100 protein-coding genes, 2 tRNA genes, 1 pseudogene and 1 other annotated feature (1 of these 104 running past the window's edge) are annotated in these 115,343 nt (G+C 49.8%); of the genes and pseudogenes, 21 read left to right on the top strand and 82 right to left on the bottom strand.

Going from position 1 to position 115,343, the window contains the following annotated elements; translation table 11 throughout:
• The 22 genes from ACAN56_RS23800 to ACAN56_RS23695 form a co-directional block, all read right to left on the bottom strand.
• Positions 1-35 carry the 5' end (the start) of a glycosyltransferase family 4 protein gene (locus ACAN56_RS23800; protein WP_379145988.1) on the bottom strand. It extends 1,189 nt beyond the left edge of the window, so the window shows 35 of its 1,224 coding nt (coding positions 1-35); it begins with the start codon at positions 33-35; its stop codon lies off the left edge, out of view.
• Between the two features lie 9 nt (positions 36-44).
• Entirely contained in the window at positions 45-1,223 is a 1,179-nt protein-coding gene (locus ACAN56_RS23795; RefSeq protein ID WP_379145987.1) for a DegT/DnrJ/EryC1/StrS family aminotransferase, read from the bottom strand.
• Between the two features lie 13 nt (positions 1,224-1,236).
• Entirely contained in the window at positions 1,237-2,007 is a 771-nt protein-coding gene (locus tag ACAN56_RS23790) for a GNAT family N-acetyltransferase (protein WP_379145986.1), read from the bottom strand.
• Positions 1,988-2,614 (bottom strand): sugar transferase, encoded by a 627-nt coding sequence (locus tag ACAN56_RS23785; RefSeq protein WP_379145985.1) that lies wholly within the window; start codon positions 2,612-2,614, stop codon positions 1,988-1,990. The genes ACAN56_RS23790 and ACAN56_RS23785 overlap by 20 nt, the downstream gene beginning before the upstream one ends.
• Positions 2,615-2,653: 39 nt before the next feature.
• Positions 2,654-3,676 carry a stalk domain-containing protein gene (locus tag ACAN56_RS23780; protein WP_379145984.1) on the bottom strand — a complete coding sequence of 341 codons (1,023 nt, stop codon included), beginning with the start codon at positions 3,674-3,676 and terminating at the stop codon, positions 2,654-2,656.
• Positions 3,673-4,449 (bottom strand): hypothetical protein, encoded by a 777-nt coding sequence (locus ACAN56_RS23775; protein WP_379145983.1) that lies wholly within the window; start codon positions 4,447-4,449, stop codon positions 3,673-3,675. The genes ACAN56_RS23780 and ACAN56_RS23775 overlap by 4 nt, the downstream gene beginning before the upstream one ends.
• Positions 4,450-4,472: 23 nt before the next feature.
• Entirely contained in the window at positions 4,473-6,305 is a 1,833-nt protein-coding gene (locus tag ACAN56_RS23770; protein ID WP_379145982.1) for a polysaccharide biosynthesis protein, read from the bottom strand.
• 40 nt (positions 6,306-6,345) lie between these two features.
• Positions 6,346-7,035, bottom strand: a complete 690-nt coding sequence (locus ACAN56_RS23765; protein WP_342480569.1) for a CpsD/CapB family tyrosine-protein kinase — start codon at positions 7,033-7,035, stop codon at positions 6,346-6,348.
• Positions 7,016-7,792 carry a YveK family protein gene (locus ACAN56_RS23760; protein ID WP_379145980.1) on the bottom strand — a complete coding sequence of 259 codons (777 nt, stop codon included), beginning with the start codon at positions 7,790-7,792 and terminating at the stop codon, positions 7,016-7,018. Before ACAN56_RS23760 ends, ACAN56_RS23765 begins: the two co-directional genes overlap by 20 nt.
• A gap of 99 nt (positions 7,793-7,891) precedes the next feature.
• Positions 7,892-9,904, bottom strand: coding sequence for an S-layer homology domain-containing protein (locus tag ACAN56_RS23755; RefSeq protein ID WP_379145979.1), 2,013 nt, complete (start codon positions 9,902-9,904; stop codon positions 7,892-7,894).
• 140 nt (positions 9,905-10,044) lie between these two features.
• Positions 10,045-10,827: a tyrosine-protein phosphatase gene (locus tag ACAN56_RS23750; protein WP_379145977.1), complete on the bottom strand. Its 783-nt coding sequence runs from the start codon at positions 10,825-10,827 to the stop codon at positions 10,045-10,047.
• A 103-nt stretch (positions 10,828-10,930) separates the two neighbouring features.
• Positions 10,931-11,518: a non-ribosomal peptide synthetase module gene (locus tag ACAN56_RS23745; RefSeq protein ID WP_379145975.1), complete on the bottom strand. Its 588-nt coding sequence runs from the start codon at positions 11,516-11,518 to the stop codon at positions 10,931-10,933.
• Positions 11,519-11,702: 184 nt separating this feature from the next.
• Entirely contained in the window at positions 11,703-12,374 is a 672-nt protein-coding gene (yihA, locus tag ACAN56_RS23740) for a ribosome biogenesis GTP-binding protein YihA/YsxC (protein ID WP_379145973.1), read from the bottom strand.
• Positions 12,375-12,386: 12 nt separating this feature from the next.
• Positions 12,387-14,750 (bottom strand): endopeptidase La, encoded by a 2,364-nt coding sequence (lon, locus tag ACAN56_RS23735; protein ID WP_038595817.1) that lies wholly within the window; start codon positions 14,748-14,750, stop codon positions 12,387-12,389.
• A gap of 269 nt (positions 14,751-15,019) precedes the next feature.
• Entirely contained in the window at positions 15,020-15,442 is a 423-nt protein-coding gene (locus ACAN56_RS23730; protein ID WP_379145972.1) for a VanZ family protein, read from the bottom strand.
• A 58-nt stretch (positions 15,443-15,500) separates the two neighbouring features.
• Entirely contained in the window at positions 15,501-17,213 is a 1,713-nt protein-coding gene (gene lonB, locus ACAN56_RS23725; protein ID WP_379145971.1) for an ATP-dependent protease LonB, read from the bottom strand.
• A gap of 1,014 nt (positions 17,214-18,227) precedes the next feature.
• Positions 18,228-18,899: a DUF559 domain-containing protein gene (locus ACAN56_RS23720; RefSeq protein ID WP_379145970.1), complete on the bottom strand. Its 672-nt coding sequence runs from the start codon at positions 18,897-18,899 to the stop codon at positions 18,228-18,230.
• A 441-nt stretch (positions 18,900-19,340) separates the two neighbouring features.
• Complete coding sequence (gene ispG / locus ACAN56_RS23715) at positions 19,341-20,480, bottom strand: flavodoxin-dependent (E)-4-hydroxy-3-methylbut-2-enyl-diphosphate synthase (RefSeq protein WP_076110811.1); 1,140 nt, start codon at positions 20,478-20,480, stop codon at positions 19,341-19,343.
• Between the two features lie 101 nt (positions 20,481-20,581).
• On the bottom strand, positions 20,582-21,838 hold the full coding sequence (gene clpX / locus ACAN56_RS23710) for an ATP-dependent protease ATP-binding subunit ClpX (protein WP_038595826.1): 1,257 nt from the start codon (positions 21,836-21,838) through the stop codon (positions 20,582-20,584).
• A 12-nt stretch (positions 21,839-21,850) separates the two neighbouring features.
• Positions 21,851-22,441 carry an ATP-dependent Clp endopeptidase proteolytic subunit ClpP gene (gene clpP / locus ACAN56_RS23705; protein ID WP_038595829.1) on the bottom strand — a complete coding sequence of 197 codons (591 nt, stop codon included), beginning with the start codon at positions 22,439-22,441 and terminating at the stop codon, positions 21,851-21,853.
• 279 nt (positions 22,442-22,720) lie between these two features.
• A complete protein-coding gene (gene tig, locus ACAN56_RS23700; protein ID WP_038595831.1) occupies positions 22,721-24,049 on the bottom strand; it encodes a trigger factor in 1,329 nt (442 codons plus the stop codon).
• A 96-nt stretch (positions 24,050-24,145) separates the two neighbouring features.
• Positions 24,146-25,039: a hypothetical protein gene (locus tag ACAN56_RS23695; protein WP_179091744.1), complete on the bottom strand. Its 894-nt coding sequence runs from the start codon at positions 25,037-25,039 to the stop codon at positions 24,146-24,148.
• Between the two features lie 173 nt (positions 25,040-25,212).
• Here ACAN56_RS23695 and ACAN56_RS23690 point away from each other — a divergent pair.
• Positions 25,213-25,286, top strand: a tRNA-Arg gene (locus ACAN56_RS23690).
• 1,028 nt (positions 25,287-26,314) lie between these two features.
• Here the strand turns inward: ACAN56_RS23690 and ACAN56_RS23685 are convergent.
• The 9 genes from ACAN56_RS23685 to ACAN56_RS23645 all read right to left on the bottom strand — a co-directional run bounded on the left by ACAN56_RS23685 (position 26,315) and on the right by ACAN56_RS23645 (position 36,770).
• Positions 26,315-27,502 carry an anhydro-N-acetylmuramic acid kinase gene (locus tag ACAN56_RS23685; protein WP_379145968.1) on the bottom strand — a complete coding sequence of 396 codons (1,188 nt, stop codon included), beginning with the start codon at positions 27,500-27,502 and terminating at the stop codon, positions 26,315-26,317.
• Entirely contained in the window at positions 27,499-29,469 is a 1,971-nt protein-coding gene (gene nagZ / locus ACAN56_RS23680) for a beta-N-acetylhexosaminidase (protein ID WP_379145967.1), read from the bottom strand. Before nagZ ends, ACAN56_RS23685 begins: the two co-directional genes overlap by 4 nt.
• A 34-nt stretch (positions 29,470-29,503) precedes the next feature.
• Entirely contained in the window at positions 29,504-30,676 is a 1,173-nt protein-coding gene (locus ACAN56_RS23675) for an exo-beta-N-acetylmuramidase NamZ family protein (protein ID WP_379145965.1), read from the bottom strand.
• Positions 30,677-30,802: 126 nt separating this feature from the next.
• On the bottom strand, positions 30,803-31,504 hold the full coding sequence (locus tag ACAN56_RS23670; RefSeq protein ID WP_379145964.1) for a hypothetical protein: 702 nt from the start codon (positions 31,502-31,504) through the stop codon (positions 30,803-30,805).
• Between the two features lie 46 nt (positions 31,505-31,550).
• On the bottom strand, positions 31,551-32,657 hold the full coding sequence (locus tag ACAN56_RS23665; protein WP_038595838.1) for an ABC transporter ATP-binding protein: 1,107 nt from the start codon (positions 32,655-32,657) through the stop codon (positions 31,551-31,553).
• A 54-nt stretch (positions 32,658-32,711) separates the two neighbouring features.
• Entirely contained in the window at positions 32,712-33,545 is an 834-nt protein-coding gene (locus ACAN56_RS23660) for a carbohydrate ABC transporter permease (protein ID WP_038595842.1), read from the bottom strand.
• Positions 33,546-33,566: 21 nt separating this feature from the next.
• A complete protein-coding gene (locus ACAN56_RS23655) occupies positions 33,567-34,478 on the bottom strand; it encodes a carbohydrate ABC transporter permease (protein ID WP_038595844.1) in 912 nt (303 codons plus the stop codon).
• A 70-nt stretch (positions 34,479-34,548) separates the two neighbouring features.
• Positions 34,549-35,901, bottom strand: a complete 1,353-nt coding sequence (locus tag ACAN56_RS23650; RefSeq protein ID WP_379145962.1) for an ABC transporter substrate-binding protein — start codon at positions 35,899-35,901, stop codon at positions 34,549-34,551.
• A 26-nt stretch (positions 35,902-35,927) separates the two neighbouring features.
• Positions 35,928-36,770 carry a MurR/RpiR family transcriptional regulator gene (locus ACAN56_RS23645; protein WP_038595850.1) on the bottom strand — a complete coding sequence of 281 codons (843 nt, stop codon included), beginning with the start codon at positions 36,768-36,770 and terminating at the stop codon, positions 35,928-35,930.
• Positions 36,771-37,001: 231 nt separating this feature from the next.
• On the opposite strand from ACAN56_RS23645, the gene ACAN56_RS23640 reads away from it, so the two are divergent.
• Both ACAN56_RS23640 and murQ read left to right on the top strand, forming a co-directional pair.
• Positions 37,002-37,952 (top strand): BadF/BadG/BcrA/BcrD ATPase family protein, encoded by a 951-nt coding sequence (locus ACAN56_RS23640; protein ID WP_379145960.1) that lies wholly within the window; start codon positions 37,002-37,004, stop codon positions 37,950-37,952.
• Positions 37,953-37,974: 22 nt separating this feature from the next.
• Positions 37,975-38,871, top strand: a complete 897-nt coding sequence (gene murQ, locus ACAN56_RS23635) for an N-acetylmuramic acid 6-phosphate etherase (RefSeq protein ID WP_340896804.1) — start codon at positions 37,975-37,977, stop codon at positions 38,869-38,871.
• Positions 38,872-38,945: 74 nt separating this feature from the next.
• Here the strand turns inward: murQ and ACAN56_RS23630 are convergent, their stop codons facing one another.
• The 6 genes from ACAN56_RS23630 to ACAN56_RS23605 form a co-directional block, all read right to left on the bottom strand.
• The gene (locus tag ACAN56_RS23630) at positions 38,946-40,820 is read right to left on the bottom strand and encodes a flagellar assembly protein A (protein WP_379145959.1); all 1,875 of its coding nucleotides are present in this window, start codon (positions 40,818-40,820) and stop codon (positions 38,946-38,948) included.
• Positions 40,821-41,008: 188 nt separating this feature from the next.
• Positions 41,009-41,890 (bottom strand): phosphate ABC transporter permease PstA, encoded by an 882-nt coding sequence (gene pstA / locus ACAN56_RS23625; RefSeq protein WP_038595858.1) that lies wholly within the window; start codon positions 41,888-41,890, stop codon positions 41,009-41,011.
• Positions 41,890-42,834, bottom strand: coding sequence for a phosphate ABC transporter permease subunit PstC (pstC, locus tag ACAN56_RS23620; protein ID WP_379145958.1), 945 nt, complete (start codon positions 42,832-42,834; stop codon positions 41,890-41,892). The genes pstA and pstC overlap by 1 nt, the downstream gene beginning before the upstream one ends.
• An 82-nt stretch (positions 42,835-42,916) precedes the next feature.
• Positions 42,917-43,780 carry a phosphate ABC transporter substrate-binding protein gene (locus ACAN56_RS23615; RefSeq protein ID WP_076110736.1) on the bottom strand — a complete coding sequence of 288 codons (864 nt, stop codon included), beginning with the start codon at positions 43,778-43,780 and terminating at the stop codon, positions 42,917-42,919.
• Positions 43,781-43,846: 66 nt separating this feature from the next.
• A complete protein-coding gene (locus ACAN56_RS23610; RefSeq protein ID WP_379145955.1) occupies positions 43,847-45,193 on the bottom strand; it encodes a stalk domain-containing protein in 1,347 nt (448 codons plus the stop codon).
• A gap of 271 nt (positions 45,194-45,464) precedes the next feature.
• Positions 45,465-45,908, bottom strand: coding sequence for a hypothetical protein (locus tag ACAN56_RS23605; RefSeq protein WP_379145953.1), 444 nt, complete (start codon positions 45,906-45,908; stop codon positions 45,465-45,467).
• Positions 45,909-46,112: 204 nt separating this feature from the next.
• Between ACAN56_RS23605 and ACAN56_RS23600 the strand changes: the two genes are divergently transcribed.
• The 4 genes from ACAN56_RS23600 (at position 46,113) to ACAN56_RS23585 (ending at position 52,218) form a co-directional block, all read left to right on the top strand.
• The gene (locus ACAN56_RS23600; protein WP_038595866.1) at positions 46,113-46,844 is read left to right on the top strand and encodes an ABC transporter ATP-binding protein; all 732 of its coding nucleotides are present in this window, start codon (positions 46,113-46,115) and stop codon (positions 46,842-46,844) included.
• On the top strand, positions 46,841-47,884 hold the full coding sequence (locus tag ACAN56_RS23595) for an ABC transporter permease (protein ID WP_038595868.1): 1,044 nt from the start codon (positions 46,841-46,843) through the stop codon (positions 47,882-47,884). The genes ACAN56_RS23600 and ACAN56_RS23595 overlap by 4 nt, the downstream gene beginning before the upstream one ends.
• A 57-nt stretch (positions 47,885-47,941) precedes the next feature.
• Entirely contained in the window at positions 47,942-48,649 is a 708-nt protein-coding gene (locus ACAN56_RS23590; RefSeq protein WP_052092273.1) for a TetR/AcrR family transcriptional regulator, read from the top strand.
• A gap of 227 nt (positions 48,650-48,876) precedes the next feature.
• Positions 48,877-52,218 carry a DEAD/DEAH box helicase gene (locus tag ACAN56_RS23585; RefSeq protein ID WP_379145952.1) on the top strand — a complete coding sequence of 1,114 codons (3,342 nt, stop codon included), beginning with the start codon at positions 48,877-48,879 and terminating at the stop codon, positions 52,216-52,218.
• Between the two features lie 137 nt (positions 52,219-52,355).
• Here the strand turns inward: ACAN56_RS23585 and ACAN56_RS23580 are convergent, their stop codons facing one another.
• Positions 52,356-52,712 (bottom strand): hypothetical protein, encoded by a 357-nt coding sequence (locus ACAN56_RS23580; RefSeq protein ID WP_379145951.1) that lies wholly within the window; start codon positions 52,710-52,712, stop codon positions 52,356-52,358.
• 320 nt (positions 52,713-53,032) lie between these two features.
• On the opposite strand from ACAN56_RS23580, the gene ACAN56_RS23575 reads away from it, so the two are divergent.
• The 3 genes from ACAN56_RS23575 to ACAN56_RS23565 all read left to right on the top strand — a co-directional run bounded on the left by ACAN56_RS23575 (position 53,033) and on the right by ACAN56_RS23565 (position 56,767).
• Positions 53,033-53,248, top strand: a complete 216-nt coding sequence (locus tag ACAN56_RS23575; protein WP_231578324.1) for a hypothetical protein — start codon at positions 53,033-53,035, stop codon at positions 53,246-53,248.
• 318 nt (positions 53,249-53,566) lie between these two features.
• Positions 53,567-54,403 (top strand): YitT family protein, encoded by an 837-nt coding sequence (locus ACAN56_RS23570; protein WP_379145949.1) that lies wholly within the window; start codon positions 53,567-53,569, stop codon positions 54,401-54,403.
• A 53-nt stretch (positions 54,404-54,456) separates the two neighbouring features.
• Positions 54,457-54,678: a binding site (T-box leader), on the top strand.
• Between the two features lie 88 nt (positions 54,679-54,766).
• A complete protein-coding gene (locus ACAN56_RS23565) occupies positions 54,767-56,767 on the top strand; it encodes an arginine--tRNA ligase (RefSeq protein ID WP_379145948.1) in 2,001 nt (666 codons plus the stop codon).
• A 293-nt stretch (positions 56,768-57,060) separates the two neighbouring features.
• Here the strand turns inward: ACAN56_RS23565 and ACAN56_RS23560 are convergent, their stop codons facing one another.
• Positions 57,061-57,522, bottom strand: a complete 462-nt coding sequence (locus ACAN56_RS23560; RefSeq protein WP_379145947.1) for a MerR family transcriptional regulator — start codon at positions 57,520-57,522, stop codon at positions 57,061-57,063.
• A gap of 173 nt (positions 57,523-57,695) precedes the next feature.
• Between ACAN56_RS23560 and ACAN56_RS23555 the strand changes: the two genes are divergently transcribed.
• Positions 57,696-58,547: an aldo/keto reductase gene (locus ACAN56_RS23555; RefSeq protein ID WP_379145946.1), complete on the top strand. Its 852-nt coding sequence runs from the start codon at positions 57,696-57,698 to the stop codon at positions 58,545-58,547.
• 500 nt (positions 58,548-59,047) lie between these two features.
• On the opposite strand, the gene ACAN56_RS23550 is transcribed toward ACAN56_RS23555, so the two are convergent.
• Both ACAN56_RS23550 and ACAN56_RS23545 read right to left on the bottom strand, forming a co-directional pair.
• Positions 59,048-59,121: transfer RNA gene (locus tag ACAN56_RS23550), tRNA-Arg, on the bottom strand.
• Positions 59,122-59,401: 280 nt separating this feature from the next.
• Positions 59,402-59,752 (bottom strand): hypothetical protein, encoded by a 351-nt coding sequence (locus ACAN56_RS23545; protein ID WP_038595886.1) that lies wholly within the window; start codon positions 59,750-59,752, stop codon positions 59,402-59,404.
• Between the two features lie 242 nt (positions 59,753-59,994).
• Here ACAN56_RS23545 and asnB point away from each other — a divergent pair, with 242 nt between their 5' ends.
• Positions 59,995-61,839, top strand: coding sequence for an asparagine synthase (glutamine-hydrolyzing) (gene asnB, locus ACAN56_RS23540; protein ID WP_038595887.1), 1,845 nt, complete (start codon positions 59,995-59,997; stop codon positions 61,837-61,839).
• A gap of 115 nt (positions 61,840-61,954) precedes the next feature.
• Here the strand turns inward: asnB and ACAN56_RS23535 are convergent, their stop codons facing one another.
• The 16 genes from ACAN56_RS23535 to ACAN56_RS23460 form a co-directional block, all read right to left on the bottom strand.
• Entirely contained in the window at positions 61,955-62,791 is an 837-nt protein-coding gene (locus ACAN56_RS23535) for an aldo/keto reductase (RefSeq protein ID WP_341095898.1), read from the bottom strand.
• 191 nt (positions 62,792-62,982) lie between these two features.
• Positions 62,983-63,438 (bottom strand): cupin domain-containing protein, encoded by a 456-nt coding sequence (locus ACAN56_RS23530; protein ID WP_076110749.1) that lies wholly within the window; start codon positions 63,436-63,438, stop codon positions 62,983-62,985.
• A 109-nt stretch (positions 63,439-63,547) separates the two neighbouring features.
• The gene (locus ACAN56_RS23525) at positions 63,548-64,483 is read right to left on the bottom strand and encodes an SPFH domain-containing protein (RefSeq protein ID WP_038595892.1); all 936 of its coding nucleotides are present in this window, start codon (positions 64,481-64,483) and stop codon (positions 63,548-63,550) included.
• The gene (locus ACAN56_RS23520) at positions 64,483-64,917 is read right to left on the bottom strand and encodes an NfeD family protein (RefSeq protein ID WP_038595893.1); all 435 of its coding nucleotides are present in this window, start codon (positions 64,915-64,917) and stop codon (positions 64,483-64,485) included. The genes ACAN56_RS23525 and ACAN56_RS23520 overlap by 1 nt, the downstream gene beginning before the upstream one ends.
• A gap of 326 nt (positions 64,918-65,243) precedes the next feature.
• Positions 65,244-67,160, bottom strand: coding sequence for a glycosyl hydrolase family 18 protein (locus tag ACAN56_RS23515; protein WP_379145945.1), 1,917 nt, complete (start codon positions 67,158-67,160; stop codon positions 65,244-65,246).
• 525 nt (positions 67,161-67,685) lie between these two features.
• A complete protein-coding gene (locus tag ACAN56_RS23510) occupies positions 67,686-69,275 on the bottom strand; it encodes an FAD-dependent oxidoreductase (RefSeq protein WP_379145944.1) in 1,590 nt (529 codons plus the stop codon).
• Positions 69,272-70,201 carry an ROK family protein gene (locus ACAN56_RS23505; RefSeq protein ID WP_052092276.1) on the bottom strand — a complete coding sequence of 310 codons (930 nt, stop codon included), beginning with the start codon at positions 70,199-70,201 and terminating at the stop codon, positions 69,272-69,274. Before ACAN56_RS23505 ends, ACAN56_RS23510 begins: the two co-directional genes overlap by 4 nt.
• Positions 70,202-70,273: 72 nt before the next feature.
• On the bottom strand, positions 70,274-71,101 hold the full coding sequence (locus ACAN56_RS23500) for a MurR/RpiR family transcriptional regulator (RefSeq protein ID WP_038595897.1): 828 nt from the start codon (positions 71,099-71,101) through the stop codon (positions 70,274-70,276).
• The gene (locus tag ACAN56_RS23495; RefSeq protein ID WP_379146024.1) at positions 71,079-71,789 is read right to left on the bottom strand and encodes an N-acetylmannosamine-6-phosphate 2-epimerase; all 711 of its coding nucleotides are present in this window, start codon (positions 71,787-71,789) and stop codon (positions 71,079-71,081) included. The genes ACAN56_RS23500 and ACAN56_RS23495 overlap by 23 nt, the downstream gene beginning before the upstream one ends.
• Before the next feature lie 24 nt (positions 71,790-71,813).
• Positions 71,814-73,361 carry a DUF4127 family protein gene (locus ACAN56_RS23490; protein WP_379145942.1) on the bottom strand — a complete coding sequence of 516 codons (1,548 nt, stop codon included), beginning with the start codon at positions 73,359-73,361 and terminating at the stop codon, positions 71,814-71,816.
• 63 nt (positions 73,362-73,424) lie between these two features.
• On the bottom strand, positions 73,425-74,273 hold the full coding sequence (locus ACAN56_RS23485) for a carbohydrate ABC transporter permease (protein WP_231578325.1): 849 nt from the start codon (positions 74,271-74,273) through the stop codon (positions 73,425-73,427).
• The gene (locus ACAN56_RS23480) at positions 74,270-75,151 is read right to left on the bottom strand and encodes a carbohydrate ABC transporter permease (RefSeq protein WP_379145941.1); all 882 of its coding nucleotides are present in this window, start codon (positions 75,149-75,151) and stop codon (positions 74,270-74,272) included. The genes ACAN56_RS23485 and ACAN56_RS23480 overlap by 4 nt, the downstream gene beginning before the upstream one ends.
• A gap of 73 nt (positions 75,152-75,224) precedes the next feature.
• A complete protein-coding gene (locus ACAN56_RS23475; RefSeq protein WP_379145940.1) occupies positions 75,225-76,553 on the bottom strand; it encodes an ABC transporter substrate-binding protein in 1,329 nt (442 codons plus the stop codon).
• Positions 76,554-76,890: 337 nt separating this feature from the next.
• Positions 76,891-77,523, bottom strand: coding sequence for an XTP/dITP diphosphatase (locus ACAN56_RS23470; protein ID WP_340896791.1), 633 nt, complete (start codon positions 77,521-77,523; stop codon positions 76,891-76,893).
• Position 77,524: 1 nt separating this feature from the next.
• Positions 77,525-78,283, bottom strand: a complete 759-nt coding sequence (gene rph, locus ACAN56_RS23465; RefSeq protein ID WP_038595913.1) for a ribonuclease PH — start codon at positions 78,281-78,283, stop codon at positions 77,525-77,527.
• A gap of 186 nt (positions 78,284-78,469) precedes the next feature.
• Positions 78,470-79,594 carry a GerMN domain-containing protein gene (locus ACAN56_RS23460; RefSeq protein WP_379145938.1) on the bottom strand — a complete coding sequence of 375 codons (1,125 nt, stop codon included), beginning with the start codon at positions 79,592-79,594 and terminating at the stop codon, positions 78,470-78,472.
• Between the two features lie 271 nt (positions 79,595-79,865).
• Between ACAN56_RS23460 and ACAN56_RS23455 the strand changes: the two genes are divergently transcribed.
• The gene (locus tag ACAN56_RS23455) at positions 79,866-80,465 is read left to right on the top strand and encodes a phosphatidylglycerophosphatase A family protein (RefSeq protein WP_038600605.1); all 600 of its coding nucleotides are present in this window, start codon (positions 79,866-79,868) and stop codon (positions 80,463-80,465) included.
• A 213-nt stretch (positions 80,466-80,678) separates the two neighbouring features.
• On the opposite strand, the gene ACAN56_RS23450 is transcribed toward ACAN56_RS23455, so the two are convergent.
• From ACAN56_RS23450 to nifB, 14 genes are all read right to left on the bottom strand, one after another.
• A complete protein-coding gene (locus ACAN56_RS23450) occupies positions 80,679-81,683 on the bottom strand; it encodes an MBL fold metallo-hydrolase (protein WP_052092278.1) in 1,005 nt (334 codons plus the stop codon).
• Between the two features lie 42 nt (positions 81,684-81,725).
• Positions 81,726-82,460, bottom strand: coding sequence for a class I SAM-dependent methyltransferase (locus tag ACAN56_RS23445; protein WP_038595916.1), 735 nt, complete (start codon positions 82,458-82,460; stop codon positions 81,726-81,728).
• Positions 82,461-82,600: 140 nt separating this feature from the next.
• Positions 82,601-84,292 carry a glycoside hydrolase family 13 protein gene (locus tag ACAN56_RS23440; RefSeq protein ID WP_038600611.1) on the bottom strand — a complete coding sequence of 564 codons (1,692 nt, stop codon included), beginning with the start codon at positions 84,290-84,292 and terminating at the stop codon, positions 82,601-82,603.
• Between the two features lie 157 nt (positions 84,293-84,449).
• Complete coding sequence (locus ACAN56_RS23435) at positions 84,450-85,223, bottom strand: Cof-type HAD-IIB family hydrolase (protein ID WP_038595919.1); 774 nt, start codon at positions 85,221-85,223, stop codon at positions 84,450-84,452.
• A gap of 209 nt (positions 85,224-85,432) precedes the next feature.
• Positions 85,433-86,575 carry a homocitrate synthase/isopropylmalate synthase family protein gene (locus tag ACAN56_RS23430; protein ID WP_038595922.1) on the bottom strand — a complete coding sequence of 381 codons (1,143 nt, stop codon included), beginning with the start codon at positions 86,573-86,575 and terminating at the stop codon, positions 85,433-85,435.
• On the bottom strand, positions 86,572-87,324 hold the full coding sequence (locus tag ACAN56_RS23425) for a HesA/MoeB/ThiF family protein (protein WP_038595924.1): 753 nt from the start codon (positions 87,322-87,324) through the stop codon (positions 86,572-86,574). Before ACAN56_RS23425 ends, ACAN56_RS23430 begins: the two co-directional genes overlap by 4 nt.
• A 36-nt stretch (positions 87,325-87,360) precedes the next feature.
• Positions 87,361-87,927, bottom strand: coding sequence for a DUF269 domain-containing protein (locus tag ACAN56_RS23420; protein WP_038595928.1), 567 nt, complete (start codon positions 87,925-87,927; stop codon positions 87,361-87,363).
• Entirely contained in the window at positions 87,911-88,315 is a 405-nt protein-coding gene (nifX, locus tag ACAN56_RS23415) for a nitrogen fixation protein NifX (protein WP_038595931.1), read from the bottom strand. The genes ACAN56_RS23420 and nifX overlap by 17 nt, the downstream gene beginning before the upstream one ends.
• A complete protein-coding gene (gene nifN / locus ACAN56_RS23410) occupies positions 88,290-89,618 on the bottom strand; it encodes a nitrogenase iron-molybdenum cofactor biosynthesis protein NifN (protein WP_379145936.1) in 1,329 nt (442 codons plus the stop codon). Before nifN ends, nifX begins: the two co-directional genes overlap by 26 nt.
• Positions 89,608-90,972 (bottom strand): nitrogenase iron-molybdenum cofactor biosynthesis protein NifE, encoded by a 1,365-nt coding sequence (gene nifE, locus ACAN56_RS23405; protein ID WP_052092279.1) that lies wholly within the window; start codon positions 90,970-90,972, stop codon positions 89,608-89,610. Before nifE ends, nifN begins: the two co-directional genes overlap by 11 nt.
• Before the next feature lie 143 nt (positions 90,973-91,115).
• Positions 91,116-92,675, bottom strand: a complete 1,560-nt coding sequence (nifK, locus tag ACAN56_RS23400; RefSeq protein ID WP_038595936.1) for a nitrogenase molybdenum-iron protein subunit beta — start codon at positions 92,673-92,675, stop codon at positions 91,116-91,118.
• The gene (nifD, locus tag ACAN56_RS23395) at positions 92,672-94,129 is read right to left on the bottom strand and encodes a nitrogenase molybdenum-iron protein alpha chain (RefSeq protein ID WP_038595939.1); all 1,458 of its coding nucleotides are present in this window, start codon (positions 94,127-94,129) and stop codon (positions 92,672-92,674) included. The genes nifK and nifD overlap by 4 nt, the downstream gene beginning before the upstream one ends.
• Before the next feature lie 136 nt (positions 94,130-94,265).
• Entirely contained in the window at positions 94,266-95,132 is an 867-nt protein-coding gene (gene nifH / locus ACAN56_RS23390) for a nitrogenase iron protein (protein WP_038595941.1), read from the bottom strand.
• A 6-nt stretch (positions 95,133-95,138) separates the two neighbouring features.
• Positions 95,139-96,506, bottom strand: a complete 1,368-nt coding sequence (gene nifB / locus ACAN56_RS23385; RefSeq protein ID WP_379145935.1) for a nitrogenase cofactor biosynthesis protein NifB — start codon at positions 96,504-96,506, stop codon at positions 95,139-95,141.
• Positions 96,507-97,172: 666 nt separating this feature from the next.
• Here nifB and ACAN56_RS23380 point away from each other — a divergent pair.
• The gene (locus tag ACAN56_RS23380) at positions 97,173-98,000 is read left to right on the top strand and encodes a TerC family protein (RefSeq protein WP_038595945.1); all 828 of its coding nucleotides are present in this window, start codon (positions 97,173-97,175) and stop codon (positions 97,998-98,000) included.
• Between the two features lie 218 nt (positions 98,001-98,218).
• Here the strand turns inward: ACAN56_RS23380 and ACAN56_RS23375 are convergent, their stop codons facing one another.
• The 7 genes from ACAN56_RS23375 to ACAN56_RS23345 form a co-directional block, all read right to left on the bottom strand.
• On the bottom strand, positions 98,219-100,591 hold the full coding sequence (locus tag ACAN56_RS23375) for a YcdB/YcdC domain-containing protein (protein WP_379145934.1): 2,373 nt from the start codon (positions 100,589-100,591) through the stop codon (positions 98,219-98,221).
• A 172-nt stretch (positions 100,592-100,763) separates the two neighbouring features.
• Positions 100,764-101,516 (bottom strand): ABC transporter permease, encoded by a 753-nt coding sequence (locus tag ACAN56_RS23370; protein WP_038595950.1) that lies wholly within the window; start codon positions 101,514-101,516, stop codon positions 100,764-100,766.
• Positions 101,510-102,286, bottom strand: a complete 777-nt coding sequence (locus ACAN56_RS23365) for an ABC transporter ATP-binding protein (protein ID WP_038595953.1) — start codon at positions 102,284-102,286, stop codon at positions 101,510-101,512. Before ACAN56_RS23365 ends, ACAN56_RS23370 begins: the two co-directional genes overlap by 7 nt.
• A complete protein-coding gene (locus ACAN56_RS23360; RefSeq protein WP_379145933.1) occupies positions 102,267-103,280 on the bottom strand; it encodes an ABC transporter substrate-binding protein in 1,014 nt (337 codons plus the stop codon). The genes ACAN56_RS23365 and ACAN56_RS23360 overlap by 20 nt, the downstream gene beginning before the upstream one ends.
• A gap of 244 nt (positions 103,281-103,524) precedes the next feature.
• On the bottom strand, positions 103,525-104,553 hold the full coding sequence (locus tag ACAN56_RS23355) for a Ger(x)C family spore germination protein (RefSeq protein ID WP_379145932.1): 1,029 nt from the start codon (positions 104,551-104,553) through the stop codon (positions 103,525-103,527).
• A complete protein-coding gene (locus ACAN56_RS23350) occupies positions 104,546-105,628 on the bottom strand; it encodes a GerAB/ArcD/ProY family transporter (protein ID WP_340896768.1) in 1,083 nt (360 codons plus the stop codon). The genes ACAN56_RS23355 and ACAN56_RS23350 overlap by 8 nt, the downstream gene beginning before the upstream one ends.
• 12 nt (positions 105,629-105,640) lie before the next feature.
• Positions 105,641-107,062: a spore germination protein gene (locus ACAN56_RS23345; protein WP_379145931.1), complete on the bottom strand. Its 1,422-nt coding sequence runs from the start codon at positions 107,060-107,062 to the stop codon at positions 105,641-105,643.
• A gap of 286 nt (positions 107,063-107,348) precedes the next feature.
• Between ACAN56_RS23345 and ACAN56_RS23340 the strand changes: the two genes are divergently transcribed.
• Complete coding sequence (locus ACAN56_RS23340; protein ID WP_038595962.1) at positions 107,349-107,534, top strand: hypothetical protein; 186 nt, start codon at positions 107,349-107,351, stop codon at positions 107,532-107,534.
• 106 nt (positions 107,535-107,640) lie between these two features.
• Here the strand turns inward: ACAN56_RS23340 and ACAN56_RS23335 are convergent, their stop codons facing one another.
• The 3 genes and pseudogenes from ACAN56_RS23335 to ACAN56_RS23325 all read right to left on the bottom strand — a co-directional run.
• Entirely contained in the window at positions 107,641-107,988 is a 348-nt protein-coding gene (locus ACAN56_RS23335; RefSeq protein WP_379145930.1) for a hypothetical protein, read from the bottom strand.
• Positions 107,989-108,154: 166 nt separating this feature from the next.
• Positions 108,155-108,916 (bottom strand): SagB/ThcOx family dehydrogenase, encoded by a 762-nt coding sequence (locus tag ACAN56_RS23330; protein ID WP_379145929.1) that lies wholly within the window; start codon positions 108,914-108,916, stop codon positions 108,155-108,157.
• Positions 108,917-109,084: 168 nt separating this feature from the next.
• Positions 109,085-109,177 (bottom strand): annotated as a pseudogene (locus ACAN56_RS23325) (LuxR C-terminal-related transcriptional regulator); the annotation flags it as partial.
• Between the two features lie 534 nt (positions 109,178-109,711).
• Between ACAN56_RS23325 and ACAN56_RS23320 the strand changes: the two are divergent.
• Positions 109,712-109,972: a hypothetical protein gene (locus ACAN56_RS23320; RefSeq protein WP_038595972.1), complete on the top strand. Its 261-nt coding sequence runs from the start codon at positions 109,712-109,714 to the stop codon at positions 109,970-109,972.
• Positions 109,969-110,358, top strand: coding sequence for a pepsin/retropepsin-like aspartic protease family protein (locus tag ACAN56_RS23315; RefSeq protein ID WP_038595975.1), 390 nt, complete (start codon positions 109,969-109,971; stop codon positions 110,356-110,358). The genes ACAN56_RS23320 and ACAN56_RS23315 overlap by 4 nt, the downstream gene beginning before the upstream one ends.
• Before the next feature lie 150 nt (positions 110,359-110,508).
• Here the strand turns inward: ACAN56_RS23315 and ACAN56_RS23310 are convergent, their stop codons facing one another.
• The gene (locus tag ACAN56_RS23310) at positions 110,509-110,733 is read right to left on the bottom strand and encodes a helix-turn-helix domain-containing protein (RefSeq protein ID WP_019908812.1); all 225 of its coding nucleotides are present in this window, start codon (positions 110,731-110,733) and stop codon (positions 110,509-110,511) included.
• Positions 110,734-111,091: 358 nt separating this feature from the next.
• On the opposite strand from ACAN56_RS23310, the gene ACAN56_RS23305 reads away from it, so the two are divergent.
• The 4 genes from ACAN56_RS23305 to ACAN56_RS23290 form a co-directional block, all read left to right on the top strand.
• Positions 111,092-112,069: a LacI family DNA-binding transcriptional regulator gene (locus ACAN56_RS23305; RefSeq protein ID WP_379145927.1), complete on the top strand. Its 978-nt coding sequence runs from the start codon at positions 111,092-111,094 to the stop codon at positions 112,067-112,069.
• Positions 112,070-112,334: 265 nt separating this feature from the next.
• The gene (efeO, locus tag ACAN56_RS23300; protein WP_076110782.1) at positions 112,335-113,237 is read left to right on the top strand and encodes an iron uptake system protein EfeO; all 903 of its coding nucleotides are present in this window, start codon (positions 112,335-112,337) and stop codon (positions 113,235-113,237) included.
• 4 nt (positions 113,238-113,241) lie between these two features.
• On the top strand, positions 113,242-114,540 hold the full coding sequence (gene efeB / locus ACAN56_RS23295) for an iron uptake transporter deferrochelatase/peroxidase subunit (RefSeq protein WP_379145926.1): 1,299 nt from the start codon (positions 113,242-113,244) through the stop codon (positions 114,538-114,540).
• Positions 114,541-114,640: 100 nt separating this feature from the next.
• The coding region (locus ACAN56_RS23290) for a hypothetical protein (protein WP_379145924.1) at positions 114,641-115,343 on the top strand (703 nt) is incomplete at its 3' end.

Raw genomic sequence — 115,343 nt, 5'->3', positions numbered from 1 at the left:
TGAGTAAATTGAGCTATAACTAGAATTTTTTTCACTATATCCACCTATCTTGAAAAAGTATCCACTATATCTTTAATGGCCTCAATCACACTATTCGCATCTTCCATACTCATTGAAGAATATAATGGAATGGAAATTATATTTTCAAACCAATCTTCCGTCAATGGCAAATCACCATCTTTATATCCATATCTATTTCTATACGCACTCATTAAGTGTACTGGAATAAAATGCACACTAGTGCCAATATTCCGTTCAGTTAACTCCTGTATAAACTGATTTCTATCTATATTCACGACTTCTGAATTGATTTTTATTAAGTATAGATGCCAACTATGCGTTGTTGTATTTTCTTCGATTGATGGAAGCTCTATCCCACGAACCTTTGACAATGCATTATTGTAAAGATCGGCAATATCGCTACGTTTGTTTTGCATTTCTTCCATGCGCTTTAATTGTACCAAGCCTAATGCTGCCTGTAGATCAAACATATTGTACTTATAACCGGGTTCTTCGATATCATACATCCAAGAACCTCCTTTGGCGTATCTGTTCCATGCATTTTTACTCATTCCATGAGTAACAAGCATCCTAGCTCTATCTGCAATTTCTAAATTATCAGTAACAAGCATCCCGCCTTCCCCGGTTGCTAGGTTCTTGGTAGCATAGAAACTATATGAAACAGTTCCTTTGGGCTTGTAACCAATTGGATTTCCTTTATATTGTGTATATAATGCATGTGCCGCGTCTTCAGAAACAAATAGATTATATTCATCTGCGATTTGATATATCCTATCCAAATCACAAGACTGACCAGAATAATGAACGGGAACGATTGCTTTCGTTTTTGGTGTTATTTTTTTCACAATTTCTTCAGGGTCAATACATCCTGTGTTTGGATTGATATCTGCAAATATAGGAGTAGCCCCTGTGTGAATAATGGTGTTGGCAGACGCAGAAAATGTCATTGAAGTTGTAATTACTTCGTCCCCTGGTCCTATGCCTGCAGCCAACAATGAAATATGTAATGCAGCAGTAGCTGAATTCATTCCAACTGCGTATTTTGCCCCAACGTAACTAGCAAATTTCTTCTCAAATTCAATAGTCCGTGGACCCTTAGCTAACCATCCTGATTTCAAAGTATCAATTACCTCATTAATTTCTTCATCAGTAATATCAGGTAAACAGTAAGGTAAAAATTTCTCTCTTTTGATATGGGTCATCCTTCAATACTCCCTACATTAGTTTAGATTTAGGCCAATAATGAAAAATAGAGTTTTTACTTTCGAATTGAAATCCATTAGTAAAATAAAAATTCATTGCTGGTATATTATCAATCTGAGTTCCTACAATAATATATTTAATACTTTTTGTTTCGAGGAATATCTCAAGTTTATATATTAGCTTTTTCCCAATTTTTTTGTTTTTGTACTTGTTATTCACAGCCAACAATTCAATGCTAGCTGATAAGTCACTTTCATTTATTGAGAACAATAGAAATCCAACTATCTCATCTTCGTTTGTATATGTAACAAAGTATTTCCCTTTTTGTTCAAATGCATTTTTTACCCATTCTGAATAAATAGCTTTCTTTTTATCATCATTTATATTACTGTCATTAAAAAACCTTGAATAGCTAAAAGCATTGTCAGCTATTTGAATTATATCTTCATTCCATAAAAAATTATCGTCCACACTCACAGAATTTATATTTTTTTCTAAAGAAATAGAAATTTTCTTTTTAAATTTGCAATTTAAATCTGTAAGGAATGCTGTAGTATTTCTACCTATCCAATTATTATTATTATTATTATTATTTAAATTGTTAATAGTAACAAACTCATATTCCACAAGTTTATTAAGCAAAAATATCCATTCTATTTCTGAAAGCTCGTTTTTTAAAATCACTCTCGCTGATTTACATCCAAAATAACTAGTATCCCATCCTAATTCTTCTAAAACATAAGAAGAAGGAGCAGCTTCAATTTTATTTAGATTGTCCGGCACTGCTGCCTCCTCCATTCAGTTCTTGTGAATAAACACCCTTTTGAAAAAAAATACTTTTAACGGTTTTTAACAATATTCTCAAATCAAACAAGAATGAAATTTCTTCTACATAATATATATCGTTAGCAATTCTTTCTTTCCAAGAAATATTATTTCGAAAGTAAGCTTGATTATATCCACTTATACCTGGTAGAACTTCTAATCTCTTTATATCCCCATCCGAATAGTACTTTAGTTGTTCTGAAAGGTCAGGCCTTGGTCCAATAAAGCTCATATCCCCAAGAAGCACATTAATTAATTGAGGCAATTCATCTACACTGGTTTTCCTTAATATCTTACCAATTCTAGTTAGTCTCGGGTCATCATTTGAATTAAATGTTGATCCATCAGAGTTCCTAATATCTGGAGCATTCATTTTCATAGATCGAAATTTATACATTTTAAAATCATTACCATTCTTACCTAAACGGTTTGCATAATAAAAAACCTTTCCTCCATCCTCCACTTTTATCACTACAGCCACAATAAGCGTTATAACTAAAAAAAACGGGAATAGGATCAATGAAAATACAATATCTAAGATCCTTTTAATGAATTTTTCGTACATCTATATCCTCCCGATTTAAGACGATGATTGAGTATAAAGTCAGTTTCCTAGTCCTTCAGCTAATCTTCTCCCAGCCTCAAGCTCTGCATCAAACGCACTTCTATATGATGCGATAATATCCGTGTTATATCCATTATCCTTCAACTGTTTCTCTGCATCCGCCACGATACTGTTAAAGCTTGCGGTAAAATTATTAAGTTGAGAGAGACCCTTTGCTTTTATGCTCGCTTTACTAGCTTCATCAGTGGCCGCCAAGTATTCAAATGCTGTACTCACTAATGTAGATTGGCTTTGCGATCTTAGCGCACTGAGCTTAGACTCTGTAGCGCTAGTAATTGATTCATATGAAACTTTACTGGAAGAAGCAGAGCCAGCAGAACCCGCCCCTGTTGACGATCCGGATGGCAAGTTGTTAGTTGAATTAGTTGAATTACCATTTGACGAATCTGTAGAACCTGAGTTGGATTTGCCTTGATAGCCGTCAGATACAGCTGTAATTGTCTTCGTTTTTTGATCCCATTTAATTTCATTTCCTACCGACTCGGACAGGAACCGCAAAGGCACATACAAAGTTCCATTGAACATGTAGCTGGATTGCCCGCTTGGTAGTGCCTTAGAAGATCCATTAAACACATATTTGGCATTGACTTGATTCAGCACGAAACTCTTTCCTGTGACTGTAGAGATATTGTTATTCGTATTATTCATTAAATATTCTTTGATCACTACCAGTTCAGAACCCGTTGGTTCAGAAACGGTGACTTTTAGATTTTTAGCATCCCAAACGACATTTTTTTGTAGTGCATATGAAACAAATCTTAAAGGTACATAAGTACTGTTATTATGGATAAATACAAGTTGACCCGAAGGAGTGGTTAAACTTACTCCGTCAAAAATCATCTTTACATCCATCGTTTGAACTTTGACTGTATTCTCTACTTTTGCTGTCGTAACCGAAGCAGCCGACACGAATACCGGGGCAGAAGCTGTTAATGGTGCTACCCCAATTAAAGAACAGAGCAGCAGGGTAGCTGCTGGAATTTTTATTTTCTTCATCATCATTCACGTCCTTCTTCTTGCATTTCTTGTGCTTGTATTTGCTGTTCTTCAGCAACTACCTGATCATGGCTCAAACCTCGGCTTGCTCCATATTTCTTTGCTATATCCGACAGTTCGTTATATTGTTCTGCTGATACTTTGTCCAAAATAATTTGCCGAGCTTCCCGCTTTTCTTCTGGCGTTAAACCCCCACTAGCCAATTCTTGCAATCTTTTAATGTCAGAAAGACTTAGCTCTCCAAGAACAATTGATGTAACATCCGCCTTATCTTTCACCGTAACATTCTCTTGAATTTTCTTTGCTTTATCTGTCGACACTTGAGCGGAGTATTCACTAAGGTTACTTTCCACATCTGTCGCTGGGCTGCTTGTCGGATTACTTCCCACATCTGTCGTCGCTGGGCTGCTTGTCCGTTGACTTGTTGCTGCGGTGTCCTTACCGCTACCGCTTGAAGACAAAGGATTGGGAGTACTCTCTGGCGATGCCGTCGATTGATCTGTAGACTCACCAGCAGCTGATGTTTTCTCCGGAGCAGCAGATTCTAACGTTGCATTTTCATTAGGCTCATTAGCTTCAACTGGAATCTCATCTGTAGGCGCTATGGTTGGCTCTACTGAAGCGTTTGGAGTATCCTCTGTCTCCAAATCAAGTCCATCCGCCATCGAAGTCATTAATCTGTCGATAGCATAATTGGCAGCAAATAATCCTCCTATGGCCAGTACTAGAATTATTGAAAGTGACCAAGCCAAGACTTTCTTCCATCTCTTGTTGAACATAGTAATCCCCCCGCAAATAATAGTTAGCTAATAGCCGCTTGAGCAACCGGCTGCATAGGGACAATCTGATTAATAACCTCGCGAATCGCACTCGGTTCCTCAGCCAATACACGCTCCAGCCGTTTAAATTCTAATTCCAGCTGATTTTGACTAATCACATTGGGTCTGCCAATAAATATCCGATCATGCTGTGTAGAGCCTAGATTTTCTTCATCTGTTAGCAATTCTTCGTATAGTTTCTCTCCTTCTCGAATCCCCGAGAAAGTAATGTCAATATCCTTGTAAGGTTCATATCCGGATAATGTAATCAGATCTTCAGCCAAAGTTAAAATCCTCACTGGTTCCCCCATATCCAATACAAACACTTCCCCGCCTTTGGCAAAAGAACCGGACTGGATGACCAATTGTACAGCTTCCGGTATGGTCATAAAGTATCTAACCATCTCGGGATGAGTTACAGTTACTGGACCACCTACAGCGATCTGCTGCTTAAAGGCGGGAATCACACTGCCACGACTGCCTAATACATTGCCAAAACGCACGGCCGAAAATTTAGTCTGACTTGTTGTATTCAAGCTCTGTACGTACATCTCAGCAATACGTTTAGTCGCCCCCATCACACTAGTAGGATTAACGGCCTTGTCTGAAGAGATCATTACAAAACGTTCTGCACCAAACCGGTCAGCACCATCTGCTACATTCCGGGTACCAAACACATTATTCTTGATGGCCTCCGAAGGATTCCGCTCCATTAGAGGAACGTGCTTATGCGCTGCCGCATGAAAGACAACATGCGGTCTAAACGTACGAAATACATCCATCATTCGATTACGGTCCTGCACATCAGCGATCACTGTAACGATCTCCAGTTCAGGGAAATTCTTACGCAGTTCCATTTCAATAGTGTAGATACTGTTTTCGCCATGTCCAAGCAACAACAGCTTGTCTGGAGCAAATGGAGCAACCTGGCGGCATAGCTCAGATCCAATTGATCCTCCTGCTCCAGTAACCATAACTGTCTTATTGTGAACATAGCCCAGGATACCATTCAGATCGGCAACTATAGGCTCCCGCCCCAACAAATCTTCAACGCTGACATCCCGCAATTTTTTAATAGATATTTTGCCAGCAATCAGATCATTCAAAGCTGGAATTATCTTTAATTTCGCACCTGTCGTTTTGGCAAGATTAATAATTTCAGAGATTTCTGTTCTGGATACAGAAGGCATCGCAATAATAATCTCATGAATGTCCTTCTCCTTAACGAGTCGAGGCAGATCATATCTATTACCTAAAACCGGAAATCCCAAAATCGACATATGATATTTATTCCTGTTATCATCTATGAAACCAATTAATTTTGTTTGAGCAAAAGAGGGGCCCATCATCTCTTTAGCTATCAGCATTCCGCAATCTCCAGCACCTACAATCAATGAATGAATCTCAGTTTCTTTATAGTTGATCCGTTCATTGCGGAAAACCCTCCATAAAAAACGAACTCCCCCAACAAGCACTAGAGTAGTTTCTAAAACTCTAACTTCAACTCCAAAAGGTACACGCGCCGGAAGAAGTAACAGTGCAACTCCATAAGAAATCAAAGCTCCAACAACTATCGCCTTAAAAATAGATACGATTTCTCCAATACTGGCATACTGCCACATGCGCCGATACAAGCCAAAGTAAATCAAGCTACCACCAATGGCAATAGTTGAAATCACTCCAAATTGCACCATTTGCAAAAGGTATTCATGTGGGATTCCGTCATAAAACCGGAACATATAAGACGTCACAATACTAAGCCAAATAATAACCAGATCAATTAGGAATAACAAGAACACTCTGGATTTCGCTGTCATTTTTAGTGCCTCCAAAAATAACAATTTTCTCTACAGTACATTAATTTCCATAGTAGTAATAATAGTAGCCCTCGCTGGCTTTGCGTTTGACATTATTGAGTACTACACCCAGCATTTTAGCGCCTACACGATCCAGATTTCCTTTAGCTTTGGCAGCAATATCCCGTTTGACCTTGCCATAACTCACTACCATAATGACTCCGTCACTCTTAGAAGCGACAATCTGCGCATCTGTAACAGCCAGTAATGGAGGTGTATCAATCAGGATCACATCAAAGTTCTGTCTTAGTTCTTGAATTACCGTGCTCATCCGATTTGAAGCCAGCATCTCTGCAGGATTTGGAGGAATGGGACCAGAAGTCATCAAGTAGAGATTATTGACTCCAGACTCCTGAACCACTTCTTTGAGTACAGCCTGTTGAGATAACAGCGAGGATAACCCGTAACGATTACTTAGGGAAAATGTCTTATGGGCTGTTGGTTTGCGTAAATCTCCGTCAATCAACAGAACTTTCTTGTCGGCCTGAGCATATGCAGCCGCTAAGTTGGCTGAAACAGTAGATTTCCCTTCTTCCGGACCTGAGGAGGTAACCATAATTACTTGAATCTGTTCATCTACGGAAGAAAAATCAATATTGGTACGAAGCGCGCGAAAAGCTTCAGAAATAGGCGAACGAGGGTTCGTCACGGTAATCAGATGGCGTTGTTGATTATTTGGTTGCTGGGACATGTTCGAGTTCCCCCGCCTTTCTGGACAATAACTGTGCTTGTGTTTCGGTTCCTTTGCCCTCTTCTTGACCCACTCTTGTGATCATAGCAATTGTTGGCAGACCGAGATATTTCTCAATGTCCTCTTCCGTCTTCAGCGTATCATCCAAATAATCCAGCAGGAAGGCTATCCCGAGTCCTATCATCAACGCAACAATAAAAGCTATGGCAATGTTCAGCACAACATTGGGTTCAACCGGCCCCGGCGCAACAGGCGGGTTGGTCTTGGCTTCATTTAGAATGGATACGTTCTGTACATTAAACAGTGAAGGGATTTCTTGCTTGAACACAAGTGAAATGGCATTCACAATTTCTGCAGCTCTCTGGTATGAATTATCTCGAACGACAAGTGTCATCACCTGCGTATTATTTACGGAACTCACGTTTACTTTCTTCAACAACTCCTCCGCAGTGATATTAAATTGCGGATAGTTCTTGGCTACGACTTCTAGAATCGCCGGCGTCCTAATAATTTCCTTGTACGTATTAATCAGCTGTATATTCGTGTTGATTTGGTTAAGATCAAGCTGACCTACCGTAGATTGTGTAGGTGTCTGATTCACAATAATCTTCGTGGAAGCCTCATATACGGGATTCTTGATATACAAACTGTAAATTCCGGCAAGAATACATGCCACTACTACAACACTAACAATTAACCAAACTCTTTTCCTGACGATCTGAAAATAATCGCGAAGATCCAATTCTTGTGCTGACAAGTGAATTTCCCTCCAAGCTGTTTCTGTAATATTTCAATCCACGCTAAAAAAGTGCCCCCTCTCACGTAGACGAGAGGAGGCTCTCCACTTGCTTATTGCTTACTTGAAGTTAATTGTACGATAGATAATTACTGCAGCTTCTGCACGGCTAGCTGTGTTCGTAGGGTTGAACTTACCAGCATTACCGATTACCAAGTTATTGCTAGCTGCGAAAGCTACTCCGTCTTTCAGTGTAGCGTTGATCTTGGCAGCATCAGTGAATTTATTCAGAGCCGAAGCATCTGTCTTTGCATCTGGATGAGTCAATTTCAATGCACGGGAGATCAGTGTTGCCATCTCAGCGCGCGTAATTGTTGCGGTTGGATCGAATGTAGTTGAAGTGCGGCCTTGGATAATGCCCTTTTCTGCAGCAACAGCTACATATGGTGCATACCAAGCAGTAGAGCTCACATCACTGAAGTTTTCAGTTGCTGTGCTATTCTCCAAGTTCAACGCACGAACCAGCATCTTGGCGAATTCCGCACGGGTAACATTGTTCTTAGGAGCAAACTTACCATTTCCGATACCTTCAATCGCACCCTTAGCAGCTACAACTTGAATTTGTCTTCCAGCCCAAGCTTGAACTTTAGCAATATCACTGAAGCTTACTTTGTTCTCAAGTACAGCATAGGAAGAGAATGTATCACGTGGTTCAACGATATGTTCGCCATCCAACACGCCGCCTTGGAATTGCAGATCACTGTATACAACTTTCGCTACAGACAACAGTTCTTTATCAAGACCTGTAGTATCCTTAAGTGGTAGTTTAATAGTCAGTGGTTGTTTAAATGTTGTTGTAGCCACGCCACCAACTGTCAAACCGAAGTCGTATACTTTAGAAGCCAGTTTCAACTTGGAAATCGAAGTTACCGTAGCATCTTCACCTGTTGTAGTAGTCAAAGTAACAGCATCGCTGAATTGTGCTACAGGAATAGTTACAGTCAATCCGTTAAAAGTAATAGCAATGTTTGCGATACCTTTAGCTTTAGCTGCTTCAATAATGACTTTGGACAATGGAACTTTTACAGTCTTAGCATTCACTGTTCCGAGGTTCAAAGTGAGGGTAAGACCGGTTTTTCCAGGGTTTGCAGCCAGAAGGGCATCAAATGCTTTGAGTACATCGGCGTCAACCAGATTCAATGTAGCCACATCGCCCACAATGCTTACAAGCTTGGATACATCATAGATACCGGGAGTAGCAGTAGGATTAGTGACTACTGTACCACCAGTACCGCCACCGTTATTACCGCCATTGTTACCGCCATTGTTACCGCCAGCTTGGAGGTATGTGTTGTAATATGCTCTTGCAAGTACCAATAGCGCAGCTTTTTCTTTAGTAACAGATGGTTCATTTTGCAGCTTGTTTTTCACTGCTGCAAGATCCGCTCTGGTCACTCCGAACTTATTGAGTCCGTTAAGCACACCATTAACAGTAGAGGAACCCACTGCAACTTTAAGAGTAGCTTCTTTGGCTTGTTTGAAAAGAGCACTGTTCTCGTCTTGCAATGCTGCAAGAATCACAGCTTCACTTTGTCCCTTGAAGAGAGGAATCAGTGTTTGTTCAACACCGTTTGCACCGAAGATGGAAGTGTATACTTCATCAACAGTTAGGTTAGGCAGGCCAATTTCTCCAGCAATCTTCTTCACCAAGTCTTTGTAAGCTTGGTAGTTCTCAGACTTCTGAATGTCAGTTACTGCTGAATACTCAGGAGTATATACAGATGTAACGATCTCCACATAAAGTTTGTGTAACAGAGATTTGTCAGCCTGTGTCAGGAAAGTCAACTTATCCGTCACGGGAGCAAAATCCGCTTCCAATTGTGCTTGAGTCAAGCCTTGAAGCTCTCCACGGAAATCACGCAGGATTTGTTTGTCCGGTTCTGCCAAAGTTGCATACAACACATTAGCACGATCTTTCAAAGCTGTAAAAATTACGTCATTGCTAGATGCCGCAGATGCAACGCCACTCAAATGTTTAGCCAAACCTTGGCTGCTGAAAGGGAAGCCTGCTACAGATGCTGCTGCCATACTTACTGCTAGTGTTGATACTGCTAATTTTTTCTTCAAAGTCACTTTTCATCCACCTCTTTGTATGTAGTATTGAATCTGTTACTGCTGTTGCTGTTAGAATAGGTCATACTAAGTCAACTCTATTCAAATAAAATGTAACAATAACCCAGTATTACCCATTCTACCACTATTCGAGAGATTGGTCACGCTTTACGAGAAAATATTCCGAAGATTTTTTGACTTTTTTTGCGGGAACCCGTATAAAGCACTCGAACTAGCTCCTCGTTGGCGATAATTCTCTGTGAATTGTGGCGAAAACAGTCGGAAACGGCAGCCCCCAGTTCTTTCTCCACAACGTTGTAAGCTTCACTGAGACCAAAGGGTCGATGACGGCTGTCATGCGCATCGGAAGCGATCACATGAACCGCGTTTCTTCGACATAGATCGAGTGAGAGCTTCTGCAGTTTGTTTCCAAAGACTCCGGCAATACTCTGCGCTGTGACTTGCCCTAGTGCTCCCAGCTCTATTAATCTTTCTAATTTGGCGGGATCATCAGCAATTTCAGCGTTGCGCTCCGGATGGGCAATGACTGGGACAATACCTTGAATCATAAGCTCATGGCAAGTTTCCTCCATGCTGCGTGGTACCCTAGAAGAAGGCATTTCTAGCAATATATACTTTGATCCCGCAAGCGTCAGCAACTGCCCTTGTTCCAAATCAATTAGGAGATCCCCGTATATGCGGATCTCCTGACCAGGTAGTACTAGCAGGTTAATACCAGCTTGCTGAAGTCTCTCATTCAGAAGCTGCACAGCTTGTCCAATATTTGGAGCGGGATTCATATATACTCCATTGGCATGGTGAGGTGTAGCTATTGCCGTAGAAATACCATCCTTCTGGGCGTCCTGCGCCATGGCGAGAGCCGCTTCCCAGTCCGCAGCTCCATCATCCATAAAAGGTAAAATGTGGTTATGAATATCTATCATATACTTTTTATCGATCCTTTTCTAGCTTTATTTTATAGATTTTTCGCAAAAACACAACCATTTTACTGGGGAATAATCGCTAGAATTAATGTGTAATTTATTCCTACAATTCCAATTCTATCAAACGCTGGTTTATCGCTGCAAGTTTACCGTCAATTTCACCTATCATTTCATCGCTCTGGACGGTAAGTCTGCAATCTAATAAACTATCAATTTCGAGGCGCAGCGCCGCAATCTCCCGTTCTATAACGTCAGACTTAAAGAGAGTCATCATCTCCGATAAGGACTGTTTATGCTGATAGATTAGCTTGCTGCCATTAGCAGTAAGCTCTGAAATCCGGCGGACCGATCCACTCTCATAATAATACTCCATTGTGAATCCTTGATAAACCCTATTCACTGAACCAGACCCTTTATAAGTGACAAAAAGCTTGCGGACTGCATTATTCAGGTGAGGGTTCACCACCCGGCAGGAAAACGTGCAGATATAGAGATGCCCCCTGCGTTCCACATTGAGACGAATTGCTTCTCCCCCGTTTTCCTCCAGTACAATCTCCTGTTCTCCACCTCCGAGGACCTTAACACGGTGGCTGATATAGCAGGTATCGGCTGTGAGCAGAAACTGGTTCATCTGAAATTCTGTCATTTGCAGAGTTGTATTCACATATTCCGTCGCCAATCGCTGAGCCATAACCATCCCTCTATTCTTTATAGCAATCATTAGATTGATTATACAACGTAGAGCGGCGGGTTTCTCTCATGCTAGAACAGGCTAAAGACCGTTAATTCCCCTTATGGGTTGGAAATGGGAGGATAGGTGAGGAATTCGCATTGATGCTCTGATTTACGCATATTCCCCATATATCAGGACTAACTTATTCTTCAGAAGTATCCTCAGACTGAGACTGAGATGCTTCTCCGGGTTCCTGGCTTTCCTGCTCATCCGCTAGCTCTTCTTCTGAAGGTAGGCAGTATCTCTCAATCAGTTCCCACAGTTCATCTTTGCCGAGACCCAGCTCCGAGGAAAAGGATATGAAATTATCCCCCGGCAATACGCCGAGCTCCTGCTTCATAATTTTGATGTGTTTAGGCCAGCGGGTCTTGGGAATCTTGTCCGCTTTGGTTGCCACCACGCAGAGCGGCAGATCATAATGCTTCAGCCAATCAAACATCATTTTATCGTTACTGGTTGGCGGGTGGCGCAAATCCACTATAAGCAGAATAAGCCTTAGCGTATCCCGCTCTGCCATATACTTTTCGACCATTTTCCCCCATGAGGCACGTTGGGTTTTGGAAACTTTGGCATACCCGTAGCCCGGAAAGTCAACAAAATACATATCTTCATTGACACGGTAATAGTTCATATGCTGTGTCTTGCCCGGTGTGGAGCTTGTACGGGCCAGATTTTTACGGTTAATCATCCGGTTGATCAGGGAGGACTTCCCTACGTTGGAGCGCCCTGCCAGAGCAATCTCCGGCAAGGCGTCAACTGGGTATTGATCAGGGCCTACGGCGCTGATAATAAATTCGGCATTGTTAACTTTCATAGGACTTCCTTTCTAATGCACACTACTCGGCGCTTCACTGCTAATTTCTGTATGATGTTCAACAAGCGCATGCTGCAGCACCTGATCCATATGGGATACAGGCACAAACTCCACATCGTTGCGTACGCTCTCCGGGATATCCTTGAGGTCGCGCTCGTTGTCCTTCGGAAGAAGGATTTTTTTGTAACCGGCACGGTGAGCAGCCAGCGATTTCTCCTTGAGCCCGCCAATCGGCAGGACCCGCCCACGCAGCGTAATCTCACCCGTCATTGCCACGTCTTTCGATACATAACGTTTAGTCAGTGCTGAGATCAACGCAGTAGCAATGGTGATCCCTGCAGAGGGGCCATCCTTCGGTATTGCACCTTCAGGGATGTGAATGTGAATATCGTTCTTCTCATGAAAATCCGGCTCTAGTCCCAGCTCCTCCGCCTTTGAACGGGTGTAGCTGAAAGCAGCCTGTGCTGACTCCTTCATCACATCACCCAACTGTCCCGTAAGCGTGAGCTTGCCAGTGCCCTGAACAACCGTCACTTCGATCAGCAGCGTGTCGCCGCCAACCTCGGTCCATGCCAGCCCGGTTACGGTGCCGATCTGATCCTCCAACTCGGCCATACCGTAACGGTACTTCGATACACCGAGATAATCCTTGACCTCACCCGGCAGGATACTGACTTGTTTCTTCTCATCGGATACAATCTGCTTTGCTGCTTTGCGGCATAGTGCCGCGATCTGCTGCTCCAAATTACGTACCCCGGATTCCCGGGTGTATTCGCGGACGATCTTCAGCAGGGTGTCGTCTTCAATGGACAGCTGTTCATCCTCCAAGCCATGATTCTTACGCTGCTTCGGCAGCAAATACCGGCTGGCAATTTGCAGTTTCTCCAGTTCTGTGTAACCGGGAATGAAGAGCATCTCCATCCGGTCAAGCAGTGGACGTGGAATATTATGCACTGCATTCGCAGTTGTCACGAACATAACATTCGACAGGTCGAACGGCAACTCGACGAAGTGATCGCTGAACGTATTATTTTGCTCCGGATCAAGCACCTCCAGCAGTGCCGCCGACGGGTCGCCGCGGAAGTCCGCCGCCATCTTGTCAATTTCGTCGAGGAGAAAGACCGGGTTAACACTGCCCGCTGTCTTCATCCCCTGAATGATCCGGCCCGGCATTGCCCCTACATAGGTGCGGCGGTGGCCGCGAATCTCAGCTTCATCCCGCACACCGCCCAGAGAAATGCGCACGAACTTGCGGTTCAGTGAACGGGCAATCGAACGAGCTAACGAAGTTTTGCCGACACCCGGAGGCCCTACCAGACAGAGAATCGGGCCCTTCAGCTTCTTGACCAGCTTTTGGACGGCCAGATATTCCAGCACCCGTTCCTTCGGCTTCTCCAGACCGTAATGATCCGCATCCAGCACCTGCTCCGCCTTCAGAATATCCAAATCATCCTCTGTCGATTCGCTCCAAGGCAGACTCAGCAGCCAATCCACATAGTTGCGGATGACGCTGCCTTCCGCTGAGCTAGCTGGCATTTTTTCCAATCGGTCAATTTCCTTCTCGATTTTCTCCTGCACACGTTCCGGCAGATTCTTTTCTTCCATCAGGCTGCGCAGCTCATCCGCTTCACCGGCCCGGCCTTCTTTTTCACCGAGCTCCTTCTGGATCGCTTTCATCTGTTCACGCAGATAATATTCCTTCTGGGTTTTCTCCATCTGTTTCTTCACACGCTGGTTGATTTTGCGCTCAAGTTCAAGCACTTCACGCTCATTGTTAAGGATATCGAGCAGCTTCTCAAGGCGTTTGCTGACATCAATGGTCTCCAGAATCTCCTGCTTATCCTTAATCTTCAGTGCCAAATGGCTCGTGATGACATCGGCGAGTCTTCCTGGCTCTTCAATATCAGAGACAGCAGCAAGCGTTTCTGGGGTGACTTTTTTGGACAAAGTGATGTAGTGCTCGAATTGGCTCAGTACGGTTCGCATTAGAGCGTCACTCTCCTGATCCACATCCTCCTGCTCTGGCAGCTCGCGCGCCATCACCTCGTAAAACTCCTCATTATCCATATAATGAATAATTTCGGCCCGTTCCACACCTTCCACCAGCACACGAATCGTGCCGTTGGGAAGCTTCAGCATTTGCCGCACATTCGCGACGGTACCGACCCGAAAAATATCTTCTTGTCCCGGCTCCTCAATATTCACTTCCGACTGTGAACAGAGGAGAATCAGGTTATCTTCAACCATAGCTTTTTCCAGCGCCCGAACGGACTTCTCGCGGCCCACATCCAAATGAAGAACCATACTGGGGTACACAAGAAGACCTCTAAGGGGCAATAAAGGAAAACGACGACCTTTTGTTTTGTTTGGTATCATCGCTTTCGCACCTCCCATGGTTCTCAAGTAGTGTCATATGCATTCATTCTAACAAAAGCGGCATCAAAACACCAACAGGCTGCCTTTGAGTGTAACCGTTCTACGTCTTTCCAGCATATCAACGCAGCAATTAGTATTTGCGGCTCCCATGTGGAATATGTCTGTTTGTGGATAAAGCGGACAAAAGGAGCAAGAAATTGTGCTGAAATGTGGAATTCCATAAAAAAGAGCGGCGGGTTTCCCGCCACTCTTTCGCTGTACAGTAACATCTAATTCACATTGCTTAAATTGCGATCAAACTTAATTTTGTAGATTATCTGCACAACCATCGCCCCTAACAAAACACCGGCAGAGTCAATGGCTACGTCATACAGTCTGCCGTCACGTCCAAAGTATAATTGGAGCAGCTCTGTCAGCAGGGCAAAAGCAATGGATACAAGAATACTCATGACGGTGCTCTTACTCCGTCTATAGAACAGGACTGCCAGCACAGCAAATCCTGAGAAATGTCCTATCTTTCTGATGATATACCCGGAGGTATACTTCAAATCCAGCGTCGTCAGTTCGTGGAAATCGGCTGAACCCAGCCAACGGAAAGATGGAACGGTGCCGTTCGCCCAAAAGCTTGAGTCAGAAGCACAGGTGAATACAAGCAACAGAATGGCCCATGCGATAAGCACAACAGTTTTCATTACAAAACCCACTTTCAAATTACAGTGTTTATAGTATCGCAGATTTGTAATCAAAAATCTAATTTTGCATATCCCCTGCAGCGTCAGCCTTAAAGAGCGAAGGTGACGCAGAGAACGTCTCGCCGGAGACTGCCGGCAGCCTCACATCTGCGGTGTCCGCGCCGAACAGGTGACGGAATACCTCTTCCACCGTCTCCACCGGAATGACCCGCAGGGGGGCGAGGTCGGCGAATAAGGATTGCCAGTTTTCTTTCGGAATCAGCACAGTAGTTGCTCCAGCCTGAAAAGCTGCCTCTACCTTGGCGATTACGCCGCCGACTGGCTTCACACGTCCGTGAATCCCGATCTCACCGGTGATGGCAACAGTGTTGTCAACCGGCAGACGGCGGATTGCGGAGACGATGGCAACAGCCATAGCCACTCCAGCGGATGGACCGTCAATCGGCGTACCTCCGGGAAAGTTTACATGCAGATCGTAACGGTCCGGCTCCAAATTCATCGTGCGCAGGACCGTCAGCACGTTCTCTACAGATCCTTTGGCCATACTCTTGCGACGGATCGTACGCGATCCCCCGCCAATCTCTTCTTCATCGACCACACCGGTAACGTTTAGCCGTCCCTGACCGCTAGCAGGTGCAGCCGAAACTTCAATCTCCAGCAAAGTACCCATACCAGGTCCATACACCGCCAGGCCGTTGACCAGCCCTATCTGAGGCGATGAAGGAATCTTGCGTTCCGTCCGCAGCGGCAGCTGACTGCTGCCAGCCACCCATTCCACGTCGGCCGCTGTCAGAGTGTCACGTTGTTCGGTCAAGGCCAACCCTGCGGCGAGTTGAATCATATTGACGGCTTCCCGGCCGTTAGTGGCATATTGCTGCACCACAGTCACAGCTTCCGGGCTGGGCTTCAAGCCAATTTTCTGAATCGCATCACGACCGATCACGGCGATCTCATCAGGCAGCAAAGGACGGAAATAAATTTCCATACAGCGTGAACGCAGCGCCGGTGAAATTTCATCAGGAGAACGGGTGGTTGCTCCGACAAGACGGAAATCGGCTGGCAGACCATTTTGAAAAATATCATGGATATACGCAGGTGTATTGCTGTCCTCGGAATTGTAATAGGCACTTTCCAGCAGCACTTTGCGGTCTTCAAGAACTTTTAGCAGCTTGTTCATCTGAATGGGGTGAAGCTCACCGATTTCATCCAGAAAAAGAATCCCGCCATGCGCCTTGGTCACAGCTCCCGGCTTCGGCTGGGGCACGCCTGCAACCCCCATTGCACCGGCCCCTTGGTAGATCGGATCATGCACTGAGCCAATTAGCGGATCGGCGATTCCCCGTTCATCAAAACGGGCTGTAGTCGCATCAATTTCTGTGAATTTGGCATCACTTTTGAAGGGGGATAGCACATTCTTTTTCGCTTCCTCCATGACGACACGGGCAGCAGCAGTCTTGCCGACTCCCGGAGGTCCGTAAATGATAACATGCTGCGGGTTGGCGCTGCACAGCGCCGCCTTCAGGGCACGCAGCCCATCCTTTTGCCCGACGATATCTCCAATGGAGGCCGGACGCGTCTTTTCCGAGAGCGGTTTGGTTAAAGAAATCATCCGCATCTTCCGCAGCTTATCCAACTCCTTGCGCGACTCACGATCCACCGCCGTCTTATTGGTCTTCTGTCCCCGCAGCAAATTCCAAAAATAAACGCCGATAACCAGCGCGAAAAAGAGCTGCACGATCATCAGCAATATGCTCAATGAGCTTAATTCCATAGGTCATCCTCCCATTTCATTCAGTCTACCTGGTCTATACCGTTGGCTACTACTAGGTAGTATAGCCGTTTCGGTCATTCGTAAACGCAGTGGGGCAGTATTTATGAATAATTAACTAAATTTTGGATAAAAAAATCAGGGGTATGACCGAAGGTCAGATTGACGGGATGGTTATCTGAATTTTATAGCTGAATGTTACAGGAATGAATAAGTGGGTGATGTAGGAAAGGGTATGGGCGGATAAGATCGGTAAGGAGTTGGGCAATCGTAATGAGGGTCAGACGCGGTTCGCCTTCGTGCTAATGCTGCACCTAGGTGCAGGAGAGACCGGATGACTGGCGTTGTTGAGGGTGATCGAGCGTTGCTGCTGACATCTAACTAAGTGTAGCTGCGAGCGCTAGACCGTTGATAAGGATGATGTCTTACGTTGCTGCTGCGGGGTGATATGATAGTTCGTTGATGTGACGTCTTGGCGTAACTGCAGCCACTAGTCGTTGATGCACCACTAAACGTAGCTGTAGCTGTAGCTGTGGGCGATAGTGCTGATGAGGACGTCTTGGCGTTGCTGCGGCCACTAGTCGTTGATGTGCACCACTAAACGTAGCTGTAACTGGGCGATAGTACGTTGATGCAACTTCCTCGAGTAGCCGCGGTCACCAGGCGTTGATATGTACTTCTAAATGTTGCTGCTGCGGGCCATACATGGAGCAGCCTCACAAACTTTTGAACAGACTTTTTACCAAAGGTAAATACTCCCTCTATTTCAAGTGATTTGTTCTATATAGCTGAAATAGAGGGATATTCTCCCTATGTTTTTAAAGATTATTGTGAAATCAGCTTCTCCATTAAAAGTTAGCGGGCAAATTCCCCGCAACTTGTAAGTACGGGCACATCACAGCAAATTTATAGGGTACATTTCCCGCTATCCCGTGAATTTATCTGTTCTTCGCTTACTAAAACCCTCCATCCTATTTCTCCATGTTCGACCACCACTTAGTTGCTGCACTCACTCTACTATTCCCAGTAACTGAGAACATTGCGCGCCAGCTCATACCTTACCCTCCGGACACCATCGCCACGTTTTGCAGGCGTCAGCCAACCTTTTTCACTTATCTTATACAGCATGTGCCGGGCCGTTTTAGGATCGAGTGAGAAATATTCAGCTACATCCTGCGGTCGTACGGTTCCGGCCTGACGGATTACAAAACGCATAATTTCTCTCTCAACCAGCAGCAACTTCTCCACTGGAACAACTGGTGCTATATATCTGCTCAACACCATGCGCAGCAATGTAACACATAATTCAGGACGCCGCTCCACATCGTCGTAGGCAAAGGAGATGACTTGGTAACCCATTGCACACAGAAACGTTTCGCGGTTCAGCTCATTGCTATATTTCTGTCTGTCCATATCCTTTACATGTGCCGCATAACCTTTAATCTCCAACAGGAGTCTGATCGTTCCCGGCAAAAATGCAAAATCAGCAAAATAGGAACGGCCGCGCCAGTCCATGACTTCATATTCCGGATGAAGATCGCAGAAGTCACCACGCAGCGGCCACCATACATTTTGCAGAAATAATGCTTCGGCATGCCGATGCCCCCTCTCCAGCCTCCCCCTTCGCTCTCCGCTCCTAGAATCTAGATGATGCTGAATAAACTCTTCAATATTCGGCTTGTGATTCATATCCGCTAATCCCCCTTTGGTTATACAAAATAAAAAACGCCCCATTTCACCGCCGGATCACCCGTGGTGCAATGGGACGTTTTTCGCCACCTTGCTTGATGCTATAAAAAAATTAGGAACAACTATCTATACTTAGAGGGAAATACGCCCGCTATTATATCCAGAATGCTTGTTTCTCGAGCAATAAAGGGAATACTGCCCTTTAATTATTTCTAAATCTCCGAATCGTCCTAAGATGATTGAATTAAAGGGACGAATTCCCCCTATATTCTTCATTCCCTTGAATAATAACAAATTAACGGGAGTATTTCCCCTTTGTAAATTTAATTAGTGCAATTATAGTATAACCAAACTGCAGAGCAACGAGTTCCAATCAGCAACTGAATGAAGGATGATTAGATAAAAGGAGTCAGCTTGTTCGACTAGTTAGAATAAGTTCTACTATTCTTCCGGAGTACCCACGCCTATAGCAGGAGCCAGTCCGGCATGCTTGCGGCCGGGGATTTCGCCCGTTGCTTCAAAGTGAGCGACAATGATGTCGATCTCCTTCTTCAGTTCGGAGACAAGCTCTGCCTCAGGAACCTTGCGGATCATTTTGCCGTAACGGAACAGCAGTCCCTCACCACGGGCACCGGCGATGCCGATATCGGCTTCACGGGCTTCTCCGGGGCCGTTAACGGCGCAGCCCAGCACCGATACTTTGATCGGTACCTTCAGCTTAGAAATATACTCTTCTACTTCGTTGGCGATGGAGAAGAGATCAATGTCCAGACGTCCACAGGTCGGACATGAGATCAAGGTGGCAGCGTTGGAGATCAGACCAAAAGTCTTGAGCAGTTCACGCGCTACCTTCACTTCCTCGACTGGATCGGCACTGAGCGAGATCCGCACGGTGCTGCCGATGCCCATAGAGAGCAGTGCCCCGATACCTGCCGAGCTCTTCACGGTTCCGGCGAACAACGTGCCGGATTCTGTAATGCCCAGATGCAGCGGATAAGGAATGACTTCTGCCGCCTTGCGGTAAGCCTCAATAGCCATAGGCACATCCGAAGCCTTCAGGGAAACGATAATGTCATGGAAATCGAGTTCCTCGAGAATTCCAATATGATAAAGTGCGCTCTCGACCATGGCTTCCGGAGTCGGATAGCCGTATTTCTCGAGCAAGTGGTTTTCCAGTGAACCGGCATTTACGCCAATGCGGATCGGAATTCCTTTTTCTTTGCAGGCTTTGACTACAGCTTCCACCTTGTCGCGGCGGCCGATGTTGCCGGGATTGATCCGGACCTTGTCGATGCCGTTCTCAATAGCCAGCAAAGCTAGCTTATAGTTAAAATGAATATCCGCTACAAGCGGAATATGAATCTGCTTCTTGATTTCCTTGATCGCAGCAGCCGCTTCTTCATTGTTGACAGTTACGCGCACGAGTTGGCAGCCCGCTTCCTCCAGCCGCAGAATTTCAGCGACCGTAGCTTCCACATCAGCGGTTTTGGTCGTACACATGCTTTGAATAGCAACCTCATTGTTTCCCCCGATAATAACTCCGCCAACATTGACAGGACGGGTCTGGTGTCTCAAGAACATGGTTTTCTCCCCCATAACGATCAAAGCTCCACCCCCACCGCTCCCGCTTTGTGAAGCGGGATAGCGGCAAAAAGGTGGAGTCTGTGAATTGTATTGTTTAATTAGGCGCTTTCTTCCTTCTTCTTGTCTTTCTTGATGCCCAGCTCAGGCAACGCCTTCTCTTGAACGACCTGCTCCGTAATCACGCAGTCCTTGATGTCATCGCGTGAAGGAACCTCATACATCACATCAAGCATAATACTCTCTATGATTGCACGCAGACCACGGGCACCCGTGTTACGTTTGATGGCTTCCTTAGCGATGGCTTCAAGCGCCAGCGGTTCAAATTTCAGCGCGACATTGTCCATTTCCAGCAGCTTGATATACTGCTTGGTGAGCGCGTTTTTCGGCTCGGACAGAATGCGTACCAACGTATTCTCATCAAGCGGCTCTAGCGTGGAGATTACCGGCAGACGGCCGACAAACTCAGGAATGAGACCGAATTTGAGCAGATCTTCAGGCAATACCATGGACAGGTATTCGCCTGTCTTCAGGTCCTTCTGACCTTCAACAGCAGCGTTGAAGCCGATGACTTTTTTGCCGATACGGCGTTTGATCATTTGCTCCAGACCGTCAAAAGCACCGCCAACGATGAACAGGATGTTCGTCGTGTCGATTTGGATAAACTCCTGGTGAGGATGCTTGCGTCCGCCTTGCGGTGGTACGGAAGCTACAGTGCCTTCCAGAATCTTCAGCAGGGCCTGCTGTACACCTTCACCGGAAACGTCGCGTGTAATGGACGGATTCTCGGATTTGCGTGCTACTTTATCGATTTCATCAATATAGATAATACCGCGTTCGGCTTTTTCCACATCATAATCCGCAGCCTGGATCAGCTTCAGTAGAATATTCTCAACATCCTCACCCACATAGCCCGCTTCCGTAAGGGAAGTGGCATCTGCAATAGCAAAAGGAACGTTGATAATCTTCGCCATGGTCTGCGCCAGCAGCGTTTTACCCGAACCTGTTGGACCGAGCAGGAGAATATTGCTCTTCGTCAGTTCAACGTCTTCGATCTTGCTTTGGCTGTTCACACGCTTGTAGTGATTATATACAGCAACGGAGAGCGATTTCTTCGCCTGCTCCTGGCCGATTACGTATTGATCAAGAATATCACGAATTTCCTTTGGTTTCGGGATATCCTTCAGGTCCAGCTCTTCCTCATGGCCGAGCTCTTCCTCCACGATTTCCGTGCACAGCTCGATGCATTCGTCACATATATAAACACCAGGTCCTGCTACAAGCTTACGAACCTGCTCTTGTGATTTGCCGCAAAAAGAACATTTCAATTGCCCTTTTTCATCATTAAATTTAAACATCTTACCACCCCTTTAAGATATGATCGGTGAAGAGAGTACCTGGTCAATAAGCCCATATTCCTTCGCTTCTTCCGCGCTCATGAAGTTATCGCGGTCCGTATCCCGTTCGATTTTTTCAAGGGGCTGACCTGTGCGATCCACATATATTTGATTCAGCTTATGTCTAGTCTTGAGGATCCAGTCTGTGTGAATCCAGATATCGGATGCCTGCCCTTGAACGCCGCCGAGCGGCTGATGAATCATGACCTCACTGTTGGTCAGCGCGTATCTTTTGCCCGGAGCTCCAGCAGTAAGCAACAGCGATCCCATACTGGCTGCCATTCCTACACAAATCGTAGAAACATCGGGTTTGATGTATTGCATCGTATCATATATACCCATGCCGGCTGTCACAGAACCACCAGGCGAGTTGATGTACAGGTGAATGTCTTTTTCGGGGTCATCTGCTGCCAGGAACAACAACTGGGCAATAATCAGATTGGCGACATCATCGTCAATTGCATTGCTCAGGAAGATGATGCGATCCTTCAGCAATCTGGAATAGATATCGTATGACCGTTCTCCCCGACTTGTGGATTCCACAACCATTGGTACCAGACTCATGCCACCAACCTCTTTTCTCTATACAGATTAGTCTTTCCGTTCAGAAATATTTTAACACGTTCAAGGCGGTATGTCATTTTTTCACTGCTGAGGAAATCCGCATTGGTCATGTGCCTGCCATTATAGCGCAATTTCAGACACATTGCCAATCCTCTGTTCGGTTATGTACCTCCAAACACCAGCACCCGATAAAAATAAGGCACGTAACAAACTTACGTGCCTTATCAACTGTCTATGGAGGCCGTACTACTGCTTGGCCGCTCTAGGTAAAATTAAATACTACTCAGCGCTTGTTTCTTCAGCAGCTTCTTCAGTTGCTTCAACTTCCACGCTGCTGGATACGAGCAGTTCAATGGTCTTGCGCAGCGAAATTTCTTCGTTCAAGCTGCTCAGGGAACCGTTAGCTGCAAGGATACTGCGGATTTCTTCAGGAGAACGTTTGAAGGATTCAGCCATGGAAGCGAGCTCTTGGTTCACTTCTTCTTCGGAAACTTCGATCTTCTCTTCCTTCGCGATCACTTCAAGCACCAGGTTGTTGCGGACGCGTTTTTCGGCATCGTCTTTCATTTGGCTCTCAAGATCTTCACGGGTTTGACCGGAGAAGCTGAGGAACATATCCATGTTCATGCCTTGTTGGCGAAGACGGTTGTCGAAATCGCGAACCATGTTTTGAACTTCACTGGCGATCATTGCTTCAGGAATTTCCACTTCAGCATTAGCTGCTGCTTTGTCAACTACTGCAGTTTCACGAACGCCTTTCAATTCTTCCTGTTTGCGGGATTCAAGCTGTGCTTTCAGATCTGCTTTGTATTCTTCCAGTGTGTCGAATTCACTTACATCTTTAGCGAACTCGTCGTCCAGGGCAGGAAGCTGTTTGCGTTTGATTTCATGCAGCTTCACTTTGAATACAGCAGCTTTGCCTGCAAGGTTCTCTGCATGGTAAGCCTCAGGGAAAGTAACTTCTACATCCTTGAAATCACCAGTGGACATGCCTACAACCTGCTCTTCAAAACCAGGGATGAAGGAGTTGCTGCCAAGTTCCAGAGAATGACGTTCTGCTTGGCCGCCTTCGAACTGCACGCCATCTACGGAACCGTCAAAGTCGATTACAGTGATATCGCCATTAGCTGCCGCTTCATCTTCAACAACAACCAGTTCAGCATGACGTTCTTGCAGACGTTTCAGTTCGGCATCCAGCTCTTCTTCAGTAACTTCAGCTTTTTGAACCGGAACTTCCAGGCCTTTGTACTCGCCCAGTTTCACTTCAGGCTTAACAGTGATCTTCGCTTTGAAAATAAATGCTTGACCTTTAGCGAATTGCTCGATGTCTACTTCAGGACGGTCTACCGGGAAAATGTCGGTTTGCTCAACAGCTTCGCCGTAAACTTCAGGAAGAAGAATGTCGATGGCATCCTGGTACAGGCTTTCTACACCAAAACGGGATTCAAAGATCGGCCGAGGCACTTTACCTTTACGGAAACCAGGTACGTTTGCTTTCTTAACCACTTTATTAAAAGCTTTGTCGAGTGCTGCAGCTACGCGTTCTGCTTCTACTTCGACTTCAAGAACTCCAAGGTTCTTCTCTATTTTTTCCCAAGTTGCCTTCATAATATACTTTTCCCTCCAAAAATAGGTTACATGTTTACTTTAAATAATCACGCAATTCACGCACAGAATAACCATTATATTATATACAACATCGCTTTATTTATCAAGTAGAGAACTCTTTACAAATCCTTTGAGAGAACGATAGGCTCCTTCAAATTGAAAGCGCATGCCGCCTGTTATCCCGTACATCCCGCGTGTTTCTTCCTCCTGCCGCGTTCCGTTCAGGCTTTCTGACACCATTTGATGCAGCGCACCCGCCCAAATATCGAGCAGCGCATCCTCTCCGTCCAACAATTTCCGATATTCGGCCGAACCGTAAATCGACATGATAAATTGTCCCCAAAGCTCTTGGGCAAAATAATAAAGTGTAGGCTCATGAACCTCCGCCTGCTCAGCCACCCGTTCCATCACTTGGCTCACCTGCAGCGGGAAATCCTCATTTTGCAGCGGTACCGTCTCAATCTCCACAATCGACGCTTCCTGTCCGCGCATCAGTTTAATGGTTCCCTGTACGCCGCGCCGCCGGAGGGTCTGGAGTGTACGGAATTGCAGCAGCGGATGAACCGTCGCCTTCTCCAGCCAGTCTGTCAGCGTCTCGTCGACATGTCCGCCCTCCAGATAAGAAAGCTGCTCCAGTGCCAGGATCGTCGCTTCGGACAGCGGCTCGTTCATGATACGCTTCAATAACTTATCAGGATAATCCGCATCCTCTTCCTGCTTCGATTTAGCCAGTATGCGGGCCATGTCCTCTTCCTTAAGATCCTGCTCTTCACCGGGAGCGGCATCTTTCGCATCTCCGCCCTGGGCAGCGTATGGAAAGGCCGCCTCCAGCCAACTAAGCAGCGACTGCCATTCCTCGTAGTGCCGCTCTTCCTGACCTTGGCATTGCAGCAAAAAGCGCAGCAGTTCCATCGCTTCCCCGTAACGTTCACTCTCCAGCATCACCGTGAGCTGAATCTGATAGTAATCCAGCGTCTTCGGAAACAGCACGACATTCTCTTTGGCAGGGGAATTCGAATGATTAATGAGGGCACCTCCTTTTCTCCGAACCTTAATCAATTGTAGATTATAGCATATCCCGGCTAGGTTTCAAAAAAACAAGTTGAAAAAGTTATCTATGTATGATAACATAATTTTTGCTTGCTTTTCGCTCAAGCTATTATGTCCCGGTAGCTCAGTTGGATAGAGCATGCGCCTTCTAAGCGCACGGTCGGGGGTTCGAATCCCTTCCGGGACGTCCTTTCAGAAACAGCCTTCCTTCGGGGAGGCTGTTTCTGCGTTCAGGCGAGCGGAGCCCGCTGCGGGCTGGCGCGTCCAAGAACGCGATGCAGTTCGGAATTAGAATGTCGGGAACACGAAGTCAGCTGGACGTTGGCGTGTCCGGCAACGCAATGCCTCCTGACTGGACGTTAGGCATCTAGAATCGTGAAGCCCCCGGGGGTTCGTTTGACGTCTGGAACGACGAGTGAAGCCCGTTGGGGATTCGTTAGACGTTTGGAATGACGAGTGAAGTCTGTTGGGAATTCGTTAGACGATTGGAACGACGAGGGAAGTCCATTGGGTGAACTACCATATCTCTGAATGAAGTCCGTCGGGTGGCTGAGCGACCACAAACGAAAATACTAGTGGTTCAGTTTAGCGGCAACTCGGCTACTGCGGACTCAGGAGACGCTATTTAGTCAATTACCAGACATCCGGGGGAGTCGCGGACTCCAGAGTCGTTATTTAAAAGAAATTAACCTAAATCGGGGATTTCAGCACAAATAACGCCTCCTCAGTCCGGATGCGCCTAAAAACAGCCTGATCTTTAATAATAAGGCCCCCTGGGTCCGAAGCGGGTGAGCAATAGCACCTTTCGTCAGTAGATACAGATTCTGCTTGAATTCTTTCCGTTGTCCTTCCTCTAACACGTCAACTCCATGCATAAAAAGAAACAACCCCGCCTGATAACAAGCGGGGCATTTGCCTATTTACTAACTGCGTTTATCCTACTGGTTGAATTCACCTACCGGCTGAGTTTATCTGCTGGTTAAATTCACCTACCAGCTGCGGTTATCTAATGGTTAGATTCACCTACCAACTGCGTTTATCCACTGGTTAAATTCACCTACCGACTGCGGTTATCTACTGGTTAAATTCACCTATCAGTAACGGTTATCCTACTGGTGCGTTTCACCCGCTGTCTGCGTTTACCTGCCGCCTAAGTTTCTCGACTACCTTCGTTTACGCAGGAATGTTAGCTGCGCATGTGAAAATCAAATCCCTCTATGGAAACGCCAGCTTGCCCATCACTGTCGGGCGGGACGCTCCTGTGGCCGAAGGAAGATTATTGGCGACTCCGTGCATGAAATCATTGCCCAGCAAGGCGAAAATAATCGCCTCCTTCGCGTCGTCGCTGAAATCCAGCACGCTTGAGGTTATTACAGCCTGTTCCGTCAGCAGTTGCTGAAGCATAGCCAGCAGTGCAGCATTGTGCGCACCGCCGCCGCTGACGATGACCTCGTCAATTTCGCATACAGGGAATACGTACCTCAGATAACCTTCCGCTATCGTCCGCGCGGTAAATGCGGTGGCAGTGGCTACAATATCTGCATCGTTCAAGCCGCGCGCCCGGGCCAGGGTCACAAACTGTTCGGCATAAGCTTTGCCGAAGACTTCCCGGCCTGTAGACTTGGGAGGCTTCAGTGCAAAATAAGGGTGCTCCATCATTTGATCCACCAGCACTTCGTCTGGTGTTCCCTGCGCAGCCCACGATCCTCCGTCATCATAAGACATTTTTCCGCCGCTCAGCAGATATACAGTCTGATCAATGACCATGTTCCCGGGGCCTGTATCGAAGGCAAACACATCCTCCGGACCCGCTGCAGCAGGAAGTGCTGTACAATTCCCGATTCCTCCAATATTCTGTAGCAGCCGCCCTTTCTCCGGATGCCGGAACAGAATCAGATCTCCATAAGGTGCCAGCGGCGCCCCCTGCCCGCCAACTGCCATGTCACCCGGGCGGAAATCCCCGACCACAAGCCGGCCTGTTTCCTTGGCCAGCACAGACAAGTCGCCAAGCTGGAGCGTGGAACGGACCAGAAGCGGATCATCGGTTGCCGCTTCCGGGATATGCCACACGGTCTGGCCGTGGGAGCTGATGAGATCAATCTCATCAAGCTCCATTCCGGCACTGCGTACCGCTTCTATGGCCGCCTCGGCAAACCGTTCCGCCAGATATACGTTCATACCACATACCAGGTCCACCGATGAATGTTCTATCGTGCATAGCTCCTTCAGCCGCTCCCGAAGCCCGTCGTCATAGGGCACAGAGGAATAATGCAGCAGTTCAGCCTTGGCAGCAAGTCCGCTTCCTTCTATTGAGACTATCGCTGCGTCAATGCCATCCAGCGAAGTGCCGGACATTAAACCAACAACGACAGATTTTTGTTTAGTCCAGAGCGGGCCAATCATAAGCTAAGGCCCCAGCCTGCCGGATATTTATCCCCGAGCGATACCGGCAGTCGTCCCTGAAATGGAATTTGCCCGAGCAATGCTTTGGCTGCACTTTCCAGCGCAAGCGGACGCCCTTCATATGCAGCGGCATAAGTCTCTATCTCCGGCATTGCCAGCAGGTCATAAGGATTGCGCAGGGCAACAACCGCAAGCGGCTTGCCAAGCGCCCGCAAGGATTCCACCAAATTGCATTGTTCGGGATTAAACTGCGCATTGTAGGTGCCCACAACGATCTGCTCAATGTCCTCAACCTGCGCTACCTCCAGCAGGTCCGCAGCATAGCTGGCAATATCACCTGCCGGAACGACACGGTCAATGCAATCCAGTCCATATTTACTAAGCATCGCACCAAGTCCCGCGGTTTCGCCAAAAGCTTCATCCACAAGAGTGGCTACTACAGGCGCTGCCGTAACTGCTAGCGTCTTCTTCCGTTGTAGGGGAAGCACAGAGGAATGATTGCGGACCAGGGTGATGCTGGCTTCACTGATACGGCGCGCCACTTCTACATGCGGAGGAGCTTCCAGCAGGCTGAGACCTGCATATGCTGCGGCAGAGCTGACCGCGTGTCCGTATTCAACATCCATCGCAGCGGAATTTGCAGCATGCTCGTCTTCCATCTCCAACAGTTTGGAACCCCCAGCACTTGTACCTTCTGCACTTACAGCACTCGCACCGCCTGCACTCACTGCTCCAGCGCCATCTGCACTCCCAGCACTCGTTCCTCCTGCACCCTCAGCACTTGTGCCTTCTGCACTCACTGCTCCAGCACCCCCTGCACCCACAGCTCCAACGCCGCCTGCACTTGCAGCCGAAGAATCCGCAGCATCGGCTTCCGCCGCACCGGCCCCGCCAACAGATCCGGCTGCGATCACACCCCGCTTCACCTTCAGCGCGAGCAGCCGCCGCACCGAGTCGTCAATGCGGGTTTCGCTGATTCTGCCTTCAGCGACCGCATGAAGGATAGCCTCAATGGCAGCCAGCTGACGGTCAGCGCGGTGGCTGATTAGAACGATATCAGCCCCGGCTTCAATGGCCAGCACCGAAGCTTCAACGGTGCCGTAGTGCTCGGCGATGGCGTTCATCTCCATGCAATCGGTCATGATAATCCCGCCGAAGCCCAGTTCTTCTCGTAGCAGACCGGTCAGAACCGCCTTCGAGAGCGTAACCGGAAGCTTCTCCTGTTCAAGTGCCGGGAAGTAGATATGAGCCGACATCATGGCATCCACACCTTCGGCAATTGCTCTGCGGAAAGGAACCAGCTCTACGCTGTCCATACGTGCCCGGTCATGTCTAACGGTTGGCAGATCCAGATGGGAATCCACATCGGTATCGCCGTGGCCCGGAAAATGTTTAGCCGTAGCCGCAACACCTGCATCCTGAAATCCGCGGATCGTCGCTGCGCCATAATCGGCTACCTTCTCCGGCGATTCGCCGAAGGAACGGACGCCGATCACCGGATTCCGGGCATTATTGTTCACGTCCAGCACAGGAGCATAATTCAAATTAATGCCCATGGCGCTCAGTTCCCGCCCGCTGATCAAAGCCGCCTGATAGGCATCCTCTACCGAACCGGCCGCTGCGATAGCCATTCCGCCGGGCATAAGCGCCACGCCTTCAGTAATACGGGCAACCATACCGCCTTCCTGGTCGATGGAGATCCAGAGAGGAGCCTTGCCGCTTTCCGCTGCAGCCTGCTGCAACTCAGCGGTCATTCTGGCTACCTGCTCCGGCGTCTCTACGTTGCGGGCGAAGTAAATGACGCCGCCGATCCCGCCTTTTGCAACAAGCTCGCGGATTCCGTCGTCCGGCACAGCGGTTCCTTCGAAACCGCACATCAGCATTTGCCCGATTTTGTCACTGAGACTCATTTCGGCGACCACCACATCAAGGCCGCTCTCTTGTACCGCTGCCTCACGCCAATCCATTGCCACCGCCTGCCTTCCCCAAATCAGATTTTAGCTATTCATACAGAAGATAAGGCTTCCGCAACATCAGCCATTTATCGCTTTCTTCCTGCCATTGTCCAATGATTTCCCGCAGCCCCTCTGCTGTGCCAATGCGCCTGCGCACCGCTTCGCCCCCGGTCAATAAATCAATGAAGTATCTCCCGCCTTCTTTCGGCGGAGCAAGCCACTGAAACTGCTCCGGATAGAGTGAACACACCTCATGCAGCATGGCAAGTCCGGTACGTACGGATTCATAAGCCTGCGGCTCAGTCACGAATAATCGCACACCACCGCATAGTTCTCCTTGATGCTTGGAGAAGGTCGGTGTTGCATACACAGGATGGAAGTGCACACCCGGAAGCTGATGCTTCTCCATCGCTTCGGCAAGTAATGCCCCCTCCAGCCATGGTGCGCCAACCCACTCAAACGGACGGGTGGTTCCCCGCCCTTCTGAGAGATTCGTCCCTTCAAAAAAGCAGGTTCCAGCATAAACTCTCACCGTGTCAATCGTCGGCACATTGGGGGAGGGCATCATCCACGGGAGACCCGTGTCCATAAATTCCAGCTGACGATTCCAGCCTTTAAGCGGGACGACATCCAAAACACAGCCAATCCCTCTCTTGTCGTTCGCCATAAGCGCCAATTCCCCGATGGTCATCCCCGTGCGGATCGGCATGGACCAGGCGCCAACCATAGATTCGTAGCCAGCCTCCAAAAACCCGCCTTCGCTGCCGGTTCCGCCAAGCGGGGCAGGACGGTCGAGTACGAGCAGACTTTTACCGTTTTCCGCGCAGGCCTCCATTACGTACAGCAAGGTTGATACATACGTATAAAACCGCACGCCCAGATCCTGAATGTCAAAAATAAGCGTATCCACCTCATCCAGCATCTCAGGCGCCGGCTTCTTATGCATCCCGTACAAGCTGTATACCGGAATCCCCAGCCCCGCGTCCAGCTCATCCGTGAATTTCACACCGGCTTGGTGCTGGCCGTATATGCCGTGTTCACACGCAAAAAGTGCCGTAAGTCTAGCAGATTCCAGACTCCGGCACACCTCCACACTGGAGCGGAAGTCCGCCGTTATGCCGGTAGGATTTGTAACCAGCCCAATCCGCCGCCCATCCAGCAGCGGATGAGACAAACCTGAGACCAGCCGGTCCACCCCGCAGCTCACCTGTAGACTCATAACCATTCACCTCCGGCAATGACGCCAGCGGAGCTATCCGCCCCGCAGCTTACCTGTAGGCGCATGACAATCCCCCTTCCGGCATAACAGAGTACTGTGGACAACCGCTGTGCATTTCCCTCCGTTTCATAGCAATCTCCCGCCGACATATAGCTCACTAGTCTCAGGCACACCCTCCTGCTCATCATCCTCATCGGGATGAAGTACATTGTAAGCAGCTTTATGCAGATAGACGGCAAGCATGCCGTTGAACAGCGCCATGAAACCTACTACAGTCACAGTCAGCATGATCCCCACAACCAGCGCCTGGAAGAAGGCCCCGATGGTATAAGCCGGATAACGGAGGAACAGCTTGACGCTTTCCCCCATGGCCTTGAAGATGCCCATTCGGCGCTGAATCACCAGTTGTAGCGTGTAGAATTGAGAGACAAGCGCCATAGCGACAAAATACGTCTGGAAAATGGCAATCGTCCAGCTTACCGCCCCGTCACGGCCTCCATAGAACCACCAGGTTGACCATAAAATCAGCACCAGCAGGGAGCATAGCAGACCGAACGCCACTGCCGGCCCAAAACCCTTGCGCGCACCGCTGAGCATCTCCCTGACACTCAGCTTCTTTCCTTCCGTTCTCCGGTGGTACGCATGGAACACACCGAAAAACAGCGGCATGTAAAGAAGCGGAATCAGGATAAATGACAACGCTATAGGCGCAAAGATGACCACTGGCACCAGCATAGCCGAACTGGCCAGACTGAGCAGCGCAATCGGCACAATCTCCCGGAATGACTCCACTCCCGTACTCACCAAGACTTGATTCAGTTTCTGCATTGCTTGTCTCCCCTTTCTACCTTGCAACCCTTATAACCAGCTTGTTCTACCAGACAATTCTTTCTTCAGTTGCCGGATCGAAATAACGTGCTTTGCTGAGATCGAAAATAAACTGCTTATCGAGATTATTGTAGGCTTTCGTCTCCGGATGAACCTTGGCGGTTACCGTTCGGCTGCCGATTTTAAAATAGACCAAATTCTCGGAACCCAGATGCTCTACTACCTTAATATGCGCCTGCATTTGATGTTCTGTAGAAACTCCCGGTGCGAAGTCATCGCCGTAGATATGCTCCGGGCGGATGCCAAGAATAATCTCTCTGTTGTTATAGCCTTGCAGACCGGCTGCCGCATCCTCTGACAGCAGGAATTCCGCACCATCAATAACTACACGTCCCTGTTCAATCCGGGCATCAATAAAGTTCATCGCCGGAGAGCCGATGAATCCGGCTACGAACATATTTTTGGGATTAGCATACAGCTCGGTCGGAGAAGCCACTTGTTGAATGACACCTTTATTCATAACAACAATCCGCTCACCAAGTGTCATTGCTTCTACCTGGTCATGCGTAACATATACAATTGTAGCGCCGAGACGTTTATGAAGCTCGCCCAGCTCAACACGCATCTGAATCCGCAATTTCGCGTCCAGATTGGACAACGGCTCGTCGAACAGGAACACCTGAGGATCACGCACAATCGCCCGGCCGACGGCCACACGCTGGCGCTGTCCTCCGGACAGCTCGCGCGGCTTGCGTTCCAGCATCTCTTCAAGTCCGAGAATGGTCGCGGCTTCCTGAACTTTTTTCTCAATATAATCCTTCGGTTTCTTCAGGTTCTTCAGTCCAAAGGACAGATTCTCACGGATGCTCATATGCGGATACAGCGCGTAATCCTGGAACACCATCGCAATATCGCGGTCTTTAGGATGAAGGTTGTTTACGATACGCTCGCCGATGATAATATCCCCGCTTGTCTGCTGCTCCAGGCCTGCGATCATCCGCAGCGAGGTGGTTTTGCCGCAGCCTGAAGGTCCGACGAACACAACAAATTCTTTATCATTAATAACAAAATCGGAACCCGCCACCGCAGTAAAGGTCTGCTTGTTCTGATCGTCAAATTGTTTGCGCACATTGCGGAATTCAACTCGTGCCATTGCTCTTCCCCCTCATATCTAACCCTGTGAATTTTGAGAATATCAACAATTAACCTAGCCTTTTACAGCTCCAATGGTAATGCCCTGCAGGAAATAGCGCTGCAGCGAGAAGAACAGAATCAGCATCGGCAGCGCACCAACTGTCGCCCCTGCCATAATCGCTCCGAAATCCGTAGACTCTGCAAATACAAAGGAAGCCAGTCCGACCTGGATCGTCCGCATTTCCGTCGAATTCGTAATCAGGAAAGGCCAGAAAAATTCGTTCCAGGAAGCGACGAAAGTGAAAATTGCGAGTACGGCAAGCCCGGGCTTTGCCAGCGGAAGAATAACCTTCCAAAAGATGCCGAACTCGCTGCAGGCATCGATCCGCGCCGCATGAATCAGCGAGGTCGGAAGAGAGGACATGTACTGCTTCATCAAAAAGATATTGCCAACCGTGATCGCCGTCGGCAGAATAATCGCGGTATAGCTGTCACCGAGATTAAACACGTTGACGATTAGAATATAGAGCGGAATCAACGTTACCTGTGCCGGGATCATCATCGTGCTGAGCAGCACCCAGAAAATCGCGTTGCTTCCGGGAAATTTCAATTTAGCAAAAGCATATCCCGCAAGGGAAGCGAAAAACACATTGGTAATGGTAAGGATCGATGAAATCAGCAAAGAGTTGAACAGCCAGCGCCAGGCCGCTGTTTTGGCAAAAAAACGGTCATATGGAGCGAGCGAGAAAGCCTCCGGCAGCATGCTTGGCCGGAAACTGGCGGATGCAGCAGAGTCCTGCACGGAACCGACAATCATCCAGTAAAGCGGAATAACCGTTACTATACTCCACACTACAAGACAAGCCACCGCCACCCATAGAAAGATGGTCTTTGATCTAGTTTTCATTACAGGTTCGCCCCTTCCATCCTAATACTCGACATCACTCGAGAAATATTTAAACTGAATGACAGAGACCAGGATAATCAGAAACGCCAGCACGAACGACTGCGCCGAAGCCAGGCCAAATTCATAAAACTGGAACGCCGTCTGGTAGATCAGATAAGCAATCGTCGTTGTCGCAAAGTTCGGCCCGCCCTGGGTCATCATGTACACCGAGATAAAGACCTGGAAGGAAGTAATCACTCCCGTTACAAGCAGATATAGAGTGGTCGGTTTCAGCAAAGGCCAGGTAATCCGTGTAAATTTGGTCCAGCCGCTGGCATGATCAATATCAGCCGCTTCATAGAGTGATTTCGGAACTCCGCCCATCGATGCCAGATACAGAATAATTCCCGCTCCGTGCGAGCCGAGCCAGTTCATCAGAATCAGCGAGAAGAGTGCAGTCTTGGACTGTCCAAGCCAGATCACCGGATCAAGGCCAAACCATTCCAGAAACCGGTTCAGAAGCCCGACATTCGTCGGATCAAAAATTGCCAGCCAGACGATCGATATCGTGACGCCGGACGCAACTGCCGGAAGATATAATGTAGCCTTGAAGAAAGTCTGCCATTTGGTCTTCATCTGGTAGATTAAATAGGACAGCACAAACGTAATGACAATATTAACCGGTACCGTGCACACCGTAAAAATAACGGTATTCCACATCGATTTCCAGAAGGTTGAATCCTGAAACAGCCGCTCATAATTGTCGAAGCCGATCCAGGTGGAGTTCATAATGTTGTACTGCTGGAAGCTCATGATCAAGGCAGATACGACCGGATATAGTGTAAACACCAGAAACAGCAGAACGGGTGCCAGGATAAACAGGTACGCCCATCCATATTCACGCCATAACCTGCCGGCGGAACTGCGCGTCCGCTTTGGCGCGATTGTCGTCATCCCTTTCCTCCTCCTCTTGTAAGAGAGGGCGCCAAATTCAACAAATGCGATGGGCGCCCCCCTTAGAAAACTACTTATTCAGCATTTGGCTTCCTTTACTGTTGAACTCTTTTGCGATAGCCTCAGGTGATTTCTCCCCGGAATACAGGGCTTGGATATTCGGTGTTACAACCTGCTCCTTGAACTGCTTCATTTGGGCTGCAATAGCGGTGTCGAGCTTCAGTGTTACAGGCATTGCAATGTTCTCAGCCATGATCGCGGAAGCTTTGATTGTCTCTTCCGTTCCAAGCGCTTTGCCTGCAAACAGATCAGCTTGCGATTTACGTACAAATGGAAGCACCAGCTCATTGGAGGAATTACCGGCTTTGGCACTGCTCAGATAATCCAACACCATGAATGTATTTTTGGCATGCTGCTCGCCTTTGTCATTTTTCTGTTTAAAGGCGATATAGCCTTCCGCGCCCATCGTAGTTTTGGCTGGAGCAGCATCATTGTGCGGAACCGGCAGCAGAACGAAATTAATTTTCTCGCCTGTGATCGTACCGGCATCAATATCCTTGTTCCGGTTCTGAATCATTACGTCATAATAAGGGATGGCTTTGGAAATAATGGCGGCTTGTCCGGCATAGAACATATCGGAACGTTTGGCCGGAGCAATGGCTGCGGTCTCTTTGGGCATGTAGCCTTTGTCCAGCAGGCCTTTAATGAAGCTCAGCGTGTCAAGAATACGTTCATCGTTCCACTGGAAAGCACCGGATTCATCCAGAACATCAGGCATATTGTTGTTGCGGGACAGCATTTCAATGAAATCCAGCGATGTTCCGTCTGTCACCAGCGGATATTGGGTGGAACCGTCGCCCAAAGTCTTGGTCAGCTTAGCAGCAGCGGCTTCAAATTCAGACCAAGTCCAGCCTTTTTGCTGAATCGAAGCCCAGTCAATGCCTGCTTCTTCCAGAATCCGCTTGTTCCCGCCCCAGCCCCATTGGAACTGGTAGAGCGGCAGGCCGTATTGTTTGCCGCCAATCTGGGCGAGCTCCAGTGTTCCCGGAAGGTAGTCATTCTTGATGTCGTCCGTCATGTACGGATCCAGATCAAGCGCAAGCCCGGTGTTGACATAGGTGCCATCCACACTGTGGAAGTACAGATCAGGCGGGCTGCCGGCATTCAGGGCTACGTCGAATTTCTTCGGACCCTCCGCCCAAGACAGCACTTCCGTCTTCACGGTGATGTTTGGATGTTCTTTTTGAAAATCTGCTACCAGACCCTTTAGTTCATCCTCATAGGCTCCGTGCACCGGATAAGTCCAGACGTTAACGGTATCTTTGGCATCCGGGCTGCTTGCCGCCTCCTTGCCTCCGGAGTTGCCACATGCGCTGATCAGCATCATAACCAGTACCATACTAAGCAATAAACTTTTCTTCATTATTTCTTCTCCCCTTATTTTTCCGGCTACAGCCGTTTGATATGTTGTCTGCTCTTTTCCAGATAAGTAACGGACTGTTCATAATTCCGGCTTGCAACGGCGAGATATAAAATATCGATAAGATTAAGCTGTGTAATCCGCGAAGCCATCGCTCCGCTGCGGATTTCATTTTCGGTGGCGGAGGTGCAGAGCGGAATGTCCGCGCTCCGGCTTAGGGTGGAATTGCCATATTTCGCGATGCTAATCACGGTTCCCCCATTATCCTTCACAATGGATGCTGCCCGGATAACCTCTTTGGTCTCGCCGGAGTATGAAATGCATACAGCCACGTCGTCAGCAGTTGCGGTTATGGCGCTCGTTAACTGGACATGCGGATCGGCAAAAGAGAAGCTCATCTTATTAATCCGCAAAAACTTCTGCTGGGCATCCATCGCAATCAGGTTGGAGGCTCCCACTCCGAAGAAATAAATCACCTTCGCCCGGTCAATCGCTTCAACCGCCCGCTCAACCATGGCTTCATCCAAAATCGTGAGAGTATCCCGGATCGACTGAATATTATTATTGGATACATTCTGCATAATGGCTGAGATCGTGTCATTGGGGCGAATCTCCTGGTAGCCAATGATTGCCGGATCTCTGCCCTGAAGATCACCGGCCACTTTAATCTTCAGATCCTGGTATCCCTTAAAGCCGATGGACTTGCACAGCCTGACGATTGCCGCCTGGCTGGAACCGCTCTTCGTAGCCAAATCAGCGATGGAGAGCTGGATCATTTCATCCGGATTCTGCAGGATATACGCAGCAATCTTGTGCTCCGACGGACTTAGTGTTTCATACAATTCCCGCAAACGAATCAAACCGCCATTCATTGGAATCGATGCACCTCCCTATAGAATAGAACTCTCTTTGAACCGACACCCCGCAAAACAATGTTAGCTTTGTTAACTCGTAAGGTTTGATATTCTCCCAAATCCTTGGATTGAATTCATTATATGAGTTGTAAAATAAAATTTCAACATTTATTTTTCTCGTGAAATTTTATTTTACTTTATGGCCTTCATCTCATATAATTAGTAAAAAATCAAAGTGGTGATTGATCGATGAAAGTGTTCTTAGGCCTAGATGGAGGTGGCACGAAGACCGATGCAGCCGCTTTGGATGAGCGGGGAACATTACTCGCCCGCTATATTGGAGGTCCGTCCAATCCGCATAGTGTCTCCTTTGGGACAGCGCTTACAGAAATCATGTCAGCTATTGACGGATTGATAGAGAGACTGTCGATAAATGTCGATGAAATTGCAGCAATATGTCTCGCCGTGTCAGGTTTCTCCAGCATCGATGAAGAAACCCTCCTTAAGAGGGCCGTTCAGCAGCATGTATTGAAACAAGGACTACCTATTCCGGTGTTCATACAATCAGAAGGACAGATTTCTTTGATGGCCGCAGTGGGAAGCAATCACGGGGTGCTGGTCATCTCGGGTACCGGATCGATTTGCTACGGCTATCTTCCGGATGGATCCGGCACCCGCACCGGCGGCTGGGGGCATTACCTTGGAGATGAAGGCAGCGGATATCAAATCGGGCTCCGTACACTCAAAACGGTGATGCGCAGCTATGACAGTGTTTGTAAACCCACGATAATGACCGATATGATTATGGAGGAATACGGATTTAAGCTCATTACGGATTTGAAGGGATATATTTATATCCCTTCCCATTCCAAAGCAGAAATTTCCGCCTTTTCAAAAGTATGCATTCAGGCGGCTGAAGCCGGAGATGCTGCTGCTATCGCCATTCTTTCCGAAGAAGCTGCGGCCTTAAGCGATACCGCTGCGGCCCTGCTTCGCCGTAGCCCCACTCTGCAAAACTATCCCGTAGTGCTCAGCGGCTCGGTGTTCAGGTATTCCCCGATCTTCCGCGGGATCTTCTGCAGCAGCCTGCAGAAAACTTTTGGCGGGTTGAATTTCGTAGATGGGAGCCTTGGGGCTCCGCCATCCACCGGAGCAGCCATGACTGCACGCAAGCTGTTTAATGACTACAGACAAGAATAGACTGGCAGGAGGAAGAAACCTCATGAATCCTATTTTGGACAACCTGATTACAGAGCAGCTCAATGATAAAACAAGCGATATCGATAACCTCAATTCCACTGAAATCATGGAGCTGATTAATAATGAAGACCGGCTGGTCGCCGATTGTATTCAAGGGCTTATCCCGCAGATTGCCATTGCTGCGGACTATATCGTCCATGCCTTTCAGCAGGGCGGAAGATTGTTCTATGTAGGTGCTGGAACGAGCGGAAGAATCGGCATTCTTGATGCCTCCGAATGTCCGCCCACCTATGGCACAGACCCGGCTATGGTGCAGGGATTAATTGCCGGAGGGTTTCAGGCGATTAAAGATCCCGTTGAGGGTGCGGAAGACAGCGAGGAATTGGGCGCAGCCGATATCGACTCCTCCGGCATCACGGCGAAGGATGTGGTTATCGGCATTGCCGCCAGCGGGCGTACACCATATGTTCTGGGGGCGATGAAACGTGCCGGAGAACTTGGAGCGGTTGTCATCGGCTTATGCAACAACCCCGGAACACCGATGGCAGGCCTCGGTCAATTAACCATAGAAGCAGTGGTTGGCCCGGAAGTCATCATGGGCTCTACCCGGATGAAATCAGGCACCACGCAAAAAATGATTCTCAACATGCTGACCACCACCGCCATGATCAGGATCGGGAAGGTCTACCGTAATCTCATGGTTGATTTGAATCCATCCAATAAAAAACTGGTGCACCGGGCCAAACGGATTATTGGACTGGCCACCGATGCTTCCGACGAACAGATTGAAGCGGCTTATCATGGCGCAGAAGGCCATGTAAAGACTGCCATTATTATGATATTGGCCAATGTGGATGCTGAAGAAGCGCGGAGCAGACTGCTGGCTGCAGACGGATTCGTGCGCGGAGCACTGCAGTAGTCTAAACTTCAATTCCTTCAGGACAATACGAACAAGCCTTTTCGGGTTCTTCCGGAAAGGCTTGTTCGCCATATCTAAGGCTTGGCTTCCATGCGGAGCTTAATCATCCGCACAGTTTCGATATCAAATACGATATTCTCTACCGGCTCCATAATATCGGCTGTAAAACGGTCGATCGTTACTTTACCCATGTACATTTTGCGGACAGTAACGCTCTGTTTGGCCTTCAGGTAAGACTGCGCCCCGCTCGCCCCGCCGACAAAATAGGCTAAAATGTTCCCTCCTGCCTCCAGCTTGGAGCCACGGCAAACCGAAAACGTCTTATGGAACGTAATATTCCCCGAAGAAAACAGTTCACTCTGCACAATGCCGTCCCGGTGGATGTTAATATCCCCATTCGATTTCAGTGTGCTGTTCTGGCATTTGCCGATATTAACCTCCACTTTGGATTCCTGCATCCGTGCCACACCAACATGTAGCTCCTCCAATATACCGATAACACCACTGAGCGAAGTCTCCGTCAGGAAATCGACCAGCTGCACCGGCTTCAGGAACAGGTTGAGAAAATGCAGGGTCTGTTCCAGATCCTGATGAAAGGAAGCCTTCACCGTATCCAGCACCAAGAGGAGCTCTTTAATGAGCTGGGGGATTTTCTGAAACTTGCTTTCCAGCAGCAGCAGCACGGCCTGTCCGTACTTGACACTCTTTTTGTGGCTTTGTACGGCCTGTACGAGCATCTGAGTAGCATTTTGCAAGACCTTGCACTCCTCAATCAGCTGCTTGGAGAAGTTGTAGATCCGGTTGTACATGACGCCGAAATAACCGGAATACAGCTTGCTGTTAACCACATTTCCTTTCACTAGAATGCTCCCGGTAGCAGTAATTGTGGAGTTGTAGACACTTCCGGAAATATAGACATTGCCCAAGGATTCAATAATCATGTTGTCCTCTACATTGCCGCGGATAATCACATCACCTGAGAAGACGATATTGCCGGTGTGGATGCTCACATTGCCGGGAACGAGGTATGAAGTGCAGATGTCAAAACATTTTACTTTGTCGCCAGTCACTCTGGGCCTGCCTTCACGCAGCGCGCGGACCTCATTGTTGATCAGCAGCACTGTGTTATTCCTTGCAGTCACCGTGACATCAGCTGGCTCAGGCGGATAAAGAATTTCTCCATATACATCATAGCCGGGAATCCCTTCGACGACCGGAATCTTGCGGGCAATGACCTCACCGCGGATCACTGAAGGAATGCGGAGATGGCTGCGGTAATCCACCTGTCCTTCAATTTCACTAAATTCATTCTCAATCGTCTCGGAGAAAAACAATTCCAGATACGCATTCTCCCCAGGCACAGCCGCTCTCCCTTTGGCAGCAGTAATCGGCTGATAGGTCGGATTCTGAAGTTCGGCATGAATGCCGGAGATGTTCAGGTTCTGGATGATCTTCTTTTGCTCAAAATCAACAATGATCTGATTCAGGCCAAGCATGCCGATGACATTCGCCGAATCCTGCGATGCTTTCACCTCTACTATGCTGGCTGTGAAATGGTCGTTTAATTTCCAGGGAAATCTTTTAGATCCAAGTAGGGTGAAAAAGGCCAGCAACCTGTCCCCGGAAACAGTAATGGTATAAAGCGGCGGTTCGACGATCTCCCATTCTATGATGTCTTGCGAGGTGACAGCTGACGGCTCTGTAAGCACTTGACCGTTTACATGAAGCAGCACCGGGAGCAGGGCCGATATCACTGCTGGTGATCCGCCTGGAAGCGGGTCCTGAACAAATATCTTTCCCGCCCGGACCAGCAGCCGTCCATCCCTTTCATTGTCGGAATTATCGTCTTCCATAAAAGATTCTTCGATGCTCACCTCACTCTCAATCCGTGAAAGCTCCAGCATGTTAATCAGTTTATTGAGTTCCTTCTCGGACATGTGCTCCGCCATCACTCGCACCTCCTGGTTAGGGACTACCTACTATGTAACTGCTTTCATTTTAGTATTATTAAGAATTTTAAGCAATTAACATTCCGGATTCTCTTCCCTTCCCTATCCGCCATATAAAAACAGACTGCACTCGCGGCATGAAGCTGCTGCTGGCAGTCTGTTTTTTGTATTCAATGAAATTTAATTGTTCAGCGCCCCTTGCGGCGATTTCCGAGCCATAAAGGAAAGCGGAAGACAAAGTTGATCAGCAGGACTACGAAGACCAGCACCGCCGCCGATTTGTCAGCGATCTGCCGCGCGTCTTCGACAATGGCTTCGGATTGCACATACCAAAGATGCACAGCGAGCGTCTCTCCAGGCGAGAACAGATTAAAGTCCCACATTTCTCCGGAGGTGCTGAGTCCTGCGGTCAGAATAATAACCGCCGATTCGCCGAAGGCACGGCCGGCCACAAGACAGACACCGGTTACAATCGACGACATGGCTACCGGAAGCACCACTTTGCGGATGACATGGAATTTGGTCATGCCAAGCGCATATCCGGCTTCACGGATTTCACGGGGAACCGCCTGCACAGCTTCCTCCGTCACCCGGGTCAGCATCGGCAGGTTAAGCAGCGCCAGGCTGACACCGCCGCCAAGAATCGTCAGGCCGACACCGAAGTATTCGGCAAAAATCGCCAGACCCAGCATCCCAAACACAATCGAGGGTACCGAGGACAACGACTCCACGCAGATGCGCAACGCGCCGGTAAAGCGATTGTCCGGGGCATATTCCGCCATGTAGATGCCGGCGCCGATCCCAATCGGTATGGAAATCAACAGCGAAATGAACAGGATGTAGAAGGAGTTGAACAGGACCGGTCCGATCCCTCCGCCGGGATCAATCTCCTCCGGCTGCTTGATCAGGAAATCGGGTCTAAGCGCCGGCAGTCCCTTGCTCAGGATCGTAAAGAGCAGCCAGAAGATCAGCAGCATCACGAGAGCACCGAGGGTATAAAAACCAAAGGTCGCAATTTTGTTGCGCCGCTGGGCACGGGCAGTATAACGGGTACGTGTGAAACCGTTCATTACGCATCCCTCCTTTTCCGTCCCAGGATGCGGATCACCAGGATCAGCACAAAGGAAATGAGCAGCAGCAGGAAAGCCATCATATGCAATGCATAGTTCCAGGTAGAGTCAAACTCCACATTGGAGATTTGCATCACGATATTACTGGTCAGCACAGATGATGGCGTGAACAGCGTCTTGGCCAGCTGCGGGGTATTGCCGATGACCATAACAACGGCCATGGTCTCCCCGACAGCCCGGGTCATCCCGAGGATGATGGCCGAGATGATGCCTCTGCTGGCCGCAGGCAGGATCACCCGCATAATGACCTGAAGGCGGGTTGAACCAAGGGCATAAGCGGCATCCCGGTATTTGCGCGGAACGGCAACAATAGCATCGTCGCTGATCCGGCAGATCGTCGGCAGCACCATCAATGCCAGAACGAGCGCAGCGGCGAGTAGTCCGTCACCCAGCCCTTCCCCGCTGACTCTGCGCAGAAAAGGCAGGAGGACCGTAAGCCCCAGATAACCATATACTATAGAAGGAATTCCGACGAGCAGGTCGAGCACTGGCCGGATAAAGTTCTTCATCCATTTCGGAGCAATTTCGGCACACAGCACGGCCATGCCTACGGAGATCGGCACGGCAATCAGCAGCGTCATTGCTGTAAGCGACAATGTATTTACAATGAAGGCAGCAGCCCCGAAGGCATCCTCTTCCGGCGTCCAGTTAAAGGAGAAGAAAAATTCGGCCGGTGAGAGATGAGCGAACAGAAGCAGCGCCGTTTTGCCGATGAAAATAATAACAAGTCCAAGCACAAAGCAAAGCGCAAGAATGCTGAATATAAAGTAATAACGGGATAAGGTATTGCTGATCAAATGTCTGCTGTGGCGTTTCTCACTGACTTTAACCTCGGATAGACCCTTTTGTGCCCTTGATGCCAGGCCCTGGACTGGTGCCCCCATACGTTCCCTCCTGTAAGCGGCCACCCCCGTGTGGAATCCGGGGCTGGCCGCATGTACCGTTCAATATAGTGAAGAATGATGACTAGGATTTCATTGCTGCGATCGGAATGAATTTAAGCTTTTTGAGCGAGCCGGTTTGGAACTTTTTGCTCTGAACATAATCGATGAACTCTTTGGTAACACCGGTTGGCTGACCTTTAGTCATGTAATAACCATAGGCCCAAATTTTGTACGAGCCATTGATTACATTGTCAGTAGATGCTTCAATGCCATTGAATTTCACAGCTTTGATGTCGCTGCCGCTTACATAGACAAGGTCGATATAACCGATGGCATTAGGTGTAGTGGCAACGGCTGTCTTCATGTCACCGCTGGAACCGGTCTCCTTGTAGTTCTTCTCTTTCTTGACGATATCTCCGCCCGCAAGAGCTTTAGCCTGATAGTTTACGCGTGTACCGGAACCGAAAGCGCGGGTAATCACGACAATGTTCGCATCCGATCCGCCGACTTCCTTCCAGTTGGTGATTTTACCGGAGTAAATGCCTTGCAGCTGTTCCGTCGTCAGGTTGTCTACGCCCACATTCTTGTTCACGATGGTGGCGAAAGGAATGACAGCTACCTTGTTTGCTACTTGTCCGTCAAAAGCTTTAAAGCCCGGAACGTCAATGCTGGCATCCCAGTCACAAGCGCCGATGTCGGCGATGCCTTTCTTCACGGCCTGTGGTCCGGTAACGGAGCCTTTGCCTGAAGCAGCGATCTTCACTTTAGGGTGCAGCTTCTGGAACTCCTTGGCTGCTTGCAGCGTCAACGGCAGCAGCGCTGTCGAGCCGTTCACTGTGATTTTGCCTTTAAGCGTGTCAGCGGCGGCTGCCACTCCGGCAAACGATGCGGTTACCGCGATAACCGCGGTCAATGCTGTAACTGTAAATTTTTTAAAAATCTTCATGAGTAAAATCTCCTCCCGGCGGTTGCGCCGTTAAATGTTGTTGGTTCTGAAGCAGGGAATATAATCTTATTTCGACAGCTGCAGGGCTTTGCCGTTCTGAACCAGCCAGAGCGTGCCGCCGCTAACGAGAGCGAGCTTGCTGCCGTCATGGGATGCAGAAACTTCAGTCACGTCTTCGGCTGTGCGGAACAGTTCACTCTTGGCCCCGTCAGCACTGATAGCATAAATTACGGTACTTCCGTCCGCCGTCACAGCGGATACAACCAGACCACCACTTACACCAGCTGCCCAGTTCGCTTCGCCATCAAGGGCAATATTCGAGCTTTTGCCATCGGCTCCGATTGATTTCAGGCTGTTCGCCGAGTTGCCTTCGGGATCTGCACTCAGATACACAATGCTGCCGTTATTCAAAATTTCCGGGTAGAGCTTATTATCCAGTTCAGTCGTCAATGCTGCCGGCTTCGCATCTTTGGTTGTCAGATCCAGCTTGTACAGCTGTTCTCCAGCCTTGCTGAAATCTACCGTCAACGAATCCTCAGTGCTGTCCGCATCATTTTTGGCTACGCCGGTAACATTGACGATATAGACCACGTTCTTCTCATCGGCAGATACGCGGAGCTCGGATTTATTCTCTACTTTATCTTCAAGCAAGGTTTTAACCGTTCCGGTCTCCAGCGAAATTTGGGCGATCTTCTCCTGCTTGTCGCCCTGGATGAAGTAAATCTTCTTGCCGTCCTGCGACCAAACCAAATCAGTCTTAACACTGGTATCCTTGCCGAGCGGTGTGATCACCCCATTGAACAGGTTGATCAGCTTGAGCTGGCCTGTCTCGTCACTAAACGCACCCCACTTCTGGTCAGCGGAAACGGCGAAATCGACAGCTCCGTCATTCGAGGAGAACAGCTCGTAATTCCCCGGCGTGTTGCCGAATTTCAAGAGCTGGGTTGTTTCCGCATCACTTTTATTGGCGATCAGGCTTCCATCCGCACTCCAGTGCAGTGTATCAAAATCACCTTCCGGAAGGGCAAAGCTGAGAACAGTAGCTGAATCCGTCTGCAGCTCACCGCCAAGACCAGTGACCAGTTTTGTCAGTTCTACGTAGGTTTTACCATTATAGAAAACAGGTGCTACAGTGAACTCCTGCTTGGTGCCATCTACCAGATAGCTTTTAGCTCCCGTTTGAATTTGTATAGTATGTAATCCTTTGCTGTCGTTGAGTTCAAAACCGCTGCTGCTGACTTTCACATGGGCTCCAAGCTCTCCGGCAACCTGACTTAGCGAATACAATCTATAGCCGTTTTTGTCTATTGTGCTGAGTGCAACAGGTGTACCGTTCACAGTCCACGTAGTCGTACCTTCCTTGACTGCAGCTGACTGGACGGCGGCGGCCTCAGCACTGTTACTTGTTGCCAAAACACTTACCACTCCTCCTGTTACAAGAAGCGAAGAAGCCAAAGCCGCACTCAACCATTTACTATTCTTCAATTAGATTCACCCTTTTCCCTTAGGTAACTGCTAATGTTATTTTCATCTACGAATGTCAATTCTGTTCTAGAGGAATGTTATGGAAATGTTAAGTGCGGCAAATCCTTAATAATAAATAAAGCCGGCCCCGGAAACCTCCGGGTCGGCTTTAGTAAAACTGGGGTTAAATCGGCAATATATGTAAAACAGTGTGAATAGCTTAATTCTCGATCCACGTAACAATCACTTCGGCACCGCCCGGTTTCTTGTCCAGGCTGCTCCCTATAATAGAATAAGAGTAATCGCCTTGAACTTTACCGTTAATAATCAAATTGTTCGAATCCACAATTTGTGTGCCCTGATCCAGTTCCTTGGCCTTAACATACTTTTTATATGTACTTCCTAGTGCATCCATACTCTCTTCTGTCTCAAAGATCAGCATGGATGACTTTTTTCCGCCCACCAGCTCCCCATCCGTAAACGTAATGCCTGCACCCACAGGAATCGGAAAGTCCCCGGGCAGATATTCCGTCTGGTCCACACTTTCTTGCGCTAAGGTGCGAAAATGCTCACTGCCTGTTCCCGGACCGGAGCTGCTGCAACCGCTGAGACCCGCTGCAGTAAACAGCGCCAGCATGGGAAAAACGAACTTCTTGTTGAACATCAAATAAACCTCCTCCTGTATGAAAATAGAGTTATCGGGCTTTAGCTAATACCCATGATTACCCTGATTTGTTCTTGTGAAAACCAATATTTTAAAATTTAAAATATTTAACTATCCGCAGAAAAAAGATTTACATCGGCAGCTGATTGCATTAATATAATGAGTGAGTACTCACTCATTATTATGAGAATTGAGGAGATAGTTATGAATCAGGGGACTTCTGTTGTTTCCGTAAACCACGTCTGCCGGACGTTTGGCAGCAAGGAAGTGCTAAAGGATATTTCCCTGCAGGTTGCAGAGGCGGAAACCTTCGGCATTCTAGGCCCTTCCGGCTCCGGCAAAACTACGCTGGTGAAGCTCTTGACCGGCATTGATGAAGCGACCTCGGGCGAAGTGCGTGTATTGGGGATACCCATGCCTAAGCTTGCCATGCTGCAGCAAATCGGGTATATGGCTCAGTCTGACGCCTTGTATACGGAGCTGAGCGCAAAAGAGAATCTGGAATTCTTCGCCGCTCTCTATGGACTGAAAGGCGGAAACCGCACCCGCCGGATCAGGGATGTCTTGGAGCTGGTCAATCTGCAGGATCATCTGCGCAAAAGAGTTGATCAGTATTCCGGGGGGATGAAACGCCGTCTGTCACTGGCGATCGCCTTATTGCATGAGCCTCCGCTTCTGCTTCTTGATGAGCCCACGGTTGGCATTGATCCCGTACTGCGCCAGTCCATCTGGAAGGAACTAAAGGCGCTGAACCGCAAAGGGACTACCATTGTACTCACTACCCATGTGATGGATGAAGCCGAGAAATGCGACCGTCTGGCCATGATCCGTGATGGTGAACTGCTGGCGGTGGATACACCTGCTGGTCTGCTGAACGCTACCGGTTCTGCTTCTCTTGAAGAAGCTTTTCTATATTATGGAGGTGTCCGCCGATGAGAATCCGGGCGATCACCCTGCGAATTCTCCAGCAGTTTATTCATGACAAAAGGACGATGGCACTGATGTTTATTGCCCCCCTGCTCGTTCTCAGCTTAATGAGTCTGGTGTTTAACGGCGACGACTATGAACCGAAGTTTGGTGTTTACGGAAATACCCAAGCCATCTCTGCGGCGTTTGAGAAGCAAAGCACTGCTGTGGTCGAATACGCCACGGCAGAGCTGGGCAACGAAGCTTTGAAGGAGGGCAAGATCGATGCGCTTGTCACAGTAAGCGGCGCTGCTCCTGAAGTTGTGCTGGAAGGCAGCAACCCCACGGCAAATCGTGCGGCACTGATGGCCTTACAGGAAGCGGTCCAGAGCCTGCAGCCTGTTATACCCGGCCAGGGACAAGGTCAGCTGAAGCCGCAGATCAGCTATCTGTACGGCGCTGAAGATATGACTACAATCGACCGCTTCGGTCCGATAATGATCGGCGTCTTTGTCTTCTTCTTCGTCTTTCTGATTGCCGGCGTTTCCTTGCTGCGGGAACGGACTACCGGAACCCTGGAACGTCTGCTCTCTACCCCGCTGAAGCGCTGGGAAGTCGTTCTTGGCTACGTGTGCGGTTTCGGGATTTTCACCGTATTCCAGGCGCTGCTGATCTCCTGGTTTTCCATTCAGGTGCTGGGAATTATGATGGCTGGCAGCTTCGGTTATGTCCTGCTTGTGACACTGCTGCTGTCGATGACGGCGCTGACGCTTGGTACACTGCTCTCGGCTTTTGCTGCCAATGAGCTGCAGATGATGCAGTTCATTCCGCTAATCATCGTGCCGCAGATTTTCTTAAGCGGGCTGTTCCCGATGGATACGCTCCCAGTGTGGCTGCAGCGGATCGGGCTGGCGACACCGATCTATTACGGCTCGGAAGCGCTGATGGACATCATGATCCGCGGCAAAGGCTGGAGCGACATCGCGCTGGATGTCTTTGTTCTGATCGGTTTCTCTCTGCTGTTCATGCTGCTGAATGTGCTGGCCCTGCGCAAACACCGCAAAATGTAATTTCGCAAGCAGCTATGATAATATAAACGGAAAATACGAGGTTTGGAGGGCAAAAGAATGGAGACGGACAATGCTGCGGGGCAGCAGCATGAGGGGGAGCAGTGGATTGAGGAGCTGCTGGCCATCAGTCAGGAAGAAAAAATGACGCCGAAGCAGATCGCCATTCTGGAGGCGGCGATTGAAATATTTTCAGATAAAGGATATTCGGCTGCGGCTACCAGTGAAATTGCCCAGAAGGCGGGGGTGGCGGAAGGGACGATCTTCCGCTATTACAAGACCAAAAAGGATCTGCTGCTCTCCATTGTCGGGCCGACGATGAGCCGCATGATCGCGCCCTTTGTCATGCGCAATTTCGACGGCGTGCTGGATGGTCCTCCCGAGAGCTATGAGGCATTTCTGCGGGCTTTTATGGTCAACCGGCTGGAATTCGCCCGCAAGAACTTTAAGATTCTGAAAATTCTTATTCAGGAAATCCCCTTTCAGCCCGCATTAAGGGAACAGTTCGCCGAGAATGTTCTCGGCCAGGTACTGGAGCGGGTAACCGCCATTACCGAGCATTTCAAGGAAAAGGGCGAAATTATCGACATGCCCACACCCGCAATTATCCGGTTTACGGTCTCTTCTGTAATCGGATATCTGCTGGCCCGTCTGCTGTTCCTGCCGGATAGCGATTGGAATGATGAAGAAGAGATTGAGCAGACTTTGGCTTTCATGCTGTACGGTATCAGCGGACCGGCAGTACGCCCAGAAGCGAAGGGAACTTAGGCCGGAAATTTACACTGACACTTTCAATAGAAGGGCCAACTCCAAACCGCAGAAATGCGGTTTGGAGTTGGCCTTTTTTTACATTGCAAACACTTAGAGTGATCCCGCACCGCAGCATCTGCTCAGGATTCCGGTAAATGGTTTTGAAGGCGTACGCCTGTTCTGTTATTATGGGTACTATAGCAAATTCGGACTTATGGACAAGACAAAAGGAAGTGATTAGGGCTGTGGGTTTCTATGTGCCGGAACGGGTAATCAGGCTGCTATGCGGCGGTGCTGCTTTGGAGCAGGGAACGGTTTATTATGAAGCGGATAAGGTCACGCTGACCTATGCGGAGAACAATGTTGAGCTGGAATATTCAAAATACCGGGCTGAGGTTCAAGGCCTCGAAAGCTACGAAGTGGTGCTTGCTATAGACAGTGACGGTGATGTAAATGGGGAATGCACCTGCCCTGCATACCACCACGGCGGAGCTTTTTGCAAGCATATCGCAGCTGTTCTCGTCAATATACTCCGTCAGGAAATGGACACGGAACTCTCCAGAAGTATGGCCGGCCCCAGTCTCCACCTTCACGGAGGCTCCACCGGAGAGAGCGGCAGACTTACTCCGCGTAATCCGGAACCTGCAGCCTTTGGCTCAGGGGAACATACGGGTGACCGGAAGCTGGTGACCAGCATGCTGGATATGTTCGGCAGCTCCCGGAAGCGTCCAAGCGGCACCGGAACCTATAGCGATATCAGAACTCCGCTTCAGGTTGAGTTCATCTGTAAGCCGGTTCTGTACACCGATGGCACTCATAAGCTTGGAATTGAACTGAAGATCGGATTAGAGCGGCTTTATATTGTGCAGAAAATCAGAGCTTTTCTCGAGCGCATCCACCGTGGGGAATCCTTTGAGTTCACCAAGCATTTTATCTATGACCCTTCCTTGCACAGCTTCAATAAAGAAGACAATGCGGTGATTCTGAAGCTGATCGAAGTCCTTTTAAATGAAAAGATGTACCGCGAAGCTGTCAGTCCACATACGCATTATTCGGGTGGCCCGGGAGGGGAACGGCTGCTGCCGGTTCCGCCTTTTTTCTGGGAGCAAGTTCAGCCTGCGCTAACAGCAGTATCCTCTGTACAATTGCAGCATGGGGGAATAAGCACGGAAGGGCTTCAGATCACAAACGCTCCCCCTCCGCTGAGCTTTCAATTCGATCAAACCCCGGATAACAGCTACCGTCTGGATATCCAGGGGCTTGCGCAGCTTACAGTCATGGAGGATTACGGGCTTATCTTGTCTGAAGGCAGGCTGCTGAAGCTGCCGGTTCAGGAATGCCAGCGTCTCTCCGAGCTTAAGAAAATGCTGGCGTCCTCCCGCAAAGATGAAATTGCCATTACCCCGGAGCAAATGGAGCCTTTTATGGACAAGGTGATTCCCGGGCTGAAAAAGCTGGGCCATGTGCATATTGCCGAGGCTATCCAAGGCCGCATCATCCAGGCACAGCTTCAAGCCAGACTTTATCTTGACCGGATAAGAGACCGGCTGCTGGCAGGCCTTGAGTTTCAATACGGCAATATTGTGATTAATCCGCTCGATGAGAAAGCACGCGAACGGGGCAATGAGGTAATTCTGATGCGGGACGGGGAAACCGAAGGGCGGATTCTTGCGCTGATGGATCATGCTTCTTTTACCCAAACGGAAAGCGGCTATATTATGAGCGATGAGGACGGCGAATTTGATTTTCTGTATCATACCGTGCCGCTGCTGGAGCCGTTGCTTGAGGTATATGCCACTACTGCTGTCAAGGGAAGACTGCTCACCGGAACAGCCCTGCCGAAGGTAACCTTAAGCTGGAACGAAAAAACCGACTGGCTGGACTTCAAGTTCGCCATGGAAGGAATCCCCGAAACGGAAATTGTACTGGTGCTGAAATCGCTGCAGGAGAAACGCCGCTATTACCGGCTGCCGGATGGGGCGCTGCTGCCGCTGGAGAGTGCGGAATTCTTAGAAATCATCACCTTTATGAACGAAATCGGAATCCGTCAGGATGAGCTCAAAAGCCCGCAGTTCTCTCTCCCCCTGGCCCGCGGCCTGCATTTGAATGGCGACAGCGCGGGGGACTCCGTCACCATGGGACGCTCCCTGCGCCGGCTTCTGGCCAACATGCAGAATCCCGAAAATCTTGATTTCCCTGTGCCGGACAGCCTTGTTCCCGTACTCCGGGATTATCAGCAATATGGTTTCCAGTGGCTGAAGACGCTGGCCCACTACCGGTTCGGCGGCATCCTGGCCGATGATATGGGTCTCGGCAAAACGCTGCAGAGCATCGCCTTCCTGCTCTCAGAGCTTAAGGATATCCGGCAGGGAGGCCACCCTGCGCTGATCATCGCTCCGGCCTCCCTGCTCTACAACTGGCAGAATGAGCTGAAGAAATTCGCCCCGGAGATCAAAGCGGCCATAGCCGACGGGAACTTAACCGAACGCCGACGGACACTGAAGAACACCGCTGGAAACGATGTAATTATCACCTCCTATCCGCTGCTGCGCCGTGATATTGAAGAGTACGCCAAGCATTCCTTCCACACCCTGTTTCTGGATGAGGCGCAGGTCATCAAGAATCATGCGACCCAGACGGCTCAGGCGGTAAAAATATTGCAGGCGCGTTACCGCTTCGCGCTTACCGGAACGCCGGTAGAAAATGCTCTGGAGGATCTATGGTCGATCTTCGGAGTTGTGTTTCCCGGACTGTTTCCGGGCAAAAAGGCCTTTCATGACCTGCCCCGGGAGACGGTTGCGAGGCGGGCTCGGCCTTTTCTGCTGCGCCGCCTAAAAAGCGATGTACTGAAAGAGCTGCCTGATAAAATCGAATCTCTGCAGGCCTCCGAGCTGCTGCCTGAGCAGAAAAAACTGTATGTCGCTTATCTCGCCAGGCTGCGCAAGGAAGCGCTCAAGCATCTGGACAACGACGGGTTTGGCAACGGCAGAATCAAGGTGCTTGCCGGGCTGACCCGGCTGCGCCAGCTCTGCTGCCACCCCGCGCTGTTCATTGCAGGCTATACCGGCGGCTCGGCGAAATTCGAACAGCTGCTGGAGATTATTGAAGAATGCCGCAGCTCCGGCAAACGGATGCTGATATTCTCCCAGTTCACCGAAATGCTCGGCCTGATCGGCCGTGAACTGGGCCTGCTGGGTGTGCAGCATTTCTATCTCGATGGCCAGACGCCTTCAGCCCAACGGGTGGAGCTCTGCAACAGGTTCAATGAGGGTGAACGGGATCTTTTCCTGATTTCACTAAAAGCGGGTGGTACCGGACTGAACCTGACGGGAGCGGACACGGTCATTCTCTACGATCTCTGGTGGAATCCCGCTGTCGAGCAGCAAGCTGCCGACCGGGCCCACCGGATCGGGCAAAAGAAGGTGGTTCAGGTGATCCGCCTCGTAGCACAGGGGACTGTCGAGGATAAGATGTACGAGCTTCAGCAGAAGAAAAAGAACCTGATCGACGAAGTCATCCAACCGGGCCAGGAGGCCATTTCTGCCTTAAGCGAGCAGGATATCCGTGAAATCCTGATGCTTTCATAAATTGGCCATGCACGCTTATCTCCTGGCACAGCAAGCAGGGACTTTCACAGCCTAAGGCTGGGGATGTCCCTGTTTGCTGTATTTTTTTAGAATGACATAAGGATTTGTTACTCTACCGGGTTCGGACTCCGCAGATATTACAACTCGTCACTCCATTTCTCATACGTTACAACACGATGGGCATCCACCAATTGACCGTCAGCTTGTTTGCCCCATACTGAAATCCCTGCTTTTTCTCCTAGGTCATCGCCTGTAAAGAGAAATTCGAAAGCATCCAGATCGGCAAAGTAGTCTCTGGTCACCACCTCGCCTGGTGCGATTTCGACAACTTCACTCACATATAAAGTTCTTGTAGTACCCAGGAAGTAACCTAGAATATTAATAACCAGTACTTCTGCAGCAGCCCGATTCACAATCTTTACAGTTACAAGCTGCGCCGGTCTTACGCCAAGAACAGGATTATTCTCTATAGGTCCAGTAGATAATGTGGTCATCCCGTCTTATTCCTCCTTTCAATCCACTCATTTGTGAATATTAAACTCTGATTCTAGCGGTAGTGTTAATTGATCGCACAATATATTAATATTCGTGTGCTACCCTGACGGTGTGGACAGAAGACAGGCTCCATTCACCAAATCCTGCAGCAGTGCATAAAGTGTACAAAAGAGAGTTCGCCCACTAGTGGCCGCTGTTCTGAAAGAATGTATACGGAAGAAGGGAGTCCATGCCCCCTCCTGGAAAAGGAAAGAAAACGAGCATAAAAAAACAACCGGCAAACCCTAAAACGCAAAGTCCAAAGGGGCTGGAGTTTGCAGTGGCTGCCCTTCTTTTATCAGGCAAGTTAAAGGTAGACTCTGTCCAGATGTTCACGGACGCTTCGCTTCTTGTCAGCCTGGTTGGCAAATATAAATCACTTGGCAATTTGAGCGACAGCAACGTTGATAAACTGGTCAGCTTTCTCAACGACAACAGCAGCCTGACCTTGAACGAGATCATGGCCGCTTTGAAGAAAAAATCAGACAACTCTTGAGTGGAGGAATAAAGGGAGGCCTAGCACGTATGGACAATTTTGACGGTGAAGATTTTGCCGGGGGGATCCTGCTGGTCATTGTAATTGCGCTGCTTATCTTTGGTTCAACGGATATTAAGGATCTTACCGCTGCGCCCACTTCCGATTGAAACGGGACCCCTTACTTGAATTAAAATCATTTACATCCCATATAAGGCTTGTTATGATTAAAGTATCAAAAGAGCTGCGCAACTTATGTTTGCTACAAAGCGATTAAAGGATGATTTTTTCCTTTAATCGCTTTTTTGTGTGAGCTTTAAAATCATGGAGGTATATCGTATGAACAAAAGAGTACATGATATGGTTATGCTGCTTCTCGGGGCATTTATTTTTGCGCTGGCAGTCAATTTATTTGTGATTCCCAATGACTTTGGTGAGGGTGGCGTGACAGGGATATCGATCATTCTGTATTATTTGCTGAAATGGTCACCTGCGCTGGTCGGCATCATCTTGAACGGGATTTTGCTGATCATCGGCTATAAGCTGCTGGATAAAAAAACGACGGGATATACCATCATCGCTGTTGCCTTTAACTCCCTGTTCCTGTACTTGACCAAGAACTGGCAGATCGCTTCGGATGAGCCAGTGATTAACGCTATTTTCGCGGGTCTGTTTGCCGGGGTCGGGATTGGACTGATCATCCGGGTCGGCGGCACGACTGCAGGTACGACAATTCTGGCTCGTCTTGCCAATAAATATTGGGATTGGAATATCAGCTATGCCTTGCTGTTCTTTGACCTTATCGTTGCCACACTGTCCGCCTTCGTCATTGGTATCGAAAAGATGATGTTTACGTTCGTTATCCTCTATATCGGAACCAAAGCCATGGAGTTCATTATCGAGGGCTTGAATCCTAAAAAAGCAGTGACCATCATCTCGGCACACTATGACAGCATTGCCGTACGGGTTACGGAGATTATGGACCGCGGAGTAACGGTGCTCCGGGGATACGGCTATTACACCGGCGAAGAAAAGGAAGTCCTTTACATCGTAATTAGTAAGCAGGAAGTTTCCATGCTCAAAAAAATCGTACGGGCTGAGGACAAAAATGCTTTTGTCACGATCCACGATGTACGCGACGTGTTTGGTGAAGGATTTATTGATATTTCTAAATAAGCCAACCGGCTATTGATTTATTCCATAAATTCGCTATACTGATAAAAATCAATATACAATCGATGAACGGGAAAGTAGTTGCCTTGGACCCTAGTCCCCAGCGAGCCGGAAGAGTGAGAGCCGGTACAGGCCAGTTAATGAAGCGCACCCGGGAGATGGACTTCTGAACTGATAGTAGGAAGCCCCGGCTGAAGACCGTTAACCTGTAAGGTGGCTAAACCAAGTTGTTTAGCAACGAGAGTGGTACCGCGAGCGCTAAAGCCCTCGTCTCTTTTAGAGACGTGGGCTTTTTTTGATGTTTTTTAGCCCGCTAAGTACATGTAACGCAAATCTGCTTCAAGAATTTTAAAGGAGGTTCATCCCGTGTTAAGCCAACTTATCAGAACAAGCCTGGAACAAAGCGTCCAGCAGGTATTCAGCAGCCTGAGCGCTGCCGCACCAGAACATTTAACCATCGCTCTTGAACAGCCCGCTAATCCGGATTTCGGCGACTACTCCAGCAATATTGCCATGCAGCTGGCCAAAGTCCTGCGCAAGGCCCCAATGGCTATTGCCGAGCTGATCACAGCGGAGCTTGGGCAACAGGAGGCGATCAAGGGTTTGCTGCAGCGAATCGAGGTTGCGGCTCCGGGCTTCATCAATATGTACGTGAATTGGCAGGAGTGGGCAAATCACAGCTTTGAGCTGCCGCCAGGGAACGGGAATAAGGTGATCATTGAGCATACTTCTGTGAACCCAAATAAATCCATGCATATTGGACATCTGAGAAACTCCTGTATTGGAGATGCGCTGGTTAGGATTTTGAAAAAAACAGGTTACGACGTGGAAGTTCACAACTATGTGGATGACCTTGGCAATCAGCTGGCAGATACGGTGGTCGGGCTAATGAATGTGCCGCTCGCGGGTGATCATGTCCGCTTCGGTGATTATTGCTGGGATATCTACGCCGGAATCAATAAGGAATATGCGTTGCATCCTGAGACGATCCATAAACGGACGGAGATTCTCCACGCATTGGAAGAAGGAAACGGCAATACCGCTTGGCTCGGCAGCCTTGTGGCTGAACGGATTGTGAGAGAACATGTTGAGGAAATGAAAAACTTCAGCATCACCTACGATTTGCTGGTGTGGGAGAGCAGCATTTTAAAAGAGGGATTTTGGTCCTCTGCTTTTGCGCTGCTGGAACAGACAGCCGTTTTTGTTCAGGAAACCGAGGGCAAGCTGGCGGGATGCTGGATTCTGAAGCAATCGGCAACAGAAGGCACAGGGGCGGATTCAGAGGAACATCAGAAAGATAAGGTGCTGGTGCGCTCGAACGGGATTTTGACCTACACCGCCAAGGACATCGCCTATCATCTCTGGAAATTCGGACTGCTGGACAAAAACTTCTCCTACAGCGAGTTTAATGCAGGCGTTTGGACGACGGGTCCAAGTGGACAGCAGATGCCTTTTGGAGAGGCAGATATGGTAGTTAACGTCATTGATTACCGGCAGGAGTATCCGCAGGCGATGGTGAAGCAGGCTTTAGAGGTATTGGGATATGCCGGGCAAGCCGGGAAGCTTCATCATGTAAGCTATGGCGTGGTTTCTCTTAGTCCGGCTTCCGCCGCTGAACTGGGGATCGATACCTCGGACGGCAAAACCTCTTACGCCATGTCCGGCCGTCAGGGCATCGGCATCAAGGTCACCGAGCTGGTCCAGCTCATGGAGAACACCATTGAAGCCACCCGCTCCGACAAAAACGGCCTGTCCAGCCGGCTGATCGCCACAGCTGCAATCCGTTACTATCTGCTGCGTTTCAATCTGGGGACGGAGATTGTGTTTGATTTCAAGCAGGCGACCGAGATTTCCGGCAATACCGGCGTATACCTGATGTATACCTATGCACGTGCAGGCAGTGTACTCAGTAAAGCCGCTGGAATGGAGGCAGGAGCCGTATTGGGAGCAGCGGCAGCGGCAACGTTGAAGACGGATGCAATGGCGGTAAATACGGCGGCGAGAGCGGTACTGGCGGCGGATGGGGCAGTCGATGCGGCGGCGGATGGGGCAGCGGATGCGGCATCAGAACCAGCTGCGGTGCCGGATTTCCCGGCCCCACTGGACAAAGCGGAGCTTGCCCTGCTGAGACATCTCAGCATCTGGCAAGACACCTTATACAGCGCGAGCATCGAGCTGACGCCAAATGCAATCTGTAACTACGCGCATACTCTGGCCTCGCTGTTCAATAACTTTTATTCCGCCTGCCCGATTCTCAAAGGGGAGCAACTCACCATCCGCTTCCGTCTCTGGCTTACTTCAACATTCCAGGAAACGCTCGGCGAAGTGCTTGAGGTGCTTGGCCTGCCGAAGCCGGAGCGGATGTAACGGAGAATTACGAAGTTGTTGTGCATGGATCCAATGTGAACCATAGACTAGACACGTATTCTCCTATGTTTAACACTGCAGCTGATTACCCGCTGCGGGAAAAAGATCAGCGGGAATTATGCCTGTTAATTCTGCTTCAAGCCTTGCTTAATGAGGTCGCCCGATTGGTCCGCGGCGGCCTCATGATCTGTTTTCTGCGCTAACGTTCTCCGTTCATGACTGATGTGAATCTTGTTCATTGCCAAGCCAATCTGGAGTTTAAAACCGGGTATTTTCTTCAGAACGGTTGTGTCTCACGTAGCTCTCTCACGCCTTCCGACAGGGGGCGAGTAAAATACATCACTATGCATATGCTGAATTTTGTCCCAGTTGCTAGGATTGGTCGTGTCTGGAGAGCGGTGCTCCATAATGGCTTGATAAAGGGCGGTTTTTTCTTCCAAATGGGCAACGTGCTGTTTGGCTTCTTCGAGCTTAGCGAGCGCTGCTTCTTTATGCTCCATCATGAGTGCGGAGCGTTGCGGAATGGTCGAATCTCCTTCGAGACAGAGATCGATGTACCTTTTTATGACTTCAATCGGCATCCCGGATTGCTTGAGGCATTTGATGCCATGCAGCCAGTTGATCGATTCTTCGTCGAACATCCGAATATTATTTTGATTGCGCTGTACGCTTGGCACCAGGCCTTTATCCGTATAAAAGCGTACAGCATGCTCGGTGAGTCCCGTTATTAGGGCGGCTTCTTTGACCGTATGCATGTGAAATCCCCCATGGAAAATAAATTTTTGAAGACGCCTTGACTTCGTGTAACACGAAGGTCCTAAGCTTATTGTAATGCAAATGAGCCGTAAGTGGAATCCCCGCTTCAGTGCCCGATTCAGGGGATACGCGCCGTTTGCTATTATACATTTGATCATTAGGAGGAATTACAATGCAAACCGTAACATTAAATAATGGTGTAAAAATGCCGATCATCGGCTTTGGTGTCTATCAAGTTCCGAATGCTGAAGAATGCGAGAACGCGGTATATGAAGCGCTGATGGCCGGTTACCGCCTGATCGACACCGCCGCCGGTTATCTGAATGAGGAAGCGGTCGGACGCGCGATCAAGCGCAGCGGCGTGCCGCGTGAGGAGCTGTTCATCACGACCAAACTTTGGGTTCAGGATGCCAGTTACGAGAGTGCCAAGCTGGCGTTTTCCAAATCCTTGAAGAAGCTACAGCTCGATTATCTCGATCTATACCTTATTCACCAGCCGTTCGGCGATTACTACGGCGCTTGGCGTGCGATGGAAGACCTGTACGGCGAAGGCAAGATCAAGGCGATCGGTGTCAGCAACTTCCTGCCCGACCGTCTGATGGACCTCATCGTGCATAACGAAATCGTGCCGGCGGTAAACCAGGTCGAAACACACCCGTTCTACCAACAAATCGAGATCGCCGCTTTTATGAAAGAGCAGGGAGTTCAGCACCAGTCGTGGGCCCCGTTTGCTGAAGGACTTAACAACTTGTTCGGCAACAAAATGCTAGTCTCGATCGCAGAAAAACACAACAAGTCCGTAGCCCAGGTCGTGCTTCGCTGGCTTGTTCAGCGTGGAGTCGTTGCTATTCCAAAATCGGTGCGCAAAGAGCGGATCGTCGAAAACTTCAACATTTTCGATTTTGAGTTGAGCGCAGACGATATCGAACAAATTTCCACTCTCGATACGCGGGAAAGCCTTTTCTTATCGTACCGCGATCCGGAAATCGCCAAGATGATGGGCAACTGGAGAGTCGATCTGTAAACCTTGATCGAACCGTAACTCATCACGCGTTTATCCTCATCTATTAAGAAAGGACAGGGCGGGTCCCCCTTGTCCTTTTAAAACTGCTGCTAAGGGTGCAACGAAATCTATACTCCTACCATTACAGGTAACACACAGAACCACCGAGACATCTATAACTATCCTGCCCGCGAATAGTGTTCACTTATTGCAACTATCGTTTCCCGCCCTATAAATTTCACTCAGACGTTAGATTAAGCACACTGTAGAAAATTAGCGGGTGCTATTCCTTTTAGTTGCTGCAATTCCTCGGTGCATGCTGGATTAGCGGGCGGTTTGCCCGCTAGTGCAGACGCGTATTATCAGGCGGACCAGCAAATAGGGTGCTCCAAAGATAGAGGGTAATAAAGCCGCCCCTCTTGCGATGTTTATCCTCCCGATGCAGATGCTCCAACGCCCCCAGGGGCTTCTCACCCCCGGACGCACAAACAGCCTTCCCGAAGGAAGGCTGTTTTGTGTGACGTCCCGGAAGGGATTCGAACCCCCGACCGTGCGCTTAGAAGGCGCATGCTCTATCCAACTGAGCTACCGGGACAAAAGTGAAGTAATTGATTCCTAAAACATATGTATTCACGCAACGTTCTCTATTATACCGCATTCAGATTTTTTTTCAAGGCTGCAGCAATATAATTTACTAAAATACGGCGAAACAGCAACGGCAGCACAGCAGATCAGCCTATCCTCACCAGTTACCCTCCCACAGCATTTCTGTCCCCGGGGCAGAATCAGCGGCGGCCAGCCGCTCACCCCAATCCGTTCTACCCCCGGGGCAGACTGCGGCAGTTTTGCCGCATCCAATCGCCGGATTTCAGGAGTCACTTGTGGAAATGCTGTTCCAGCTGCTTTTTCAAGTCGCCGAAGATAAGCAGTTCTCGCTGGAATTTGGAGCGTTCATCCTCGGGGCTCATAATGATGCTGCCAGTAAAAGCACTGGCCGTCACATCCTGAAAAGCGTCATGCAAATTGTTATCAAACCAATCGGTTGCAGTATTCGCGTCATTCGTCAGAATCCGCACAATTTCATAACCTTCCTCGCGCTGGTCTTCAACAATGTACACCAAAAGTGCGGAATCGCCTACAGCTCCCGGCAATACGCCCACTTCTGCACAAGGCGCGCCGTCATATTCGGTCATTCTGCGGATTTTGGCGTCTTTAATATAATACACTTGTCATCCATCCCTCCTGGCAAATTTCCCTCTCCCTTAGTGTTCGGATAAGGACATACATTTTATCCCTTCCTTCGGCATATATCTGTATTACTTGGCAAAAAAGAAACAAGTGAAATCGGCTGCGCCGTCCTTAAAGGACGGCATCCATTTCAGCGAGAAATATAAGGATAATTTATTGCGTGGAGCATATAAATTCTTATATTTGGACAACAATCGCACAAAAGAGAGGATGAACCATCATGTGCGGAATAACCGGATTTATCCAGTGGCGCGGCGACCTCACACAGCACTCGCAACTGCTCGTAAAAATGACTGAAACCTTGGCCAACCGCGGGCCGGATGCGGCCGGAACCTGGATTTCAGGGCCTTGTGCCTTCGGTCACCGCAGACTAAGCGTTATCGATCCCGAGAACGGCGCACAGCCTATGATCGCCCGCCATGACGATAAGGTGTACGCTATTGTGTACAACGGCGAATTATATAACGCCCCCGAGCTCAAAAAGGAACTGAAACAGCGGGGACACCATTTTCTCACCGAGTGCGACACCGAAGTTCTGCTGCACGCCTATATGGAGTGGGGACCGGATTGCACCGGGAAGCTGAACGGAATCTTTGCATTTGCCGTCTGGGACGGTCTGCGGGACCAGGTATTTTTGGCACGCGACCGCCTGGGTGTGAAACCCCTGTTCTATAGCCGGGTGGACGATGTTTTTGTCTTCGGCTCCGAACCTAAAGCGCTGCTCCAGCACCCCAAGGTACAACCGAAGGTAGGACCGGAAGGACTGGCGGAAATCTTCATCATCGGTCCGGCCCGCACTCCGGGACATGGGGTATACAAAGATATATTCGAGCTTCGTCCAGGTCATGCCATGATTTATAGCCGGGAAGGCCTGCGCAGCTATGCTTATTGGAAATTAGAAAGCAATCATCACACGGAAAATGAAGAAGAAACAGCCTCCAGAGTGCGTGAATTGCTGCAGGATACACTGGAGCGGCAATTGGTTTCTGACGTTCCGGTCTGCTCCCTGCTGTCCGGGGGGCTCGATTCCAGCGCACTGACCGCGCTCGCTGTGGATTATTACAACCGCACCGGCCAAGGCCGGGTGGATACCTATTCCGTCGATTATGTCGACAACGACAAGCATTTCAAAAGCCACACCTTTCAGCCCGGCGCAGATGGTCCGTGGATTAAGCGGATGGTTGATGAGTTGAACACGAATCACCATTATGTAGCCTTTGATACACCGGAGCTGGTAACGGCGCTGGACAATGCCCTGGAATCCCGCGATTTGCCGGGGATGACGGATGTGGATTCTTCGCTGTATCTATTTTGCCGTGAGATTAAAAAGAACGCGACCGTGGCCATCTCCGGCGAGGCGGCGGACGAGATTTTTGGCGGGTATCCCTGGTTCCACCGGGACGAGATGCTCTCCTCCGGCACGTTCCCCTGGTCGGTAGCCCCCAAAATGCGTGCAGGTCTATTGTCGCCGGAAGTGGGGGAATGGATACGTCCACTGGAATATTTAGGTGACAGATACAGCGATGCGGTAGCGGAGGTGCCGAAGCTTGACGGTGAGACCGGCAAGCAGGCGCAGATGCGCGTAATGTCCTATCTCAACATCACCCGCTTCATGCCGACACTGCTGGACCGTAAGGACCGGATGAGCATGGGTGCAGGACTGGAGGTCCGCGTGCCGTATTGCGACCACCGGCTCGTCCAGTATGTATTCAACATCCCTTGGGAAATTAAAACCGTAGGCAACCGGGAAAAAGGCATTCTGCGCAAAGCACTCGAAGGCATCCTGCCGGATGATGTGCTCTATCGTAAAAAAAGCCCTTACCCCAAAACCCATAATCCGGCCTATTTAAATGCCGTCCGGACTCAGATGCTGGGCATTCTGGATGATTCCACTTCGCCCATCCTGCCGTTGATTGATGCAGCCAAGATCCGTGAAATCGCTGCCTCTCCCGAATCCTCCAGCAATCTGCCCTGGTTCGGCCAGCTGATGTCCGGCCCGCAGCTGTTCGCTTATCTCGCCCAGGTTAACCTGTGGCTGCGCAAGTATAACGTATCTATCGGGTAAATCGCTAAGCTCTCTGCTCTCTGCTCTCTGCTCTCTGCACACAGCCAATAACTGCAAACAGCAAGCCCCCAACCGGAGGCTTGCTGTTTGCAGTTTCCTATTGTAAGAGGCTTGCTCAGAAATTAAAATTATCCGGGTCCGGACCGAACCTGTGGTTCTGGTTCAGGTTCTCAATTGCCTTAACGTCATCGTCGCTAAGCGTGAAGTCGAAAAATCCGGCGTTCTCTGTGATCCGCTCTGCATGAACCGATTTGGGAATGGTAATGACACCCTGCTGCAGATCCCAGCGCAGGACAATTTGGGCGACAGTTCTGCCATATTTGCCGGCCAGCTCTTTAAGCAGCGGCACATCCAGATTGCCCTGCATCAGCGGACTCCAGGCCTCCAGCTGAATGTCATGCTGGCGTGTATATTTTAGCAGCTCGCGCTGGGTCAAGAGCGGATGGAACTCCACTTGATCGACCACAGGCACCACACCTGTATCGTCGATAATATCCTGCAGATGATGGATCTGGAAGTTGCTCACCCCGATGGATTTCACGAAACCTTCCTTTTGCAGATGAATAAGCGCCTTCCAGCTCTCCCGGTACTTGCCGGCGACCGGCCAGTGAATCAGATACAGATCAATTACATCCAGCCCCAGCTTACGGCGGCTGACTTCAAACGCTTGTAATGCGGATTCATAACCTTGATCAGGATTGCGCAGCTTGGTCGTAATGAACAGTTCCTCCCGGGGCACTCCGCATTCACGGATGGCTTGTCCGACGCCTTCTTCATTATTGTATCCAGCTGCCGTATCAATGCTGCGATAGCCTGTTTCCACTGCTGCTTTTACCGCGTTGATAACTTCCTCACCATCTTTGGTCTGCCATACGCCCAGTCCCAGCCACGGCATAGTTACTCCGTCATTTAATGTAGGTCCACCCGAAAACGGTCCGTTCAATTCACTCATCGTTAACCCTCCAAGCCTAATGATATTGATCTAACTTTCTTAACCTTAAAAGAGGCCGCATAATCAGCCGATGACCAGAATCAGTATAGCAGATTGCTCCCGCAGGTCCAAAATGCCGCTCTGGACAGGTAAATCAGAATAAAAAATAAGTGCAGTCTGTGTTCACAGTCTGCACTTATTTTAGAATTCGCTTATTTGTCGATTAGCTTGAAATCATCAAAATGGAATTCCGGGGATACGATGCAGGAGACCAGCACCGGCTCGTCGCCTAGCACCCGGGCCGCCTGCCATACTCCTGCCGGAATAACCACCTGCGGCTGCTGGCCGGCGGCGATGTCGAGACCCAGGATAACCTCGGTAACATCCTCCGGCTTGTCACCGCTGCCTCCAAGGCTTAACACAATCGGGCTGCCGGAATGCCACAGCCAGATTTCGGAAGACAGCACCGTGTGCCATTCCGAGGTTTCGCCCGGATGAAGCAGAAAATAAATCGAAGAAGCTGAGGCTCTGGAGCCCGAATAGCTGCTTCCCAGTGTTTCTTGCGGGATATCAAAGGATGATTTCCAAAGTCTTTTGTACCATCCGCCTTCAACGTGAGGCTGCAGCCCCAGCGCTTCGACCAGCGGAGAAATTTCTTTTTGCGTCACAGTATCGTCTCCTTAAAGTTTTGCGAAGCAAAACTGGCTTCGTAAGCTTACGCTTAAGTTTTGCTTTTACTTTAACGGAATGTGCCGCAATTGTCTAATCCTCTTCCGCTTATTTGCTGTCCTTGCTCGCCTTAAACACCTCGGCAATGGCCCCGAGACTGCCCAGCGTTTCAACAGCGCTGGTCGGCAGGAACACCTTGTTGGCCGGTCCCTTAGCGATTTCGCCTAACGCTTCAAAAGATTGATAAGCCAGCACACGCTCATCCAGCCCTGCGCTGGCGATCAGTGCGATCCGCGTCTTCTCGGCTTCGGCGACCGCCTGAATCGCTTTGGCCTGGCCCAGTGCTTCCAGCTCCTGCGCCTGGCGGAACCCTTCCGCTTGACGGATACGCGCTTCCTTATCGCCTTCCGCTTTCAGAATCTTGCTCTGCTTATCCCCTTCAGCACGCAGGATCATATCCTGTTTGGCGGCTTCCGCCTCCAGCACAATCGCCCGCTTGCTGCGTTCTGCCTTCATCTGCTTATCCATCGCTTCCTGAATGTCCAGCGGTGGCTTGATATCAATAACTTCCACCCGCTCGATCCGCACGCCCCATTTTTCAGTCGCTTCATCCAGAGCCAGGCGGATATCCGAGGAGATTTTTTCCCGGCCGGACAACGTTTCATCCAGCTCCAGCTTACCGATAATCTGCCGCATCGTAGCTGTGGAAATGTTGCGCACACCATATACATAATCGGAAATTCCATAAGTCGCTTCTTCCGGACCAACCACCTGATAGAAAATGATCGTGTCGATCTGCACCTGCACGTTATCCTTGGTGATTACGGTTTGCGGCGGCACATTGGCCTGTTGAATCCGCAAATCATGGTAGGTCCGCACCTGATCAATAATCGGAATCAGAATATTCAGACCCGGTGTAAGCAGCCGGTGGAATTTACCGAGACGCTCCACAACCCCTACCCGCTGCTGCGGTACGATTTTGATCGTAAGCGCGATAAAAACGACGACGACAGCAATAACAATACCGATAATTGCCCATTCCATTAGTACTTATCCCCCCATCGTTCTACTTCGATAATCGTGTTGCCTCTTCGGATGACACGGACTGCCTGATCTTTACCCAGAGCTTGAACCGAGGTTGCGCTCCAGGTGTCACCGCCCACTTTGACTTGCCCGTACTGTCCCGGCACAATCGGCTCGACGACAATACCTTGTCTTCCGACAATCTCTGTCCCTGTATCCTTAAACCCCCGTGAGTTGCGGAATCTCGCGACCAGCGGTTTGGTGAAAAAGGTCAGGACGAGGGCAACCAATGAACCGACGACCACCTGCAGCAAAATCGCCTCAGGAAACACAAGTGAGATCAGACCAGCCGCCAGAGCACCTATGCTTAACCAGAGAAGATAAAAAGTAAGCGCAAACATTTCAATCACAAACAGAACGCCGGCTGCAATCAACCAAACTATCCAAGCCTCCATCGGTGAATCCACCACCTTCCGCTATATACTACTATAACGAAAAAAACGGCATAGCGTTGCATTAGTTTTATCAGGGCTGGGACACAGCCATGCTTTTTCATTATATTTCAGCCTATGGAAGGTTATGAGCACCACAATCAGCCTTCTTCATAAAAATCCACACAATTCTGACATTATACAGGAAGACGGGGCTTGTACATCCGCTGTTTCTACATTCGATCCGGTGAAGTGATTCTGCTGGTGATTATGACATAATAAAAAAAGCTTACAGATCGAGGCGCAGCCTTCTCTGCAAGCTTTTTTTGCTGTTCAGATGGAATTTAGCGCTAAATCAGCTGCCATAGAGCCTGCGTTACCGCCGGTTCCCAACCTTGCAGCGAGGTATGCGACTGCAGGCAGATGTAAGGTTTGCCGCTGTAGCTTACCTTATCGCCTGCTGTATAGGCCACTCCTGCTGCCCAGGCAGATCCCCCGGTCGTTGCCGTCGGGCTTACTGTAGCTGTTGGTACGGGTGTTGCCGTTGGTACTGGCGTTGCTGTCGGACTCACCGTAGCCGTTGGCGCTGGCGTGGTGTTGCCGCAGGTGCCAATCACTTTCCAGGCCCCGAATGCACCGCTCAGATCAGGGCGTTCCCCCTGTGTCCACCACTGGGCTTCATACAGCACACCTCCATTGGAAGCCTGCTGGCCCTTGGTGTAGATGGTTGCCGCGTTCCAGGCCGCCGCTGTACATTGCCCCGGTGTTGCAGTTGGCGTCGGGGTAACAGTAGCAGTAGGCGTTGGTGTTGGTTTCACAGTAGCTGTTGGTGTCGGAGTCGGTGTAGCCGTTGGCGTTGATGTCGGTTTCACTGTGGCTGTTGGCGTTGCAGTCGGTGTTGGCGTCGGCACCACTCCGCCGCCCAGATCGGTGTTCAGCTTGTTTTGCAGTGTTTTGTTGCGGTCGCCGCTGGTCTCCCAGAACATCGCTCCTGCCAGGCCTTTGGTTTTGATATAGCTGGTTTTATAGCCGATCGACTCGGCGTCATCATAGCTGATGAAGGTTTGTGTAGACGGATTGTAGAGATAAGGAACTTTTGAGGTGTTATTCCAGTAGCGGGTATAGCCGTTTTTGTTAATATAGTTAGCTTCCAGATCGTAGAAATCATAGTTTCCCTTTTCCCATGTGCCTGTGGACGAAATACCGGCCGAAACCTGATATTGCCCGTTTCCTGTACTCGGCGCACCACCCCAGCCGCGTCCGTAAAACGGCATGCCCAGGACAAGCTTATTCGCCGGGACTCCGCTTGCGAGATAGCTTGTGACAGCCTTGTCGATATTGTAATTCGCCGGATCGGTCAGACCTGATGAGGCTGCTGCCGGGTCATAGTAGAGCGGAGCATTGTGTCCTGTAGTCGTGTTCCAGCTGCCGTTGAAGTCATAGGTCATAATGTTGATCCAGTCGACAACAGCAGCAATGCCGCTAAGGTTGTTATTCTGAACGTAGGCAGGACTTGCACCAGAGGCAATGGTCAGCAGGTAGGTTTTACCGTCAGCGGTTCCGGCCGCATTCAGCTTTTCACGGATTTTCTGCAGCAGCAGCACATAATTCTGCTTATCCTCCGGACGGTAGCTATTGCCTGCAAGGCCTCCGCTGACCGGGTATTCCCAGTCCAGATCGACACCATCCATTTGATATTTGCGGATGAAATCGACTGCGGAATTTGCGAATACTTCACGGGTCGCTGCCGTAGCGGCAACATCCGAGAACCGGTTCGACCAGGTCCAGCCGCCGACGGATATCACCGTTTTAAGATTCGGGTTCTTTTCTTTCAGTTTCCATAGCTGCTTCAGGTTGCCTTTAATCGGATCATCCCACTTGTCATCCCCAAAGCTTTTCTGGGCATCAATCCAGGGATCACCCAGCACAATCGTTCCATTCGGAACACTGATCGTTTGGCCTTGCTCATTTTGGCAGGTCCAGGTGACCGGATTGGGTCCGCTCGGGTCAGGATTGCCGTGAACCCCGTTCCAGCATATATCGGCAAACGCATAGTTGATTACATTCATTTTACTGGGATCGATATCCGTTACGTTGTAGGCTCGCCCATAGGCAGCCCAGGAAGCATAATAACCGACGAGCTTGTAGCCCGCAGCCGCATTTGCAGTTTTGACACTGGTGCCTATCGTTGAAAAGAGTGCAATCACAAGAGCAACGGCCATACCAAGCGCAAAGGTTTTACGAAATCTGCTGTTTGTCGACCTCATTTTCATTTACCTCCTCGGTTCAATGCATAGCCAGCAGTCCTCTTTACAGGCAAAGCTCCCCAAAGTCACCTCCTGGTTCGGATTCACCTTCATCCAGTGTCTCTATCAGATTCATGAGATCAGGATGGTAGATTACGCACACAAAAAAAGCGCAAGAAAAAATAATCTGTGCTCTTAATCTTGTATTGCTGTTCATGGGTTGCAATCCCGGTAATGTTGTCCGGGACAATGCTTATGCCTACAAAATAGTTGGGAGGGATGGTGTACATGGAATAGGAGGATTCATAACATAAGAAGGATGAAGGCAATCTTATTGTCATATAAAGCACAAGATTAAGCTAGGGGGAAATTTCCATAGTCAGGGGGGAATATCATCTAATTTCCAGTTTTTTTGGCAGCAATAACTGTGCCTCTGTCCCCTATTTGAGGAAGGGTTAGAATTACGGTGACAAAGGCGGTCCCTCACGCTCCGACAGTTCAAGAGGTGATGGTATCCTTTGCCACCAGATGCGATTATCCTGTCACCTACTGCATTTCCAGCTCTGTATCACTCCAGTGAAGCTGGACGCCATGTTCTAGTAAGAGTTGCTGGTAAGCCTTGCGATGGTCATCCGATCCATGAAGCTCACGCGGCAGAACTTTATTTGTAATGGCGTAAGAGGCCAGAAGTCCCGCAGCTTCACCAATGTTCCATTCGGTTGGATGAAGGCGGTAGCAGCCGTTTGCGATCTGGGTCATTGAGATATTTTTGCAGGCCGGAAGCAGGTTCGTGACGCGAATAGGGATCAGTGAGCCCAGCGGAATTTCATACGGATGATTGGGGATGTAGAACGTGCGCTGGGATACGGTCGTGGGATGAAGATCCAGATGATAGCTTCCAACGCCCACACTGTCCTCATAGCGCATAGGTCCCGCTTCACCGCGCAGCTCCTTGCTTACATCCAGCTCTGTCACCGTGTAGAGTCCGCAGATCCTTCTTGCTTCACGGATGTAGGGAGACTTCGCAAGCCCGTCCTCTGTCCCAAGTACATCTCCCCGCAGCCTCACCCCCGGGTACCCCTTCCCGCCATCCAGTCGGGGCGCTTCCGTCTGAAGCCAATAGACAAGTGACAACGTCAGCTGTCTGGCTCCTTTCAAATGCCGTTCCCGTTCCCCGGGAGGCACTCCGATCAGCGGACCGGCATAATAATCGTTCAGCGCCCAGTTCAGCAGGGTGACTTCACCGTCATTGAGCGGCAGGCTCCAGACCGCAGGATCGACAATCCTCCGGTAATCCCACAGCGAGACAATCCCCTCGTCATTGGGAAACATGGTGAATTGCTTCAGCTTCGTCGTATCACTGGCATCGGAGGCGTACCAGCTGAGAATGGGATACATTGAAAAGGAAGGCACATATTGAAGCCAGTAGTCATAGTCCTCAGGCCGTTCTATCGTAAAATCGCCGCCTGGTACATAATCGACGGCAGCGACATGGGTAATCGACTGCATATCGAGCGGGTCCGCTTCATCCAGCGCATGCGGTTCCCCTGTCTCATGGCGTGATTCAGCGCCGCTTCGATACTCCACCCCCGCAAGCGGCAGCAGATCGCCGCATTCCGTCGCATCCAGATAATACGCCCCTTTAAGCTTGATCTCGGTTCCTTTCACGGTATGTAAGACCGTCACCGCCGTGACCTCATCGCCTGCCGTCTCAGCATGAACGGGAACCGTATAATAAAGCACTTCAATCCGTCCCGAATGTACATAGGGAGCCAGCATTTCATGCAGAACGCTAAGTGCAACCTTCGGCTCATGGGCAAGCCGGCTGACCCAGCCGTTCCCCGGATTGAGCAGCGGATTGTTTCTGGCAGACTCCGTAAGCGGATAATTGCGTCTGTAATACTCCCGCACCCTGTTGCGGAACTCCCGGTAGGTAGCCGTGCTGCCGGAGTTCTCGATCCAGCGGTGCTCATCCGGCGGAACCGCCTGCGAGGTCAGCTGTCCCCCCAGCCAATCCGTTTCCTCAGTTAGGATTACGCGCAACCCTGCCTTGGCTGCGGCGAGAGCCGCGGCAGTTCCTCCAAGGCCCCCGCCGATGATGATCACATCACTTTGTTTCACTTGTCCGAATGTCATGCGGTATCCTCCTCCTCATATCCGTCCGGCAGCTGCCGGAAGCAATCCAATGCAAGCTTGGCCGCGCCGAAGCAGCCTGCCCGGTTCCCAAGCTCCGCCGCTGCAAGGATGTTGGAAAGTCCCTCGCCTTGCAGCCTGTTTTTTAGCAGCGGCCACCAGACGTCCCGGTCATGAATAACCCCGCCGCCAATCACGATAAGCTCCGGATCAAGCGTAGCTCCAATATTGTCCAAGACTACTGCCAAATCAGAGGTGTAGTGTTCGAGAACCTGCAGGGCATCTGGATCACCCCGCCGCGCGTCGCTCATAAGCTCCGCTCCATGTTCATACGCCCGGCCTGTCAGTTCATTTCCGAGCCGCAGCAACGCGGAACCCGAGACGTATTGCTCTACACAGCCCCGGCGGCCGCAATTACAGAGCCGGCCGCCGGGAAACAGGACACTGTGCCCGAATTCTCCGCCGCTCCAGTGCTTTCCCCGGTTAAGCAAGCCTTGAATCATAAGCGCTCCGCCTACTCCGGTACCCAGCGTGAGCATGACCAGATTGTGCCGTCCGCGGCCTGCTCCCTGCCAAGCCTCGCCCAGCAGTGCGGCGTTCGCATCATTATCGGCGGCTGCAGGCAATTTGAAGGTATCCTCCGCCCAACCGGCAAGCTGAAGCCCCTGCCATCCGGGTAAATTATCGGTGGCATACACCACTTCACCCGTGTCTGTATTTACTCTGCCCGCCGAAGCAATCCCGATGGCCTGAACCGGACAGGCTTTAAGCAGTTCGCAGACCACAGCATTCAGCTTGCCGAGTATTGCCTCCCGGCCCTGCCATGCTTCCGTATCGCGACTGGCTTCCGCCCATACGTTTCCGATCTCGTCGAGCACCAGCCCTTTAACGGCTGTCCCTCCGATATCCACACCGATGACCCGTCTCATCCTCGCGTCCCTCCCTTTAGCTCTCGTATCATTCGATGGAGAGGCAGATGTATTGAGGCTGCGGCTGCACCCTCAATAAATACGGTCAATGACAGCTCTTGCCGTCCGTTCCTTCATGTTCTTCGTCTCATCTGTATGCCTGCGTTCCAGTCCCTCACAGATCAGGTCGATAATAAACAACTGGGAGATCTTCGCACCGATGGACCCGCCTTCCAGAGGCGACTCTTTACCGGCAGTGAGAAGAACGATATCAGCAATAGACGCGATGGGGGACTTCGCGTAGTTGGTCATGGCAATGATCTTCGCCCCGTTCTGCTTCGCCTTCATTAACATATCATTGGTATCCAGAGTGCTTCCGGAAACGCTGATGCCGAAGGCGATATCCCCTTTGCCCATCGTTACTGCCATCATCGACTGGATGTGGCTGTCCGCTATGGCCTCAACCCGTCTGCCGATACGCAGAAAGCGATTTTTGGCATCCAGTGCGGTAATCGCCGATGAGCCTACCCCAAAAAACTGCACATGGCGCGCCGCATCAATTTGATTAACGGATTCTTCAAGCTGTCCGCGGTCCAGCATGCTCAGGCTGGATTGGAGGACATCAACCATAGATTCGTAAAGATGCGTCGGATAATCCCCGTCTCTGCCTTCACGGCCGGACAAGGCTTGCTGCTTTGGCAGCCCTTGGGCAAGCATAAGCTTGAAGTCCTGGTAACCCTTAAATCCGATTTTGCGGCAGAAGCGCATAACCGTGGTTTCACCGGTGCCGGCAAAATCCGCAAGCTCCGTAACCGAAAAATAGATGATATTATCCGGATGCTCAAGCACACAACGGGCCACCTTCTGCTCCGATTTGGTCATGGAAGGATAATACGTATTAATCCGATCCGTCATTTCCATCGTTAACAGCCACCTTTCTAATTGCTGCCATAAATCGCCCGGTAATCAGCTGGGGTCTTGTAATGGCTGAACCCACAACTACCGCATAAGCTCCAAGCTCCAGAGCCTGCTGCACCTGGGCGGGTTCATTCATTCTGCCTTCCGCAATAACCGGGATGGACAAACGATCAACAGCGCTTTGCAGCAGTTCAAAGTTAGGCCCTTCCTGCTGCAGGGAATACGGAGTATAGCCCGAGAGTGTGGTCGAGACGCAGGTGACCCCCAGCGCTTCTGCATGGACAGCCTCCTCCAGAATCGAAATGTCGGCCATCGAAGCCGTGCCGCTCCGGTGCAGAAAAGCGACGATTTGCTCCAAGGTGCTGTCTCCCGGTCTCTTCTGCCTTGTCGCATCAAAGGCGATCATATCGGCCCCGGCCTCCAGCAGTTCGTCAATTTCTCTTAGTGTTGGTGTGATATATACTTCCGAACCCGGATAATCCCTCTTGATAATGCCGATAACCGGCAGCGAGACGGCACTTTTGATCGCCCGGATGTCTGCGGAGCCATTTGCCCGGATGCCTACAGCCCCTCCTTCCTCGGCGGCAGCTGCCATGCGTGCCATGATTTCAGCACCATGCAGCGGTTCACCCGGAAGTGCCTGACAGGAAACAATTAGTCCATGACGCAGCTTTTGCAATATCGTATTCAGGGTCCCCACCCTCTCTCTAGTAGTCTATTGTTCCTTGGATTCCCCGGCTGGCACAAAGCGAACGGAGAGCCCTACCTCAAACATCCGGTTCCAAGGCATGTAGCAGTCTGTAATCTCTACCGTGCCCCCGGGACCATCGATTCTTGACGCCAACTCCTGGCGCAGCCGCTGTTCAACCAGAGCCGAGACCTTTCCCCGCTGTCCGTCGAGCAGATATTTGCCGCAGCCCAGCTCCTCGATTGGACCCTCACTAAGCTCCCCGCGGACGACTGAGCAATAGCATACATCCTCAGCATACCGGAGACCAAGGAAGTCCAAATGCTCTTTTGTGCGCCCGTAATGCAGATAGATCATAGCCTGCGCAATGACCGTCCCCAGCGTGTTGGAGCTTGTATTCCAGGCGGCATAACCTGCGAGTTCAAACAGCATTCCCTTTTCCCGCAGCATTTTGACCAGCTTCTGGTCACCGCCATTGGCATAGCCGACATCGGCAACGGCAACGGGCTTGCCTTTATGTTTCATTATATAATCGCCGTATTCCACAAGCTCCATCAGGTTCCGGTACACATCATAGCTGAAAAAAGACTGATGCTGCGATACCGCTTCCATCATTGTCTCTCCCGGCGTATTCAGCAGCAGCACAAGATCCGCCTCCTGGGCACTGGAAGCAATCAGGCCTCCAGCGGCGGTAATCTGGTACTTCAGCGTCTCATAGAAAAAGCGGTCTTCGAACAACGGGGTGACGAATGCTCCCTGCACCGAGGACAACCTCGGATAAATGAGCGGCACTGATCCTGTAGTTTTATTAATCATCCGTGCCAGCAGCGTGCAGCCCACCTCGTCTGCACCGGGGTACATATAGGCTTTAAGCTCCAAATCAAGCTCCGTAATCCGCGTGCGGACCTTCTGCTGATCTTTGGCTGTATGCCCGAAGGGTGCCGAGTCATCCTGCGGGAAAATCAGGAACTCGATAATGCCTTCCTTCACCAGCTCCAGCACCAGTTTATTCGCTTCAATATTAATGCTGCGCCGTGCGAGGTAATCATCCAGTATTTCCTGCGGAAGCCGTGCTTCAATCTCCGCAAGCTCCTGCAGTTCCTCTCCTGATGCGTTGCCGAGCTCCTTGCGGTGGCCAATAAAACCTTTGCGGAAAATTTCCCGGCCCCAATCGGCATAATAATCTGGCTCTTCGTCGGACAGCGAATACTGCGGGCAGCGCATAATAAGCTGAAAGGCATATATGACCAGCTTCGGGTGCAGCCGTTTGAGATCCCGCAGCTTATCAAGCCTTGCGGCAAGCTCCTCCAGCTGCAAGCTATGCAGTCTGGAGGGGATAATCCCTCCGTACAGCAATGTATCTATAGCAACCACCGCACCGTCCGCCTGGGAGCAGGCCTCTTCAAACCATCTCCATAACCCGTCCGTATCTCCGGGACGTTTCTTCAGTCCCATCAGCTGCATCGGGGGACGCTGCACCTCAAAATCTGTTCCCCTAGCCAACAGAGGGGGGAACTCGTAATTGCAGGGCCGCTCATCCAGCGGCACAAATGCGATTGTGTATGAATTCGCCATTCTTACCCGCCATCCTTTCTATCTGATCATTGAATCCCTTGCAGGGTCAGCCGGTATCCGTTCTTAACCTTTGATCGCACCTGCGATACCTTCCATATAATATTTCTGGGTAAATAGAAAGACTACAATAATAGGAATGACCGATATCATCGTCCCTGCGGCAATCCAGCCGAAGTTATACGAAAACTGGCCGTTCAGGTACGTAAGCGCGGCAGCCAGCGGATATTTCTCGGGATCATCCAGGATGACAATCGGCCACAGGAAGTTATTCCAGAACGCCATGACTTCCAGCAGCACAATGACGGCAATCCCTGGTTTGACCAGCGGCAGAACGAGCTGCCAGAAGATGCGGAGCTCTGAAGCGCCGTCCATTTTCCCTGAATCCCTGATATCCGACGGAATACCCAGAAAGGTCTGGCGCATCAGAAAAATATTGAATACCGACACAGCGGCCGGAAGCACAACCCCCAGATAGGAATTGCCTAAGTGAAAAGCCTGAATGGTCAGATAATGCACAATCATTGCCGTGGAGGAGGGAATAATCATGGTGGCGATCAACAGCGTGAACACGAAATTCCGGCCTTTGAAATGAAAGACTGCCAGCGGATACGCCGTCGTACTGGCCAGCAGAACATTAAACACCACCCCAAGCCCAGCAATAATGACCGTATTCGTAATATAGCGCGGAAAGGACATGAACTGCCAGACCTGCACGTAGTTATCAAAGTCAATGAACGTCGGCAGAATGGCCGGCGGGCTGGAGAACACATTTCTGCCGGGCATCAGTGACACACTGAGCAGCCAGAGGAAAGGGCCCATCATGAACAGGGCCAGCAAAATTAGCAGAAGGTAAATGACGGAATAACGGACTCCATTTTTCAGCTGTTTGAATGATCTGCTCGTTGTGTTCAATATGAATTCACCCCGCCTTTCCGGTTAAAGCGGAACACCAGAATGCTAAGCGCCCCTATAATAACGCTGACTATCAGACCAAGCGCGGATGCATATCCGAAGTTGAACTGCTCCAGTCCCTTTTGAAAAATATACACGCTGGAGGTCAGCGTCGAGGTTCCCGGCCCGCCTTTGGTCAGAATGTATACCTCATCGAATACCCGGACCGCCCCCATAATCGAGATCAGCGTACAGAACAGGATATGAGGTCTCAGCAGAGGAATCGTCACATGCACAACGAGCCTCAGGGGACCCGCCCCATCCACTCTGGCCGCTTCATACAAATCTGAGGGAATACCCTGAAGACCCGCCAGATACAGCATCATGTAATAACCGAGACCTTTCCACATGGTGATAAACATCAGGACATATAATGCGGTGCTGCTGCTCGACAGCCACGAGACCTGCCCGTCGATGATTCCGGCTTGGATCAGCAGATAGTTAACCACACCATTGTTGCCCAGCAGCCAGCTCCAGATGAGCGCAACTGCAACCATCGAAGTCACAACCGGAATATAATAAGCCGCCCTGAACATCTTCACACCCGGAAGACGGCTGTTTACGAGAATAGCCATCAGAATAGAGATGACCTGAATAATCGGAACAATAAGGACATACACCAGCGAATTCCATAACGAGACGATAAAATTGTGATCCTGAAAGGCTCTGGTGAAATTCTCGAAGCCTACATAACGAGTCTCGGCGATGACAGAATAATCGGTTAATGCAAGCGGAATTCCGTAAAGGATCGGCCAAAATGTAAAAATGGCGAGAAACACAAGGCCCGGCGTCATAAACGCCCAAGCGCTGAAAGATTCCGAACGTGCCCATCTCTTCATTCGATATTCCTCCCTCCCTCTGTACTGCAGCATATAAAGGGGAGGACAGCGCCTCCCAGCATCTCTAAGCGGTTTACGAACCCTGTTTAATGATTCCGTTCACTTCTTTTTCCACAGCATCCAGCGTTTTTTTGATATCTGCCCCGTTGAGCAATATTTCCTGCAGTCCGCGGGCAAGCGCGGAGTTGATATCGGAGGCGCTTGGAACACCGACCATATAATCGGTAGCCTTATCCAAACTTTGCGATGAGACAACCTTGGCTTCCGCTTCAAGCGTGCCGTCAGATTTGGTGAAGAATGGATCTGTAATGGAAGCTTTGGATGATGGCAACGTATTGGCAACCTTGGAGAAGGCGGTCTGATTGTCCGCATTGGTCACAAAAGCTGCAAATTCAACAGCCTGCTCCGGATTCTTCGACTTTTGCGGCACAACCAGATCCATGGAATTAGAGAGCCGGAGGTTGGCTTTGCCTGTAGGCAGTTGAACCGCAATCGTGTTCGCATATACTTCCGGCGCCGAGGTCTTGATAAAGTTGATAAAGGTCGGGCCCGACAACTGGAAGGCTACCTGTTCACCGGAGAAATACTGGATCTGCTTTGTGAAATCCGCATCTTCCTTCAGGACCACGCCTTCTTTCATTAGATCGCGCATTTTGGAGATCATGGCTTCAGCTTCCGGCGTATTGAAGGCTGCGGCCGTCTTATCTTCATTCAGAATGGAGATTCCATCGATCGGAAACAGCTTGGATACGAGTTGCTGTGCATACCCGGCGGCTCCGGTCTTTTGATGAACCTGACGGGCCCATTCAATCAGCTCATCCCGGGTTTGCGGCGGATTGGACGGATCCAGACCGGCTTTCTCAACAAGCTTTTTATTCATGAACAGAACTTCTGTACCTGTATACCATGGAAGCGCATAGGCCTTGCCGTCAAACACGGTAGAGTTGTAGATCCCTTCAAAATAAGAACCTGCTTCTTCCGCTGTAAGATGATCCGCAAGATTCAGCAAAGCACCTTTGCTTCCCAGCTGGCTCGCAAATTCTGTATTCAGATTCACTACATCGGGGCTTTTGCCGCTGGCTGTGCTCGTCAGCAGCCGTTGTGAGATGGCATCGTAAGGATAGTCTTTCCATTCAATCGTTACACCGGGGTGGCTGTCCTCGTATTTCGCAATCAGATCATTGAAATAATCATTGAAGGTGGGCTGAAGGGCAATTGTCCAAAATTCCAATGTGACAGGCTCCGATTTGGGCGTATCGGTCTTTTCAGCAGAAGGTTCTGCCCCATTCGCAGAAGTGGTTGGAGCAGGAGCATTCCCATTCCCTCCACAGCCGGCCAGCAGCATAGACAGCGCCATCACGACTAGCAGTGACAGAATAAAGCCTGATCTGTTTGTTCTCACACAAAATCCCCCTTGATAGTGGTATAAGACGAGAGCCTCAAATATGTTACCTTTTCTCACTCAGCCCTCTCTTTCTTAGGAGTATAGCAGATGAAGGAAAAATAATGAAGTATTTTTTCATAAAAATAAATAAAAAAGAAATAATCTTTCTTTTTAGTGTAAACGGTTTCAAATCTAGGTATATCAGGGTAATAATAAAACAACCTGTCTGCAAAATTCGCGGACAGGTTGTTTTTACTTAACGTATAGGAGAAATTTATTCTTGCGAAATTTTTCACCGCATGTCAATTTACCTGCCGCAATGTTGTCGAATCAATATAATTTGTCCTGCTGGCTCTTACTGGCGGGAAGCCGCAAGCTTCTCGGTCAGCAGCCGCAGCGCCATCCCCCGGTGGCTGATCTGCTGCTTCTCTTCCAGCGTCAGCTCCGCCATTGTCTTCTCAAATTCCGGCAGATAAAAGAGCGGGTCATAGCCGAACCCGCCGCCGCCGGCAGGCTCAGAGGTAATCCAGCCCTCTACCCTGCCTTCAGCGGTAAGCTCTTGTCCATTTGCAGGATCGTACAGCGATAACGCGCAGACGAACCGGGCCGTGCTGAGCAGCGGCTGGCCGGTATCCTCGCCCTGCTTAAGTTCTTCCAGCTCGTTCAGCAGCTTAAGGTTGTTCTCACCGTCCTCTGCGCCTTCACCCGCATAACGTGCCGAGTAGACCCCCGGCCTGCCGTCAATGGCATCCACACAAAGACCGGAATCATCCGCCAGAACGGGCAGTCCCAAGGCATCGCCTACGGCTTTTGACTTTTTCAGCGCATTTTCGGCAAAAGTAACCCCGTCTTCCACTACATCCGGCAGAGCGGGATAATCGAACATACTTTTGACCTCCAGCCCAAGCGGTGCAAAAGCATGCTGGAATTCGCGCACCTTGCCTTTATTTTTCGTCGCAACAATCAGAATTCCGCTGGCGGTCTTCATACTACACCTCTTGGCCTGGCTGGCCGGACGGTATTTTGAGGGCGATGGGACCAAGCACTTCTTTTTGCACAGCGATCAGCTCGTAAATCCCCTTCTCGCCCAAGCCCAGCAGCTGGTCCAGCTCCTGGCGGGTGAACGGCCGCTCTTCGCCGGTGCCCTGCACCTCCACAAAAGCGCCTCCGCCCGTCATGACCACATTCATATCGACCTTGGCTTTGGAATCCTCTTCATAGTTCAAATCCAGCAGCGTTTTGTCGCCAACCACACCGACGCTGATTGCCGCCAGATAGTCCGTAATCGGGAATACGCTCAGCTTGTGCTGGAGCGCAATTTTGTTGATCGCAAAGGCCATCGCTACAAAAGCACCCGTAATCGAAGCCGTCCGTGTGCCTCCGTCCGCTTGAATCACATCGCAGTCCAGCGTAATGCTGCGCTCGCCGAGCGCCTGCAAATTAACAACCGAACGTAGCGCCCGGCCAATCAGACGCTGAATTTCCATCGTCCGCCCGGTAAGCTTGCCGCGCGCCGCTTCACGCTGGTTGCGTGTCTGTGTGGCCCGGGGAAGCATGGAATATTCGGCGGTCACCCATCCCTTGCCTTGTCCTTTAAGAAAAGGCGGGACCTTCTCATCCACAGTTGCCGTACAGATAACTTTGGTGTCCCCCATCTCAATGATTACGGAACCCTCCGCATATTTATTCGTTTGGGTTGTTATTGTCAGCGGCCGGAGCCCGTCGTCGTTACGTCCGTTTGATCTCATGTTTTCTGCCTCCTGCATCTTTGTGTAGCTAAAGTTTGTGTGCTGCCTGCCAGAAATCACTGCATTCTTAGATTTCCGCAGAAACGGATAACACCCCGGTTAAGGACGTTATCCGTTTCTGCTTGGCAAACTTTATTCTACCAAAGAGTAGGCACAAAAGCATCTTTTCAGCCTGCCGGATGCATTTTATAACGGCAGCTCGTTCACATATTCCGGAGCAGAAACCGGCTTGCCGTAATCAACATTATTGCTTCCGGTGACTGTCTCCTTGCCGTTCAGGCGAATCTGGACGGGAGCATCCTCGGCATTTTGCGCGACTGTCAGCACTACGGATTCCAGAAATTCATTAGGAACATTTTTGCTGTCCGCAAACATATCGTCGGTCAAAGAGACTGTAACTACACCATTCTGCCCCGCTTTCACCGAGTCGAGCACGGTTTCCTGGGTCATTACCATCTCCAGGCCGTTTCCGGATTCCGGTCCGGCAATCAGTTCGTTCAAGGCTGCTTTCAGCGGCTCTTCTCCCGCGGGTACAAACCGGGTTACAGGCACATAATACTGATGAACGCCATCAGGGGCTGCAGCGGAAAAATAAACCGTAACTGCGCTGGAATTCATCAGCGGTGTTCCATGCTTCGGCAGATTAATGCCCATGCTGCGTGTCAGCGCACGGTCCAGCGGGATGCCGAGCAGCGGCATTTCTGTCAATTTCTTGCCTTCAACCCAGAGCTGCACGCCCTTAATGCCCTCCTGGCCGGTTAATGTCCAGGTAATTGCTTCGAGAATTTTGCGCTCCTCCAGCGGATCGTAGTCGTTAAAGGTAGAGTTGAACTCGACAACGGCCAGCTTATCTTTATCCACGGAGACACTCTTCACTTCCGTTCCGGCAGGAAGCACACCCTGAAAACCTTCCGGCAAAGACGAGGCGTAGGCACCCTTGCTGACCAGTGCCGTGAGCGAATCCTTTAGCATAGCAGAGCTCTCGCCTTTCGGCAGGCTAAGCGATACAGGCGCAAGCAATCCGTTCCCATCTTCGAGAAAGACGGTTGTCCGCTCCCCGGCCTCTGCCGGTGCGGCTGCTTTGGCATCCTTATCAGCTACAGCTTCTTTTTCTTCCGGGGCAAGCGGTGCGAACACCCCGGAATCCAGCTCGGTAGTTCCGCTAACCTCCAGCATTTGCGCCTCAACTTCTCCCGGCGGCGGATCAACCGCTGCCGACTCTGAGCCAAACAGACCGCAGCCGGACAATGCAAGTGGAACCGTCAGCAGACAAACCGCCGAGAGATTGCGGATTTGCTTCATATGTTTCATCAATAATTACCCCTTTCAAGGTTAATACCAGATTGTACTGCTATGTATACGAGCCCTCTGTCCAAAAAATAACAACGGCTTATCCTAAATTATTGGCCGTAAAATAATTGGCAGGTAAGTCACTACACTTCCACTTCACAGAAATAGTGCACCTGCTGGACATTGACTGCCAGAATCTGTACAATCTCACTACCTTCAGATTTTTTCGAAGGAAAAGAAAAGGAAATGATAAGAGGCAATAAAACTACTACTTACTATGAGGTGACAGATGATGGCTGATGCAAAAATCCCTTACAGTCTCAACAGCAAGGCCGTTGCGGAAGCAACTAAAGTCTGGATGCACAAACGCGGAGTGACCGTTACAGAAATTGCCGAGCTGGTCATGCTCCTGCAAAAGAAATATTATCCGAATCTGACGATGGAGGAATGTGTCCATAACGTTGAGATGGTACTCAGCAAACGTGAAGTGCAGAATGCGGTGCTGACCGGTATCCAGCTGGATGTGCTGGCAGAGGAAGGCAAGCTGCTTCCCCCGCTGCAGGACATGATTGAGAACGATGAAGGATTGTACGGCGTCGATGAAATCCTCGCTTTTTCCATCGTGAATGTGTACGGAAGCATAGGCTTCACCAATTATGGTTATGTAGATAAACTGAAGCCCGGCGTGCTCGAACGGCTCAATGACAAAACGACCGGAGAGATCCATACGTTCTTGGATGACATCGTAGGCGCTGTAGCCGCTGCCGCCAGCAGCCGTATCGCTCACCGGAAACAAGCAGAGCGCGAACAGGAGCTTGGCCTGCCCCATGCACCCGAAGATGTTGAAGAAGCTGCCAAGAAACCAGCGGCTGGCAGCGACTTGCCGGAGTGAGGATCAGTGATTAATGCAAGTCCCTTGAGAATAGCAGCAACTATAAAAAGCCATGCCACAGTGCAGCGGAAATATCGCGCTCACTCTGTGTCATGGCTTTAAGTATTGTTCTCTATTTGCTTTGTTGCGCTATAGCTTGCTTATTCCCGCCAGCCCCGCCCTCTTCACTCCGCGCGCGGCAACGTCCTGCCGCCGCTTGAGCTTGAAGCAGCTCTACGGGCTCAGAGCAGCGAACAGCACGCTGCCACCCGTCCCGGGAGCAGGCTCTATTACTGCCGCCCGCTCCCGGCGCACCAGCTCGGCGAGATGCGCCAGCGTCTCGCCCATGGCAAAGCGCAGCTGATGCGCGCTGGTTACGCGGCTGCGGAACATAGCCTCGCAGACGGCGAATCCGCTCAGCGGGCCTTCACCCAGCAGGGCGGCTGTGGCATCCAGCCGCTCCTCGTGATGGCGGAGCAGGCTGTCCAGCCGCTCCGCAAAGCCGGCGAACGGTTCCCGGTGCCCCGGGAACGCCATCACCACCGGGTAGCTGCGCAGCGCACGCAGCCCCTCCATGAAGGTCAGCAGCGGCTGCGGATCACTGCCGGGCTGCAGGCTGACATTGGGCGAGATTTGCGGCAGCACAGCATCGCCGCAGAGCATAAGCCCGCTGCCGCCGTGATAAAACGACACATGTCCCGGCGCATGCCCGCCGGTAACCAGCGGCTGCCACTCACGGTCCCCCATCGGAAAAGGGGTGGCAGCATTTATATAGGTAACCTCCGGCTGCGGGGTTACCTCTGGAAGGAAGCCCTCCAGATGCTCCCTGATCCCCTGAATCAAATGCTCCGGCATTCCATGCCGGAGGAACTGGAGCGGCAGCGTCTCGTTCAGAGTGGCCTCCGCTCCCCAGGTCATCCGGGCTTCCGCATGAGCCCGTTCCGATATCCACACCTTGCTGCCGCTGCGGGTTTGCATCCAGCCGGCCAGTCCGTAATGGTCGGGATGATGGTGTGTGACAACAACACCGTGCACCTTGTCCCAAGAGAAGTCCAGCTCCTGCATAACCTCCTGCCAAGCCAGCTCCGCCTCAAGCGTATGCGGGCCGGGGTCGATCACCGTATAGTTGCCGTCCCGGTCTGGCAATAGATAGCTGTTCACCTGGCGCAGCGGCGGGGCCATCGGCACCGAAATCTGGATAATGCCGCTGTCCCTTATCTTGATTTCCGGCTTTCGCATGGAATCTTCGCCGCCTCCTCTAAGTCTTCTTCCCGAAACCATCTAAGTCCGGATCCCCCGGAAGATCATCCGGGTTGAGCTTTCTGCATCATAGTCGCTTTCATCGTAGCAGCCATGCACAGCTTCGAGGCGCAGTTCTGCGGCTGCGATCATCTTGCTGAACTGTTCCAGCGAATAGAGCTTTACCCGTTCATGGTAGCGGCGGGGCGTCTGATTTGTTTTGGAGGTAAGAATGATATCTTTCATCACATAACCGTTTTCGATCCGGCGTGACTCATCAATGAGATTGTCTCCATCCTCACGAATGGAATGTGGTACAAGATGGCGGATCACATAAGCAGGGTTAAGGAAATCTATAATAAACTTGCCGCCCGGCTTAAGCATCCGGTGAATTTCCCGCAGCACCTTCACCTGTTCCTCATCCTCCTCAAAATAACCGAAGGAAGTAAACAGGTTAACCACTGCGTCAAAACCGCCATCCAGCGGCAGCTTCCGCATATCGGAGCGTATCCAGGTCACCGATCCGGCTCCCTTCTGGGAACGCGCCTCCCTCAGCAACGCCTCGGATAAATCTACACCGGTAACCTCGTACCCGGCCTCCGAGAGTGCCAGCGAATGACGCCCCATCCCGCAGCAGAGATCCAGCACTTTGGCGCCATGGGGAAGCGCAAGCCAGTCGATCATCTTTTCCACTTCGCGGCGTGCCCCTCCGAAGTCCCTGTGTCTGTAGACAATTAAATAGTCTTCTCCAAAGCTCTCTTCATACCACTCACTCATGATTTCTCTCCTCCCTCAGCACCTGCAAAAACCTCTCTATGTATGCTAATGTACCGCAATTGTAACCCCTTTTGCCGGCAAACTCAAAAAAGAGTCGCCATTTCGCCATACTTCCCGCGCCATGGCAACTCTCTGCTTTTTCAACGTTGACGCTGCAGATATACCCTTGCCTCATAAGGACGAAGCTTCAGCTTTCTTAGATCTTCCTCTTTGGAAGGGGCATAATTGGAGATCAGCAGCTCCAGCTTCTCCGGCTGGAATTCACCCGGAAGCTCGAACACTGGCTCCTGGCCATAAAAATTCAAAATCACCAGCAGCCGCTGCTCCTCCAGCGTACGGGTATAGGCATAAATCTCCGGATGCTCCTCCAGCAACAATCCATATTCACCATAGACGATCACCTGATGATTTTTACGCAGCTCAATCAGCTTTTTATAGTAGTTAAAAATTGAATCGGGGTCTTTGACTGCACTAGCCGCATTTATTTCCTTGAAATTGGAGTTCACTCTGATCCAAGGCACACCGGTTGTGAAGCCCCCTTCTTCTCCATCATCCCATTGCATCGGCGTGCGGGCATTGTCCCGGCTTTTTTTGTGTATGGCGGCCATAATGTCGGCTTCGGGTACGCCGTTTGAACGCTTTTCCTCATAATAATTGAGCGTTTCCACATCCCTGTATTCGTCGATTGATTCAAAAGCCACATTCGTCATGCCGATTTCTTCGCCCTGATAAATGTAAGGCGTACCCTCCAGCATATGAATAAAGGTGGCCAGCATTTTGGCCGAAGGAACACGGTAGAAGAGATCGTCGCCAAACCTCGATACCGAACGCGGCTGGTCATGATTGCATAAATAATTGGCGTTCCAGCCCCGGTCATGCAGGACGGTCTGCCAGTTGCTGATGATTTTTTTGAGCTCCGTCAGGCGCCAGGGAACCACATCCCACTTCCCTCCGCCCGGTGAGGCGGCATCCAGATTCATATGTTCAAACTGAAAGGTCATGTTCAGCTCCCGGCGTCCGTCCCCGACATAATCCAGCGCCTGCTCCGGCCCGAGGCCCGAGGTTTCGCCAACCGTCATAATATCGTAGAAGTACAGCACCCGATCGTGCAGATTCTGCAGCAGTGTGTGCACATGCGACAGGTTAGAGAACATATCATAGGCGCGCACCGTCGGCGTTCCGCCCGGGTTATGCGCATCAGGGTAACCCTCCGCCTTCACGATGTGGGCGATCGCGTCAAACCGGAACCCGTCGACCCCTTTTTTCAGCCACCACTGCACCATTTCATGCAGCTTGTCGATTACCACGGGATTTTCCCAGTTCAGATCCGGCTGATATTTGGAGTACAGATGGAGATAATACTCGTCCGTCACCGGATCCAGCTCCCAGACCGTACCGCTGAAATACGATTCCCAGTTGTTTGGCGGACCGCCGTTTTTGGCTTTTTTCCATATATAAAAATCCCGTTTAGGATTATCCTTCGAGCTTCGCGATTCAATAAACCACGGATGCTCATGGGAGGTATGATTCAGCACCAGATCCATCATCAGCTTCATGCCGCGCGAATGCATCTCACTGAGCAGCCGGTCAAAATCATCCATCGTCCCGAATTCCTTCATAATGTCGCAGTAATCACTAATATCATAGCCATTGTCATGGTTTGGCGATTTATAAATCGGACACACCCAGATGACATCGACACCCAGATTCTGCAGGTAATCGAGCTTGGAAATAATCCCGCGCAGATCGCCTATGCCGTCACCGTTGCTGTCCATAAAGCTGATCGGATAAATCTGGTACACGACGCTTTCTTTCCACCATTTAGGGTTCACTCCGGTTCCCTCCGCTTCCTTCAATTCCTGTAGTTTAAGATCCTGATCTCCGGCGAAACCGGCGCGGCTTCGCCCGGACATATTAATATATCTTAACCACACTGGAGGAAGACGATAACAAATGGTTTTATATATTGATTCTGTAAAAATCCCTAACCTACAGCAAACCCACCATCTTTAATCCTTCATAAATTCCGTTCTCGCTGACATGCTTGGTGACATATGGAGCCACGGCCTTAACCTCATCCTCCGCATTGCCCATCGCGATGCCATGACCGACAAATTGCAGCATCTCTACATCATTGAGGCCATCGCCAAAAGCATAAATATCTTCCTTCTTCACCCCGAGATGCTTCATCATTTGGGCAATGCCGTTAGCCTTCGAGCCGTTGCCGGGCAGAACATCCATACAGAGCGGATGCCAGCGGATAAATTTGAAGCCGGGGTAGGCTTCCACATACATGTCCTGACTCTCCTTCGGGCAAAAGATCATCGCCTGATAAATTTCATTCAGCAGAAAATACTCTGCATCATGCGTCGGAAAGGCCAGCTTCAGTGATCCTAAGCTTGTCTGAATATACTCATGCTCCGCAACGTTCACCTTCATGTCAATGGCATCAATATAGGCTACCGGCTGATCCTGCTTATCGGCGAACAGTGTAAGCTCCTTCAAGGCAGCCGTATCCAGCGGATTGCGGTAAATCACTTCCCCCTCAAAAACAACATATTGCCCGTTAAGCGAAACATACGAATCGATCCCCAGCTCTTCCCGCAGATCCTCAAACATGTAGGAGGCTCTCCCTGTAGCGATGGCCACATGATGGCCCAGTCGCTGGAGCTCCGCGATAGCTTCCTTGGTGGAGGCAGGCACCTGTTTATCCTCATCATAAATCGTACCGTCAATATCAAAAAAAATCGTTTTTGTAGTCATAGCTCTCCATTCTTCTTGCATTCTCTATGAATCTATCCTGCTCAGATTGTAGTTGCTTACAGTAAGCTATGCAAGTTTTCAACAATAATCGCAGCTTTTTTCACGGCACAGAAGCCTTCTGAACAAGATTACCCGCCAAAAAAGCAAGCAGCGTTCCGCCTCCACAAAGGAAGCGGAACGCTGCTTGCTTCATCACTTACTCCAGGTGCTCAAACCGCATTCTGGGCCCGCTGCTGATCCTCCATCAGCCACTGCACCAGCAAATACTCCGGAACGGTGCCTTTTCTGGCCTCCGCGTATACGCGGACCCGTTCCAGCAAACGCCCCGCCGTGTCGGCATTCACCTCAAGTCCTCTCTGTTCCAGCACATGGATTACCCCATTGCTCCCGGAATGTTTGCCCAGCACGAAACGGTGCGTCCGCCCCACCTCCGCAGGATCAAAGGTCTGATACGTGCTTTTCTCCTTCATCAGCCCGTCCACATGGATTCCCGACTCATGCGTAAATGCCAGCTGCCCCACAATCGGCTTCGCATCGCCGACACTGCGCCCGGAGGCGGCAATAACCTTATCCGCCAAACCCTTGAGCAGATCCATCCGCACACCGCTCTCCCCGCCGTACAAATGCCGCCAGGCCATGGCAACTTCCTCCATGGCCGCGTTGCCCGTGCGTTCGCCAATGCCGGCTACGGTGGTGCTGGCCCAAACCGCACCTGCGGCAATGCCGCTAAGTGTGTTGGCGCATGCCAGCCCGAAGTCATTATGGCAGTGCACTTCCAGCTCCACATCCGCGGGAACCGCCCCCAGCAGCGTGCTTACCCGCTCCGCCATCTGCCCGGGATGATGGGCAGATACGGTATCCGCATAACGGAACCAGCGGATTCCTTCTTTATACAGGCTGTTCACCAATTCAACCAGGAATTCCATATTCGCTCTGGAGGAGTCCTCCATCCCTACCGACACCGTCATTCCCAGCCTGAGTCCATGCTCCGCCGCACGAAGCAGCTTGTTCAGCCCCTCTGCCGGCGTCAGCCCAAGCTTGCCCTGAAGCTGAATCTCCGAGACCGGAATGGACACATGGCTCCAGTTCACTCCGGTACTGCGCGCTTTGTCGATATCGCCAAGGACCGAGCGGTTCCAGGTCATAAGCTTCATGGGAAGCCCCAGTTCGGCGATTGCCGCAATATCCTCCTGCTCCCGCTTGCCCATGGCAGGAATACCCACCTCTGCTTGCTCTACTCCGCACTCCGACAGCAACTTTGCGATTTCCAGCTTTTCCGCCCTCGTGAATGAAACTCCAGCCGCCTGTTCACCATCCCTAAGTGTCGTGTCACATAGCTTGAGACTTTTCACGGTTTACCTCCTTCTCCGCAGCAGGCGCAATTCGGATTACGGGTAAGCCCAACGCTGTAACAGGCGAAGTCGAGTGAGCTGAAGCGATGCATTACGCCCGCATAAGTTGTCCCTACCCTTGTAATCCATTTTACGGCTTCCAGTGCTGCCAAACAACCCGCAATTCCGGACGTAGCTCCCAAAACTGGAAACCCGAACGGTTCCCACTGCGGCTGCAGATCTGGATATAGGCATTCCAGGCAGGGCGTTTCCCCGGGAACGACAGTGGTAAGCGAAATCTCAAAGCCGTACATCGCAGCTTCCACCATAGGCGTCCCGGTATCCACACAAATGCGGTTCAACGCATATCTCTCCGGAAAATCATAGCGGGCGTCAATTACAATATCGGCGCTCTCTACCCAGGGTCTGGCAATCTCATATTCAATTTTGGAATTATGCCCTTCGATCTCCACATGCGGATTCAGCCGCTTCAGCTGCGCTGCTGCCGTGCTTATCCGTTCCATGCCCAGGTGATCGCTGTCCATAAGAATCTGCCGGTTGAGATCCGGTGCAAGGATGATTCCCTCATGGGCTAAAATAAGCTTGCCGACGCCAGCCGCTGCCAAATACAGTGCGGCCGTTCCTCCAAGTCCGCCGATTCCGGCCACCATAACCGTAGCTTCCTTCAGCGCCTGCTGTCCGCTTTCTCCAAGCAGCTTCAGCTGCCGGGCATACCGTTCCAGCTCCAAACCTCCGGCAAGCTGCTCCATCCCTGTCTCCCCCTGTGACTGATATTCATTTACTGGCTAGCCCTCCAGGCTTAGCAAACCGTGCAGGGCGGTAATTTCCTTATATTTATGCAAAAAATCCAGCCCTTCCTCCACACACTCCACCCCGTAACGGATCAGCTTCTCTTCCGCCGTGAACGGAAAGGGGAAACCGGCCCGCAGGCTTTTGAGAACGAGGATCACCCGGCCGGTGTACAGCAGTCCGCGCCCGAAGCCTTCTCCATTAATCTCGGCGGTGCTCTGTACGATAACGCCGCTTTTTTCTTCCATCACGCCGGCGACGGCCTGAAAGACAAGCGGCACCTGATGCCGCACTTCCGGAGATACGGCACAGTTAAATTCCGACTTGCTTTTGTCCTCGGCGGAAGCCAGAAACTGCTTGGCGATCTTTGCCTGCGGCGTAAACGAAGCGTATTTTCCAAAGAAGTCTTCCGTACCCAGCAGATAGCATAAACGCCGGACAAAAGCATCCGCCGTATCCGGATCCGGCGGCTTGTGGCTGGAGCGGCTGCGGCGTTGTACTGCCGCGCCTTCTTGAGCCGCTTCTCCTGACAGACTAATGTTCGTCTTAGCCATGGGTTCCATCTACTCCCTCCCCTTCGCCTTCTTCTTCCGCCCGCAGCACCTTAGCCAGCCACATGGGCGGTTTGCCCTGAAGCATTTCCACCAGCCGTTTCACCTGCTCATCAATCGGACTGCCAAAGGGTACCTTCACCGGCATAATCTTGCGGCGGGTGACCCTCGCCGCTGCGGAGGCCCCGATCTGCATAATGAAGATCAGGGTACAATCACCTATCGCCTCCAGGCGGCTGTCGATCCTGCCCGCTTCATCTTCATTGAGCAGGGCTGGGAGCTTGCGCAGCTCCAAGAGCTCTCCGCCATTTTTGGCCACATTGTAAACAGCGAACATTGGACTTTGCCCGAAATGGGCATTTACACGGTTTCCGTCATCTGTGGCGAACGCTACCTTCACGGCGCTCAGCCTCCCTTCGCATCAACAAATTCCCAGCTTTATTACTCCATTCCATAGCACCCCTATAGCCGACCGAAACGGACATATACGCCCCAAGCTCACTCCAGACCGGAAAACCCGCCGCCAGAAATGCAGCTTCAATACGTTCTGCTCCTGCGATCCCATGCGAATTACTGATCCATAAATCCGCGTCTTTTCCGAGCACCTCGGCATCATCCAGATCACCTACCCACACCTCCCGCTCCATACCTGCAACAATCGGAGTTTCATAGGATGCAATCAGCGCCTTTTGTTCCATGCCCAGTTCCTCAAGCCAGCTTGAGACGGAATACAGATGATCCGGCTCCAGCGCGGCCACCACCGACATTCCGGCAAATTGGAAATGTGCATCCAGCATGCTGTCAAGCAGGTTCTCCCGCTGCCAGCAATAACGGAGCGGCACCGGCTCGCCGCTGATCTGATGCAGGAAATGCAGCAGATCATCTGTTGCCTTGAGCCCCATGGCTCCATTAAATACCTTGTAGGGTGTGCCCAGTGCATTGTGCAGCCTCCTGGCCGGACGTTCCATGCTGGCTCCGACGGCAATCGTCAGGCCGGACTGCAGGCTCTGCAGCATGGAATCCAGCGGTACACCGCCTCGGGTCAGCGGGGAAAATCCGGTTAGGAGATGGCCGGACAGCGAGGTGGATATATCCGGTACAGCAATAACATCAAATCCGAAGGATGAGATCATTTCCTTCAGCTCCATCACATCTGCAGGTGTCAGAAAGGAACCCGGAAGCAGCGTAATCTGGCGGGTATTTACATTCCTCGAACCCCGGTGTCCAACCTGCTGGATCATCTCGTCGATCATTGCCTCCACTGTAGTGCTGAACCCTGACTCCAATGAGCCCCGAAAGTCGGGCAGTACAACGGAGAACGCCAGCCCGCCGCGCATATTGCGTTCCCGCTTATACGTCTTGAGCAGGCTTTGATAGTCCACTCCGGCCACATCGGTCAATTCTGTTCCCACAATGCCGATAATATCGGGCCGGTGCTTGCTCAGCACAAGATTGAGCGCCTCCTCCAAATTGCGGTTAGCATCGAAAATAACATCCATTTCCTGCAGCGCCGAGGTCTGTACGGCGATCGGCTCGCGGAAATGCCGGGTAAGCAGTGCTTTGGGAAAAGCGGAACAGCCTTGGGAGCCGTGGATTAGCGGCATGGCGCGGTAGCAGCCTTGAAGGGCCAGAACAGCCCCCAGCGATTGGCCAATCTTGATCGGATTGACCGAGGCGGGCTTTTTTCTCCGGTTAACGGTCATAGGGCGGAGCCTCCTTATCCCATGGAGCAGGACTAGATGCCAGCTTCCAGATTGGATTCGCCAGGGAATACGTCAGCTCCTTGGCCAGCCGCAGCAGCCCCTCATACCCGGCGTAAGCCTTGTGCCTCTCCTGGTTGATATCAATAAAAGGAATTTGCTCTTTCATCGCCACATACATATTGCGCCCGCCGGCGATCATGATATCAGCTTTACGTTCCCGTACAGTTTTGAGAATCCGGCTCGCACCGCCTTCCGGAATATATTCGGTGTCATCCCCTACCCTGTCGGCAATACGCCGCACATCATCCTCTGTGCTTTTGTTCGTGCCGACTCCAACCACCTGAACACCCAGTTCTTTAAGTGCGGAAATCACGGACCAGCTTTTAACGCCGCCGGTGTACAGCACCGCCTTTTTCCCTTTCAGCAGCTTGCGGTACGGACGCAAATCCATGGCCAGCCGACTTTCTTCACGCTCGGTCAACCGGTCAACACGGCGCTCCATTTCACGGTCATTCATCAGATACGCCATTTGGCGCAGGGAATACGTCGTTTCCTTGGCCCCGTAGAAAGAGCCCTCAAAATAAGGGATGCCATATCTCGACTCCATCTCTTTGGCAAGACCGAGCAGCGCGCGGCTGCAGACCACCATATTCACCTTGGCACGGTGCGCCCAGGTAATCTCCTTATATCTGGCATCTCCTGTAATACGCGAGGTTACGGCGATTCCGGCACTGTTCATCAGCTTCTCGATATCCCACATTTCACCGGCAATATTATATTCACCGATCAAATTGACGCCGAGCGGAGTTCCCGGCTCCGGTTCACCTGTCCCGATCACATACTGCAGCAGAGCATCACCCGCCAGCCGGTTGCCCAGATTCTTGCTGCCGACAAAGCCCGGGCTGTTCACGGGAATAACAGGGATATGCAGACGTTCCCCTGCCTCCTTGCACACAGCATCCATATCTTCGCCAATCAGAGCCGTCACACAGGTTGAATATACAAATATTGCCGGAGGCGCAAAGCGCCCGGCAATATAGTCGATACTTTCCTTCAGTTTCTTTTCCCCGCCAAAAATAATATCGGAATCGTTAAGATCCGTAGCAAAGCCATACTGGGACAGAGAAGGCCCGCTGGACAACGCCCCTCTGCTCTCCCAGCTGTTCCCGGCACAGGCAATCGGACCATGGACAAGATGCGCGGCATCCATAATCGGCAGCAATGTGATTTGGGCTCCGTCGAAGGAGCAGCCTCCGGCCGCTTCACCCGGTTTGGGCCGCGGACAAGGCTTGGATTTGGGGGAGAGGCTCCCGCAAGCCTCGGAATCAAATTCGTCTTTTCGCACAGGGTCCATCGGCTCTTCATCTCCTTCGTTAAAGGTGGATGCTTACTACAGGCAATCCTGCATCTATGAAACAGGAGAGCGAATATCCGGGGAAAACGAGAACGCCGGGAACTTAACTATTTTATAATTCATAGAAATTCATGTGTTTTCTCTTACCGTACCAGATCAAAGTTGAACCCGGAATGGTTGCGGTCAAGCTCATCCAGAACAGTATTAACGATCAGACTGAGCAAATTCAGTGCACCTTGGTATCCAAGAACCGGATAACGGTGCATGTGATGACGGTCAAAGATCGGGAACCCCACCCGGATCAGCGGCACATTCGCATCCTTGGCTGCGAACTTCAGATGCGAGCTGCCGATCGCCAGATCCACCGGATCGTTCAGCAGCAGTGAACGCATATGCCACAGGTCTTTGCCGATATAAACGGCGGCTTCCGAGCCGTACGGACTGGAGGCCAGCAGCGCCTCGGCTTCCTCCTTGAATTTCACATCATTGAAGTCCACATCCCCATTCGAGCAGACGATATGCACAGGCTCCATACCGGTTTCCAGACAGAACCCGATGAGTCCGATGAGCAGGTCGGGATCACCGACCAGTGCCACCCGCTTGCCGTGAATGTAAGGGTGGCTGTCCATAAGGGCATCTACTACCCGGCCGCGTTCTTCAGTAAGCGATGCAGGAACTGGAAGACCCGTCAGCTCACTGATGGTATCCAGCAGCTTGTCGGTTCCTGTAATGCCGAGCGGTGTGGACATCGCAGCGATCAGCTGCTTCCAGGTTCCGCCGATATAATCCTGTGTCTTTTTGAGCGTGTATTTCTGCAGCGACAGCGTAGCGAGCGCGTTAGCGGCCAGAGGCACATCATCAAGCTTCGTTCCACCGTAATAATATTCGTATTCTCCCGTAGCCGGAGAGTCATAGTTGCCGCTGTGATCGCCAAGGAAAGTATATTTGGTATCAAAGGCATTCAGAATTTTACGGATTTCCGCAAAGTTTCCGGTGTATGGCTCAAAGCCAAGCATAACATTCAGCTTCTCCCCCGTTTCTTCGCCGCTTCCCGGAGCAGCCTGAATGCCTGAACGGTCATACAGATAGCTGAGGATTCCTTTCAGCATCGAATCATACCCGGTGATGTGTGATCCGACAAAGCTTGGCGTGTTGCAGAAAGCAACCGGGAAGTCTTCTGAAATCACACCCTTTTGACGGGCGTTGCCGATGAAGGAGGACAGGTCGTCGCCGATAACCTCGGCCATACAGGTCGTACAAAGCGCAACCATCTCCGGTTTGTAGAGGGCAATACTGTTCTCCAGCCCGTCAATCAGATTGCTCATGCCGCCAAATACAGCCGCGTCCTCGGTCATGGAAGAAGAAACAGCAGGGGTAGGCTCTTTGAAATGACGGCTTAGATGGCTGCGGAAATAAGAATTGCAACCCTGCGAACCGTGCACGAAGGGCAAGGTCTTCTCGAAACCGAGCGCGGCCATGATCGAGCCAAGCGGCTGGCAGGCTTTATGCGGATTGATGACAACCGCTTTACGGTTAAAGTTCTTCTCCAAATACTCCGCAGATTGAGAGTAAGCGAGTGCTTCAGCCGTTTCCTGCTCGCTGCAGGGCGCTTCGAACTGCCTTTTATTCTCCCGCTGCTGCACGAAGCGGTCTTCCGAGAACAACGAGTTATAATCCGGAATCTCCAGTCTGTCTTTGCTCATATGCTCGCCCCCTCTGCCTGGACTTTTTCCTTCTTGCTAATCAGATTCCACACCGGGCTGTTCACGGTCATATCCATGTCTTTGGCAAAAATCTTGAAGCCGTCGAAGCCATGATACGGACCGCTGTAATCCCAGGAGTGCATTTGGCGGAACGGAACCCCCATCTTGTGGTATACATATTTCTCCTTAACCCCCGAGCCCACAAGGTCAACATTCATTTTCTGTGCGAGCTCTTCCAGTTCATACGCCGTTGGATCATCCATGATGATCGTGCCTTCCTTCATCATCGGAAAGGTCTTCTCGTAATCATCTTTATGGGCAAATTCATAGCCGGAAGCCACGATGTCCATGCCGAGATCCTCATAAGCGCCGATCGTATGGCGGGACCGCAAACCGCCGATCATCAGGAGCACTTTTTTATTTTCCAGCCGCGGTCTGAATTTATGAATAATGGCATCCATTTCCGGTTTATGCTTTGCGATCATCTTCTCGCAATTCTCCTGGATCGTCTCGTCAAACAAAGCGGCGATGGCGCGCAGGCTCTCATACGTTTTGGAAGGGCCAAAGAAGTTGTATTCCATCCAAGGAATACCGTAGGCCTTCTCCATATGCTCAACCATGTAGTTCATGGAGCGGTGGCAGTGAATCAGGTTCAGCTTCGCCTTATGGGCAATTTCCAGCTCATTCAAGGTACCGTCGCCGGACCACTGGGCAATGACGCGAAGACCCATTTCTTCCAGCAGGATACGGGAAGCCCAGGCATCACCGCCGATATTATAATCGCCGATAATATTGACATCATAAGGGCCGGTTTCAGCCAGTTCAGCTTTGCCGAGCACGAAGTCACGGATTGCATCGTTGGCAATATGATGGCCCAGGGACTGGCTCACACCCCGGAACCCTTCGCAGCGCACCGGAACGATCGGCATCTCCAGCTCTTTGGCCATTTTTTTGGATACTGCTTCAATATCATCGCCGATCAGACCGACCGGACACTCAGATTGAACAGAAATCCCTTTGGCGAGCGGGAACATCTCGGTAATCTCACGCATAATCACTTCAAGCTTCTTATCTCCGCCGAAGACGATGTCTGTCTCCTGGAAATCGCTTGTAATCTGCATGGCGGTAAAATTGTCGATCCCAAGCGTCCCGTTGGCATAGTTGCGGCGGGTCCCCCAGCTGTATTGGCCGCATCCGATAGGGCCATGGCTGATATGAACCATATCCTTGATCGGTCCCCATACCACACCTTTAGACCCTGCATAGGAGCATCCGCGCGGCGTCATGACGCCGGGACGGGATTTAATATTGGACTTCAGCGCACATGTGCCGCAGGTTTTTGCTTCTTCCGTATTGATCTGAAAATGCTTTTCACGGTCTTTCTTCGCTTTTTTGGGGTAGGCTTCCAGCACTTCTTCAACCAGTTTTTTATTCGCCTCGATATCCAGTCCCATTTGCTGACCCTCCTTTTCGTGGTGCAGGAAGCCTAAGCCGCCTGCGTGGCTTCTCGTGCCACAATGAGCGATTCCGGTGAATCAGCCGTCTCTCCACTCCCGTTCACCGGATTTCGCGTAAACTCCCGCCTGCCGCTTATTGTCCGGAAGCCTGGAGCTTCTGGATGGCTGCTTCCTCGTCTTCGATGATGCCGAATTCCATCAGCAGTTCCTCCAGCTCTTCCATCGTAATTGGGGTCGGAATCGTCAGCATTTTATTGTTCAGAATCTTCTCCGCCAGGATTTCATATTCCTTGGCTTGAGCATGCTCCGGATTATATTGGGCAACGGTCATTCTGCGCAGCTCAGCATGCTGAACCACATTGTCGCGCGGCACAAAGTGAATCATTTGTGTATTCAGGCGGCGGGCAAGCTCCATAATTAGCTCGTCTTCACGGTCCGTGTTGCGGCTGTTGCAGATCAGACCGCCCAGTCTTACACCGCCGCTGGTGGCATATTTCAAGATACCGCGTGCGATGTTGTTGGCAGCGTACATCGCCATCATCTCCCCGGAACAGACGATGTAAATCTCCTGCGCCTTGTTCTCGCGGATCGGCATTGCGAAGCCGCCGCATACAACGTCGCCCAGTACGTCATAGGATACGAAATCCAGATCGGAATAGGCGCCTTCCTGCTCCAGGAAGTTGATTGCCGTGATGATCCCGCGCCCCGCGCAGCCTACGCCCGGTTCAGGTCCGCCGCATTCTACGTTAATGATGTCGCCGAAGCCGGTTTGCAGTACATCATCCAGTTCCAGATCCTCTACGGAGCCAAGCTCAGCCGCCAGATGAAGCACGGTTTGTTGAGCTTTGGTATTCAGTATGAGGCGGGTGGAGTCAGCTTTGGGGTCGCAGCCTACGATCATAATTCTTTGTCCGAATTTTGTAGCCAGCTGAGCGAGGGTGTTTTGTGAAGTTGTCGATTTACCGATACCGCCTTTACCATAGAAAGCGATTTGTCTCATTTTTCATCATCCCTTCGAAATGTTTATATTTTCAAAATAAGAGCTGTACTTGACGCTTTCGAGAATAGCTTCCTGTATTCCACCTTTGCGGACGAGAGGCAATACTCCGGCTTTGTTCAGGCTGACACGGGGGCCTTCGCCGATACCAGAGCAGAGAAGAATGCGGCAGTCACTAAGAATGGAGATGATTTCCTGCAGCGTGGCGGCTTTATCGCCGTTGCAATCTGCTTTGCCATGGCAGTACGCCTGGATCTTACGGACACCGAGCAGCTGTACCTCCGCTCCGTCGGTATCGTACACCAGGAATTCGGTCGCATGCCCAAAATGCTGATTGACCTTGTCTCCGCCTCTAGTAGCTACGGCGACTCTAATCTTGGGAGCATTCTCCTGCATGTGTCTTGCTCGCCTCACTTTGACGCGCTCGCGGATTTTGGCATCCAGATCATGTTGGAACTGCGCCCTGGCTGCTTCATTGATTGCCGGATCGTCCTCCATCGCCTCCAGCGGGAAATCCTGGTTGCGGTCCTGGCCCAGCAGTCCAATGGCATCGGCCCGGCATTGCCGGCAGTGGCGCATAACCTTCATGCCGTCACGTCCAAGCAGCTCCTGCAGATTGTGCAATTCCTTGGGACGGGGTGCTTTGCGTCCGTCCGCTTCATACTGGCTGCCCGGCGCGATAATCAGCGGAGTTACATTATGCAGTGTGGCCCCGAGCTCTTTTACTCTTTTGGACACTGCAGGCAGATGATGATCATTGACCCCCGGAATCATAATGGAGTTGACCTTAACCAGAATTCCGAGCTTCGCCAGCATTTCAAGACCTTGAAGCTGGCGGCTGATCAGCAGCTCCGCCGCTTCTCTCCCTTCGTACCGCACTCCCTCATCGAATACCCAAGGATAGATTTCGCGGCCGATATCCGGATCAATGGCGTTGATGGTGATCGTGACATGGCGGATACCCAGCTCGATAATCTCATCCACATGCCGGTAAAGTGTAAGTCCGTTCGTGCTAAGACATAAGGACACATCCGGCACATGTCTTTTGACCCGGGCAAACGTATCGAAGGTCTGCTCCGGATTCGCCAGCGGATCTCCAGGTCCGGCTACACCAACCACCGAGAGCTGCATAAGCTGCGCTGCAACCCCTTTTACCTTGCGTTCCGCCTGCTCCGGCGTCAGCACCTCACTGACCACGCCCGGCCTGCTCTCATTCACACAGTCGAACTTACGGTTGCAGTAATTGCACTGGATGTTGCAGGCGGGAGCAACCGGGATGTGCATTCTGGCATAAAACCGGTGGGCTTCCTCGCTGTAGCAAGGGTGGCGGCTAATCTCCTCCTCTGCTTCATTTGGTATACACGACGACGGCTGCATTATTTCCCACCTCCTGAAAGTTTTACGGAGCATCTGCTACCTGAAACCTCTGCGCAGTAAAACTCGCTTCGGAAGCATATGCTTTGTTTTACGGAGCTTAACATCCTGAATTCTTTACACTTAGAAGACTTTAAGCATGATTGGAATTAGTATGTTATATTTCATAACTCCAAACTCACTCAACCGCTTTGATTAATCTCATAATATTTTCAAACCTCCACACCGTCAATTATGTTTAAGCTAAAATAGCCTTATTTTTCCTTATGTTTGCAGTTTCGTCATAACACATGTAAACTTACATAACATTTATGTATCATGTTTCCGTTTCCATCACGGTCATTTTTCATTGAGAATTAATTTCAGGAAGCATTGACATTAGTCTTCCGGTCATATATGATACTTTTAGATCAATCCTGCAACCAATAAAATTTAATATATCCCGTAAAGGGGAGTAGCTGTTAAATAAAGTCGTCAATACGAGAATATGAGGATATTCTCCGGCTTTATTGGCAATGAACTATTGTTAGCGAGACCTTTACCAATCAGGTTACCTTTATTCCAAAGGCTAATCTGTTTGGTAAAGGTCTTTTTTATATAAATTTGGTTAGACTATTGGTATTGCAGGGTTATTTTTAATATGTTCATCCAAATGAGGGGGAAACAGCAATGGATTGGGGATTATTATTGGAGTATGGCTGGGTATTGCTCGTTCTTGTAGCACTGGAAGGACTACTCGCCGCAGACAACGCACTTGTCCTGGCAATTATGGTAAAACACCTTCCCGATGAGGAACGTAAAAAAGCCCTCTTTTATGGATTGGCAGGGGCGTTTGTCTTCCGGTTTGGTTCACTTTTTGTCATCTCGTATCTCGTCGATATCTGGCAGGTACAAGCCATCGGCGCACTCTACTTATTGTTTATCGCGGGGAATCATATTTTCCGAAAAGTGTTGTTCAAGAAGCCGGTCACTGACGAAGCTGCTGAGAGCGGCTCATCGGCTGCTGTCGACAAGAAGAAAAGCGGCTTTTGGTTTACAGTATTAAAGGTTGAAGTTGCTGACATCGCTTTTGCCGTCGATTCCATCCTCGCAGCGGTTGCCCTTGCGGTAGCACTTCCACCGAGCGGACTGGGCCACATCGGCGGCCTTGACGGCGGACAGTTCCTCGTCATCTTCGCTGGCGGATTTATCGGACTGATCATTATGCGTTTCGCGGCATCCTACTTTGTTAAATTGCTGCATTCCCGTCCGGGCCTTGAAGTTGCTGCCTTCTTCATCGTCGGCTGGGTAGGGGTTAAGCTTGCAGTAATTACCCTGGCTCACCCGTCGCTGGGTGTTCTGTCCGAAGACTTCGCCCACAGCACCTGGTGGAAAGCGACCTTCTATGTAGTGCTGGTTCTCATTGCCGTTATAGGATGGTTCATGAGCAGCCACAAAGTGGAAGAGAACGTTGGAGAAAATCCGGTTAAAGAAGTGGATAAACAACTGGGTAAATAAGCTTTAAAATACAGCCACAAACAATAACCCGAAAGATACACCTTCTGAAAAGGTGTTCATCTTTCGGGTTATTGTCATTTATCCACGTTTTTGCTATTAATCAATAAAACCGAGCTGGATGGAGATCTCGTGTAGAGAATACAACTATTCCACGGATTCCAGCAAGATTCGGCGTCAAAAATATGCGGAGAGTCATTGCCTGGCTGTCTTTTTAACACTTATTGACCTATGATCTGATCGGTCTTTCCTTGCAGTTCCACTAGCTTCATAATCACCGAAGCAGCCGCTGCTTTCGTTACCGTCTGCTGTGGATTAAACTTACCGTTGTCATCTTTTAAGAGTCCCAATTTTACAACAAGTGCTACAGCTCCCTTATTGTTTATAGCTGAGCTATCACTGAACTGGCTTACAGTCACGTCTTTATCAAGATAAGCTGTGAGTTTGTTGTATTTCAAAAAATTAGCCAGCAGAACAGCAAGCTGTTCCCGGGTTAATTTACCCTCTACTTGCAGGACTTCATCCTTGCTGATCCACTTACGATCAGCTGAATAATTTACAGCATCATAATATGGATTCTCAGGCTTCACGCCTGCCACTGGTTTTCGCTCATTATTACTATAAAAATTGCTGAAATTCGGATTAGAAGCTTTGGCAAGATAGGTTAACCAATCACCTACAGTTATTTCTTGATCCGGGTTCACTTTACCGTCGGCATCCGGAGTAATGACATGGCGGCTTACTAATTCTGATAATTCTCGCTCTGCTGCGTGGCCTTTAATATCCGTTGCAGATAGTTGAATATCCTGCTGTCCGAGGTATTCATAGACCGCACCCCACTTTCCAGTGGTCGCATCTAGAACTTGATAGAAACCATTAGATTCATCGATGACTGTATCATATACCAGCTTCACCTTTGGTGTGACATAGGTATTATAAGTATTGTATCCACCAACCTGAGTATACTTCAGCTTCGTTTGATATTTAAGTTTATAACTTTCGAGCGCTTCCTTCTTGGAAATTGTAGCTTCAGGCTCTAATGTGATTTCATCGATACCGTTTATCCGATTCCCCATGTAAGAAACCAGTCTGCCGTAAAGATCCAAGCTTAACGTAATGGTACTGTCACTCACAGGAATCCCTTGATGATATCTAATAAACTGGTATCTGTATCCTGATCCGTCTGAAGTCTTACTCAAATTATCTCCGTATTCTACAAGCTTTAGCTTCTGGCTCGCCTGAGGGTATAGACTATTAATTAAACTAAGCGCTTTCACCTTGGCTTCAGCCTCACTAAGCTTCTTCCCTCCAGCTGGAGCTGGTTCTTCTTTCTTAGTTCCTTGAATACCATAGGCTTGAATCTGGTACTGCAATATTTCACCAGTCTTTGCATCTATCTCTGCAGAGGATTGTTCTGGATAGCCAGCACCAATGAACCCTTCATTTCCACTACCACCACCCCAGTATAACTGCCAGATCTTCCGATTCGTATCCTGAAAGTCATTTCTCAAGGTTTGCGAGATCAATTTTCGATCTGCTGGAATATAAGCAACCTTTTCCACAAGCTGTGCCGCTTCTTTTGCAGAAAGCTCTGTATTAGAACTTCTTGCCTGAAAAACATCCTTACTCTTCACCACTTCTGAATACGCAACTTTATTGGATACCCATTCTTTACCTTCATAATCTATCCGCTTGCCCGTCAATGCATCGATAGGATATAGAGTCTGTTCAATTGGACGCCAGCTTAGAATCCAGTTGTTAGGCTTTCCGTTCTTATAAATAGGAGTGTAAAAAAGACCCACATCAAATTGTTCCGCAAATTGCTTTTGTGCTTGTTCCAAGGTAATCTTCGGCACTGCAGACGGATACTCAAGCCCTTGCGAAGACTTAGAGAATTGCGTTACATTTCCGTTGCCATCTACAATTATGTTAATACTATCCGATCCAGAAGGAATACCATTCTTCAAGATACTGAAGTTATATCCATATTGAACAGGGCCGAATAATGTGTTTGTGTAATAATTATAGCCTGCATTCTCTTCTAATTTCAGATCACTGCTCTTAACGGCTGAGGCTGCTTTAACCACAAAAGCTTTTGCGATCTCCAATGCTTGAGTCTTCGATATCTTCGGCGGATAATAGGATTCATTTTTCTCCTGCGAGAATGAGAGGTAGGTATTGATTATATCCCCATTATTGGCGTCTACCTCACTGCTGAAGCCATGCCCGATATTCCCTTCTTGAATCTGCCATTGAATATTCCAGATCATTTGATTAGTTGAAGCCGGATAGCTTTGGCTAGATCCCAGTTGAACATTGTTTACGGTTGCATCTTTTAGGGCTGGAAATAGCTCTCTTAACTTTGCAATGGCTTGCTCCTGTGTAAATTTAGCCTTTGTTGCATCGGCTTCAGAAGCCGTAGTCGAAGTAGGAGTCGCTGATTGCGTACTACCCTGCGTTACCACAGTCTCGCTACTATCAGATATGGTCTCGGCTGCAGCCAAGTCTGGGGGTAACAACAATGCGAGTGCCACTGAAGCGATTAATACCGTTTTAGCTGTTTGATGAACAAAAAGAGCACTATTGCTTTTCAAAAGAATTCATCCTCCTCTAACACGTGATTCATTATTATACCAGATATCCCCTTTCATTTTCCATAATTATTTAACGACAGGAAATTACGACATTTATGTGATGCAAGCTAAAAAAAGCTCCCCTTTGCCTAAACTCGACTAAGGAAAGCTATAGTTATATCTCAAATTAAGTTTAATTCCGCCACTTCATAAACTTATAATCCAGTACATCCACCAACAGGAAGAGCACAAATCCGACCAGGCTGAACAGCATAATGCCCGCGTACATCTCCGGATAATCCAGCCGCAGCCAGGCATCCATAATGAAAAAGCCCATGCCATGCTCCGTCCCGTAAATCTCAGTGAAGAACAGCACGGAAATCGCAGTCCCTAGTGAAATCCGGATCGTGCTGAGTATAACCGACAATGCGCCCGGCAGCGTCACATTCCAGAACTTCTGCCCCGCACTTGCACCGATGCTGGTTAGCACATCGTAGGTGCTGTCAGGAATCGCCTTGACTCCGTCGCGCACGGAGATGATGACCTGAAAGAGCAGAATCAGCATAATCATCAGCACTTTGGAGGTTTCGCCAAGACCGAAGAACAGCATCACCACAGGCAGCAAAGCAATCTTGGGAATGGGATAGGTCAGGTACACGACCGGATCAAGCAGCCTGTTCCAGACCGGTGAGCGGCCCATCAGCAGGCCGATCAGCAGACCAATCACCAGCGCCAGTGCAACACCTTCAAAGATCCGCAGCAGACTATAGCCGACATTCAGCAGAACCTCCCTGGCCCCCAAATGAAACATCGCGTTATACACGGAGCCGGGGCTGGGCAGGATGGAATGATTCATCAGCAGATAGGCGATATACCAGATGATATTCATACACAGGAATACTAACAACAAACGCAATACGTGATGAAGCCGCTGTTTTTTCACCATTTCTCCTGCATTACCTTTCTGATTTGCTTGGTCTGCTCGAAAAACTCATTACTGTCCCGCTTGTCCTCATGCTTCATGCCGAACACTGCGGTATTGTCGAGAATTTCCGGGGTGTGCTGTTTGACCGATGGCATGACGATAATTTTCTGGCCCAGCAGAATCGCTTCTTCCACATCATGGGTCACAAACAGTGTCGTAGCCGGGTGAGCCAGCCAATTGTCCAGGAAAATCTGCTGCAGCGCTTCGCGCGTAATGACATCGAGCGCTGAAAAAGGCTCGTCCAGCAGCAGGATCGTCGGCAGAATGGCAAATGCCCGGGCAATCGCTACCCTCTGCTGCTGGCCGCCGCTCAGCGAAAGCGGATAACGGTCACTCAACTCGGAAATCCCCATCGATGTCAGCCATTGATGAATCTGCGTTTCCCGTTCTTGCTTGCTGCCGCCCGCAGGCCTGGTAATCTTCATCGCAATTCGAATGTTGTCATGAACGGTCTTCCAGGGCAGCAGACCGTAGTTCTGCGGAACAAGGCCAATCAGTGTTTCTTTGTCATGCACGGATTTCCCGTTGAACAGCAGCTCGCCCTGATAACCCGGCAGCAAACCGGCAATCGCCCGCAGCAGTGTAGATTTACCGCTGCCCGAGGGGCCGATTATCGTATAAATGCCATGCTGCGGCAAGTCCAGATTGACTTGTCCCAGAGCCAGTTGTCCGTTTTTATATTCAACTTGAAGCTCTTTAATGCGGAGTCCGCTACTTCTTAAACTGGACATCGGAGATCACTTCTTCAGCCGATATATTTTTGGTCAGCAGGCCTTTTTCCCGTGCCCAGGCAAATGCCGCCTCAACTTCCTTCACATCCACCTGATAGGCAGGCAGGTACTCAGGGACTTTAATTTCATCCTTCAGTGTATCTGGATAGCCTACTTCTTTGATAATAAGATCAATATATTCCGATTGGTCGTGGGATTTCATATATTCCACTGCCTCATCATAGGCCGTGTACATATCGCGGATGGCTTGTCCCTTGGCTTCGATCGCACTTTGCGGGAACGCCAGCACGAACGGATTCACGCCTGCCGATACCGTAGAGCTAAGTACGCGCAGTCCGGAGGTTTTGCCCATGGTAACGAATGGTTCGGGCAGAACAGCCGCATCGGCTTTTTTATTCTTGAGCAGCTCCAGCCGCGTCGGAATTTGCGGAACCTCGGTTACTGTAATATCCTCTTCCGTCAGACCTGCCTGTTTCAGCATCATGGCAACGGTATATTGGGTAGAGGTATTCTTGGACAGAATGACCGTTTTGCCCTTCAGATCCTTCACTTCCTGGATCTCGTCATTCCCGGTCAGCAGATCAAACTCACCTGTTGTTGTACTGGTAATCTTCACGTCCAGACCGGCCTCGTTGTAGATGGAAATCGCCACCAGATCAGCGCTCAACCCGTCCACCTTGCCGGCTTGGAAGGCCACATCACGGTCCTTGGCACTCTTAAAGGTCTGGATATCCAGATTGACGTTATGTTTCTTGTCGAAACCTTGCTCGTGGGCAATGATGAAAGGAATGGCATCAATTGAAGGCAGCAGACCAAGCGACACCGTAACCGCTTCAGCCGGTGTATTCGTGTTCGCCTTTGCTTCCCCTGCAGCGGCTCCTGTATTTTTCGACACAGTATTATTGCTTGAAGTTCCGCAGCCAGCGGCAACCATACTGACCGCAGCGACCAGCATAAACAGCATCATTACTTGTTTCCAGTTTTTTCTTTCCATGAATCTCGTAGCCTCCATCTCTTTTTCTAGTACTCTTGACATGCGCATTAATTCACATATAGGCATGCAAAAACCGTCATGCTCCCCCATGAAGCATTAAGTAATTGCAATTTTACACCCATTGTCCTATTTTGTATATTTATAAATTGAAATAAATCGTAAACAAGCTCTCCTATGAATATTTCCCGTAGTCTTTAATAGTGACTTTCGTCTGGCACTCCACCTCAATTTCAGGATATACCTCTCACCAATTCAGAGCCTTCCACTCCTTGTAGGACAAGCTGTTTCTGACATGCACACCGATTCCGAAACTGTCTACGTTATACTGCTGCATTTGCTGCACCATTTTCTGGGCTCTGGCTGTAATATATTCTGAGATCTGCTTCTCCAATTCATTTCTGTCCTTTTCCTCATTCAGCTTCTGCTTACCGGTGTATTCAAGCACCGAACCCTGGATGGAGGCAGAGAGATCAATTTTAAAACGTCCATCCTCCAGATGGTGCACTTTGATCTTACGCTTGTTTAACAAGGAGCTGAACATGACAACGACCTTTTTGCCGTCCTCTTGCCCTAAATTGATTGCGATTTCGCCTTGTCTCAGATCATCACGGAATAGGCCGAAGATAATCCCGTCCTCAGCCGAAATTTTCGTAACATAACGGTCCTCCTGAAACAAAGCAATCCCGTCAATGAGTACCTTGTTCCCGGCATCCTTCACTATGGGAGTAACGGGATCAATACCGTCATCGTTGTAATCCCTGGAAAACTCATAAAAAGTCGTTGCCGGGATGCTGTTGCCGGCAGCCTCTTTCTCCAGCATATGGGTTATATAACGTCCGGTATCTGTATGCGGCTTGAAATTTTTGGTCAATAGCTCTCCGGCATCACCTTCAACAACAGTTATTCTGACGCCGAGCGCGATGGAAGGATCGCGCAGCAGGGTGTCGATATAATCCTCCACACCTGCTTTTGCCAGCTTCGCTCCGAACAAGGAATCTCTTAGCTGTCCGCTGACTACCTTCAGGTCGGTCTGCCTGGAGAAATCCAGCCGGGCTTCCTTGATGCTGTCCACTTCCGCACTCAGCAGTTCCCGGCGGATGGTGGAGTTAGGATCAATTACCGGAACGCAGGAGGTCACCTTTAACTTGTTATTTTCCAACAGATCATAGCTCGATGTCTGCACCATGCCCAGCTTTTCGAGAATCCGTTCATCGCTTTTACAGCCGGTTAACAGCAGCAAAACAGCCATTGAAATGAACAGCTTATTATTCATGAGAGCTCCTCGCTTTTCCCTGAATTAACAACACTATAAGTAATAGGATCGGAAACCCAAAGGCAATTCCGACTGCCGCATAACCCAGATTGGTGATCCAGACGTTAACCTGATCCAAAGTCTTCGGGATAAAAGAGATAGCGTAGGAAACAGCCATCATTACAAATACCAGTACCGTTGTCTTTAACTTGGGTACGATTCTCTTTACAGCCTCCTCTGCTGCCCACCAGTACATCACGACAGTCATCAGAATTAAAAAGAGAAAAAAGCCGTAGAGCAAATTTTCCAGCCGCTCAATGAATGGAAGCTGGATATAGGCCAGCAAATCAAGCACGGGATACAGCAGTCTTTTCAACTGGCCCAGGCTGAAGAAGCCGAAACAAATAAGAGCGAGACAGAGGTAGCTCAGGGATAACATGGCGTTGCCGACATAGATGGCGGCCATCGACTTTTTCGTTTTTTCCACGTAAGGAAACAGCAGAATGGACAGCTCATAACCCAAAAATGCGGCATACACTTCTATTCCCCCTTTAACCTGGTCATGTCCACCCTGGAGAATGAACGGAGTGAATCTCTCCCAGCGGAAGGCTGGAAAAAACCACAGCAGCAGCAGGAACATCCATGTCATCATCCAGAAAAAAAGCGTTGCTGTTTTGGATATCGAATAAATCCCTTTGATAAGTATTAGAAAAAGAAGGATGTCCATAGCAAACTTGAAGATCATCGGATTCGTAGTCGGGAAAGAGAGCATCTGAAATAAAAGCACATATTTTTTCCCGATCATGCAGCCGAAGATCAACCAGACAGACGCTAAGCCTATGTAAAAAGGATAGAGTATCCACTTAGGAATAGACTGTTCCATGATTTCAAAGACGGAGCGTCCCTTGCCCAGCCGAAAGACCAGAGAAATCAAAAAAATATTAAATGACGACACCAGGAAACAGGGAATCAGAACCAGCCAGCCGTTCGTACCAAAATAGTCGGCCAGACTACGCGGTAACGTAAACATCACGATCCCGGCCTGTGTCATATACACGAGAACTGTAATATGAAAGGGGCGAAGTTTGTCCATCATAGCCTGCCGTTCCTACTTTCTGTTTTTTTGCCTGACCGGATTGGACGTTTGTGCCTGTGAGGGCCGGGTTCTTAACATAGAGAATGGCGCGCGGATAAATACATCCTTCCAGTCACCAGATTTCATAGGTGCTATAGGAATCATATAGGATGAGCCCAGGCTGGTCAGGCTGGATAGGTGAATCACAATTAGAGCGATCCCCATCACAAGTCCCATATTCCCCCATATTCCGGCAAGAATGATAATCCCGAAGCGGATCAGACGGATGGAGGCACTCATCATATAGCTGGGAATGACAAAAGAGGCGATAGCGGATGAAGCAACAGCAATAATAAGCACATTACTGGTCAGTCCGGCCTGCACTGCCGCTTGTCCGATAACAATACCGCCTACGATCCCGATCGTTTGTCCGATCTTGGTAGGAAGACGCGCACCCGCCTCCCTCAGCAGTTCAATCATGATCTCCATAAGCAGCGCCTCATATACAGGTGGAAAGGGCACCTTATTGCGCGATTCCGCCAGCGTTCTCAGCAGCGCTTCGGGAATCATCTCGTAATGAAAGGTGGTTACGGATACATACATGGATGTAAAAGTGATCGTAATGACCAGAGCCAGTAATCTCAATAGCCGCAGAGCCGTCCCCAAAGTCCAGCGTTGGTAGTAATCATCCGGGGAGGAGAAAAATTCAAAAAAAGCGGCCGGAGCACTGATGACTGTCGGGCTGTTGTCAATAATCGTGATGATCCGCCCGGCAGCCAGCTTGGATACAGCAACATCCGGCCTTTCCGTGGTCAAAAATTGGGGGAACACCGAATTCGGCCTATCTTCGATGAATTGGGTCAACGTGCCCCCGTCATTAATTGCATCTGTTTCTATTCCTTGAATCCGCCGCTCCAGGTCCTCAACAAAGGCCAGATTGGCAATATCCTGAATGTAAAGAACATACACACTTGTTTTGGAAATTTCTCCGATAGAATACTTCCTGATTTTTAAATGTGAGCTTTTTATTCTGCTGCGGATTAAGGAGAGATTTGTTAAGGCTGACTCCACAAAAGCATCGTGGGGACCCGCGATAATGGTTTCCGTCTCCGATTGCTGAACATTGCGGGCCTCCGGTTTATAAGCATTCAATAAATAAATGCTGTCCCGGTGAGAGACAGCGACACAGCCCTCCAGGATGCCGATAACCGCCGCTTTGCTATCAGTCACTTGAAGGAATTGCGACTGCGTGAACAGTTGTTCGGCTTCTTGAAGCTGAATGCGGGAAAACGGCTCCAGAATTTCTTTGATGAACAGGGTATTGTCCACAATAGCTGGAAAGTACACAATATCCGTCTGGATCTCCGGAAAGGTCCGGTGAATCAAATCGGCACATTGATCAAATTCTTTAAGAATATGTCCGAGCGTAAGAGTATTCTGCGGGCTTGAATCCATAATATTAACCACGCCTTCACCATAATATTTAAGGTAGTATCCCCAAAATTTTCATTGATATTTATGAATGCGCAGGAAACGGATGCTCTGAATCGAAGGTGTCTCCTGCACAGAGACATTACTCTTTCAGGAAGATACAAAACCTTTTAAATATCTATTTCCAGCTATAAATTTTGTCTTTTTCCCGTGGACACCTCTTTTAAAATCAGATCAGTCATGCTATAATGTAAGCGTAACCAAAGCAATAAAAATCTATTGATTTCATCGCTCAAGGAGGATGAAGGAAATGCTTGAAGGACTAAAGGAAATTAAGAATTGGGTATCCGGTATTTGGCAGCCATGGACCGTTTCAGGAGAGGAAGATTACCGGAACATGGAATACACCGTGCAGCGGCATCTGCACACGCCGCAAACCCCGAGCCCGCTTACTTATGAACAAGAGTCACGCATTAAGACCATCAAATATCACTAGCCACATCAGCTTTCAGATACAGCTTGACTAACCTGCTTATGAAATAAGGCCGCCATATCCGGGACTTAAGCTTCCGGAGCTGACGGCCTTTTATTTACGTTTCCAATTATAACTTCCAATCCTCATCATCATCATGCCGTAGATCGATCTGCTCCCCGGTCGGGTTCACAAGGTAAACCGTATCAGGGGCCTTGTCGAGGCTCCTGCCGCTGACCAGCACATGGTAATCCTCTTCCACCGCATATTTACGGATGTATAATCCCGAACCCACATCTTCGAAAGGATAGCCCTCAAAGTCTGTCCACGCCAGATCTTCACCTTGCTGTGCCAACGAGCGCACCTTGTCCATGGATAATACGGTATCTTCCCCACTGCCCTGCTTGCTGTCACAGGCCGTAAATGTACTCAATATAACGAGTAACATCAAAGTTATTATGCCATGCTTATTTGTCATCACCCGTAACCCCGCTTTCGTTGTGAAATTGATATTATTATAAATTTTACCATGCCAACTCCATTCTCCATAACAAAAAACCTCCCCTCATCCCTAAGGATAAAAGAAGGCTTAAACTCGTTACTTCCGAAGCAATTGTGTTGATGGGTGGTCCATTCGCGAGTAGCTATTCTCGTTTCTTTCCAACTGCGCCAAGATAAATAACAAATTCTTCATCACCGTCTAATTCTAAAATCTCATCAATCAGCTTTTGATCATAAATTCCAATTGCGCAAGCACCTGCACCGATAGATTCACTGGATAAATAAAGGTTTTGGCATACATGTCCAACATCGATGAGGATTTTTTTGTGAGCTGAAATATCATACTTCCATTCGGAGCGATATGGTGTTGTACTCCATGCAAACAGGACAGAAGCCTTTTTTGCAAAGTTAGGGACAAATGGCTGATCTAAAGTTATAGCATCAATCTTCTGTTCAAGTTCATCTAATTCAAACATAAATAATAGCTTATGTTCGACAGGAAGGTATCTGTAGATTCCTTGTTGAATGCCTTCTACCCGCATAATAATTAAATAGGTTTCAAATGTGTGTGTCGCCCCACTGCAGGGTACAGTTCGCAGCGTAAGTCCGTTCTTATTAATACCAGTAATCCCTTGAGTAGCCCATAATAAATAGGATAACTCGTCCAGACTTAAAGTTTCCGCAGAATAAAACCTTGTACTTCTTCTTTGATTTATACAATCAAAAATGTTTTCATTACACACAACGTCTTTGCTGACCTTTGGCAGATCAATAATTAGTGATTTCGAATGGGCGGGCTTAACAATGGGTGGTTGTGCAAGTCCTTTGATCTTATCTGTTTTTATATGTTTAAATTCATCAAAATTAGATTTTAGAAAGCGCCTTTGTGGTTCGTATCTTGTCATAACAGATCCTCCTGAATTACCTTAATAGCTTTAATTTATCATCTCATATAAATTAGTTTGTGATCTAACTCACTATTCAGTTGTTTTGGTGAGTAAACAAAAAACCTCCCCTCACCCCAAAGGGTAAAAGAAGGCTTAAACGCATTCATCACTGCGAAAGCACGGCAGCTATATTTTCAGCTCCCCAAGCTTGATCAGCTCGACAACCGCTTGCGAACGGCCTTTTACGTTTAGTTTTTGCATGACGTTTGAGATGTGGTTTGAAGTACACCAACTAAAATCAATTCAAATGCATCACGTCTCAAAGTAATCCAAATAAAACCGTTTAATCTGATGTCCCAGTTCATCTTCTACAAGTGATTTTACAAATTTTCTTCTTAGAATCTCCTTATTACTCGAGTTACTAAGTATCTTCTTAATTTCATCTTCACTGAGGTATGGGAACCAATCCAAATTAAATTTCTGATAATCAAAATTATCCTCTTGTATCACTAAATCATAAAAACCATCAATTCCAATAAAGTTAGCGAAAGGCCCTTTATTATTTATTTTGTTATGCCGTAAAAGTTCAACCAAGACTTCTAACTCGCTTCTTAATGGATCAGGATAACTCTTCGCCGAACTGTTTTCAACTTTATTTTTTGTTTGTTGTACTTTTAAAAATAGTTCTTCTTCAAAATCATCAGTTGAAAGTAAAACACCACCATCACAGGCTGCACCATATATTTTAACATCAAAATTCCTTAAGCATCTATGCTATACTAAAAATATGATAAACCAAGCGAGGTGAAGCCGATGAAATGGGGAGAAATTACGGAATTGCACCCAGGTCGCTTTGTACTGGTGGAAGCAATCAAGGCAAGCTCCAGCAACCGTGTGCGTCAATTAGAGGATATGGCGGTCATTCAAGACTACGATAATCCCGAGGAGGCATGGAGCGGTTATAAAGAGCTTCACAAGCTACATCCGACTCGTGAGCTGTATGTATTTCATACGAGCAGAAGCGATGTCGAGGTTGTCGAGGAATTTTTCTCAGGAGTACGGCAACGGATATGAAGTTACAATTACAATATGGCTTGCCTATCGTTTCCTTGACTTTAGCTCAATATGACAATTCAATTGTTCTGCATAATGTTCTATTTGATACAGGCTGTGCGGCAACTGTTTTTGATTCCGATGCATTAGCTGCAATAGGTATCCACATTGATTTTATAAATGGGCGAGCCAAGCGGATGTATGGGGTAGGAGGAACGAGCGAAATTTGCTATGAGCAGCAGATTCCTGACTTTTGCATTGAACATATTACTTTGACGGATTTCCCCATTCAGCTTGGTTCGATTCAAGAGCCTTATGGCTTTGACGGAATTGTTGGCATTGATTTTATGATGAGAGCCAAATGCAAGGTGGATTTTGAAACCATGACTATTAAGTTTGAGAATTAGACCGGGCAACGCTTACCCTCAAGGGACAGCAATCGCTTGGTCTATTTGTATTTTATTCACATTCCACTTATATCTGAAACAAAAAACCTCCCCTCACCCCAAAGGGTAAAAGAAGGCTTAAACGCATTCATCACTGCGAAAGCACGGCAGCTATATTTTCAGCTCCCCAAGCTTGATCAGCTCGACAACCGCTTGCGAACGGCCTTTTACGTTTAGTTTTTGCATGACGTTTGAGATGTGGTTGCGGACGGTTTTTTCGCTGATGAATAACAATCCGGCAATATCCCGTGTTGTTTTGTCCTGCACGAGAAGCTCGAATACTTCGCGCTCACGATGCGTCAACAGAAATTTGCTATGATGTTCGTTCCCTTTCAATGGTGTCACCCCTCCTTGCTCGGGTTTGTTTGGTATAACAAGGTAAAGGGATACAGTCAAATCATACTATGTATGGGGCATGTTAATGGTGCTGCTGCTGCTCTAAAATGGGCAGTAGCGGAGAAAGGAATCAAGGACAAGGCGTCCCATAAAAAAACCGCCTCTAGGCGGCAAAATAACAGGCATCACCGGTCCGTCACGCCCTTTCGGTAACGCCGGTTTATCCGGTAAGCTGTTGCAACCCCAGTGTAATTTATGAAATGGATTCCATAGCAAGCGTTTTTATTCGGGAGGTTTCCCAGGGGAGATGTGATAAAATAAAATCATTATACCCCTGACTCAGGAGGCTGCTGCGCCGATGGCCAATATAAAAGAAATCGCCCGCATCGCCGGTGTTTCTGTAACAACCGTGTCGCGAGTGCTTAATAATCATCCTTATGTCAGCAAAGACAAAAGAGCCGCTGTGCTTGATACCATAGAACAGTTAAACTACACGCGGAATATGAATGCCGTGCATCTGATTACCGGCCGTACCGGTGCCGTTGCGGTGATCCTGCCGTTTATCAACTTCTTTTATTTCTCCATTGTCATGGACGGCCTTGCTCATGAGGCACTGCTCGCGCAGTACCGGCTGATTCTCTGCCAGACCAATTATTCACCCGAGGAAGAGCTTAAGGTGCTTGAAATGCTGCGCAATAAAGAAATTGACGGCGTCGTTATCGTATCCACAGCACTTCAGCCCGAAGTCATTGAGGAATACACCGCCTACGGTCCGATTGTAACCTGCCAGAACAGCGGGGAACGCCGTTTCTCCTCTGTGTATATTGAGCATTACGCTGCTTTCCGTCACGGCCTGCAGTATTTGATTGGCAAAGGATACCGTAAAATCGGCTACTGCGAAGGCAGACAGAATGGCAGCAGCTCCTCCATCCGCCAATCCGCATTCCGTGAGTTTCTTGCCGAGAACAAGCTGCCGTTTCAGGAAGCGTGGATGATCTACGACTGTATGACCGAAGAACACGGGGCGGCCGCAGCGCGCTCGCTGCTTGAGATGCGGGTGCGGCCTGATGCGGTTATCGTTTCCGGCGACCATGTTGCAGCCGGACTGATAATCGAGTCACGCAAGCATGGGCTGCGCATTCCTGAAGATCTGGCAGTCATGGGCTTTGACAATCAGCCGATCGGACGGCTGCTGGAGATCACTACAATTGATAATCAGCTATACGAGATGGGGGCCTCCGCCTTCCGGATTATCCATGAACAGATCCGCGGGGACAGTACGCTCCCGGTGTACCGCAAGCTGGCATACCGGATTATTGAGCGCTCTACGGTTTAAAGGAAGCCTTTCTGAATTGCCTATACCAGCAGCTCATATACGATTAAATACTTGATCGCATCCCATCAGCAGCTTTCCTGGTGCCTAGATGCGCTTTGCTTCCGTCCCTGTTTCAGGGGCGGATTTTTATTGCCCTTTTTCAGCTATGATAAATATCACATTTTTATTGACAGCCACTGTGCAGGGATTTATGATAATTCCAGCATAATTGATAACGATTATCATTTGCATACAAGTTCTTACAATAGAAAAAGGGGTGTTTTGATTGAAATTTAGTTACGCTGTTCCCGCCGGGCTGCTGGCTGCTTCCATTCTGTTTGCCGGCTGCAGCGGCAATGAGAACAATAATAATACGGATAACAACAATGAGGCTGCGGTAAATGGCAGCGCAGTTACAGCCGCTCCGGTTACTACGGCTGATGCCACCGCTACTACAGCTGCCGCCGATTTTTCTTCAGCCATTGAGCAATACCGGACCTACGTCATTGAACAATGCGACGAATTCGTCAAGCAGACGGAAAACTTTACGAACGCCGTCAAAGCAGGAAGTCTCGACGAAGCGAAGGCGCTGTATGCCCCGGCCCGTATGTACTATGAGCGGATTGAACCGATTGCCGAAGCGCTCGGAGATCTTGATCCCAATATCGATGCCCGTGAAAATGATGTGGATGCGGCCGAATGGCGCGGTTTTCATAAAATCGAACAGGCCCTCTGGCAAAACAGCACAACTGACGGCATGACTGAAGTCGCCGACCGGTTGCTGAAGGATGCCCAGCTCCTGCGCGCCAAGGTGGAAACAGCAGAGATTGATGCGAATCTGCTCGTTACCGGTGCAGTCGAACTGCTGAACGAAGTCTCTTCCTCCAAAGTGACTGGCGAGGAAGAACGTTATTCACACACGGATTTGTATGATTTTGTCGCCAATGTAGAAGGTGCGCAAAAAATCTACGAGCTGCTGAAACCCGAGCTTGCCAAAAAGGATCCAGAGCTCGAACAGACCATCGGCGAACGGTTTACGGCACTACTGGATGAACTCGCTCCATTTAAATCAGGTGACGGCTATGTCTCCTACGAAACACTCAAGGAAGACGAAGTGCGTAAGCTGAGCCAGAATCTGGATGCCTTAGCTGAACCGTTGTCCAACATGGGGACTATTCTAGGAGTGTGAGCAGATGAAAAAGCAGCCTGAGGAAGAATTCAAAAGTGAGCAAATGTTAAATAAAAAGCTAAGCCGACGTGATATGCTGCGGCTTACCGGCGCCTCCGGGCTCGGCCTGCTGCTGGGCGGCACAGGTGCAGGAGGGCTGATGGCCGCGCGCCAATCCGCTGCCAAAACACCCGCAGCTTCATTGGATCCTGCCGCCGATACCCTCCCGTTCTACGGAGCACACCAGGCCGGGATTATTACACCTGCACAGAACTTTCTGTGCTTTGCGGCGTTTGATCTGACAACAACGAAGCTGGACGATGTGAAAAAGCTGTTGAAGTCATGGACAGAGGCTGCGGCGGCTTTGACCTCCGGCAGTCTGATCGGCAATGTCAACGACAATCCCAATCTTCCGCCGTCCGATACCGGAGAAGCCGATGGCCTGACCCCCTCCCGGTGTACGCTAACGTTTGGGGTTGGACCGGCTTTTTTTGATGGACGATTTGGGTTAGCCCCGAAACGTCCATCTTCACTTGCCGACCTCCCAGCCTTTACGGGAGACAGTCTGGAGCCGCAGTGGTGCGGCGGAGATCTTTGTGTACAGGCTTGTGCTGATGATCTGCAGGTGGCGTTCCACGCCATACGCAATCTCGCACGGATTGCCCGCGGCACAGCCGTGCTGCGCTGGACCCAGGAAGGGTTCCAGCGTACAGCGGGAGCCGATCCGAAAGGAGGCACCCCGCGCAATCTGCTCGGCTTCAAAGACGGAACAGGCAACCCCGATGCTACAGACGATGCCGAAATGCGCAAGGTTGTGTGGACCAGCAGCAGCGATGGACCTGCCTGGATGAATGGCGGCACTTACATGGCTGTACGCCGTGTGCGTTTGCGCATTGAGGTCTGGGACCGCTCGACCTTGAGCGACCAGGAAGCAACCTTTGGACGGCACAGGCACAGCGGCGCACCGATCGGAGCCACTGATGAATTCGCCGAACTTAAACTGGACGCCGCCGATGCTTCCGGCAAGCCCGTCATCCCGCCGGATTCGCATTCCGCGCTGGCCCATGGTGACGGCACGATCAAAATGCTCCGGCGCTCCTACTCCTATTCCAGCGGAATGGATCTTAAAACAGGCCAGCTGGATGCGGGTCTTCTGTTCATCAGCTTCCAGAAGGATCTCATTAAACAGTTCGTCAGCATCCAGCAGCGTCTGTCCAAAAACGACCGGTTGAATGAATATATGGTTCATACCGGCAGCGCGGTATTCGCCTGCTTCCCCGGTGTCCGCGAAGGCGGGTATATCGGCGAAGCCCTGCTGGGCTGAACACGAAAACACAGCATGAGTTAGCAACCAGCATGCTGACAGGCAGATCCGTTCAGCCTTTCCGGATCTGCCTGTCCATTATTGAAAGGGGACACTCCCGATGTTATTTGCTAGACAGTATAAATATGGCTTGCCGCATACAGCGCTCCACCCGGCGAAAGCCAAGGGTAAGCTGGGCCGGGTGCATGAAAGCAGGACGGAATTGGCGCAAGGACACGAGCCGGAGCTGATGCATGAGTACAAGCTGGAAAGCACGGGCACCAAACGGGTGCGGTTGCATGCGCGCGGAGCAAGCCTGGCGCAAGGACGCAAGCCAGGACTGGTGCTCGAGTGCAAGCTGGAAAGCACGCGCACCAAACGGGCGCGGATGTATGAGCGCGGGGCAAGCCTGGCGCAAGGATCTGAGCCAGGGCTGGTGCATGAGTGCAGACTGGAAAGCACGGGCACCAAACGGGTGCGGATGTATGCGCGCGGGGCAAGCCTGGTGCAAGGACCTGAGCCAGAACTGGTGCTCGAGTGCAAGCTGGAAAGCACGGGCACCAAACGGGTGCGGATGTATGCGCGCGGGGCAAGCCTGGCGCAAGGACACGAGCCGGAGCTGATGCATGAGTGCAAGCTGGAAAGCACGGGCACCAAACGGGTGCGGATGTATGAGCGCAGGTTGGTGCCCGCGCTGAAGGCAGCCGTTCTGTTCGGCTGCCTCTTCCTGCTGCTGCTCTGCAAGCCAGCAGCTGCCGCGGCGGCGGATGACGGCCGGCATGACGAGCTGCTGCCCGCAGTTGGCAGCGCGCTCGTCGAAGCCG

The organism is Paenibacillus paludis (assembly GCF_042610515.1).
Classification (GTDB): domain Bacteria; phylum Bacillota; class Bacilli; order Paenibacillales; family Paenibacillaceae; genus Paenibacillus_AQ.
Note: the sequence above shows the minus strand (reverse complement) of the source record. Positions and strands in the feature narration are given on the sequence as shown.

Excerpts from the sequence above, each read along its gene's own strand:
- ACAN56_RS23795 (WP_379145987.1), bottom strand. The coding sequence starts at position 1,223 with ATGACCCATATCAAAAGAGAGAAATTTTTACCTTACTGTTTACCTGAT.
- ACAN56_RS23785 (WP_379145985.1), bottom strand. The coding sequence starts at position 2,614 with ATGTACGAAAAATTCATTAAAAGGATCTTAGATATTGTATTTTCATTG.
- ACAN56_RS23780 (WP_379145984.1), bottom strand. The coding sequence starts at position 3,676 with ATGATGATGAAGAAAATAAAAATTCCAGCAGCTACCCTGCTGCTCTGT.
- ACAN56_RS23775 (WP_379145983.1), bottom strand. The coding sequence starts at position 4,449 with ATGTTCAACAAGAGATGGAAGAAAGTCTTGGCTTGGTCACTTTCAATA.
- ACAN56_RS23770 (WP_379145982.1), bottom strand. The coding sequence starts at position 6,305 with ATGACAGCGAAATCCAGAGTGTTCTTGTTATTCCTAATTGATCTGGTT.
- ACAN56_RS23765 (WP_342480569.1), bottom strand. The coding sequence starts at position 7,035 with ATGTCCCAGCAACCAAATAATCAACAACGCCATCTGATTACCGTGACG.
- ACAN56_RS23750 (WP_379145977.1), bottom strand. The coding sequence starts at position 10,827 with ATGATAGATATTCATAACCACATTTTACCTTTTATGGATGATGGAGCT.
- ACAN56_RS23745 (WP_379145975.1), bottom strand. The coding sequence starts at position 11,518 with ATGGCTCAGCGATTGGCGACGGAATATGTGAATACAACTCTGCAAATG.
- yihA (WP_379145973.1), bottom strand. The coding sequence starts at position 12,374 with ATGAAAGTTAACAATGCCGAATTTATTATCAGCGCCGTAGGCCCTGAT.
- lon (WP_038595817.1), bottom strand. The coding sequence starts at position 14,750 with ATGATACCAAACAAAACAAAAGGTCGTCGTTTTCCTTTATTGCCCCTT.
- ACAN56_RS23730 (WP_379145972.1), bottom strand. The coding sequence starts at position 15,442 with ATGAAAACTGTTGTGCTTATCGCATGGGCCATTCTGTTGCTTGTATTC.
- lonB (WP_379145971.1), bottom strand. The coding sequence starts at position 17,213 with ATGGAATTAAGCTCATTGAGCATATTGCTGATGATCGTGCAGCTCTTT.
- ACAN56_RS23720 (WP_379145970.1), bottom strand. The coding sequence starts at position 18,899 with ATGAATCACAAGCCGAATATTGAAGAGTTTATTCAGCATCATCTAGAT.
- ispG (WP_076110811.1), bottom strand. The coding sequence starts at position 20,480 with ATGTTCTTGAGACACCAGACCCGTCCTGTCAATGTTGGCGGAGTTATT.
- clpX (WP_038595826.1), bottom strand. The coding sequence starts at position 21,838 with ATGTTTAAATTTAATGATGAAAAAGGGCAATTGAAATGTTCTTTTTGC.
- clpP (WP_038595829.1), bottom strand. The coding sequence starts at position 22,441 with ATGAGTCTGGTACCAATGGTTGTGGAATCCACAAGTCGGGGAGAACGG.
- tig (WP_038595831.1), bottom strand. The coding sequence starts at position 24,049 with ATGAAGGCAACTTGGGAAAAAATAGAGAAGAACCTTGGAGTTCTTGAA.
- ACAN56_RS23685 (WP_379145968.1), bottom strand. The coding sequence starts at position 27,502 with ATGATTGGCCCGCTCTGGACTAAACAAAAATCTGTCGTTGTTGGTTTA.
- nagZ (WP_379145967.1), bottom strand. The coding sequence starts at position 29,469 with ATGGATTGGCGTGAGGCAGCGGTACAAGAGAGCGGCCTTGATGTGGTG.
- ACAN56_RS23675 (WP_379145965.1), bottom strand. The coding sequence starts at position 30,676 with ATGAGTCTACAGGTGAGCTGCGGGGTGGACCGGCTGGTCTCAGGTTTG.
- ACAN56_RS23670 (WP_379145964.1), bottom strand. The coding sequence starts at position 31,504 with ATGCAGAAACTGAATCAAGTCTTGGTGAGTACGGGAGTGGAGTCATTC.
- ACAN56_RS23665 (WP_038595838.1), bottom strand. The coding sequence starts at position 32,657 with ATGGCACGAGTTGAATTCCGCAATGTGCGCAAACAATTTGACGATCAG.
- ACAN56_RS23660 (WP_038595842.1), bottom strand. The coding sequence starts at position 33,545 with ATGAAAACTAGATCAAAGACCATCTTTCTATGGGTGGCGGTGGCTTGT.
- ACAN56_RS23655 (WP_038595844.1), bottom strand. The coding sequence starts at position 34,478 with ATGACGACAATCGCGCCAAAGCGGACGCGCAGTTCCGCCGGCAGGTTA.
- ACAN56_RS23650 (WP_379145962.1), bottom strand. The coding sequence starts at position 35,901 with ATGAAGAAAAGTTTATTGCTTAGTATGGTACTGGTTATGATGCTGATC.
- ACAN56_RS23645 (WP_038595850.1), bottom strand. The coding sequence starts at position 36,770 with ATGAATGGCGGTTTGATTCGTTTGCGGGAATTGTATGAAACACTAAGT.
- ACAN56_RS23640 (WP_379145960.1), top strand. The coding sequence starts at position 37,002 with ATGAAAGTGTTCTTAGGCCTAGATGGAGGTGGCACGAAGACCGATGCA.
- murQ (WP_340896804.1), top strand. The coding sequence starts at position 37,975 with ATGAATCCTATTTTGGACAACCTGATTACAGAGCAGCTCAATGATAAA.
- ACAN56_RS23630 (WP_379145959.1), bottom strand. The coding sequence starts at position 40,820 with ATGGCGGAGCACATGTCCGAGAAGGAACTCAATAAACTGATTAACATG.
- pstA (WP_038595858.1), bottom strand. The coding sequence starts at position 41,890 with ATGAACGGTTTCACACGTACCCGTTATACTGCCCGTGCCCAGCGGCGC.
- pstC (WP_379145958.1), bottom strand. The coding sequence starts at position 42,834 with ATGGGGGCACCAGTCCAGGGCCTGGCATCAAGGGCACAAAAGGGTCTA.
- ACAN56_RS23615 (WP_076110736.1), bottom strand. The coding sequence starts at position 43,780 with ATGAAGATTTTTAAAAAATTTACAGTTACAGCATTGACCGCGGTTATC.
- ACAN56_RS23605 (WP_379145953.1), bottom strand. The coding sequence starts at position 45,908 with ATGTTCAACAAGAAGTTCGTTTTTCCCATGCTGGCGCTGTTTACTGCA.
- ACAN56_RS23600 (WP_038595866.1), top strand. The coding sequence starts at position 46,113 with ATGAATCAGGGGACTTCTGTTGTTTCCGTAAACCACGTCTGCCGGACG.
- ACAN56_RS23595 (WP_038595868.1), top strand. The coding sequence starts at position 46,841 with ATGAGAATCCGGGCGATCACCCTGCGAATTCTCCAGCAGTTTATTCAT.
- ACAN56_RS23590 (WP_052092273.1), top strand. The coding sequence starts at position 47,942 with ATGGAGACGGACAATGCTGCGGGGCAGCAGCATGAGGGGGAGCAGTGG.
- ACAN56_RS23580 (WP_379145951.1), bottom strand. The coding sequence starts at position 52,712 with ATGACCACATTATCTACTGGACCTATAGAGAATAATCCTGTTCTTGGC.
- ACAN56_RS23570 (WP_379145949.1), top strand. The coding sequence starts at position 53,567 with ATGAACAAAAGAGTACATGATATGGTTATGCTGCTTCTCGGGGCATTT.
- ACAN56_RS23560 (WP_379145947.1), bottom strand. The coding sequence starts at position 57,522 with ATGCATACGGTCAAAGAAGCCGCCCTAATAACGGGACTCACCGAGCAT.
- ACAN56_RS23555 (WP_379145946.1), top strand. The coding sequence starts at position 57,696 with ATGCAAACCGTAACATTAAATAATGGTGTAAAAATGCCGATCATCGGC.
- asnB (WP_038595887.1), top strand. The coding sequence starts at position 59,995 with ATGTGCGGAATAACCGGATTTATCCAGTGGCGCGGCGACCTCACACAG.
- ACAN56_RS23535 (WP_341095898.1), bottom strand. The coding sequence starts at position 62,791 with ATGAGTGAATTGAACGGACCGTTTTCGGGTGGACCTACATTAAATGAC.
- ACAN56_RS23525 (WP_038595892.1), bottom strand. The coding sequence starts at position 64,483 with ATGGAATGGGCAATTATCGGTATTGTTATTGCTGTCGTCGTCGTTTTT.
- ACAN56_RS23520 (WP_038595893.1), bottom strand. The coding sequence starts at position 64,917 with ATGGAGGCTTGGATAGTTTGGTTGATTGCAGCCGGCGTTCTGTTTGTG.
- ACAN56_RS23515 (WP_379145945.1), bottom strand. The coding sequence starts at position 67,160 with ATGAGGTCGACAAACAGCAGATTTCGTAAAACCTTTGCGCTTGGTATG.
- ACAN56_RS23510 (WP_379145944.1), bottom strand. The coding sequence starts at position 69,275 with ATGACATTCGGACAAGTGAAACAAAGTGATGTGATCATCATCGGCGGG.
- ACAN56_RS23505 (WP_052092276.1), bottom strand. The coding sequence starts at position 70,201 with ATGAGACGGGTCATCGGTGTGGATATCGGAGGGACAGCCGTTAAAGGG.
- ACAN56_RS23500 (WP_038595897.1), bottom strand. The coding sequence starts at position 71,101 with ATGGAAATGACGGATCGGATTAATACGTATTATCCTTCCATGACCAAA.
- ACAN56_RS23490 (WP_379145942.1), bottom strand. The coding sequence starts at position 73,361 with ATGGCGAATTCATACACAATCGCATTTGTGCCGCTGGATGAGCGGCCC.
- ACAN56_RS23480 (WP_379145941.1), bottom strand. The coding sequence starts at position 75,151 with ATGAAGAGATGGGCACGTTCGGAATCTTTCAGCGCTTGGGCGTTTATG.
- ACAN56_RS23470 (WP_340896791.1), bottom strand. The coding sequence starts at position 77,523 with ATGAAGACCGCCAGCGGAATTCTGATTGTTGCGACGAAAAATAAAGGC.
- rph (WP_038595913.1), bottom strand. The coding sequence starts at position 78,283 with ATGAGATCAAACGGACGTAACGACGACGGGCTCCGGCCGCTGACAATA.
- ACAN56_RS23460 (WP_379145938.1), bottom strand. The coding sequence starts at position 79,594 with ATGAAACATATGAAGCAAATCCGCAATCTCTCGGCGGTTTGTCTGCTG.
- ACAN56_RS23455 (WP_038600605.1), top strand. The coding sequence starts at position 79,866 with ATGGCTGATGCAAAAATCCCTTACAGTCTCAACAGCAAGGCCGTTGCG.
- ACAN56_RS23450 (WP_052092278.1), bottom strand. The coding sequence starts at position 81,683 with ATGCGAAAGCCGGAAATCAAGATAAGGGACAGCGGCATTATCCAGATT.
- ACAN56_RS23445 (WP_038595916.1), bottom strand. The coding sequence starts at position 82,460 with ATGAGTGAGTGGTATGAAGAGAGCTTTGGAGAAGACTATTTAATTGTC.
- ACAN56_RS23435 (WP_038595919.1), bottom strand. The coding sequence starts at position 85,223 with ATGACTACAAAAACGATTTTTTTTGATATTGACGGTACGATTTATGAT.
- ACAN56_RS23425 (WP_038595924.1), bottom strand. The coding sequence starts at position 87,324 with ATGGAGCAGCTTGCCGGAGGTTTGGAGCTGGAACGGTATGCCCGGCAG.
- ACAN56_RS23420 (WP_038595928.1), bottom strand. The coding sequence starts at position 87,927 with ATGGAACCCATGGCTAAGACGAACATTAGTCTGTCAGGAGAAGCGGCT.
- nifN (WP_379145936.1), bottom strand. The coding sequence starts at position 89,618 with ATGACCGTTAACCGGAGAAAAAAGCCCGCCTCGGTCAATCCGATCAAG.
- nifE (WP_052092279.1), bottom strand. The coding sequence starts at position 90,972 with ATGGACCCTGTGCGAAAAGACGAATTTGATTCCGAGGCTTGCGGGAGC.
- nifK (WP_038595936.1), bottom strand. The coding sequence starts at position 92,675 with ATGAGCAAAGACAGACTGGAGATTCCGGATTATAACTCGTTGTTCTCG.
- nifD (WP_038595939.1), bottom strand. The coding sequence starts at position 94,129 with ATGGGACTGGATATCGAGGCGAATAAAAAACTGGTTGAAGAAGTGCTG.
- nifH (WP_038595941.1), bottom strand. The coding sequence starts at position 95,132 with ATGAGACAAATCGCTTTCTATGGTAAAGGCGGTATCGGTAAATCGACA.
- nifB (WP_379145935.1), bottom strand. The coding sequence starts at position 96,506 with ATGCAGCCGTCGTCGTGTATACCAAATGAAGCAGAGGAGGAGATTAGC.
- ACAN56_RS23380 (WP_038595945.1), top strand. The coding sequence starts at position 97,173 with ATGGATTGGGGATTATTATTGGAGTATGGCTGGGTATTGCTCGTTCTT.
- ACAN56_RS23370 (WP_038595950.1), bottom strand. The coding sequence starts at position 101,516 with ATGGTGAAAAAACAGCGGCTTCATCACGTATTGCGTTTGTTGTTAGTA.
- ACAN56_RS23365 (WP_038595953.1), bottom strand. The coding sequence starts at position 102,286 with ATGTCCAGTTTAAGAAGTAGCGGACTCCGCATTAAAGAGCTTCAAGTT.
- ACAN56_RS23360 (WP_379145933.1), bottom strand. The coding sequence starts at position 103,280 with ATGGAAAGAAAAAACTGGAAACAAGTAATGATGCTGTTTATGCTGGTC.
- ACAN56_RS23355 (WP_379145932.1), bottom strand. The coding sequence starts at position 104,553 with ATGAATAATAAGCTGTTCATTTCAATGGCTGTTTTGCTGCTGTTAACC.
- ACAN56_RS23350 (WP_340896768.1), bottom strand. The coding sequence starts at position 105,628 with ATGATGGACAAACTTCGCCCCTTTCATATTACAGTTCTCGTGTATATG.
- ACAN56_RS23345 (WP_379145931.1), bottom strand. The coding sequence starts at position 107,062 with ATGGATTCAAGCCCGCAGAATACTCTTACGCTCGGACATATTCTTAAA.
- ACAN56_RS23340 (WP_038595962.1), top strand. The coding sequence starts at position 107,349 with ATGCTTGAAGGACTAAAGGAAATTAAGAATTGGGTATCCGGTATTTGG.
- ACAN56_RS23335 (WP_379145930.1), bottom strand. The coding sequence starts at position 107,988 with ATGACAAATAAGCATGGCATAATAACTTTGATGTTACTCGTTATATTG.
- ACAN56_RS23330 (WP_379145929.1), bottom strand. The coding sequence starts at position 108,916 with ATGACAAGATACGAACCACAAAGGCGCTTTCTAAAATCTAATTTTGAT.
- ACAN56_RS23320 (WP_038595972.1), top strand. The coding sequence starts at position 109,712 with ATGAAATGGGGAGAAATTACGGAATTGCACCCAGGTCGCTTTGTACTG.
- ACAN56_RS23315 (WP_038595975.1), top strand. The coding sequence starts at position 109,969 with ATGAAGTTACAATTACAATATGGCTTGCCTATCGTTTCCTTGACTTTA.
- ACAN56_RS23305 (WP_379145927.1), top strand. The coding sequence starts at position 111,092 with ATGGCCAATATAAAAGAAATCGCCCGCATCGCCGGTGTTTCTGTAACA.
- efeB (WP_379145926.1), top strand. The coding sequence starts at position 113,242 with ATGAAAAAGCAGCCTGAGGAAGAATTCAAAAGTGAGCAAATGTTAAAT.